General features: G+C 62.0%; 95 protein-coding genes and 6 pseudogenes (1 of these 101 running past the window's edge). 34 read left to right on the forward strand and 67 right to left on the reverse strand.

All coding sequences use genetic code 11. The features are described from left to right. Positions 1–273: 273 nt before the first annotated feature. Positions 274–2,472, reverse strand: coding sequence for an ATP-binding protein (locus AB3X95_RS27015; RefSeq protein WP_368623002.1), 2,199 nt, complete (start codon positions 2,470–2,472; stop codon positions 274–276). A 492-nt stretch (positions 2,473–2,964) separates the two neighbouring features. Continuing rightward, complete coding sequence (locus AB3X95_RS27020) at positions 2,965–3,750, reverse strand: IclR family transcriptional regulator (RefSeq protein WP_176367878.1); 786 nt, start codon at positions 3,748–3,750, stop codon at positions 2,965–2,967. Positions 3,751–3,934: 184 nt separating this feature from the next. Here AB3X95_RS27020 and AB3X95_RS27025 point away from each other — a divergent pair, with 184 nt between their 5' ends. Both AB3X95_RS27025 and AB3X95_RS27030 read left to right on the forward strand, forming a co-directional pair. Beyond that, complete coding sequence (locus tag AB3X95_RS27025) at positions 3,935–5,218, forward strand: MFS transporter (protein ID WP_368623103.1); 1,284 nt, start codon at positions 3,935–3,937, stop codon at positions 5,216–5,218. A gap of 4 nt (positions 5,219–5,222) precedes the next feature. Then, positions 5,223–5,669: a type II 3-dehydroquinate dehydratase gene (locus AB3X95_RS27030; RefSeq protein ID WP_176380146.1), complete on the forward strand. Its 447-nt coding sequence runs from the start codon at positions 5,223–5,225 to the stop codon at positions 5,667–5,669. A 371-nt stretch (positions 5,670–6,040) separates the two neighbouring features. On the opposite strand, the pseudogene AB3X95_RS27035 reads toward AB3X95_RS27030, so the two are convergent. The 6 genes and pseudogenes from AB3X95_RS27035 to AB3X95_RS27060 all read right to left on the reverse strand — a co-directional run bounded on the left by AB3X95_RS27035 (position 6,041) and on the right by AB3X95_RS27060 (position 12,293). Further along, a pseudogene (locus AB3X95_RS27035) lies at positions 6,041–6,640 on the reverse strand (cadmium resistance transporter). Positions 6,641–6,963: 323 nt separating this feature from the next. Beyond that, complete coding sequence (locus AB3X95_RS27040; protein WP_368623003.1) at positions 6,964–7,179, reverse strand: hypothetical protein; 216 nt, start codon at positions 7,177–7,179, stop codon at positions 6,964–6,966. Positions 7,180–7,543: 364 nt separating this feature from the next. Continuing rightward, on the reverse strand, positions 7,544–9,220 hold the full coding sequence (locus AB3X95_RS27045; protein ID WP_368623104.1) for an NRAMP family divalent metal transporter: 1,677 nt from the start codon (positions 9,218–9,220) through the stop codon (positions 7,544–7,546). 122 nt (positions 9,221–9,342) lie between these two features. Then, on the reverse strand, positions 9,343–9,483 hold the full coding sequence (locus tag AB3X95_RS27050; protein WP_176384156.1) for a hypothetical protein: 141 nt from the start codon (positions 9,481–9,483) through the stop codon (positions 9,343–9,345). An 831-nt stretch (positions 9,484–10,314) separates the two neighbouring features. Beyond that, positions 10,315–10,455 (reverse strand): annotated as a pseudogene (locus AB3X95_RS27055) (MgtC/SapB family protein); the annotation flags it as partial. Positions 10,456–10,859: 404 nt separating this feature from the next. Next, a complete protein-coding gene (locus AB3X95_RS27060; RefSeq protein WP_368623105.1) occupies positions 10,860–12,293 on the reverse strand; it encodes a carbohydrate porin in 1,434 nt (477 codons plus the stop codon). Between the two features lie 1,492 nt (positions 12,294–13,785). Between AB3X95_RS27060 and AB3X95_RS27065 the strand changes: the two genes are divergently transcribed. The 5 genes from AB3X95_RS27065 to AB3X95_RS27085 all read left to right on the forward strand — a co-directional run bounded on the left by AB3X95_RS27065 (position 13,786) and on the right by AB3X95_RS27085 (position 19,131). Continuing rightward, a complete protein-coding gene (locus tag AB3X95_RS27065) occupies positions 13,786–13,935 on the forward strand; it encodes a hypothetical protein (RefSeq protein WP_176384159.1) in 150 nt (49 codons plus the stop codon). Between the two features lie 87 nt (positions 13,936–14,022). Next, positions 14,023–15,684: an Nramp family divalent metal transporter gene (locus tag AB3X95_RS27070; protein ID WP_368623004.1), complete on the forward strand. Its 1,662-nt coding sequence runs from the start codon at positions 14,023–14,025 to the stop codon at positions 15,682–15,684. A 1,291-nt stretch (positions 15,685–16,975) separates the two neighbouring features. Next, positions 16,976–17,188 carry a hypothetical protein gene (locus tag AB3X95_RS27075; protein WP_368623005.1) on the forward strand — a complete coding sequence of 71 codons (213 nt, stop codon included), beginning with the start codon at positions 16,976–16,978 and terminating at the stop codon, positions 17,186–17,188. 804 nt (positions 17,189–17,992) lie between these two features. After that, positions 17,993–18,826 carry a DUF932 domain-containing protein gene (locus AB3X95_RS27080; RefSeq protein ID WP_368623006.1) on the forward strand — a complete coding sequence of 278 codons (834 nt, stop codon included), beginning with the start codon at positions 17,993–17,995 and terminating at the stop codon, positions 18,824–18,826. Positions 18,827–18,948: 122 nt separating this feature from the next. Further along, positions 18,949–19,131: a hypothetical protein gene (locus AB3X95_RS27085; protein ID WP_368623007.1), complete on the forward strand. Its 183-nt coding sequence runs from the start codon at positions 18,949–18,951 to the stop codon at positions 19,129–19,131. On the opposite strand, the gene AB3X95_RS27090 is transcribed toward AB3X95_RS27085, so the two are convergent. The 4 genes and pseudogenes from AB3X95_RS27090 to AB3X95_RS27105 form a co-directional block, all read right to left on the reverse strand. Beyond that, positions 19,115–19,888 (reverse strand): hypothetical protein, encoded by a 774-nt coding sequence (locus AB3X95_RS27090; RefSeq protein WP_368623008.1) that lies wholly within the window; start codon positions 19,886–19,888, stop codon positions 19,115–19,117. The genes AB3X95_RS27085 and AB3X95_RS27090 overlap by 17 nt on opposite strands. Further along, entirely contained in the window at positions 19,881–20,573 is a 693-nt protein-coding gene (locus AB3X95_RS27095) for a protein mobD (RefSeq protein WP_368593990.1), read from the reverse strand. The genes AB3X95_RS27090 and AB3X95_RS27095 overlap by 8 nt, the downstream gene beginning before the upstream one ends. Before the next feature lie 9 nt (positions 20,574–20,582). Further along, a complete protein-coding gene (locus AB3X95_RS27100) occupies positions 20,583–21,047 on the reverse strand; it encodes a hypothetical protein (protein WP_368623009.1) in 465 nt (154 codons plus the stop codon). Between the two features lie 912 nt (positions 21,048–21,959). Further along, positions 21,960–22,367: pseudogene (locus AB3X95_RS27105) on the reverse strand (tyrosine-type recombinase/integrase); the annotation flags it as partial. Positions 22,368–22,420: 53 nt separating this feature from the next. Here AB3X95_RS27105 and AB3X95_RS27110 point away from each other — a divergent pair. After that, positions 22,421–22,660, forward strand: coding sequence for a transposase (locus tag AB3X95_RS27110; RefSeq protein ID WP_176123036.1), 240 nt, complete (start codon positions 22,421–22,423; stop codon positions 22,658–22,660). Positions 22,661–22,841: 181 nt separating this feature from the next. On the opposite strand, the gene AB3X95_RS27115 is transcribed toward AB3X95_RS27110, so the two are convergent. The 4 genes from AB3X95_RS27115 to AB3X95_RS27130 all read right to left on the reverse strand — a co-directional run bounded on the left by AB3X95_RS27115 (position 22,842) and on the right by AB3X95_RS27130 (position 27,663). After that, positions 22,842–24,083 carry a helix-turn-helix domain-containing protein gene (locus tag AB3X95_RS27115; protein WP_176123201.1) on the reverse strand — a complete coding sequence of 414 codons (1,242 nt, stop codon included), beginning with the start codon at positions 24,081–24,083 and terminating at the stop codon, positions 22,842–22,844. Positions 24,084–24,156: 73 nt separating this feature from the next. Next, on the reverse strand, positions 24,157–25,701 hold the full coding sequence (locus AB3X95_RS27120; RefSeq protein ID WP_368623010.1) for a PAS domain-containing protein: 1,545 nt from the start codon (positions 25,699–25,701) through the stop codon (positions 24,157–24,159). Then, entirely contained in the window at positions 25,698–26,150 is a 453-nt protein-coding gene (locus AB3X95_RS27125; RefSeq protein ID WP_176123038.1) for a response regulator, read from the reverse strand. Before AB3X95_RS27125 ends, AB3X95_RS27120 begins: the two co-directional genes overlap by 4 nt. A gap of 31 nt (positions 26,151–26,181) precedes the next feature. After that, positions 26,182–27,663 carry a PAS domain S-box protein gene (locus AB3X95_RS27130; protein ID WP_176123039.1) on the reverse strand — a complete coding sequence of 494 codons (1,482 nt, stop codon included), beginning with the start codon at positions 27,661–27,663 and terminating at the stop codon, positions 26,182–26,184. Between the two features lie 426 nt (positions 27,664–28,089). Between AB3X95_RS27130 and AB3X95_RS27135 the strand changes: the two genes are divergently transcribed. Next, the gene (locus tag AB3X95_RS27135) at positions 28,090–28,479 is read left to right on the forward strand and encodes a response regulator transcription factor (protein ID WP_176123040.1); all 390 of its coding nucleotides are present in this window, start codon (positions 28,090–28,092) and stop codon (positions 28,477–28,479) included. A gap of 61 nt (positions 28,480–28,540) precedes the next feature. Here the strand turns inward: AB3X95_RS27135 and AB3X95_RS27140 are convergent, their stop codons facing one another. Further along, positions 28,541–29,158, reverse strand: coding sequence for a response regulator transcription factor (locus AB3X95_RS27140; RefSeq protein WP_368623106.1), 618 nt, complete (start codon positions 29,156–29,158; stop codon positions 28,541–28,543). 586 nt (positions 29,159–29,744) lie between these two features. Here AB3X95_RS27140 and AB3X95_RS27145 point away from each other — a divergent pair. The 4 genes and pseudogenes from AB3X95_RS27145 to AB3X95_RS27160 all read left to right on the forward strand — a co-directional run bounded on the left by AB3X95_RS27145 (position 29,745) and on the right by AB3X95_RS27160 (position 33,843). Beyond that, positions 29,745–29,873: a hypothetical protein gene (locus AB3X95_RS27145; RefSeq protein WP_303246659.1), complete on the forward strand. Its 129-nt coding sequence runs from the start codon at positions 29,745–29,747 to the stop codon at positions 29,871–29,873. A 7-nt stretch (positions 29,874–29,880) separates the two neighbouring features. After that, positions 29,881–30,291: pseudogene (locus AB3X95_RS27150) on the forward strand (hypothetical protein); the annotation flags it as partial. A 357-nt stretch (positions 30,292–30,648) separates the two neighbouring features. Next, positions 30,649–32,340, forward strand: coding sequence for an aspartate-alanine antiporter (aspT, locus tag AB3X95_RS27155; protein ID WP_368623011.1), 1,692 nt, complete (start codon positions 30,649–30,651; stop codon positions 32,338–32,340). A 123-nt stretch (positions 32,341–32,463) separates the two neighbouring features. After that, positions 32,464–33,843: a glutamate decarboxylase gene (locus tag AB3X95_RS27160; protein WP_368623012.1), complete on the forward strand. Its 1,380-nt coding sequence runs from the start codon at positions 32,464–32,466 to the stop codon at positions 33,841–33,843. 92 nt (positions 33,844–33,935) lie between these two features. On the opposite strand, the gene AB3X95_RS27165 is transcribed toward AB3X95_RS27160, so the two are convergent. The 10 genes from AB3X95_RS27165 to AB3X95_RS27210 form a co-directional block, all read right to left on the reverse strand. Further along, the gene (locus AB3X95_RS27165; protein WP_368623013.1) at positions 33,936–35,360 is read right to left on the reverse strand and encodes an MdtP family multidrug efflux transporter outer membrane subunit; all 1,425 of its coding nucleotides are present in this window, start codon (positions 35,358–35,360) and stop codon (positions 33,936–33,938) included. A gap of 59 nt (positions 35,361–35,419) precedes the next feature. Further along, the gene (locus tag AB3X95_RS27170) at positions 35,420–37,546 is read right to left on the reverse strand and encodes an FUSC family protein (protein ID WP_176123044.1); all 2,127 of its coding nucleotides are present in this window, start codon (positions 37,544–37,546) and stop codon (positions 35,420–35,422) included. A 9-nt stretch (positions 37,547–37,555) separates the two neighbouring features. Beyond that, a complete protein-coding gene (gene mdtN / locus AB3X95_RS27175) occupies positions 37,556–38,614 on the reverse strand; it encodes a multidrug transporter subunit MdtN (protein WP_368623014.1) in 1,059 nt (352 codons plus the stop codon). Positions 38,615–38,633: 19 nt separating this feature from the next. Next, positions 38,634–38,921: a YtcA family lipoprotein gene (locus tag AB3X95_RS27180; RefSeq protein ID WP_368623015.1), complete on the reverse strand. Its 288-nt coding sequence runs from the start codon at positions 38,919–38,921 to the stop codon at positions 38,634–38,636. A 3-nt stretch (positions 38,922–38,924) separates the two neighbouring features. Continuing rightward, positions 38,925–39,284 (reverse strand): hypothetical protein, encoded by a 360-nt coding sequence (locus tag AB3X95_RS27185; RefSeq protein WP_368623016.1) that lies wholly within the window; start codon positions 39,282–39,284, stop codon positions 38,925–38,927. 49 nt (positions 39,285–39,333) lie between these two features. After that, the gene (locus tag AB3X95_RS27190; RefSeq protein WP_368623017.1) at positions 39,334–39,630 is read right to left on the reverse strand and encodes a hypothetical protein; all 297 of its coding nucleotides are present in this window, start codon (positions 39,628–39,630) and stop codon (positions 39,334–39,336) included. 19 nt (positions 39,631–39,649) lie between these two features. Beyond that, complete coding sequence (locus tag AB3X95_RS27195) at positions 39,650–40,090, reverse strand: hypothetical protein (RefSeq protein WP_368623018.1); 441 nt, start codon at positions 40,088–40,090, stop codon at positions 39,650–39,652. A 245-nt stretch (positions 40,091–40,335) separates the two neighbouring features. Then, the gene (locus AB3X95_RS27200; protein ID WP_368623019.1) at positions 40,336–41,289 is read right to left on the reverse strand and encodes a 3-hydroxyacyl-CoA dehydrogenase NAD-binding domain-containing protein; all 954 of its coding nucleotides are present in this window, start codon (positions 41,287–41,289) and stop codon (positions 40,336–40,338) included. A 307-nt stretch (positions 41,290–41,596) separates the two neighbouring features. Further along, on the reverse strand, positions 41,597–44,107 hold the full coding sequence (locus AB3X95_RS27205) for an ATP-binding protein (protein WP_368623020.1): 2,511 nt from the start codon (positions 44,105–44,107) through the stop codon (positions 41,597–41,599). A 123-nt stretch (positions 44,108–44,230) separates the two neighbouring features. Continuing rightward, positions 44,231–44,893: a response regulator transcription factor gene (locus tag AB3X95_RS27210; RefSeq protein WP_176123052.1), complete on the reverse strand. Its 663-nt coding sequence runs from the start codon at positions 44,891–44,893 to the stop codon at positions 44,231–44,233. Positions 44,894–45,459: 566 nt separating this feature from the next. Here AB3X95_RS27210 and AB3X95_RS27215 point away from each other — a divergent pair. Then, on the forward strand, positions 45,460–50,991 hold the full coding sequence (locus AB3X95_RS27215; protein WP_368623021.1) for an AAA family ATPase: 5,532 nt from the start codon (positions 45,460–45,462) through the stop codon (positions 50,989–50,991). A gap of 39 nt (positions 50,992–51,030) precedes the next feature. Here AB3X95_RS27215 and AB3X95_RS27220 read toward each other — a convergent pair whose 3' ends face one another. The 9 genes from AB3X95_RS27220 to AB3X95_RS27260 form a co-directional block, all read right to left on the reverse strand. Further along, on the reverse strand, positions 51,031–52,482 hold the full coding sequence (locus tag AB3X95_RS27220) for a DUF2252 domain-containing protein (RefSeq protein ID WP_368623022.1): 1,452 nt from the start codon (positions 52,480–52,482) through the stop codon (positions 51,031–51,033). A gap of 53 nt (positions 52,483–52,535) precedes the next feature. Continuing rightward, complete coding sequence (locus tag AB3X95_RS27225) at positions 52,536–54,287, reverse strand: SulP family inorganic anion transporter (RefSeq protein WP_176123055.1); 1,752 nt, start codon at positions 54,285–54,287, stop codon at positions 52,536–52,538. Then, positions 54,284–55,084, reverse strand: coding sequence for a TrkA family potassium uptake protein (locus tag AB3X95_RS27230; RefSeq protein ID WP_176123056.1), 801 nt, complete (start codon positions 55,082–55,084; stop codon positions 54,284–54,286). Before AB3X95_RS27230 ends, AB3X95_RS27225 begins: the two co-directional genes overlap by 4 nt. Positions 55,085–55,144: 60 nt before the next feature. Next, positions 55,145–56,698: a phospholipase D family protein gene (locus tag AB3X95_RS27235; RefSeq protein WP_368623023.1), complete on the reverse strand. Its 1,554-nt coding sequence runs from the start codon at positions 56,696–56,698 to the stop codon at positions 55,145–55,147. Positions 56,699–56,759: 61 nt separating this feature from the next. Then, the gene (locus AB3X95_RS27240) at positions 56,760–57,692 is read right to left on the reverse strand and encodes a 3-hydroxyacyl-CoA dehydrogenase NAD-binding domain-containing protein (RefSeq protein ID WP_176123058.1); all 933 of its coding nucleotides are present in this window, start codon (positions 57,690–57,692) and stop codon (positions 56,760–56,762) included. Between the two features lie 18 nt (positions 57,693–57,710). Then, positions 57,711–58,913 (reverse strand): acyl-CoA dehydrogenase family protein, encoded by a 1,203-nt coding sequence (locus tag AB3X95_RS27245; protein WP_176123059.1) that lies wholly within the window; start codon positions 58,911–58,913, stop codon positions 57,711–57,713. Positions 58,914–58,934: 21 nt separating this feature from the next. Continuing rightward, positions 58,935–59,684 carry an acetoacetate decarboxylase gene (locus AB3X95_RS27250; RefSeq protein WP_176123060.1) on the reverse strand — a complete coding sequence of 250 codons (750 nt, stop codon included), beginning with the start codon at positions 59,682–59,684 and terminating at the stop codon, positions 58,935–58,937. A 45-nt stretch (positions 59,685–59,729) separates the two neighbouring features. After that, complete coding sequence (locus AB3X95_RS27255) at positions 59,730–60,959, reverse strand: CaiB/BaiF CoA transferase family protein (RefSeq protein WP_368623024.1); 1,230 nt, start codon at positions 60,957–60,959, stop codon at positions 59,730–59,732. A 91-nt stretch (positions 60,960–61,050) separates the two neighbouring features. Then, positions 61,051–61,854: an enoyl-CoA hydratase-related protein gene (locus tag AB3X95_RS27260; RefSeq protein ID WP_176123203.1), complete on the reverse strand. Its 804-nt coding sequence runs from the start codon at positions 61,852–61,854 to the stop codon at positions 61,051–61,053. Positions 61,855–62,180: 326 nt separating this feature from the next. Here AB3X95_RS27260 and AB3X95_RS27265 point away from each other — a divergent pair, with 326 nt between their 5' ends. Together AB3X95_RS27265 and AB3X95_RS27270 are read left to right on the forward strand one after the other, a co-directional pair. After that, a complete protein-coding gene (locus AB3X95_RS27265) occupies positions 62,181–62,552 on the forward strand; it encodes a response regulator transcription factor (RefSeq protein ID WP_176123062.1) in 372 nt (123 codons plus the stop codon). A gap of 129 nt (positions 62,553–62,681) precedes the next feature. Then, positions 62,682–63,701: an AraC family transcriptional regulator gene (locus AB3X95_RS27270; RefSeq protein ID WP_176123063.1), complete on the forward strand. Its 1,020-nt coding sequence runs from the start codon at positions 62,682–62,684 to the stop codon at positions 63,699–63,701. Here AB3X95_RS27270 and AB3X95_RS27275 read toward each other — a convergent pair. Then, positions 63,695–64,402 (reverse strand): response regulator transcription factor, encoded by a 708-nt coding sequence (locus AB3X95_RS27275; RefSeq protein ID WP_176123204.1) that lies wholly within the window; start codon positions 64,400–64,402, stop codon positions 63,695–63,697. The genes AB3X95_RS27270 and AB3X95_RS27275 overlap by 7 nt on opposite strands. 433 nt (positions 64,403–64,835) lie before the next feature. Here AB3X95_RS27275 and AB3X95_RS27280 point away from each other — a divergent pair, with 433 nt between their 5' ends. The 3 genes from AB3X95_RS27280 (at position 64,836) to AB3X95_RS27290 (ending at position 68,764) form a co-directional block, all read left to right on the forward strand. Beyond that, positions 64,836–65,780, forward strand: coding sequence for a LysR family transcriptional regulator (locus tag AB3X95_RS27280; RefSeq protein ID WP_368623025.1), 945 nt, complete (start codon positions 64,836–64,838; stop codon positions 65,778–65,780). A 324-nt stretch (positions 65,781–66,104) separates the two neighbouring features. After that, complete coding sequence (locus AB3X95_RS27285; RefSeq protein WP_368623026.1) at positions 66,105–68,432, forward strand: nitric-oxide reductase large subunit; 2,328 nt, start codon at positions 66,105–66,107, stop codon at positions 68,430–68,432. Beyond that, complete coding sequence (locus AB3X95_RS27290) at positions 68,429–68,764, forward strand: hypothetical protein (RefSeq protein ID WP_368623027.1); 336 nt, start codon at positions 68,429–68,431, stop codon at positions 68,762–68,764. Before AB3X95_RS27285 ends, AB3X95_RS27290 begins: the two co-directional genes overlap by 4 nt. A 47-nt stretch (positions 68,765–68,811) precedes the next feature. Here AB3X95_RS27290 and AB3X95_RS27295 read toward each other — a convergent pair whose 3' ends face one another. The 5 genes and pseudogenes from AB3X95_RS27295 to AB3X95_RS27315 all read right to left on the reverse strand — a co-directional run. Next, entirely contained in the window at positions 68,812–69,249 is a 438-nt protein-coding gene (locus AB3X95_RS27295; protein WP_368623028.1) for a hypothetical protein, read from the reverse strand. 161 nt (positions 69,250–69,410) lie between these two features. Further along, positions 69,411–70,172, reverse strand: a complete 762-nt coding sequence (locus AB3X95_RS27300; protein WP_368623029.1) for an OmpW family protein — start codon at positions 70,170–70,172, stop codon at positions 69,411–69,413. A gap of 59 nt (positions 70,173–70,231) precedes the next feature. Next, positions 70,232–72,016 carry an acyl-CoA dehydrogenase C-terminal domain-containing protein gene (locus AB3X95_RS27305; protein WP_368623030.1) on the reverse strand — a complete coding sequence of 595 codons (1,785 nt, stop codon included), beginning with the start codon at positions 72,014–72,016 and terminating at the stop codon, positions 70,232–70,234. A gap of 14 nt (positions 72,017–72,030) precedes the next feature. Then, positions 72,031–72,452, reverse strand: a pseudogene (locus tag AB3X95_RS27310) (electron transfer flavoprotein subunit alpha/FixB family protein); the annotation flags it as partial. A 38-nt stretch (positions 72,453–72,490) separates the two neighbouring features. After that, a pseudogene (locus tag AB3X95_RS27315) lies at positions 72,491–72,718 on the reverse strand (electron transfer flavoprotein subunit beta/FixA family protein); the annotation flags it as partial. Positions 72,719–73,047: 329 nt separating this feature from the next. Between AB3X95_RS27315 and AB3X95_RS27320 the strand changes: the two are divergent. Beyond that, complete coding sequence (locus tag AB3X95_RS27320; RefSeq protein WP_368623031.1) at positions 73,048–75,753, forward strand: LuxR C-terminal-related transcriptional regulator; 2,706 nt, start codon at positions 73,048–73,050, stop codon at positions 75,751–75,753. A 13-nt stretch (positions 75,754–75,766) separates the two neighbouring features. Here the strand turns inward: AB3X95_RS27320 and AB3X95_RS27325 are convergent, their stop codons facing one another. From AB3X95_RS27325 to ribA, 10 genes are all read right to left on the reverse strand, one after another. Beyond that, positions 75,767–76,945, reverse strand: coding sequence for a DUF445 domain-containing protein (locus tag AB3X95_RS27325; RefSeq protein WP_368623032.1), 1,179 nt, complete (start codon positions 76,943–76,945; stop codon positions 75,767–75,769). A 140-nt stretch (positions 76,946–77,085) separates the two neighbouring features. Continuing rightward, positions 77,086–77,937: a poly(3-hydroxyalkanoate) depolymerase gene (phaZ, locus tag AB3X95_RS27330; protein WP_176123070.1), complete on the reverse strand. Its 852-nt coding sequence runs from the start codon at positions 77,935–77,937 to the stop codon at positions 77,086–77,088. 77 nt (positions 77,938–78,014) lie between these two features. Continuing rightward, a complete protein-coding gene (phaP, locus tag AB3X95_RS27335) occupies positions 78,015–78,437 on the reverse strand; it encodes a TIGR01841 family phasin (protein WP_368623033.1) in 423 nt (140 codons plus the stop codon). A gap of 65 nt (positions 78,438–78,502) precedes the next feature. Further along, the gene (locus AB3X95_RS27340) at positions 78,503–80,209 is read right to left on the reverse strand and encodes an alpha/beta fold hydrolase (protein WP_368623034.1); all 1,707 of its coding nucleotides are present in this window, start codon (positions 80,207–80,209) and stop codon (positions 78,503–78,505) included. A 46-nt stretch (positions 80,210–80,255) separates the two neighbouring features. Continuing rightward, positions 80,256–80,720: a MaoC family dehydratase gene (locus AB3X95_RS27345; protein ID WP_176123073.1), complete on the reverse strand. Its 465-nt coding sequence runs from the start codon at positions 80,718–80,720 to the stop codon at positions 80,256–80,258. 36 nt (positions 80,721–80,756) lie between these two features. Next, the gene (locus AB3X95_RS27350; protein ID WP_368623035.1) at positions 80,757–82,400 is read right to left on the reverse strand and encodes a fatty acid--CoA ligase; all 1,644 of its coding nucleotides are present in this window, start codon (positions 82,398–82,400) and stop codon (positions 80,757–80,759) included. Between the two features lie 264 nt (positions 82,401–82,664). Then, positions 82,665–82,892 carry a hypothetical protein gene (locus AB3X95_RS27355; protein ID WP_176123075.1) on the reverse strand — a complete coding sequence of 76 codons (228 nt, stop codon included), beginning with the start codon at positions 82,890–82,892 and terminating at the stop codon, positions 82,665–82,667. 891 nt (positions 82,893–83,783) lie between these two features. Beyond that, positions 83,784–84,164 carry a helix-turn-helix transcriptional regulator gene (locus AB3X95_RS27360; protein ID WP_368623036.1) on the reverse strand — a complete coding sequence of 127 codons (381 nt, stop codon included), beginning with the start codon at positions 84,162–84,164 and terminating at the stop codon, positions 83,784–83,786. Positions 84,165–84,516: 352 nt separating this feature from the next. Beyond that, complete coding sequence (locus tag AB3X95_RS27365; RefSeq protein WP_008918469.1) at positions 84,517–85,791, reverse strand: tyrosine-type recombinase/integrase; 1,275 nt, start codon at positions 85,789–85,791, stop codon at positions 84,517–84,519. 220 nt (positions 85,792–86,011) lie between these two features. Continuing rightward, the gene (ribA, locus tag AB3X95_RS27370) at positions 86,012–86,662 is read right to left on the reverse strand and encodes a GTP cyclohydrolase II (RefSeq protein WP_368623037.1); all 651 of its coding nucleotides are present in this window, start codon (positions 86,660–86,662) and stop codon (positions 86,012–86,014) included. Positions 86,663–86,976: 314 nt separating this feature from the next. On the opposite strand from ribA, the gene AB3X95_RS27375 reads away from it, so the two are divergent. Then, on the forward strand, positions 86,977–87,429 hold the full coding sequence (locus AB3X95_RS27375; RefSeq protein WP_176123078.1) for a CBS domain-containing protein: 453 nt from the start codon (positions 86,977–86,979) through the stop codon (positions 87,427–87,429). A gap of 277 nt (positions 87,430–87,706) precedes the next feature. Here the strand turns inward: AB3X95_RS27375 and AB3X95_RS27380 are convergent, their stop codons facing one another. Both AB3X95_RS27380 and AB3X95_RS27385 read right to left on the reverse strand, forming a co-directional pair. Next, positions 87,707–88,054, reverse strand: a complete 348-nt coding sequence (locus tag AB3X95_RS27380) for a DUF4148 domain-containing protein (protein ID WP_176123079.1) — start codon at positions 88,052–88,054, stop codon at positions 87,707–87,709. A 219-nt stretch (positions 88,055–88,273) separates the two neighbouring features. Next, the gene (locus tag AB3X95_RS27385) at positions 88,274–88,903 is read right to left on the reverse strand and encodes a DNA-3-methyladenine glycosylase (RefSeq protein WP_368623038.1); all 630 of its coding nucleotides are present in this window, start codon (positions 88,901–88,903) and stop codon (positions 88,274–88,276) included. Between the two features lie 324 nt (positions 88,904–89,227). On the opposite strand from AB3X95_RS27385, the gene AB3X95_RS27390 reads away from it, so the two are divergent. Next, positions 89,228–89,587, forward strand: coding sequence for a BON domain-containing protein (locus AB3X95_RS27390; protein WP_176123081.1), 360 nt, complete (start codon positions 89,228–89,230; stop codon positions 89,585–89,587). Positions 89,588–89,884: 297 nt separating this feature from the next. Further along, positions 89,885–90,967 (forward strand): calcium:proton antiporter, encoded by a 1,083-nt coding sequence (locus tag AB3X95_RS27395; RefSeq protein WP_176123082.1) that lies wholly within the window; start codon positions 89,885–89,887, stop codon positions 90,965–90,967. A 36-nt stretch (positions 90,968–91,003) separates the two neighbouring features. On the opposite strand, the gene AB3X95_RS27400 is transcribed toward AB3X95_RS27395, so the two are convergent. Beyond that, positions 91,004–91,897: a LysR substrate-binding domain-containing protein gene (locus AB3X95_RS27400; RefSeq protein ID WP_176105771.1), complete on the reverse strand. Its 894-nt coding sequence runs from the start codon at positions 91,895–91,897 to the stop codon at positions 91,004–91,006. Between the two features lie 492 nt (positions 91,898–92,389). Between AB3X95_RS27400 and AB3X95_RS27405 the strand changes: the two genes are divergently transcribed. From AB3X95_RS27405 to AB3X95_RS27435, 7 genes are all read left to right on the forward strand, one after another. Next, positions 92,390–93,484, forward strand: coding sequence for a PotD/PotF family extracellular solute-binding protein (locus AB3X95_RS27405; RefSeq protein ID WP_368623039.1), 1,095 nt, complete (start codon positions 92,390–92,392; stop codon positions 93,482–93,484). Between the two features lie 5 nt (positions 93,485–93,489). Next, the gene (locus AB3X95_RS27410) at positions 93,490–94,473 is read left to right on the forward strand and encodes an ABC transporter permease (protein ID WP_176368859.1); all 984 of its coding nucleotides are present in this window, start codon (positions 93,490–93,492) and stop codon (positions 94,471–94,473) included. Next, positions 94,470–95,363, forward strand: coding sequence for an ABC transporter permease (locus tag AB3X95_RS27415; protein ID WP_368623040.1), 894 nt, complete (start codon positions 94,470–94,472; stop codon positions 95,361–95,363). The genes AB3X95_RS27410 and AB3X95_RS27415 overlap by 4 nt, the downstream gene beginning before the upstream one ends. 25 nt (positions 95,364–95,388) lie before the next feature. Then, positions 95,389–96,483, forward strand: a complete 1,095-nt coding sequence (locus tag AB3X95_RS27420; protein ID WP_368623041.1) for an ABC transporter ATP-binding protein — start codon at positions 95,389–95,391, stop codon at positions 96,481–96,483. A 62-nt stretch (positions 96,484–96,545) separates the two neighbouring features. Continuing rightward, a complete protein-coding gene (locus AB3X95_RS27425; protein WP_368623107.1) occupies positions 96,546–97,358 on the forward strand; it encodes a transporter substrate-binding domain-containing protein in 813 nt (270 codons plus the stop codon). Positions 97,359–97,420: 62 nt separating this feature from the next. Further along, positions 97,421–98,188: an amino acid ABC transporter permease gene (locus tag AB3X95_RS27430; RefSeq protein ID WP_368623042.1), complete on the forward strand. Its 768-nt coding sequence runs from the start codon at positions 97,421–97,423 to the stop codon at positions 98,186–98,188. 2 nt (positions 98,189–98,190) lie between these two features. Then, the gene (locus tag AB3X95_RS27435) at positions 98,191–98,847 is read left to right on the forward strand and encodes an amino acid ABC transporter permease (RefSeq protein WP_152854273.1); all 657 of its coding nucleotides are present in this window, start codon (positions 98,191–98,193) and stop codon (positions 98,845–98,847) included. 44 nt (positions 98,848–98,891) lie between these two features. On the opposite strand, the gene AB3X95_RS27440 is transcribed toward AB3X95_RS27435, so the two are convergent. Genes AB3X95_RS27440 through AB3X95_RS27460 form a run of 5 tightly spaced genes read right to left on the reverse strand, consistent with a single transcriptional unit; the run spans position 98,892 to position 103,721 of the window. Beyond that, positions 98,892–100,013 carry a hypothetical protein gene (locus tag AB3X95_RS27440; protein WP_368623043.1) on the reverse strand — a complete coding sequence of 374 codons (1,122 nt, stop codon included), beginning with the start codon at positions 100,011–100,013 and terminating at the stop codon, positions 98,892–98,894. A 40-nt stretch (positions 100,014–100,053) separates the two neighbouring features. Further along, positions 100,054–101,373: a hypothetical protein gene (locus tag AB3X95_RS27445; RefSeq protein WP_368623044.1), complete on the reverse strand. Its 1,320-nt coding sequence runs from the start codon at positions 101,371–101,373 to the stop codon at positions 100,054–100,056. 25 nt (positions 101,374–101,398) lie between these two features. Then, complete coding sequence (locus AB3X95_RS27450) at positions 101,399–102,658, reverse strand: hypothetical protein (protein ID WP_184228763.1); 1,260 nt, start codon at positions 102,656–102,658, stop codon at positions 101,399–101,401. Positions 102,659–102,702: 44 nt separating this feature from the next. After that, entirely contained in the window at positions 102,703–103,341 is a 639-nt protein-coding gene (locus tag AB3X95_RS27455; protein WP_368623045.1) for an NADPH-dependent F420 reductase, read from the reverse strand. After that, positions 103,338–103,721: an aldehyde dehydrogenase family protein gene (locus AB3X95_RS27460; RefSeq protein WP_368623046.1), complete on the reverse strand. Its 384-nt coding sequence runs from the start codon at positions 103,719–103,721 to the stop codon at positions 103,338–103,340. The genes AB3X95_RS27455 and AB3X95_RS27460 overlap by 4 nt, the downstream gene beginning before the upstream one ends. A 378-nt stretch (positions 103,722–104,099) precedes the next feature. Between AB3X95_RS27460 and AB3X95_RS27465 the strand changes: the two genes are divergently transcribed. After that, a complete protein-coding gene (locus AB3X95_RS27465) occupies positions 104,100–105,011 on the forward strand; it encodes a LysR family transcriptional regulator (RefSeq protein ID WP_184228766.1) in 912 nt (303 codons plus the stop codon). Positions 105,012–105,092: 81 nt separating this feature from the next. On the opposite strand, the gene AB3X95_RS27470 is transcribed toward AB3X95_RS27465, so the two are convergent. Further along, positions 105,093–105,455 carry a LysR substrate-binding domain-containing protein gene (locus AB3X95_RS27470; RefSeq protein ID WP_368623108.1) on the reverse strand — a complete coding sequence of 121 codons (363 nt, stop codon included), beginning with the start codon at positions 105,453–105,455 and terminating at the stop codon, positions 105,093–105,095. Then, positions 105,338–106,006, reverse strand: a complete 669-nt coding sequence (locus tag AB3X95_RS27475) for a LysR family transcriptional regulator (protein WP_368623109.1) — start codon at positions 106,004–106,006, stop codon at positions 105,338–105,340. The genes AB3X95_RS27470 and AB3X95_RS27475 overlap by 118 nt, the downstream gene beginning before the upstream one ends. A gap of 213 nt (positions 106,007–106,219) precedes the next feature. Between AB3X95_RS27475 and AB3X95_RS27480 the strand changes: the two genes are divergently transcribed. Together AB3X95_RS27480 and AB3X95_RS27485 are read left to right on the forward strand one after the other, a co-directional pair. Beyond that, positions 106,220–107,197 (forward strand): zinc-binding alcohol dehydrogenase family protein, encoded by a 978-nt coding sequence (locus AB3X95_RS27480; RefSeq protein ID WP_368623047.1) that lies wholly within the window; start codon positions 106,220–106,222, stop codon positions 107,195–107,197. 565 nt (positions 107,198–107,762) lie between these two features. Beyond that, positions 107,763–108,764 (forward strand): DnaJ C-terminal domain-containing protein, encoded by a 1,002-nt coding sequence (locus tag AB3X95_RS27485; protein WP_368623048.1) that lies wholly within the window; start codon positions 107,763–107,765, stop codon positions 108,762–108,764. Positions 108,765–108,847: 83 nt separating this feature from the next. On the opposite strand, the gene AB3X95_RS27490 is transcribed toward AB3X95_RS27485, so the two are convergent. From AB3X95_RS27490 to AB3X95_RS27500, 3 genes are read right to left on the reverse strand one after another with little or no spacing between them, the layout of a single operon-like run. Continuing rightward, entirely contained in the window at positions 108,848–110,152 is a 1,305-nt protein-coding gene (locus AB3X95_RS27490; RefSeq protein WP_368623049.1) for a cytochrome c, read from the reverse strand. Between the two features lie 17 nt (positions 110,153–110,169). Then, positions 110,170–112,422 carry a molybdopterin cofactor-binding domain-containing protein gene (locus tag AB3X95_RS27495; RefSeq protein WP_368623050.1) on the reverse strand — a complete coding sequence of 751 codons (2,253 nt, stop codon included), beginning with the start codon at positions 112,420–112,422 and terminating at the stop codon, positions 110,170–110,172. Between the two features lies 1 nt (position 112,423). Further along, a complete protein-coding gene (locus AB3X95_RS27500) occupies positions 112,424–112,879 on the reverse strand; it encodes a (2Fe-2S)-binding protein (protein WP_368598570.1) in 456 nt (151 codons plus the stop codon). A 350-nt stretch (positions 112,880–113,229) separates the two neighbouring features. On the opposite strand from AB3X95_RS27500, the gene AB3X95_RS27505 reads away from it, so the two are divergent. Next, on the forward strand, positions 113,230–113,628 hold the full coding sequence (locus tag AB3X95_RS27505; protein WP_176123102.1) for a hypothetical protein: 399 nt from the start codon (positions 113,230–113,232) through the stop codon (positions 113,626–113,628). A gap of 251 nt (positions 113,629–113,879) precedes the next feature. Here AB3X95_RS27505 and AB3X95_RS27510 read toward each other — a convergent pair whose 3' ends face one another. After that, entirely contained in the window at positions 113,880–114,809 is a 930-nt protein-coding gene (locus AB3X95_RS27510) for a peptidoglycan DD-metalloendopeptidase family protein (protein WP_368623051.1), read from the reverse strand. A 426-nt stretch (positions 114,810–115,235) separates the two neighbouring features. Next, positions 115,236–115,343: the end of a porin gene (locus AB3X95_RS27515; protein ID WP_368623052.1), read on the reverse strand. Its footprint extends 1,071 nt past the window's final position; 108 of the gene's 1,179 nt are visible here — the last part of the coding sequence; its start codon lies off the right edge, out of view; the stop codon is at positions 115,236–115,238.

Genomic DNA, 115,343 nt, shown 5'->3' on the forward strand with positions numbered 1-115,343 from the left:
TGATTCGGCTCCTGCTGGAGAACGAGGCGGATTGCCTCATTCGCCAACATAGAACCGCGCGCCCGGCCTCTCCCTGACCTCAAGCGCCGGACCGTAGCCCCTACCGCGTAAGCGGTTTAGTCCGTCGATCCAACGCAGCCACTCCAAGCCACCATCGTCAGCGTCTCATAACGGCGAACTTCAGTCGGAGGGAACTCCATTCTCGGCACCATCACGGATGAATGCTGCATGTCGTTTGAGCGTTAAAATCGCAATCTGATTTGAAGCGGTCCATTACACCGAACGCCGCTCCCCGCCAGATGGTCCGGTCAGCGCTTCGACCAGTTCGGCAAGCGTGACGGGCTTGACGAAATGCCGCTCGAATCCTGCTTCGTTCGAACGCCTGCGGTCCTCGGTCAGCCCGTAGCCGGTCAGCGCGAACATCCTCACAGGCGCCACCGTGTGCTGTGCGCGCAGCGCGCGGGCGAGCTGATATCCGTCCATTCCGGGCAAACCAATGTCGAGTACCGCAAAGGCCGGCGAGAACGCCGCTGCCACCTCGAGCGCGGTCGCCGGATCGGTCGCCGTCGCTACGTGGAACCCCATCTCGACGAGATAAGCTTCCATCGCCATGAGGCCATCCTTGTTGTCGTCGACCAGCAACACGCGCGCGCCGTTGCCGACCGGATGCTGCATGGCCGGCTGCTCCACGCAGTCGGTCGTGGGCGCCGGTGCGAGCGGGAGAGTAACGGTGAACGTCGCGCCCCTACCCGGTCCGTCGCTGCTTGCGACGACCGTGCCACCGTGCAGCTCGACAAAGTTCTTCACCAGCGCAAGACCAACCCCGAGCCCGCCGTTCGAGCGGTCGATCGTCGTCTCTCCCTGCTCGAAAAACGAAAACATGCGCGGCATCAAATCCCGGCTGATTCCGACGCCGTTGTCCGCGACCGACACGACGAGTTCAGTTGCGCTCGTCACGGCCTTCACATGAATGCGCCCGCCCGTCTGCGTAAATTTTGCCGCGTTATTCAGCAGGTTACCGAACACCTGAGTGAGACGGCATGCGTCACCGCAGACGATGCCACCATCGTCTGCGAGGTCCAGCGACAAGGTCTGCGAGCGCTGTTCGAGCACGGGGTTCGTTGCCTCGACCGCGCGCGCTAGCACCGTCGCGATCGGCACGGGCTCGCGCGCCAGTTCGATAGCGCCGCGGGTTATGCGACTCACGTCCAGCAGGTCCTCCACGAGCCTCGATAGATGCGCCACCTGACGCTCGATGATCTCGTGTTGTCTGTCGGTCTTGCCGCCGTTCTGCTTGCGCACGAGCACGAGCGCCGTCGAGATCGGCGCGAGCGGATTGCGAAGCTCGTGGCCGAGCATCGCGAGAAATCGGTCTTTTGCACCGTTCGCGTTGCGCAGATCCGCGAGCAGGGCTTCCCGCTCGGTGCGCGACTTCTCGACGGCCTCACGTGCGCGTACGTAGCCGGTCACTTCGACCGCACTGAGGATCACGCCGTCGACGTTTCCGGACGACGCGCGCAACGGTTCGAAATGAAGCGTATAGACGCGCTCGTCCGTGTCGCCGGGCCTGTTTGTCCGATACTCTTCATGGATGATCGGCACCCCATCGGCGAACACGCGCTGCAGCGCGGTGACAGTCGCGCCGCCCGCCTCTTCCGGAAATGCGTCGAGATAAGGGAGGCCGATCAGGTCCGCGCGGCCGACCATCGCGAGATAGCGGGGATTCGTCAACTGGAACGTATGCCGGTTGCCGAGCAGCAGTGCCGACGCGATCGGCGAATTCATCAGCATGGCATCCCGCTGAAGCTCGGCGCTCTGTCGGCGGCGCATCTCGTCTTCGAGCGACGTCGCCCGCTGCTGCGCGAGCGCGAGCCTCAGGTGCAGGTCGCGAGCGCCCGCGTCGCGCAACGTACGGGTAAGGAATACGTGTTGGTGTGCTTCGCAAATGTGACGAAATAGCGGCGTATGCTCGGCGCCGATGAACTCCCGGTCCGGATACGCGCAGAAAAGCGAGAACCGATGATCGCCGGCGAGTCCGTTCCACAGGTGTTCCAGACGCAGCGCTGCTTCGCCGAGGCCCTGCGCGTACAGAATCGCGACCATCTCCCCGAACGCGTGCACCGGCTGCCCCCGTCGCACGGTCCGCGCGACGAGCGCCCCGACCGTCGACATGAAGCGAGCTTCGTCCGGCCAGCCGTCGACCATGAAGCCGCCGAGCGCAGCGTGCGCGTCGACGAGAACCGCGTCCTGCGCGCGACGACTGGCGATATCAGCCGAGTCGAGCCATGACGTCAGAGAGGCAAGGTGATCGGCCGTGGCGATCGCGATGGCACTTCCCCCCGCGTCCAGCGCGCGTTGCAAAAATGCACCGACGTCCTCCATCAATTCGACGTCGGAATGGTAGAACTGGACGAAATGGCTGGAATCGCTTTCCGTGTGCGGAGCCTCAGCGGGGGCTGTGCTGAAAGTCATCGTTAAGCCGTATCAAAGCTTCCGCCGCGAGCCGCGAGACTCGCGGCTGGACTTAGGGAAAACGCTCGCGGGCATCGTTACGGGTTCGCAAGGACCATACCCGACGCCGCATTCGCGCCCGGTGAGGCGGTCGAAGCGGGACGACACGGGGCACAGCTACAACCTGAAGGTCCAGCGGCCATTGGTGGCGATGAGGACGACGCGTCCCGGTGGAAGCCTCGAGCGAGTAAGTTCAGTCTCCTGGCCGTCTGACCGGCGCGAAGCATAACGGTCACTTCAGTGGCAAACCGATATCAGGGGCTAAAGGCTGCAGCTGGTCGATCGCTTCCGAATGGGGATGTCGCTGTTCGACCCACTGCCGCGAGCCGTACGGTCGGCTATCAAGGTCGCAAACAGAGAGACGTTCGGTCACCAGAGCCAACGTATCGGAGACAGCAGTTCGGCCTAAGCGGACCAGGTCCGCCGGCCGGAGGGCGTGAGTCCGATTCCTCCTCATCCTTTGCCGAGCGGCGGCCGACTTGGGAATCCCGCCATATTGCTCAACTGGGCCAGTTCGTTCGCCGCCTCGCGCAGCAGTATCGAGTATTCGTGAATCTTCTCGGTCGTCAGTCGGACCCGCGGACCGGCCAGGCTGATGACACCGACGCAGCGCGAGCCGCTCACCACCGGGACCGCCACCGCTGACATGCGCGGGGCAAACACCTCGTCGATCATCGCATAGCCACGCACGCGCGCAGCGTGCAGGAAACCCAGCAGCGCTTTGAGCGTCGTCGGCGCATTGGGTCCGAACTCATTCGGCTGTCCAAAACCCTGCTTCAAAACAAGCGCGGCCGCGTGTTCGTCAGTCATCGTCATGAGCCATGCATGTCCGGTCGACGTGCATGAAAGTCGTGCTGCCTGGCCCATGTCGGGATCGTAGCGAAAGCCGATGCGCTGTCCGTCCGCCTTGCCCACCCAGATGATTGCTTCGCCATCCACCAGAGACAGCCGAGCCAGTTCACCTGTCTGCGCAGCGACGCGTTCGATGATGGGCTGTGCGATATCCGCGATGCCCGTCAGGCTCAGGAATTCCAGCCCGTTCGACGTCATGCGCATGGTCAGAATGTAGCGGCTGTGATCGACCAGTTGCCTGACGTACCCGCCTTCGATGAGATCGGCGAGCAGGCGGTGGCACGTGCTGCGTGGCAGCGACAAGGCGTCGGCAATGGCGAGAAGGCCCGCGCCTTCGGCTTGCGACGCCAGGAAGTCGAGAATTCTCAGGCCGTTTTTGAGCGACATTTCTCGCTAATTCCCACGATGTGAAATGCAGTTCCGGTGCGGAACGCCGCGCCTGTGCAGCGCAAACAATAGCACTTGTCCGTCGCAGAACGAACGTTTGAACATCGAGAATTCAGGAGACAACATGTCATTTTTTGCTGATTCAGACCTTGCCGCGGAAGAACACTCCGCGCCGGCTCACTTGATGGCGCGCCGGGCGGTGGCAGGCGCAACCGTCGGAACGGCGCTCGAATGGTTCGACTTCGCGTTGTATGGCGTGGTCGCGGCCACGATCTTTCCGAAGCTGTTTTTCCCTTCGCTGGACCCGACCGCCTCGCTGCTCGCGTCGCTCGCGAGCTTGTGGGCAGGGCTGGCCGCACGTCCGCTAGGCGCGGTGATCTGCGGGATGCTCGGTGACCGTTGGGGACGCCGCAAACTGATGCTGATCACCGTGTCGGTGATGGGAGCTTCCTCGTTCCTGATGGGGCTGCTGCCCACTTACCACCAGGTGGGCATCCTCGCGCCGACGATGCTGGTGACGCTGCGCATCATCCAGGGTTTCGCGCTTGGCGGCGAATCGACGGGCGCACAACTGATGGCGGTCGAGCATGCTTCTGCCAACCGACGTGGCTGGTATTCGGGCCTGCTTGGCATCTGCTCGCCACTCAGCCAGATTCTCGCCAACTTCTCGCTCTTTACGCTGGCCGCTGTGCTTTCGGCCGATGACTTCGATGCCTGGGGATGGCGAGTCCCGTTCCTCGCAAGCTTTGTGCTGGTGCTGCTGGGCATCTACATCCGCAGGAAAGTCAGCGAGACGCCCGCCTTCGAGGCACTCAAGAAGACCGGCGCTCCCACACGCGCCGCCAATCCGCTGGGCACGGTCTTCAAATATCACTGGCGCACCGCGCTTCGCCTGACGCTGTTCTTCTGCGGCCCGGCCGCACTGTTCTATCTGATCGTGGTTTTCTCGCTCAGCTATCTGACGAAACACCTCGGCGTACCCAAGCAGACCGGTTTCATGCTGTTGATGGTCGCGAACGTCTGCGCCATCGTGGGCGCGCTGGCAGGCGGTTATCTGAGCGATCGGATCGGACGCAAACGTGCGCTGATGATCGGCTCGTTCTGCACGCTGATCTGCTGCCTGATCTACTTTCCGATCCTCAACCAGAACTCGATCGCGATGACGATGGCCGCGATGGGCGCCTTCCTCGGCTTTACACAATTCCAGAGCGGTATCCAGCCGGTCTGGTTCGCCGAGTCATTTCCGACCGAGGCGCGCTACACGGGCTCGGCACTTTCGTACTCGGGAGCCAACCTGCTCACCGGCGGCCCGATGCCAATCGTCGCCGTGGCCCTGCTCAATGCCTTTAACGGCTCGCCGTGGGCCATCGTAGCGGTTTGCGGCTCGCTGAATCTGATCTCCTTCCTGATGATCGCAATATCCCGGGAGACCAAAGGTACGGCCCTGGAACGCTCTTCTACACATTGACACCATGACTCGCAAACTCTACATCCTCAATGGTTCGAACCTGAACATGCTTGGCATGCGGGAGCCTCATCTTTATGGCAACACTACGCTGAAGGACATCGAACAGAACTGCCTGACGCTGGCCGACGCCCTCAAGTTCGACTGCGTATTCCGACAAACGAACAGCGAAAGCGAGTTGATCGACTGGATCCAGGAAGCGTTCCTGCAAGACGCGGCGCTGATCATCAATCCCGCCGGCTTTTCGTTCGGTCGGATTCCGGTTCTCGACGCAGTCAAGCTGATCCGCCGGCCGGTAGTGGAGTTGCATATCACCAACATTCATCGGCGTTCGGAAGAATATCGTCACTCGACGATCTCGGTAGCGGCCACTGCGGTGATCTGTGGAGCTGGCGCGAACGGCTACTTGCTGGCGATCCGCGCGATTGAAGATCTTTGGGGCGACCAGACCTGAAGCGCGCCCCTCACTTCGTGAAGCGCGCGGGCTCCGCGAGGGAGCCCGCTTCGGCCGAGATGCGCGCGTCGCGCATCGGGCGGGTTTCCGAGCGGACCAGCCGTTCGAGTGACCGTTGCAGGGCTCCGGCGAGTGGCCGAAACTGGCCGAGAGCACCAGTTCGCTGAAGGTCCCGTAAAGCGGTCGTCGAAATCGTCGACGGCCGCTTTCGGCCGGCATCTGTGAATGAGTACAGTCGGCCAAGAACGATCCTTCCCAGTCGGTTGGCAGAACGTCTGCTGATGAGCGACGAGCCGCCATTTGGCGAAGTGACAGCCCCCGACGATGCGTCGTACGAACCGCTTCAACAAGCGCCGTCGGCATTTAGCGTTTCAGCTGAAGGCCCTCGCGGGCCATGCATATGTTCCCCCTTGGTAGATGATCCTTGCGCCGAGCACGATTAGTACCCACGGTACAACGCGATGCCCCCATCTTTGAACGATCGGCCCCCATGCACGGTGACGAACAAACCAATATGCTGTCGCAACCCACACACCTGTCATGAGAAGAAAGACCCTCACAATGACGCCAAATCCAATCGGGGATTGGATCGAGAAAAGAGGGACGTTGACCGCAATATTGTCGCTTCCATGCGCGATTGTGACGCTCGCAACTGCGATGGTGCCTCCTGCCGCCGTCGGTGCGGTTCGATCGTTTCCATTATTCCGTCAGCAAATGAGCCGATACGCGCCGATGCCGATTCGAAGAATGCCCAGAAGCCCCATTATTGGCTTTGGCAGCAATATCCCGAGCAAGCCAATGACTACGCTGGCTGCGGCTAGCGCGGTGATACCAAGAAATTGACCAATAGCGATGTGCTGTGCACGAAAGCTGCGATCTGAAAACCAGCCGATGAGCAGGGCAAGGTCATCAATATTCGTTGCTACGAACGTGGCAGCAGCCGTGGCAAGTAGCATTGGGAGTGCAGACATCTTTTCGCCGTACTAGGAGATGCCTGCAGAACTCGGAATATTTCGTACGCCGGCAGTCCGCGTTTAGCCTGCCTGGTCGACTCGTCAAGATCCGGGGAAGCGTGCTCACAAAGGTCCGGTGGAAGTAACCTGAGCGCTATTGCGGCGCGGCGGGAAATTGGACTCCTTGCCGCGTCGACAGATCTCCGATCAGGATTGCACTATGCCGCTGCGGCATGGGTGATAGCGCGCCTTTTCCAGCGTCCGATGTACGGAAATGAGGTGCCCGTCACAAAAGCGGAACGGCCCCCCCATCCCATCACCTCGCCCTCTCTGAGGCCTTCCTATCGGCCGCGCAGAGTGTCGCTGAGACAGTATTTCCCATAGAGCAGGCAATGAGACGCCGCTCCGTTCAGCGATCCGTTGCCCGGCAATTCATCAGCGCCGACACGCGTGGCGTTCGACGCAGGCACCTCACAGCTCTCGTTAAAAGTCACGAGGGTACCGACGACAAATACCAGAATTGCGATCAGGAATACTACAAGAAAGTGATTTTTCATCGTCGAATCCCTCGCGCCGGCGGTCGGGCCGTCACGGTGTCCGTCAGTCAGTGACACCGCACCAATACTGAACTGCCATCCGGCCGCGGTACAACCTTCAGTATGTCTGCCTGAGTGACCTGATCAGTCTCGCGATCGGCACGACCCACAGTACGCTCATGAGGATCCATGCCCAAGCGGCGAGCAGCGCCCACTCCATGCGGCTAAGCGGCCTGTCCCGCCATGCCCGGCGAACGCGCGCGGTGCGGCCCGCGTTGGCCCGCGCCGTGATCCGGCTTGAGCGTGCCGAAAGCATTCGTATGCGGCTCATCGCCACCATCCTTCGCAACCTGCCCCGTCTGCCCGATGGCAGGCGCGTCGGGTGCTATTTAAGCAACGTCATCTGCACGACCTTCACGATGACCAGCGCCACCGCGATCAGCAGATAGCCGCGCAGCACGCCCATCCAGACCCGCTTGGCGAGCGTGAGATTGGCGGGCGGCAACTCGTCGAGCGGTGGCATCCGCCATGTCTGACGGGCGCCTTCCGGAGACGCCTGTGCGGTCATTCCGGCGGCGCCGTCCGCCGGTTCACGGCGCAGCCTGCGAATGCCAACGGTGATCGCATAGCCAACGATGGCCAGCAGCGTGCCGCCGACCAGCACCTCGAGCATTGTTTCCCCGCTCATGTCCGGGTACATCACGGAAGCTGTCAGGATGATGGAGAGCATGACCAGCACCCAGATCACCGTGCCTGTGAACAGGTTCACTTTCGTCGAGTTGGCCCAAGGACCCAGCACGGCCCTGTCGTTGCACAACAGCAGCAGGAACACCGTGGCGCTCGGCAGCAGTACGCCCGCCAGGGTCTGCACGGCCAGAGTCAGCAGACCGAGCGGGCTGCCTGGGATCAGCACCAGTGCCGCCGAACCGGCGACGATGCCGAAGTACACCAGGTAGAAACCCTTGGCGGACGCGACGCTACGATGCAGCGAATGGCGAATGTTGAATACGTCGCCGATCGCATAGGCGGTCGACAGAGACACCGCCGCGGCGCCGATGATCGCGGCGTCAAATAGCGCGATGGCGAAGCAGGTCGCCATGGTGCGTCCAGCGTATTTTTCCAGGCCAGCGATCACGCCACCCGCATCCGTAAAATTGCCGAATCCGGGGCGGCCGGTGAACAGTTCGGCACAGAAGGCCATCATCGCCACCGCACCAATCATCACGAACACGATCCCGATCCACAGGTCCGCTTTTTCGTAGCGGATGAAACGTGGCGTGATGCGCTTGTCGACCACATAGCTCTGCTGAAAAAACAGCTGCCACGGTGCAACCGTCGTACCCACGATGCCGATGACCAGCAGCATCACATCGGAGAGCTTCGAGTGCGCGGGCCAGTTCGGAATGAAAAAGTCGCGCGCCATCTGGGCAACCGCCGGGTGAATCGACACCAGAACCGGCACCAGCAGCAGGCTTAGCACACACAGCAGCATGGCGAAGCGTTCGAAGCGGCGGAAGTTGCCGGTGCTGACCGCGGCCATCGTCAGCGCTGCCGCGATGCACACGCCCGCCAGCCTGGAGAAGCCAAAGAAGTCGAGTACGAATGTGATGCCGATAAACTCGGTGACGATCGTCAGTGCGTTCAGCAGAAACAGGTCGACGATGCTGAACGCGCCCCAGAACCTCCCAAAGCGCTCGAAGATCAGACGCGCATGTCCGACACCGCTCACGGCGCCCAGACGCAGCACCATTTCCTGGTTGACGTAAAGCACTGGAACCAGCAGCAGCAACGTCCACAACAGCGTGGTGCCGTAGTTTTGCCCGGCCTGCGTATAGGTGGCAAATGCACCGGCATCGTTGTCGCCGACCATCACGATCAGACCGGGGCCGAGGATCGCAAGCAGCGTACGCAAACGCGCCCACCAATGCGTGCGCGGTGCGATGTCGTGGTGCGCGATGGTGCCCAGCGCACCCGTGATATCGCCCAGATGGGCTTCATCGAGGACCGCGCTGCGTTCTAGCACGGCGCTGGGTGCCGCTGAGGTTTCTGCTGGAATGGACATTTTGTTTCCTTCCCCGGTGACGGGTTTGCGAAACGAAAATGCTTGGCAATCCGGGATACACGAGGACACGGTCACGGAACGACCGCATTTGCCCTCGCGTATGGCGGAGCACAGCCCGGTGCTCAGGAGAAAAGCGATTTCAGACGGTGCCAGAAGATGGCAAACCGATGCGATTCATGGCGCTGCAGCGACAGCATCGCGTCGTAGTGGAGGCGCGCTTCATCGACGTGCGGGAGGTTCGACAGGAGGAGGCCGAATTTCATGATATTGCTCCGTGCGTCTGGGTGGATGCGTAATTGCGGGAAGCCAGCAGACACGGGCACGGGGCACGTCAAAGGGATCCGGCCGCGGTCTATCTGCCTTCCTCCGTTAGTGATCGAGGTGATTGCCATAAGGGATAACTGTCGCTGTCTTGCATTTCGACTCCTTTCTGCTTCGAGTTCGCATGCGGCGAATGCTGCATACGTGTTTCACCACGCGCCGGTTTTCAGATGAACTGACCGGGCGCGAATCAGCGCGCCGCGAGTTCAGTCTGGCGGCGCGATGCCATGCGGTGCGCACGACGGCGGCTCCACATGTGCTAATCAAAGGTGCACGGGAATATTGCTACGACGCGCACCGTCTGCCTGCTGGCAGGACGGCGGCTCGGAAAGGCGGGCGCGGACGTCTTGCCGGTCAGGCAGCGAATGGGTTCGAAGGTCGACTACTGCAGGTGTCCAAGGCGCAAGCCCCCTTAGTGAAGACTTTTAAAGTTTAGGAGACGAATAAAGGACAGGTCAATGTAAATTCGTAAGCAGAACCGTATATTTTGCGTAAACGACGGTCGTTGTCAGGCGCTCCGTTTCTGGATCTTTCGATGACCGATTAGGCATCGCGGCGCTGGTTCAAGCTGGATTTGCAAAGAGCCCCTCAAATTTTTCGAGCAGCGTTTTTAACTCCCGTCTCTGCCTGTCGATCTGTGCAGGCGCGTCTCGTACCTTCACCAGCGTTGCGTATTCGTGCGGACTTAGCATGTGTTCTCCTTGATTGAACCGGGCCGGTGAAGGCATCTTCGTCAGCGGGTGACGTCTCGGCAATCTCTCCGGATTCGATGCTCATTCCGGCATGGGTTCAGCGTCCCTTGCTGACCAGCTGATGCTGGATACACCCTTTCCCATGCCGATTCGACTCGCCATCAGTTCCAGCTTCGACTGGTATTTCGGGTGCCCGCGTACGCTCGCGGTGACCGCGACACGCGTGCGACTTGCTTGGGTCAAGTCGTCAACGAGCTAACCACGATTGCAGAATGACCGGATCTTGCCGACTAATACTCGACGCGGTCAGCCGAAGTCGACCCGACTCGGCCGTTGGCCGGTTCGGCGGGAAAACGCCCGCAATACGGCGCAGATCCACCACATTGAATGCCACCGATCGCACATGCGTCGACGCATGACGATTTGATTCGCATCCGTCGATCGGCGGCGCGAGCCGAATTCACTGCGACTGTCGAATGCGACATTCCCTTGAAGCGCTTAGGCGACAGTCGTCCCAGGAAAATCGCGCGACCATTTCCGGAGCGAACGCGGCGTTTTAGTGACCGTGTATCCGGGCCTGTTCGCAAAATCGTGGGTAGGCCCGAACATCGCACAGCGTCACACCATCAGAACGTGATTACCGTCCGCACTCCAGCCACGGCCTCGTTGCCGATGCGTGCACCGCTGTTGTCGGGATCGGGGATGCCGCCACCCGGATGGAAGATGTACTGGAGTTCGCCCTGCAGCAGCCACCACGGCGCAACCTGATACTGGTACGTTGCCTCGATCACCGTTTCCGCCGAGCGCATCGGGTAGCCTGGCGTACGGAAGGTTGCAATGTCACGATCGAGCGCGCTCGCGCTCGAGCTGACGTTCGCGTAGCTGAGCGCGAGCCCGACCGAGTCGTTGTCCCGGCCCTTGAACGGCGCTTTCAGCACGACCCCCGCATTGATGTTGAAGTCGAGCAGGTTACGGTCGCCCGGCGCGCCCATCACACGCGTGAACACGCCGACCGATTGCGGGCTGTCGGCACTCGGGCGCCACACCATCTGGTCAGCGACGGCGTAGATGCTGAAGTTGCCGCGATGCGTGGCCGGCACGCCGTTCGACGCGGGGCTCGCGAGCGAGATGCCGTTGGTGTCGAGGTGCTGATCCGCGAAGTGATTGTTGTTGTACCAGAAGCCCAACTTGTAGGTGCCTGGTAGCCCGCCCGGCTGTGCCGCCCCGGATCCGCTTGCGGGCGGCTGATTGATCGCGTACTGGACCTCGCCGATCATCATGACGCCGTTGTGCAGGTTGAACTGCGTGCCACTTGCGTTGAGCTGCTGCGGGTCGCCGTTGCCCGGCGCGGGGTTGCCGTCGAAGATGCCGCCGAGAATCGTCATCGAATCACTCGGCTTGAACCGCAGGCGCACGCCAAGCGACGAGAGCGGATAGGCGGGGCCGCCCGCAGGCAGGTTGTTGGCGGCCAGCACGGGCCAGCCGAATGTCGCGTTCGCAAACGTGCTGCCGTACTGGCTGATGATGAATTCCTGATCAAGGCTTTGCTGGCCAATTCTGACGTCGAACCTGTCGCCGAACGCCTGCTGGTACCAGAGTTCCCACAAACGCGTCGACGCTTCGGCCTCGACGCCGCTCACCGCTTGCAGCGAATTCAGGCGTGCCGCCGTGATGCCGTGTCCGTGAATCTGCAACGCATCGACGAAGAAGGTACCGCCCTTCAGGCCGAACGCCTTGTCGGTATCTACGTTCAGGCCGAACTGTGTGGCGCCGTTGTATGAAGCGCCCTTCGAGATACCGCCGGAGAAGTTGCCGTAGAGCTCGCTGGTTTCCTGGGCGTTGAACGTAACGCCGTGGTCGCCCAGCAACGTGCGCAGTCCGCCCATGTCGCCGAGCAGGTTCGAGCGCTCCCAGAATCCGGAGGGCGCCGGGGCGGCGTCGGCCGGTGCCGCGTTTGCGTCGGTGTTCGTTGCTGGGGCGGAGTCGTGGTCCGCCGATATGGGAGCGGGTGACTGCGACTGTGCGTAGGCCGGATCGGATGTGCCGACGGTCAGCGCAATCAACAGCGCTGCGGTGGCGCAGAGCGGCTTAATGCGCGAGGATGGGTCGAGGAGGCCTCGCGTGCCAATGCAATTGTCGTTTTGTGTGGGCGTGGCAAAGGAGATCATTTTTGCTTTCTTCTGGTAAACGAACTGATGAATGAGCGACGCCGAAGCAGGAAGGTGTTCGGCGTCAACTCGCTGCAGGCGGCAGTTTTAGGGGTCGTATTCGCGACGGCCGGCTCAGGCGGGCCATGAAGTAGTGCCGGTGTTACGTTTTGACGTGGTCCAGAGGGCCGCGACCGACGTGCCGCGTTGCACTGCCTCGGGTGGGAGGGCGCCTGGGTGCCCCCAGAGCTGGGCTGGTCCGTCAAGTTCGCGGCGCGGTGCGATTGCCAGCGTCGTACGCAGGTAAGCGCGTGAGACGTGAAAGCGTTCGATATGCATGATTCAACTCCCGTCGAGCCCGGCCAGGCCGGGCAACGTTCGATAAGCGGCACGCCGCCAGCGCAAACAAGCGCTGTCGGTGTTCTTAAGCAAAAATGGGAGCGAGCTACAGATAGACCACACAGGCGGTCCAGAAGAAGCGCGCTGACCCGACAATCGGAGTCAGCGGCAGGAAGGGAAGTCCGGCGTCGCTAACGCGCGATTGCAGTCTGGGTGCCGGCACAGGCCGGCGTACAAGATCGACTACTAGGGCTTGCGTCCACGAAGGACTCTCCTGTTTCTAAGACAGGGCGGATTCTATGCGCGCCGTCTGCGAACGTGCAAGCAGAAATTGTCATGCAGTGCTTAGTAGCTTGAAAACGGGAGACCGAACGCAAACTCGCGAGACATAGTCTCTGCTGCGTGAATGCGCAACGAAGACTTATGCGAATGATTTGCATCCACTACCAGTAACGGATTCGAAAGAAAAATCTTCGAAATTTTCGTTGACTCGGTTTGCGCGTCGTCACTAGAATTCGCCTGTTTCCACGAAAGGGGCATATGCCTTGGACAGTTGCAGTAGTCGACCTTCGAATAGTTTTTCTGCCTGACCGGCACGACGCCCGCCTGGATTCTTCCTTAGCCGCCGTCCTGCCATCAGGCAGACGGTGCGCGCCGCAGTAGCTTACCGAGTTTCTCTCCCGCGCATCACTTCGATTGGACGCCGTCATGGACACGTGCGCGCTAATGCGCATCTGTCCAGACGTTTCGGCGCGTCGAGCCATTGGCTCGCGGCGCCGCTTGTTCACGCCGTTTTCGCGCACCTGATGTCGCGCGAATCCGGCGTGCAGTTAAACACGTCCGTCAAGCTTGAATCGGACCCAAACGCCAGAGGAGTTCACGATGCCCGACCCTGAGCCTTGTTCCTGCACGACACAGTACGCGTTCTCGCCGAACGCCGCTCGCTTCGCCTGACATCTGGCCGCACACGTTCCTCCACCACGCCCGGGCGCTTCGGCGCGCGTGACCTGAAACGAGAGCAGGCCTGGTCAAAGGCGCCACGTTTCAAGTTATTGGAGAAACCATCATGCACTTCGCACTCCTTCTTCCGCAGCTTCCGCACGTCGAAGAAGCTCGCTCGCACTACAACGGCATGCTTGCGCTCGACGCCCGTTCGCACGCATCGGCTCGTGTGGTCGCCGCCATCCGGGCGACCCTCAGGAAGCTCGCTCACTGACGGCCGGTGGCGTTACCTCCGGCACGCGGCAACGCGCCGGCCTTCCGGGTATCAAATTCAGGCGTTACCGATAAGGAATAAGTCCAAATGTCCACCACACCTGCAAACATCGCGCAGCGCCGCGCCGCTGTGCTCGACGACGCACACGTCGGCGATATCAAGGGCGCCTTCGGCACGATCGCTCACCACGACACCGCCCCGCGCAGCAACTGGATGGCGCGTCTGCGCACGCTGCTGGCCATCCTCGGCCCCGGCCTCATCGTCATGGTCGGTGATAACGATGCCGGCGCGTTCGGCACGTACACGCAAGCTGGCCAGAATTACGGCACGTCGCTGCTCTGGACGCTCGCTCTCCTGATCCCGGTTCTCTACGTCAACCAGGAAATGGTCCTGCGCCTCGGTGCCGTGACCGGCGTCGGTCACGCCCGCCTCATCTTCGAACGCTTCGGCAAGTTCTGGGGCGCCTTCAGCGTCATCGACCTCTTCCTGCTCAATGCACTCACGATCGTCACCGAGTTCATCGGCATTACGTTTGCACTCGACTTCCTCGGCGTGTCGAAGGTTCTGGGCGTTTGCATCGCCGCGGTCCTGACGATGGCCGCGGTCAGTACCGGCGATTTCCGGCGTTTCGAACGCTTTGCGATCGTGCTGTGCCTGCTGAGCCTCCTGCTGATCCCGGTGCTCGTCTCGATACACCCGCCTGTCGGCGTCATCGCGCGCGACTTCCTCGTGCCGACCTGGCCGAAGAATGCGAAGCTCTCCGATGTGATGCTGCTCGTCATCGGCATCGTCGGCACGACCGTCGCACCGTGGCAGCTGTTCTTCCAGCAGAGCTATGTGATCGACAAGCGCATCACGCCGCGCTTCATGAAGTACGAGAAGGCCGACCTCTGGATTGGTATCGCGTTCGTGATCATTGGCGCCGTGGCAATGATGGCCTTCACGGCTGCGCTCTTTGAAGGCCGGCCCGAGTTCGGCAACTTCACTGATGCGGGTGGCGTGATTGCGGGTCTCCACAAATACGTCGGCCAGACGTCCGCTACGATCTTCGCCGTCGCGCTCCTCGACGCGTCGATCATTGGCGCTGCCGCTGTTTCGCTCTCGACCGCCTACGCGATCGGCGATGTGTTCAAGGTCAAACACTCACTGCATCGTAGCGTGCTTGACGCGAAGGGTTTCTATCTCGTCTACTTCGGCATCATTGCGCTCGCTGCGGCCCTCGTGCTGATGCCGGGCAGCCCGCTTGGCCTGTTGACTGAAGCTGTGCAGACGCTTGCCGGCGTACTGCTGCCGAGCGCAACCGTGTTCCTGCTGCTGTTGTGCAATGACAAGGCGGTGCTTGGCCCGTGGGTGAATTCGAAGAAACTGAACGTGTTTACGGGTGCAGTGATTGCCGTGCTCGTCGTGCTGTCGATCATCCTGACCGCGGCCACCGTGTTTCCGGATATCAGCGGGGCGGCGATCGTCAAGATTCTCGTGGGAGGATGCGGGCTAGCCATGGCCGTGTACGCCGCGGTGGAACTCTCGCGCAAGTCGCGCGGCGCGGATGTCGGTCATGGTGCATTGCCGCTCAACAAGCCAGCCCTCAAGGAGTTGCGCAACACGTGGCGCATGCCGCCGCTCGAAGACCTGTCGGCGCCGCAGCACCTGACGTTGTCGACACGCGTATGGATGGGCGTGCTGCGCACCTACCTCGTCGTCGCAGTGGGTCTCGTCATCGTGAAAGTCGTGCAGATGGCCATTCACTAAAGCAAATCGGGCAGGCGCACGTCTGCCCCGATTTTTGGAACGCGCGGCGCACGATTTTGCGTGCAGGCATAGGCATGTGGGTCACATGCTGCGCCTTCAACCTGCCGGAAACTGTCCGTGATCGAATTCCCGCGTCGTTGAATTCTCGCACCGTTGTCTGAAAGAAATCGACGCTAAGAAGACGGCGAGTTACTCGCAAACCAGGATCGTCAGCGGACTGCTCCTGTTAAAACCCTTTTAAGCATGGTGCGAACAGGCTTGCTAAAGGGGCTTTCTCGCGGCGTCCTTGACATGTTTTCATTTGGGGACTTCGATGCTCAGCCACCATGAAATCGGGACGTTGCTAACGCTGGCGAACCGGGAAATGCGGGTACAGACACTCGACCCAAACATGCGAGCACTGCAGACTCGGCAGCTTATAGAGACCCAGGATCGTGCGCCTGGGTGAATCATCGTGCGGCTAACGGATTCCGGCCGCGCGCTGCTGCAGCGCCTGCAGGTTGAGTCGTGATAGCTGTAAAACGAAGCAATTCGCACGGAGTCCGCATGAGGCCTCACTCCGCAATCGAGACTCTCCGGTCCGGACAGGCCGAGGAGGCGGCAATAGCGGCTAAGGCATGCACCGGACATGTCGACGAGGAGGTCTTATGTGCACTAATCGCCATACGAGGTTGAAGCGTGGATTACGCGCCGCAAGGTTGCAGACGAAGAAGGGCTTTAGAGGCGCGCTTCGGAAATTTTGTGCTTCGTTACCAGATCCTTCGATCTGGCTTTGTGCCTGTTCGCTGGCAGCGCTGAGAGATCGCGGCGATGCCGCTGCGTTCGGAATGGAAATCCTGCGGCCGCGCTTGCTTGAACACCTCGGAGCTTCCAGCCCGCACCGTATTACTGAACTACCTGAGGTAAGCACGTCTGGGCGATCGGACTCACGCACAGATTACTGTAAATGCGGCCCGTCGCGTGCCAAGGTCACGGCGACCGTCGGCACAGTACCAGTCGAAGCTGGAACTGGTGGCAGTTCGAAGCAGCGCGGAAAACGGCGTACCCAGCGTCGGTTGATCGGCGAGGATGTCGGATCCGTGCCGGCATGAAATGACTGGAAGCGCTAACGGTGCGCGGAGGTACATGCGTCTGCTGCCCGTGCAAGCCGACTAGCGCAACGGCGGCCCGAAGGTCACTTTACGCGCGTGTCTGTCGAGCGTAGCGTAACAGGCCGTTCAGGCGTGTGGAATGGGCGTTGCTCGGCCGCACGTCGCCAGCACGCTTCGGGCTACTGCATCAGGAGTCGAAAATGAAAAAGCACATTCGCCCGATACGCATGGTTTTTGCCCTGACCCTCGTCGTAGCTTTCCAGTCCATTAATCATAATGGGTCGGTAACTACAACGAACCCGACGCAGGTCGTTCCGGGCGCCTTCTCTGAAAATGCTCCGCCGAATGATGGAACGCTCCACTGCCTGGTCTATGGGAAATACTGCGTCAGCAATGCGTTACGCGGCCGATAACAAGCAAGTGGGGGCCGCGCTTCTCAGGCGCGTGGGAGTAGTCGGTCGCAGTATACGTTACACGCGGTATGTCGGTTGTTGGATGGCGGATTCAACCGGTCGATGCAGTAGGTCTGTTGTGGGTCGTCAGTACGCGTTCGCGGATGTGAGCGTCGTGGCCCTGGAGCCGGCTCGGGCGAACGGCCGGTTAGCACCGTGCAGCCGCCCGATGTGGGTCGGTAGCTGAGCGTCCGCAATGGCCGAAAACCTGCCCCGCGTCGCGATGTCGGCAAGTTCCCGATCCCTTCGCTAAGAGAGGCCAGCGGCCGCGCGGCCGTGGAAGCGGAAGCCCACATGACTGCCATCACTCCGCGAACCACGGGTGTATTTAGGCCCGCACACACGCACGATCGTGAATCACCTGACGGCGCCGGTCTTCGGTCACCCACTCCAGGCACAGCAGTCAACTCCGTCGCTTTTCAGCGATGGGAGGCCTACGCGGCCGCGCCCGTAGGACCGCACCTGCATGCCCGGTGAACCCGAGGCATGGCATGCACCCGGCTCCCAGCTTCCCGCCCTTGACCCGCGACCATAGCCGATAGCGGGCGCGCATCAAGGGGCGAGGGACCGTGTTGCCCGCACCCATCCCTCGCCTTTTTCCTTGACGCCCGCCCGCTATCGGCTCCCCAAGTCGCACGGGCGGGAACCCGGGAGCCTGGCGGCAGCAACGCCAACCCCGAGTTCCACCGGGAAGTGTCCAGCCGCACTGGCAAGGCACCTCTCCTCGCCCGGTTCAGGTCCTTAACCTTGACTGTGGAGATTGCCATGCAACTCGCTTCCTCTTTCCATTACGGCTCCCCGATGCTGCGCGCTGACTCGCCCCTCTCAGACGATCAGATCCGCCGGGTTGCTCCCTCCATCTACGCGGACGGCAAGCACGAAAGCCGTTCAAAACGCTACACCTACATTCCCACCATCGACGTCCTGCGCGGCCTGCGGAACGAAGGGTTTCAGCCATTCATGATCTGCCAGACCCGCGTACGCGATCAGGGCAAGCGCGAATTCACCAAACACATGCTCCGGCTTCGTCATGCCGACCAGATTTCCGGCGAGGAAGCCAATGAAATCGTTCTGCTGAACTCGCACGACGGCACCAGCAGTTACCAGATGCTGGCGGGCACATTCCGGTTTGTCTGCCAGAACGGCATGGTCGCGGGCGAGAATATCGCCGATATCCGCGTGCCACACAAAGGCAACGTCATCCAGAACGTGATCAATGGCGCTTTCGACGTGCTCGACGGCTTCGACCTGATCCGTGAGCAGAAGGACGGCATGCGCAACGTCGAGTTGAACCGCGATGAGCAGCATGCATTCGCCAGCTCCGCCCTTGCGCTACGCTACGACCCCACCGACGCCGAGGCACCGGCCCCCGTCACTGAAAGCCAGCTACTGGTGCCCCGCCGTTTCGAGGATCGCCGCGACGACCTCTGGACCGTATTCAACCGCGTGCAGGAAAACCTCACGAAGGGCGGGCTGCATGGACGCTCGCGCAGCGGACGTGCCATGTCGACTCGCCCCATCACCGGCATCGACCAGAACGTGAAGCTCAACCGCGCGCTGTGGATGCTTGCTGACGCCATGCGCCAGATGAAAGCATAAGCGCTGCAGGGACAGCAACGTCCCCCCGCCTCATTCCATCAGGATTCCTATCCGGGTCACGTCCTGATGGAATCCGGCAGGACCCGTCCCGGGCCCTTCTTTTGAATTATCTGGAGTCAGTCATGCAATCTCAAGCCGAAACCCCTGCGGCAACCACCGACGAAACCGTTTCGCCGCTCGAAACCAACTTCGGCAACGAACAGCCGGTCGCCACCGTACCGTATTCCAGCCTGCGGCCCTCGCCGCTCGAGGCCAGCACTACGACCTTGCCCGCGCCGAAGATAAATGCTACCGGCCACCAGTGATCGCCTTTGACCAGAACGACGCGGCAGCAGACGTGCTACGCCACGCCGCCGAGTTCATGGAAGGCGATACCGATGAGGTGTAACTCATGCGGGCAGACGGCAAGCCGTCTGCCCGCCCCCAATGGACGCCTGCCCACCATCCGGCCAGTGCGCCTGCACCCGCCGCCGCCAGCATCACAATCACCCCTCCGACGACCAGCCCATAGCATGCCCGCACGAGTCGCCGCATGGCGACGTGCCCGAATGACGTGAGCACCGCGTCGATCCGTTTCTGCTGCTCACGTACGGCGACAGTCGTCGCCCCCACGAGCCGGTTACCAGCAACGCGGGCAATGTGGTTCGCTGCCCGCTGCGTGAGTGTAGCCAGCGCCTCGTCGTTCAGCGCCGCAACCGCAGCCCGGTAGCGCGCTTCGTGCTCGGCGGTCATTTGCTCCGCCAGTTCGATCGTGGCCTTGCAGCGCGCGAGCGCGTCACGATGCTGCGTCATCAACGCATCCGTCGCTGCCCGCGCCTCCGTCCGCACGAGATCCATATTGCCCGCGCCCGCCTGCCGGATACGCTCCGGCATGGCTTCGTAGAGTCGCCCGTAATGTTCGAGCATGACCAACACAGACCACAACGCATCGTTGTCGCGGAGGTTGAGCGCACTCGACACCCGCCGCATTCGCAGCACACTGGCGTTGTCAGGCAATTCACCCGTGACATCGAGAAACAGACAGGCAAGCGTATCCACCGGCCTGCCCTGCCTGTTATCCATCGACCGTTACCTTCGCGAACATGGCATCGCACAACGAACGCCAACGCAATAGCTCGACCCGTTCACCGATATGCATCGTCGCCGCCGCCTTGCGGATCGACATGCGCTGACTGCGAAGCTCGTCCGCAACCCGATCCGCAAGATCGGGAAAGTCCAGTGAGTGACCGCGCGATTCGACGGAACGGCGAAGCTGCGATCCCTGATACAGCGTGAACTTGTCCGCCGGACCGAAGTAGCCATTACGCACGACATTCGTTACCGCGTCCGGGAACGTCTCGCTGAAAGCGCTCAGCAGTTCGAGGCTGTCCCGCTGCCGGTTGATCACCCACAGGACAACAAGCCGGCGCCGAAGCTCGCCAAGCGCACCGGCCAGTGTCGCACCGAACTGCTCAACACCGGTCTGGCTCCGCGCCGCCGTGTTGACAACGATCGCCGCGTCCCGCTGCTCATCGCAGAAATTGACGAGTCCGATCCAGCCGTCTGCATCGTCCAGGTTATAGGCGATGCAACGCATCTCATCCTGGACTGCTTTCATCACGTCCGGGTTGGCGGTATCCGTTTCCACGAGCGCCGCATGAATATCCCGCCGGAGCAGATAATCGGCCAGCGCGAGCGCAACAAAGCTCTTGCCCACGCCGCCCTTGCTGCCACCGACGAGATAGATGGGGTAAGTCGTCATGTCCATACGAATCCTCTAAAGGTTCTCGGTATCCGGCCTGATCTCGAATGAGAACGCGTCACGCATCACCATGCTTCCCGGCCTGCTACCCATCTTTCCCCCATCCTGCTTCTGATTCTCTCTGGAAGCCTCCGCGCGCGATAGATCGTCCTTGCTTACCTTCTTCGCACCAGGCGATGGCGCGGCATTGCCTCGTGCCGATTCCTTTGCAGCCTGTCGAACTGGCCTGTCTTTCTTCAACGGGTATAGCGCGTACTTGACGGAGCCAACACTAAAATCGACGCCCTTCTTCCTTGCATGTTCAACGATTTCTTCCAGCGTATATCCCTTCTTCCTCACCGCACCGATCACCAGACGCATCTCTTTCATCGCATCGGTAATAGAGACGCGCTGCTCGGCCTCTGGCTTGACCGGCAGTGATTCCAGAGAGCGGACAAGCTCATCCCATTGCGCCCGGGTATAGCTCTTCGCAACCGGCATGGCTCGCTCCGTGGTGCTCTCTTCATCCCATCTTGTTCACTCAGGAAGACGCCGTCAACACCTGTTTTTTGCCGGATTTTCGGTATCGGGACGTCTTGGAATCAGCCGGATCGCGCTGGAATAAAAGAAATATTTTGGACGCGTCTGCCACAAGCAACGGACCGGGTCGATGTTCAGCAAACGTAGCGAAGGGATTCTGCGCGGACCTTACTACGGCGGAGCCGCAGAACGATTACAGGCAACGGGTTGAATCGCTCTGGCCATCAGGATGCGCACAATGGAACTGCGACCCGACAGAGACACGATAGTCTCCCAGACTATATCTCTTACTCTACGAACTCTCGAAGCCCTGGCTTGCATACCGCCGGGACAAACCAGGCGGACCATGGGAGATCAACAGCCACCCCAAGCGGAATCGACGTTGCCGACTCAGGCCATACGATTGCCGACTCTAGCCACAGCCTTCGCGAACATCTGACATTCTGGTAACGGCCGCGGACTGGATTGCTGCTCAGCAATCGGCCTGCCAGGAATGCCGCCCCGATCGAACGACATCCCGCACCATGCGATACGGTGCACGGTCGAGCAAAGGAAGACCAGCGGACTCACGGGGTGCCCCCTGCAGACGCGTCTGGCCACCTTACGGAATTTTCCGACCGAGCTTCCTGAAAGCGTTTAGCCGGCAGACTAAAAAGCGATATTAAAACGAGGTATGGCAGGATAGGCGATCGCCGGTTTTGGGCGCCATGCAGATGAACGAGGTCGGCTTGGTCGAAGAGATTCGGGTGACGGCCACTAACCAACCGAGCTACGGCTATCGCCGAAGCCGGGTCATGTTGCGCCGTGACAGGGAGGACCGAGGTATCGTATTTCGCGCGGAGTAACTCTCAGGTGGAATTGATCAGCTTTGTTTTAGGCTGCACACGTCTGCGGCACACCGGTCGTCATCGGTTCGTCACGCTCATGCGCACTGGCACAATATGCGCCCCACTTTTCCATCATCGGGCGCCGTCGCTCGAGCTGATCGTGCCGCCGATAGGCCGCTACCGTCTGCGAAGCAATGGTGTGGGCCAGGGCTTCTTCCGCCAGCGAATCCGGATATTCCGTGCTTTCCGCGACCCAGTCCCGGAATGTCGAGCGGAAACCGTGGACGGTAATTCCAAACCGTGACATGCGTTTCAAGAGTGTCAGCATCGCCATATTCGACAATGGGCACCCTTTCTTATAGCCCGGAAATAGATATCCATATTTAGCCTTCGGCAACGCACTGCGCACGATTTCCACCGCACGCGCACAAAGCGGTTCAACCCTCAGCGGCCTAGCCGAACAAACTGTCCAACTTTACGGGGGTCGGTTCATAAATAGGTGGACACGTGAACACTATTGACGAAGCAGGGGCACCTGGCCGTCGTCGCCGCCGGCGCTACAGCGTCGAGTTCAGGGCTCAGGTTGTGGCAGCTTTCCAGGGGCCCGGGGTGTCGCTCGCGGCGATCGCGTTGCACCGCAAGCTGTACGCCAATCTGCTTCGACGTTGGGTCGAGCAGGCCGAAACGAACGATTGCGTGCTTGTGGCGCGTAGCGACCTGGCAGCCTCGAGAAGAAGAGCAGCGTGAATACTTAAACAGAGTCATCCCCGAAGTGGCGTTGACCTCTTACATGCGCATTTATCGGTCCGTGAATGCCTGCAAAGGCCACAGTGGCTTCTACTGGCGCATCTGTTCGCAATCCAAATTGATCTTTCGAATCACGATCTCCCAGCCCACGACGTGACGATAGTGGCCTGCGAACGAGGACTCACGTCGGCGCCCGACGCAGCTTCAGAGCGATGTCGAGCTTCTCAATCCAGCCGACGTCGTCGAGGCTCGCTCCGAGCAGCGCTTCAATGCGTTCCATCCTGTAGTTGAGCGTATTTGGATGAATGCCAAGGGCGGCCGCTGACTGGCCGCGCCGCTGACCCTGTTCGAAATAGGTCTGCAGCGTCGCCACCAGCTCAGGCTCGTTGGCTAGCTGTTCGAGCAAGGAGACGAGGTAGCGCCGCGCGTTCGATGCGAGACGCGCGCTTTCTTCAATGAGGATACTAGAATACATTGCGACCTGCGACTGCCCCTGCCTTTGGGGTGTGAAGTCCAATGCCCGGATCGCTTCGTCGACCGTGGCCGCCCAACCCGACGCGCCTTCGTTCATCAGGCCAACGCCGATACGATGAAGCTCCGGCACCGCAGCCGCCAGCGCACCGGCCCGTTCTGCCGTGAGCCGATCGATACGGTTGATCGAATCGCCTCGCAGACAGGGTGCCCACAGAATCAGCCTGCCACGATGCCACGCTCGCACCAGATCGCCTGGCGCGGCAGCAAGATGACGCGCTGACGCCAGTGCGATGCGGTCGAGTTCCCGTTCACGTTCGTACGACGTATGGTCGGGTAGTTCGATGTCGATGGCGAGCGCCACGCGTGGCGCAGTGGAATCGAGACCCAGCGCCTCCACTGTTTCCCGAAAGCCATCGTGATCATCCGGTGTATAGAAGACAATGTTGTAAAGCTGATGACGCAACGCCTCACGCCAGCGCGCTTGTTGATACTGCTCTTCGAGATAGCTTTGCGCGATGCTCTGCGCCATGACATCAAAAAAGTCGAAAAGGTACGGCGAGATGGAGAACAGCAATTCGTCGACGAGAGTTCCGTCCTCCTCTGCCTGTGCAATGTAAGTGCGCCAGATTTCGCGCGATCCGAGCCGGAAGGCACGCAGCACGGATTGCAGCGGTACGCGCTGGTGAACGCGTCGGCGGCCGAATTCCCCGAAGCGATCCATGTCGTCCGCCGATGGTGGGCGACCCGTCAGAAGCGACTGGAACCACAAACCGGCCGTCAAGTCGATCGACGCTGCAATGTCCTGTCTGACTGATGGCATCAGGTTCTCGTAACCTTCGACGCTCATCAGCGTCTCATACATGCGCTCATTCACGGCCGTCGGGTTCGCTGCAAGCAAAGCCGTGCGTTCACGCAAGCTCGCGCTGATCGTCGGGATGCTGACTATCATGAGTAGACTCTTTCCTGTAGAAGGACCTGCAACTGGCAACAGCACGAATTTCGGCTATTGTGCGATATTCGCCTCAATTCGGCTCAATCGGCAGTGTGAACCGGAACACCGTGCCATTCGGCTCACGAGGCGTGACCCACAGTCGCCCGCCATGGGCTTCGACAATCGATCGGCTAATGGAGAGTCCCATGCCCATTCCGTTGGGTTTGGTGGTGTAGAACGAGCGGAACAATCGTTCTGTACTCCCAGGTGGAAGTCCTGAACCGGTGTCCCACACCTCGACTATCACAGCGTTCGAGTCACTCCGCTCAGAGACGATCGTCAACTCGCGCTGTTTGTCACTCACTGCGCTCATCGCCTCCGAAGCATTCATGACAAGATTGACGATCACCTGCTGCATCTTGACCCGGTCCCCGAGCACAGGCGGCAGGTTTGCGGAAAGGCAAGTCTTCAACTGCACGCTGTTTCTCTGCAACTCGGCGTTGATCAGGGCCAGCACTTCGACAATGGCCTCATTGATATCTACCGGGTCCTCGCGCGGCGGCGCCTGCTTGACGAGAGATCGCACGTGGCCAACAACCTCCACGACCCGGTTGCCTTGCTTGAGAATGTGATTCAGCGATTGCCGTGCCTCCTCCAGCTCCGGAGGTTGTGCATCCAGCCAGCGCAATCCCGCCGTAGCATGCATCACAACGGCCGACACAGGTTGCTTGACCTCGTGCGCAATCGAGGCCGCCATTTCGCCGAGCATCAAGACGCGGTTTAGGCGCGCCATATCGGCCTGGGTTTGCTGCAACGCGTCCGCCGCCCGCTCGCGTGAATCGCGCTGCGCCTCTTCGGCCAGTTTTCGCTCCGTCACGTCGATGATCCAGCCCACCATCCGATAGGGCTGACCGGATTTGTTCCAGAGTGCCTGTCCGCGAGACTGAACCCATCGGTATTCTCCCGACATGGTGCGAATACGATATTCGACGTCGTAGGCGTTCTTGTGCTCCAGATGCGCCGTGAGGCAGGCCGTCACCCGATCGATGTCTTCTGGATGAATTGCCTCCTGATGCACACTCGCTTCATTGGGCAAGTCGTTTTCATCATAGCCCATGATTGCGTTGAAATGGGGCGAAAAGTACATCGCGCCCGTCTGCGGATTCCAGTCCCACAAGCCCGCCGTCGCGCCCCTCACCGCGAGCTGAAAGCGTTCCTCGCTCGCCCTTAGCTCGACCGCGACGCGGTGGCGTTCGATTGCGTAACGGATCGCACGGCTCAGTTCCGAAGCGCGGATATCCTTCTTGAGGAGATAGTCCTGTGCACCGTGCTGGATGGACAGTAGACCGACCGAATTATCGTCCAGTCCGGTAAGAACCAGCACCGGCATGCCGGGCATCATCTGATGGAATTTCCTGAAGGTGTCGAGCCCCCCTTTTGCGTCCGGCAGCCCCAGGTCGAGGATCACCACGTCGAAATGCGTGGTCCGCGCGCACGCGACGCCCTCCGCCATGGATTCGGTGCGCACCACGTGGTACTTGAACTCCACAACGTCCTCGAGCACCCTGTCGATCAACAGTGCGTCAGTCGCGCTGTCCTCGATCAGGAGGATATGTATTTCATGATCGATGTTCACGATTTAACGGGAGGTAGCGTCACGACGCCAAGCCAGAATTCGTTGATGCTGCGCACGACGTGAACGAACTTCTCGAAGTCCACGGGCTTGGTGATGTAGCAGTTGGCGTGCAGTCCATACGACTTCGCCACATCCTCCTCGGCTTTGGACGTGGTTAGCACGACGACCGGAATGTTCATCAACTCCCGATCGGTTTTCAGCTCTTGAAGCACTTCCTGGCCGCTCTTTCGTGGCAGGTTGAGATCCAGAATGATCAGGCCGGGACGGGGTGCGTTGGCATGTTTTCCTTCACGCTTGAGGAACTCGATTGCCTCCACGCCGTCCTCCGCAATGTGCAGTGGATTGAGCACTTTGTAGTATTCCAGCGCCTCGCGCGTCATCATCACGTCCGTGGGGCTATCCTCCACCATCAGGATATGGAACATCTGCTCGCTATTTTCGGAAAACATCGTAGTTGTCTCCTCTCTTTCGTGTTCGGCTTCAGATTGTGTTCTTGACGCCCAGCGTGAAAAAGAACGTGGCGCCCTCCTCCGGAGCAGACTCGACCCAGATCTGGCCCCCGTGCTGCTCGACGATCCGCTTGCAAAGCGCCAGGCCAATCCCCGTGCCTGGATACTCGGCACGCGTGTGCAAGCGTTGAAAGACCAGGAAAATCCGTTCGAAGTATTGCGGATCGATACCGATCCCGTTGTCCTCCACCCAGAATAGCCACCCCTCGCCCTGGCGCTTCGCACCCACGTCGATCCGTACAGGGTGTGACTTGTCGCGGAACTTGACGGCGTTGCCGATGAGATTCTGGAACAGAAGCGTAAGGTGCGTCGGAATCGCCATCAGGGTAGGCAACGCTTCCTTCCTCACCTCGGCGCCGCTTTCCTCCATCATGACGCTCAGGCTCTTGAGCGCCTGATCGAGGATCTGCGCGCAGTCAGTCAACTGGCGCGCGTCATCGGAGCGGCCGACCCGCGAATAGGCGAGCAGATCGTTAATGAGCGCCTGCATCCGCGTCGCGCCATCGACCGCGTGTGTAATGAATTCATCGGCACGGCTATCCAGTTGCCCCTTGTATCGCATCTGCAGCATCTGCAAGGGACCGGCGACTGCTCGCAGGGGTTCTTGCAGGTCGTGCGAAGCCAGATAGGCAAATTGTTCGAGGTCCTTGTTCGAGCGGGCCAATTCGTCGGTTTTTCTAAGCAATTCCTCTTCCGCGTGCTTGCGCGCCGTGATATCGACCACGGCTGCGAGTACGAATTTCCCTTCGTCGGTCGACAGCGGATTCAGGCCGATCTCGACGGGAAATTCCGAGCCGTCCTTGCGCAGCCCGTAGAGGTCACGGCCGGCTCCCATGGGGCGGCTCGTCAGATTGCTGTAGAACGACGCGCGATACTCCGGGTGGTGCGCACGGAAACGCTCCGGCACGAGTGCTTCGATGCTTTGCCCGATCAGCTCGTTGCGCGGATAGCCGAAGAGCTTCTCCGTTTGTGCGTTAACGAGAACGATCCGGCCATCGTGGTCCACCATCACCATTGCGTTAGGCGCCGCTTCCACCACCTGCCGGAAACGTTCCTCCTGCCTCCTGCGCTCAGTGATGTCGACGACGGCCGCGAGGACGAACGTGCCTTCGTCGGTTGAGACCGGATTGAGTCCTATTTCAACGGGAAATTCGGAGCCGTCTTTACGCATTGCGTAGAGGTCGCGGCCCGTCCCCATCGGCCGGCTCCTCATGTCGGTGTAGTATGCGCTCCGGAAATCCGGATGACCTGCTTGGAAACGCTCGGGCACGAGCGCTTCGATTCTTCTGGTCATCAATTCTTCACGCGCATAACCGAACAGCTTCTCCGCCTGCGCATTCACGAGAACGATCTTGCCAGCACGGTCCACCATCACCATGGCGTTGGGAGCCGCCTCCACGATTTGCCGAAAGAGCTCGTTAGTCAGGCCGCTCAGTTCTTTGCGTTGCTCCATCTGACCTCCTGGCGAAAATTCTCGTTTTCAAGTTTGGAGCGTAAAGCCGGCGGTCCACGAACTGGACCGTTCCACCAGATCGTCAGTCCGATTTCGCGAGTCGAGGCGTTGCGGGTTCCATGTAGTTCTAGCTGCGCGACTGGGTATGGTTTTTATACCAGCAAACACGTCGTGCGCAGCAAGGATGCTGCCTCCCCAACGTGCCTTACGGCTCACTTCCGCTGCGCTTCACTGCCGTGTCAAGCGGCAAGGCTCGGAGCACGAACACCCTAATAAGAGAAGGATTCGGCAACTGCCTGACACTCCATCACGTGCGCTACATACATCCGTATTATTTATGTTCCGGTCTGCACGTACTATTCTTCGCAATGCACTGCCGATATCATCCGCACACCTTCCTTTTTCTCGACGATCGGGGTCCTTCTTGTGGATACGTCTGAGGTAGTTACGATCGTCGACGACGATGAGGCAGTCCGTATCGCGACTGCGAACCTTGTTCGTTCGTTGGGCTGGAACGTACGCACCTTTGCATCTGCCGAGGAATTCCTCGAATCCGGACACGTGGAAGACACCTCCTGCCTGATTTCCGACGTACGAATGCCCGGCATGTCCGGTGTCGCGCTGCACGCCCGGCTTCGTAGCCAGGGGAATGCACCACCCACCATTTTCATCACCGCGTTTCCAACTCCCGACCTGCACGCCGAAGTCATTGAAAATGGCGCACTGGTCTTGCTGGAGAAACCCGTTGCCGCCGACGACGTGGTGCGCTGGCTCCGCCTCGCGTTGCAAGAGCCGCCGCCGCAAGGCAATCTGTAAGCGCTCTGGCGCACCCGGCCCCGCACGACGGCGCCGGGACGTCCCCAACACGGCGACGCTGTCAGGAAGGTCCGTTCACTTGCGGCTTAAGGCCAAGTGCTTCCGCCTTTCTGACCAGATCCGGAACCGAGTGTGCAGCCAGTTTTCTCATTGCGTGTCCTCGATGAATTTTGACGGTGACTTCGCTAAGTTTCATCTGCGCCGCAATCTGCTTGTTCATCAGGCCCGAGATGACATAACGGACGACCTCCTGTTCGCGAGTGGTCAATGAAGCATAGGCAGCGCGCAGCGCGACAAGCGCCTGTTCGGCCTGGACACGTTCGCCGTCGCGCGCCAATGCGTCGGTAACGGCGTCGAGAATCTCCTGGTCCCGAAACGGCTTGGCGAGAAAATCGAAGGCACCGGCTTTCATGGCTCTGACCGACATCGCAACGTCGGCGTATCCGGTCATGAAAACAATGGGCATCCGGATTTCGCTTTTTGCAAACTCCTTCTGAAATGCGAGCCCGGTTTCGCCTTGCAGCCTCACATCGAGAATCAGGCAGCTCGGCACAGACCTCTTCGGGAACGCCAGAAACTCGCGGCAGGCCGAGAAAGTCTCCACATGCAATCCGGCCGAGCGTAGGAGAGCGTTGAGTGCGATTCGCACCGCTTCGTCATCGTCGATTACGTACACCATCGACGGCGGACCATCAGACGCGCCCTTCGTCGAAGTCAAGCCAGATCCTGAACTCAACGGCTTCTCCTAATTTCAGGTCTTTCGTTCGGCCCTCTCGGCCGAGTGTTGCCGCCCTATTCTGATTGCGGCCAATGGGGTATCGGAGATCCAGAAGCATTTTGAAAGCTTGCACGGGCGAGTCGAACGACGCCCGACAAATAGCGACGAGTGAAAAATACCGCAGCGGCTGCGTATCGGCAAACGTGCATGTGGTTGCCCGATTAAGGCGTTGGTCCAGGACGACTATATCTTCGTATAGCCAACCCGAGTGGCGCGTATTTACTCGCCCTCAGCGAACGACTTCGCGCTTCCTGACGACCTCCTTCGCACCGCGCCCGCCATTTCCCTTTCGGTGCCAGCATCCAGATGAGCCGAGCATACCCCTGTATGAACCGCTCACGCGAATGAAGAACCACGCCACCCGTTCGTACGATGGTTTTTCTCGCCTTGCACGCGTACCTTTGGTGTCGTCGACGGAAAGAATTTGAGCCTCCACCACCGCACAGTCGATGACCTCATGATATCCAGCAACTGTTAGGAGTCCACTATGTTAAGTACGCTACATACATGGATTTTTGTGGGCAGCAACGCGTATGTCGAGTACACGTTCGTCCCGTGGCTCAACAAGAGCGTTTATCGCAGAACCATCGATCTCAACGTGATCTGTGTTCAGTAGGTCAGCCATGCGCACCATCCACTTTTTGAGCGATCAGGAAATCTTTGACCGCTCCGTCAATCACCTCCTTTCGCAACGCCGCACGGGCATTCTCGCAAACGGAGGCGCTGCGTACCGCGGCCCATGCGGCGGGTGTCCGGTTGGCAGCTTCATACGGCCGTCGGATTACCGATCCACGATCGAGGGCGTTCCGGTACGCTACCTGCCCGGGTCCGGGACCGGCTGGCCCCTTTACATGGACGCCGGCGTTGCCGCATTGTCCAAAGCGCTGTTGAACGCCGGGATCGATATTTACGACAAACGCACTGTCGCACTTCTGGTCTGTCTGCAGAACGTTCACGATATATACGGCGTCTGGGATTGGGCGGACAGGCTGCTATCGATCGCGCGTGAATACGGCCTGAGCAGTGAATGCATCCTTTCGGTGCCGGAGGACTGTCCGACTCCTAATTACAACGCGCGCTCTCCGGCAAAGCATCCACCTCGTACGCGGACAACGCACGCTCGCGATTCCCCACGAAAGCGCTCGACCAACCCGCCCCCTCCCGCTGTGCAAATGTAGCCGCGAGGCGCCCACCATCCGGATGTGGAATCTGACGCCGGCCAGCGGCTTGTATGACGCCCCGGTGACATGTAACGCAGAAGTCGGCGGAGAACGTGATCACCGCCGCCTCAATCGAAGTGAGGCACAAATGCTCTCGATATTTTACTTAGGAATGCAACATTGCTTTCTTTTCATTGACTTCTTGAAGCACATGCTACGGAGGATCGCAAAATGAACTGGCTGGTACTGACGCTGCGCAGTCATCCTGAGATAGCGATCTTTATGTCGCTAGGGATCGGATATTGGGTGGGGGGAAAGAGTTATCGGGGTTTCAGTCTCGGCGCCGTCACCTCCACGTTGCTTGCCGCCATCGCCATAGGACAGCTAGGCATTCCCATCTCGGCTAATGTCAAGTCGATATTCTTTTTAATGTTCCTCTTTGCCGTAGGTTACGGAGTCGGACCGCAGTTCGTCAGAGGCATCGCCAAGGATGGCATCCCTCAGGCGCTTTTCTCGGTTGTCCAGTGCGTCCTTTGTCTTGCCGCCCCCATTGCCGCCGCCAAGATCGCTGGTTACGGCGTCGGGTCCGCCGCCGGCCTTCTCGCTGGCTCACAGACCATTTCGGCGTCGATGGGGCTGGCGACGGACGCCATCGGCCGACTCGGACTGCCCGCCGCGCAAACGAAGGCGTTGCTCGATGCCATGCCGACCGCCTATGCCGTCAGCTATATATTCGGCACGGTCGGCTCCGCGATCATCCTCGCCCAACTCGGCCCGAAGCTCCTGCGAATCGATCTCGTCAAGGCGTGCAAGGAATACGAAGCCAGCCTCGGCGGCACACAGCAGATCATCAGCGCGGGTAGCGCGTGGCACCAGTATGAACTGCGCGCGTTTCGCATTGCGAGCGAGAGCCCTTTTGTCGGTCTGACCGTCCGCCAGGTCGAAGCCTTGGAGGCTGAGGGCATGCGTCTGTTTATCGAACGTATCCGACGCGGTACCGAAATCGAGGAAGCAAGGCTCGACTACGTCCTGGCAACGGGTGACGTCGTGGCCGTCGCCGGGCGCCGCGACCAGCTCGTGTCCACGCTGGGTACGAACGGAGCCGAGATCGACGACGCCGAACTCCTGGCGGTTCCTGCCGAGGGAGTCGATGTCTATGTCTCCGCAAAGGATGTTGACGGCCAGACACTTCAGCAGTTGTCCACGCTTCCCGCAGCGCGCGGCGTATTCATCCGCAAGATCAAGCGCGGCCCGACCGAGACGCCAATTCCGGTGCTTCCGAGCACGCAGCTTCACCGCGGCGACACGATCACGCTCGTTGGCCGGACCCAGGACACGACTGCGGCAGCCAAGGCACTGGGCACGCTCGACCGGGCGACCAATGCGGCAGACGTTGCTTTCGTCGGGCTGGCGATCACGATCGGTGCGCTCGTTGGCGCGATTACCATCAATATCGGGGCCGTTCCGCTGACACTCTCCACGGCGGGCGGAGCGTTGATCGCCGGCATCGTGTTCGGTTGGTTGCGCGCCATCCACCCGACGTTCGGACGTGTCCCCGAGCCTACGATCTGGTTCATGAACTCGGTAGGACTGAATGTGTTCATCGCCGTGGTGGGGATTACGGCGGGACCCGGTTTCGTGCTCGGCCTGAAGCAACTCGGCGTCAGCCTCTTTCTGTGGGGCATCTTCGCGACCGCAGTCCCGCTGATTCTAGGCATGTTCATCGCGAAGTATGTGTTCAGGTTCCATCCCGCAATCGTGCTGGGTTGTTGCGCCGGCGCGCGCACGACAACAGCAGCCCTGGGAATGATTTGCGACGCCGCGAGAAGCCAGGTTCCAGGGCTCGGCTACACCGTCACATACGCGGTCGGCAACACGCTGCTGACGATCTGGGGGATGGTCGTCGTCATGATAATTAAGTAGCCCCACCGCCCCCTACGCATTAAATGAAGCGCACTCGGCGTGTCCTGTCACGCCGCCTCAGCAGTTGCATTTCCCGGCAAAGCACATCTTGCCGATGGCATGTTCAACCCCAGGAGATAGTCAATGGCTACGCCAATTGCAGCAGTGTCGTCGTATGAAGAGTTCAATATCAACGTGCCGGAAAACGAGTTTCCCCAACACGGCATCGCTGCACGGGCAGCAGAAGCACTCGTCCTCAGTCAGGAATGGACCGACACGAACCCGATGCTGAACATGTCGTCGTTCGTCACGACCTTTGCTGAGCCTGAAGCGGTCGAGATCGCGAAGCGAAACATGTTCAAGAACTATATCGACCACGACATGTATCCGCAGCTTTTCGCCATGGAAACGCGCATGGTGAGATGGCTGCACCAGCTCTGGAACGGACCGGAGGGCGTCGAACCGTACGGCACCGCAACGGTCGGCTCATCGGAAGCGTGCATGCTCGCCGGTCTCGCCCACAAATGGAACTGGCGCCAGAAGCGGGAACGGGACGGCAAGGACGCCACACGCCCCAATATGGTAACGGGCGGCAACGTCCAGATCGTCTGGAAGAAGTTCCTGCGCTATTTCGACGTGGAACCGCGGATCGTTCCGCTCAAGCCCGGTAACTATCGGCTAACGGCGGACGAACTGGAAAAGTACGTAGACGAAAATACGATCGCTGTCGTTGCCATCGCGGGGCAGACCTTCACCGGCGAGGACGACGACATCCAGGGGATTCACGACTGGCTCGACGCTTATGAAGCGAGGACAGGCATTTCGATTCCGATGCATATCGACGGCGCGTCGGGCGGCTTCGTCAATCCGTTCCTGTATCCCGACTACTGCTGGGACTTCCGGCTGCCGCGCGTCCAGTCCATTAACGCATCGGGTCACAAGTACGGGCTCACGCCGCCGGGACTGGGCTGGGTGATCTTCCGTGAACGCAGCGTGTTCAACGAGGATCTCGTGTTCTACGTGAACTACCTCGGCGGCGAAATGCCGACGGCCACGCTGAACTTCAGCCGCAACGCCTTCCAGATTGCCGTTCAGTACTATCAGTTCCTGCGCCTGGGTTTCGACGGGTATCAGCGGATCATGCGTCAGACGTTGGACAACGCCATCGCCTTGCGTCAGACCCTCGTCGACAGCGGCTATTTCACCATCATGAACGAGGAGCAGCGCATTCCGGTGGTGGCCGTCACGCTCGACGAGAGCGTCACGAAGTTCAACGAATTCGATGTGTCCAACAAGGTCCGCGAAAAGGGCTGGGTGCTTTCCGCGTATTCGATGCCGGCCAACGCCGAAGAAGTCAAGAGCCTGCGCGTGGTGGTCCGCCCGCACATCAATCACAATGTGGCGCAGATGCTGGCGCGTGACATCGTCAATGCGTGCAAGTACCTCGAGACTCACGGCGGTAGCGCGACCGCACCGAAGCTGCACCAGCACCTGCCGGAGAACAGGTCGCCAGCCAAGTGCTGAAGGGTCTCGCCGGAAATCTGCCTTCCACTGATTGCTCTTCCTTGGCGCCCCGGGCTCGGTTTCCTCGGGGCGCATCGTGCGGACATTAATCCTCAGCGAGGCTTCAGTTCGACGGGCGCATCGGCGCGATAGCCACCGCCCAGCGCCTTCGTCAACGCGACCTCCTGACTGAGCACCTGCCCGTTCAGCGCCAGCAGTGCGACCTGCTCGACAATCACCGGTTGGCGCGCCTCGAGCGCCGCGAGCTGGCTGGTCAGTCCGCGCTGCCAGGACGCTTCGACACTGTCTCTCGTGAACGTCACCGATTCGATGCGCTGTTTTTGCAATTCGGTTTCGGCGTCGAGCGCCTGCAAACGGCTACCCGTCTGCGCGACATCGCGAACCGCATTGAGTACGGCCTGGTTGTACTGCTCGATCAACAGGTTGCTCCCCTGGCGCGCGCCGCTCAAGTTCGCATTAAGCATGCCGCCATCGAAGATCGGCAGGTACAGGCCCGGAATCAGGTTGATCTGGCGGCTTGCGTGCGTGAACAGATCGGCGAGATGCAAGGCGTTGTAGCCGAAAAACGCCTTGATGTCGAAACTCGGATAGAAGGCGGCCTTGGCCGAGTCGATCCGGTCGAAGGACGACTGCACATACCAGCGCATAGCCTGCAAGTCGGGGCGCCGGGCGAGAAGCTCATAGGAGAGCGTCGCCGGCAAGGCAGCCTGCGACGCCGGCAGCGCAACGGGCCTGATCTCCGGCAAGCCGTCGGGCCCCGCGCCCGCCAGCGCCCGCAACGATTCCCGAAACTGCTTGATCTGCGCCTGCGTGGATACGATCTGCCGTTCGATGGCCAACTGCTGCGCACGTGCCTCTTCGAACTGCGTACGGGGCTCGAGGCCACGCGCCGCGCGCGCCTCGTGCGCCTGCACCGCAAACTGCGCGATCTCGTGTGATTCGTTCAATAGATCAATAAGCCGGTAATTCGTCTGGATACCAAAATAGATCTGCGCGACATCGGCCGATATTTCGAGTTCGACCGCCGATGTCTCTGCAAGCCTCGCGTTCGTCACGCCAATCGAAGCCGCAATCTGCGCGCGCTGCTTGCCCCAAATGTCGATGTTCAGGCTCGCGCCCAGTCCGACCACGCCCTCCGTGTACCACGGGCCCGTGAGACCCAACGCCGGTTCGTTCTGCGCGAACGGCCCAAGAAACCCGTTCGCCGAGACATGCTCGCGATTGAGCAAGGCAATCGCACTGACTTGCAGGCTCGATCCCGTCCTGACAAGGTCCACGTCCGACTTGGCCTGGGCCACGCGAGTGCGCGCGATCACCATCGTCGGGGCATTGGCGAGCGCCTGGTCGATTAGCGCGTCGAACTGCGCGTCGTTGTAGCGCGTCCACCAGCGGGCGGCGGGCCACCCGTCGCGCGCGAGATGAATATCGTTCGCGAGATTGATCTGCGTGGGCGGGATCTCGGTATACGGCGGGCTGTCATGGCGAATCAGCGCGCAGCCCGGCAGCATAGACGCCATCCACGCGATGCACAGGCAGCGTCGGTGCCACGACACGCCTCGCCGATGCGCCCGCGCGTTCATGATCGCAAGGCCTGTGACGATGGCGCTGCGGCGGGCTCCCGGAGGCCGGCGTCAGCAGCCCATTCCGGCAACCCCGCGACCTGGCGCGTCAGGTCGTCCGCGGCCTCGATGAGTGGTCCGCCGGTCGCGAGCGCCGGTTCGCCGGCTTGCGCGACGATCGCGATGCGTCGCGGTGCGCGGGCTACCGGTGGATTCGCCGCCAGTTCCTCCGCATATCGCGCAAGCTCGGCTGATGCCTGGTCCTGGGCCGAACGCACGGCTTCGGCGGTTCCTCGGTCGGACAATTCGGCCTGCGCCGCCAGCGTACGCAGCGCATCGCCCGCCAGCATGATCTCGCGCCCCTGTGCGAGAACGGTTTGCGCGCGCAGCGTTAGTTGCGGCTGGTCGGTTTCCCGCCAGTCGGGCTCGAGTGCGACACGGGAGAGCGTCGCCTCACAATCGGCCAGCACGGCCCACGCCTGCAATTGGCGCTGCGCATAGGGTAATTCGTCGTGCCCGGTCACACCGGTTTGCGGTGGGCGCAATTGAGCGGCGATCGCCCGCAGCATGGTGGCGAGCTTTTGCCGCAGCACGTCGCCCTCGCCTTCCCGCCAGAACGCCATCTGCACGAAGGTCGCGACGCCAACGCCCAGCAGGATGCCCACCATGCGGTCGCGGATTTCCGTGAGATTGATGACTGGGCCGAATCGCGCGAGCAATGCAAGCGAAAAGGTGAACACCAGCTGGATACCGGCGTAGCCGATTCGCTCCGAGCCGGCCGCAATCCACGCCCCGAACGCGATGACGGGCAGCGTCATCAGCAGCAGGCCCGTTATTTCGTCGAGGCGCGGTACGACGAACACGACCATGAAAAGCGCGAGCGCGCTGCCGATCGCGGCCCCGGCGAGCCGCAGCAACGCACGCTGTGCCGATGCGCCGAGGCTTGGCAGCGCGACGATCAGGCAGGTCAGCATGATCGTATGGGCGCCTTGCCAGTCTGCGGCGTTGTAGAACACGTAACAGATCAACACCGCGAGCAGCGTCTTCAGTGAGAAGCGCGCATAGGCCGGGTTGGTCCACGCGTCGGGCGCGACCATCGGTTCGCTCGGAGCGGAAGCGCCTGGCGTCGCGCCGCTCGCGAGGAAGTCGGCGTAGGCATGCAGGGCCCGCTGCAATTCCGCCGCCATGGGAATCGTGTCCGCGGCGTTGCGTTCAACGACGGTGACAGTGCTCACGTAGCGATACGGCTCGCCCAGTGCCACCGATTCGTCGAGCGCGCGGACGTTCGCTTGCAATTCGCGCAGCATCTTCAGTTGCGCCGCCGACGCGCCTCGCCACTCGTGCGGCAGCTCGCTCGCCGCGCGATAAAGACGCGATATCGTCGCGATACATGCGAGCTGCGTCGCCTGATTCTCGCGATAGTGGGCGTCGCGCATCGTCGCGAACCGCAGCAGTTTTTGCAGCGTCAGCGCGCCTTGCTGGACGTCCGCCGGCGTGAGGGGCGTAAGCGGCGCAACGCTCGCGCCGCCCTTGATCAGTTCCACGAGCCGGACATCGAGCGCCTCGAGTTGCCGATGAATCTCCGCCTTGAGTTGCAGTTGCGGTTCCGCGGGCAACAGCAGCGTATTGACCAGTAGCGTCAGCGCGATCGGATAGTTGACGGCCACCCATACCCACAATACTGCGCGGATCAGCAGGTCGGCCTGGTCGGTCCGGTCGACGAAGCTCTGCACGTAGATGACGACAATGGCGACAATGAAAAACACCACGCCGATTTTCAGCACGCGAATGAGGTACGCGCTGCAAAAGAACACCAGACTCGCAATGACGATGCGCACCAAAGGATAGTCGTACGTGAACTTCAGCAGCAGGATCGACAGGCCGATGCCGAGCGTCGATCCGAGAATGAACATGATGCCGACGAGCCGCGTGAACACCACGTTCGACTGCGTGACGTAAAAAACCACCAGCAGCGACAACGCAAGCTCAGGCACTTCGAGCGCCATCGACACGACGATCACGATCGCGCTCGTGAGCATGCAGCGCAGCGTCACGTTCATCCGCCCGGGGAACGACGCTAGCTCCTGCTTCAAGAATGCGCCGGCATCGCGCAGCGTGTCGGGCAGGTAGTCGGCAGCGGCCATCCGTGCTCCTCAATGGCCTTCGCCGTGATTGCCGCGCCCAGGCCGCAACACGGCCACAGCTGACGTGCCGACGCGAAACAGCTCCGGGTTCGGATTGCCCACGAGGATCTTCACCGGAAAGCGTTGCGACACGTGCACCCAGTTCAGCGTGCGCTCGATGCGCGGCAGACCGCCAGGCAGGGCAAGGCCGGCCTCATCCGAAGCGATGCCGTAGCCGATCGAGTCGACTACGCCGTCAAAGGGCTGCCCGGTGTCGCTCATCAGGTAGACGGTGGCGGGGGTTCCTGCGCGCACACCCTTGAGTTCGGTCTCGCGAAAGTTCGCGACTACATACCAGTGGCGCGTGTCGATCAACGTAAAGACTGGTTTGAGTGTGGAAGCGAACTGCCCCGTCGATGTCTTCAGCGAGACAACGCGTCCGTCGAATGGTGCGCGCACCGTTGCATATTCGAGGTGCAGTTCGGCAATCGCGATCTCGGCCATGATGACGGCACGCTGCGCGACCAACGCGTCCACCCCGCTCACCGCCGCTGCCGCCTGCTGGGCCTGTAGCTGCGCGGCGCTGAGTTCGGCCTCGGTTGCGCGCTGTGCCGTGCGTGCGCGGTCGACATCTTCTGCCGACACATAGCCGTGTGAGAGCAGCGGCTCCATCCTGCGCAAGGTGTCGGACGCCTGATTCGCCGCGGCACGGGAGCGTTCGACAGCCGCGCGCACCGACTGTGCGTTGTACTGCTGCGCGTTGACCGTGCGTTGAGTCAGCTCGATCTGACGATCGAGCGCGACGAGCGATGCCTTGCCTCTCGCCAGCGCATCCTCGTACGGGCGTGGATCGATGCGAAACAGCAGATCTCCCTGCTTTACCGCCTGATTGTCGCGCACCGCCAGTTCTATAATGCGGCCGTTGACCTCGGGCACAACGTCGATGGTATCCGCATAAGCATAGGCATCGTCGGTGCGAGGCGAGCGGTCCAGCAGCCGGATCACGAGAAAGAGCAGCAACAGCGTCGCCACGACCAGGAGGACCGCCGGCCATGCCTTCTTCCTGGTCTTGCTCGCAACTGTCGCCATTAGCTCACCTGAAGCGGATTCAATATTGGAACAACGCCAGCCAGAGGGCAAGTGACAGGAACGCGACCAGTGTGGGATACACTACAGCGGAGGGCGCGAGCAGGTGGTCCACCGCGAGGCGCTTCAGAAACAGATAGACGACGACCGTCAGCACGACGCCCGCGACGATGCAAAACAGCCAGTCGGGAAAGTACGCGCCGAGCACGTTGAGCGACGGCGAGTAGTTTGCGCACGCTGAAACGGAAATCGTTGCTATTGCGGCGGCGCCAATTGGACGCTTCGGATCTCCGCTCGTGGTGAGTGGCATATGTCACTCCGCGTGCCAACGGGATTTCGCCCCCGGCAGTTGCGCGCCAACGGGTGGAAAGGCGTCCCCTGCTCGCAAGGCTGCATAGGTCGCCACGAAACGGTGCGCGTCATGTCCTAGCAGCGCAGCCTCGACGGCACCAAAAGAGCGCTCCATTTCTGAACGTCCTGCAGGTGTGGAATAGCCGCTCTCGATGATGTGAGTCGCCTCTCCCTTCAATCGGCAGATGAGGCTGGCGGCGCACCGGCTGTCGAGCGTCCCGTCGAGAACGGATACTTCAATCGCGGTGACCAGTGCCGCCACCGCAACGTCGGATGACCCATCAGCACTGCTGTTATCCACCGGACCTTGCGACTCATTCATACGATTCTCCTAATGGCCAATCACGCGCAAGCGGCGATATGCAATGTCTTCATTGCGCATCTTTTGTTATGGACGATTCAGCGCCGTCCTGCAGTGGATCGCACGCATTATCGTCGTTCGAGCGCGCGAGGGGCAGCCGTGGTGACACGTCTTCGTCGCCCGCTGCTTTCGTATCCTTTGGTGTCCATGCAGTGCGATATATCTCGACGACGTAGTCGCGGGCGTCGCACTGCTCGTGGAACAATCGTTCATCAAATGCTCGGTGTCGTTCGTGCGTCGACATTTCCAGAATCCAGCACACTGCCAGGATAAGCAACGCCCATACGAATCGCTCGGTACGTCTCATTCCAAACGCCCCTGAGCTGTCACAGCGACAGGGCCCGCCTGCCATTCTCATGGGGCGGCGCACAGGCAAAAACCAGAAAAACGAGCTTTCCTCCGCAGTCGACCAGCGAGATCAGCGGAATCCACAGCGAATCGCCGAACGCAAGCGGAAGCCCCGAGCCGAGTGCCAGAATGCCGACGCCGCAGATAAACGCAAAAATTTCGCGAGCAAAGCGGACATTCATGACCACGGCGAGTCCGGCGATCCCCACCATAAGGTTGGCGGCGATGGCGGAAGCAAAGTCCCAGTTGCCATATCCCGTGACGAAGTCCAGCGCCGTCTCCACCAATGTCCACCAGCAGATCAGCAGCGTCGCGATCGTGAGGGCGTGACCCGCAGGCGGCTGGGCTCCACCGTGCACGACGTGCCCCGAAGTCGCCTGAATCAGGGATCCAAAATCATTTTCGGCTTGCCTGAACATTTCCCGCCTCTTCGCGTCGCACCTTCGTTCTCGAACCGGCGCCAGTGATTGGGGCATCGAACGCGAGCCGCGAAACTGTACCGTCCATGCTTGCACGGTAGCCCGGCAACGCGAAGAAATCCATTGTACGAACGGTCGGTGGCCCTGACTCGCTGTTTGTCCGACTCATCCTTTGGTATAAGCCAGGGGCTGGCGCAGGACACGAGCGAACGGGGGAAACAGCGCTTATCAGGCACGCGCATTTTTCATGAGGTACTTGCCTCAGAGCCCGCATTCTGCCGCAGCTTCAGCAGGTCAAGCAGCATGCGCTCGCATTGCGCCGTAAGGTCGCCAACAGACTGGCCCGCTGCCTCGCGCCGCGCACCGTCGATGATCGCCTGCTGCATGTTCGGCGTCAGTTCGGGCGACCCCAGCGCTTTCCACCATGCGGTCATCGGTCCGGTGAACTGATCGAGAAAGTTCTCGATGCCGCCTTTCCCGCCGCCGAGATGAAACAGCATGGTCGGTCCCATCAATCCCCATCGCAGTCCGGGGCCATGACACACCGCGGTATCGGCATCCGCCACACTCACGACGCCCTCTGCCACGAGATGCACCATCTCCCGCCACAATGCTGCCTGTAGCCGGTTCGCCACAAGACCAGGCACCTCCTTGCGAACGCGGATCGTGCGCTTGCCGAGCGACGTGTAGAAGGCCGTGACCTTGTTGACGGTCTCCTCTGACGTCTGTTCGCCTGCAACGATCTCGACGAGCGGAATGAGATGCGGCAGATTGAACGGATGCCCGATCACGCAGCGTTGTGGATACGACTTGCAACCCACCTGGATGTTACTGATCGTGAGGCCGGAGGAACTCGAAGCGATGGGTACGTCCGGTGGAAGGAGAACGTCAAGCCCTTCATATATCGCGCGCTTCAAGTCGATCCGTTCGGGACCATTTTCCTGGACGAAGCCAACGTCCGCCACGGCGCCCTGCAAGTCGCGCGTGAAGGTGAGACGGGAGCGCGAGGCTCGGGGCGCGAGGCCAAGCGCTTCGAGCGCCGGCCACGCCGCGTCGACATAGTGCTGCAAGCGCTGCTCGGCGTCCGGCCCCTGATCCACTGCGACGACGTCGAGTCCTTTCGCGAGAAATAATGCGGTCCAACTCGCGCCGACCACGCCCGTGCCAATCACCGCAACACGGTTGATTTGCTTCGCCACTGAGACGTTCCTTATAGTCAGATGTGCAATGCACGGCGTCACGAACGCGAGGGACCCCGCTGTCGCTCGAACGCCATGCTGGCGGCCAGCCTGGGTATTCAGGCAGAAGTTAATTCAATCTACCAATGTCAAGACCGCAAAACATTGGAGAATCCAACGAGAGTCTTTGTGCATTTCGACAATCGCATCCCGCCGAAGCTGAACGGCTGCGAATTGACATGCAGGAAAGGAAAATTGAACGGTCGTACGGCACATCGCTACGATCGGAGAGCGCCGGCACCAGCCCATTATTAATGTGAACGGACTTCTAGGGGGCGCAGTTCGGCAGCACGAACTGAAAGATTGCGCCATGCGGCGCATTCTGCCTCGCCCACAGATGGCCGCCGTGGGCTTCGACGATCGACTTGCAAATCGATAGTCCCATGCCCATACCGACGAGCTTCGTCGTAAAGAACGGCTCGAACAGCCGGTCGGACGTCGCCGGGTCGAGCCCTGCGCCGGTGTCTTGCACGGCAACGCGTATACCGCCAATTTCCGCGGCCTGTGACGTGATAGTGAGCGCTTTCGGGTCGGGAGTCGCGGCGGCCATCGCTTCGATCCCATTCATGATCAGGTTGAGCAGCACCTGCTGCAGTTGCACCGGGTCGCCAAATACGAAACCGACGTCCGGCGCCAGGTCGGTGCGAAGCGCCACGCCCTGCTCTTGCAATTCGACCCGGGTCAGCGCCAGCACGTCCGCGATGGCGTCATTGATGTCGACCTTCGTCAGTTGCGGCCCCGACTTCGATACGAGCGCGCGCAATCCGCGGATCACGTCGCCAGCGCGGTGTGCGTCGTGAACGATGCGGGCCATCGCGCCGCGCATGCTAGCGAGATCGGGATTCTCGCGGTTGAGCCAGTTCATGCATGCGGTACCGTTGGCGGAGATCGCCCCCAGAGGCTGATTGATTTCGTGGGCAATCGAAGCGACCAGCTGGCCCATGGTCGTCAGGCGGGCGATGCGCGAGAGTTCCGTTTGCGCATCTCTTAGCGCCTCCTCCGCACGCTTGCGCTCCGTGATGTCCATTACGGTGCCGATGAATTCCAGTGCCCCAGATGCCGTGATATCGGGCTGCCCCACCACCTGCAGATATCTGACGGCTCCGTCCGGGAGTTCGATGTGATGCTCGTGCCGGAACCGCCGCCTTTCGCGTACGGCGCCTTCAAGCACCCGCTCGAACGACGTTCGTTCTTCAGGACGGATGCGCCCTAGGAACGACTCATATGACGCCTGCGCCTTCGTTTCGAACCCGAAGATGCGCCGCAGCTCTTCCGAAGACGAAACATCGCCGGTTTCGGGCCGCCACCGCCAGCTGCCGGTGTGGCTTATCTTCTGTGCCTCGTTGAGCGATGCCTCGCTCGCTCTGAGCGCCTCTTCGGCATCGCGCCGATCCGCGTTTTCGTGAACCAGCTCGGCGTAGAGACGCGCGTTTTCCAGCGAGATCGCCGCCTGCGACGAAAGGAGTTCCAGCACCGCGATCCGGGCGGCCGGAAAAGCATGCGAGGCGAGACTGTTCTCGAGGTACAGCATGCCGATCAGCTCGGCCTGCTTGATCAGCGGCAGGCACAGGATGGAGCGCACGGGTTTGTGACTGAAGTACGCGTCGGCGGGTTGGGCGCCGAGTGTTCCCACGTCGTCGAGAATCGCGGGTTGCTTGCTGCGCGCGACCTGATCGAGGATGGATACCGGCGCCTGCGCCGACCTGACCGGCGCCCGCACGATATGCACCCGCACGGCCCCGCGATCGACACTCGCTTCAGCTTCGACGCGAAATTTCCCCTCCTGAGGAATAACCAGCAGCCCGTAGTCTGCTCCAGCGTGCTCGACGGCCAGCACCATCAATGTTTCGATCAGCTTGTCGCTAACGATCTCGCTGCCTATGGCTTGAGACATCCTGACGACGGTGCCAAGATCGATCTGCTCGGTCCAAGCTTCAATTGGCGGCAGCAACATGGCCGGCGCACGCTCGCGCGATTTAGGGTGCCGCGCTTCGCACTGGGCAGCGAGCGCGGAAGCGGGGCCGCGCTGATCAGAATCGAGCGTTCCGAACTGGCTGGCGGCCTCCCATGCGGCGAGGCACTTTCTAAGGTCTGCCTCCACCCCAGCGGCCGTTTGATAGCGCTCCTCGACAGTCTTTGCCAGAAGCTTCATCAACACGCTCGAAATCTGCAGGGGTACCCCGGTCGGACCGTCGCTGGGCGAAATCGCCTGGCGCGCGACATGGCAATCGATCAATTCGATCGGATCCTTCGTGACAAACGGCAGCGCACCGGTCAGGATTTCATAAAGCGTGACGCCCAACGCGTAGAGATCGCTGCGCGAATCGACACAGCGGTTCATCCGGCCCATCTGCTCAGGCGCCATATAGGCAGGCGTTCCAGCAATGATTTCTGGCCAGTCAGGAAGCCGATTCTCACGCGGATGCCGCAACGCGATGCTGAACCCGGTCAGCCATGCGTGGCCACGGACCATGTCCACGACGACGTTCGCGGGCCTGATGTCGAGGTGCATCAGCCCTCGCTCATGCATGCGGTCAAGCGCCTGCGCGAGCGCGATCCCAACACGCAGAAAGCTTGGAATGTCCAACGAATGACCGACGAGACAATCAAGCGGCTCGCCGCCCGGGTCCTCGAGCACAAGCGTCGTACTGCCTTCGAAGTGCAACAGCGCGATAGGCCGCGCCGCCCAGTCGGAGCAGAGCTCGGATTCGAGGGAATATTCATGCTCTAGCCGTTTGACCAGTTCCGCACGCTCTGATGCGGCCGGCGTGACGAGCAAAATAGGATTCAGCCCGTCGCGAGTGCCGCGGCGCAGCGTGTACTCGCCGGTCCGCAGCGTGGTCAACCGATAAGTAGAGAGATCTACCATGTAGAACGCACCCCGGGCCGAAGACATCGTCGCTCAGGCTTCTGGCTCGACCCCCAAGGCCGCCGCCATCCTGACAAGCTCCGCCACGGAGCGTGCCGCCATCTTTTTCATCACCTGCGCCCTATGGATCTTCACTGTCACTTCCCTGACGTCCATCTCGGAGGCGATCTGCTTGTTCAGCAAACCCGCTATGACGTAACCCATGACTTCTCGCTCGCGCAACGAAAGTAATTCGTAAGCGTTGCGAAGTGATGCCACCGATTGGTCCGCGACGAGCCGTTCATGGTCGCGCGCCAGTGCCTGGACAACGGCATCCAGCATGTCCTGCTCACGAAATGGCTTGGTGAAAAAGTCCAGCGCTCCGGCTTTCATTGCCCTGACCGACATCGGAACATCGCCGTACCCCGTCATGAACAGAACCGGCATGCGCAGGCCGCTCTTTGCGCCCTGCTGCTGGAAGGCAAGGCCGCTTTCGCCACGTAATCTGACGTCGAGAATCAGGCAGGAAGGTATGTCGGCCTTGGGGAACGCGAGAAATTCCCGGGGCGAGGCGAAAGTCTCGACATGCAGGCCGAAGGAATCCAGCAGGTTCGTCAGCGCGATGCGCATCGACTCATCGTCGTCGATGACATAGACCACCGATTGTGCGCCCCCGCCCGTCCCGGCGATCGAAGTCGAAACCGGTATCGCACTCATCTTCTTTCTCCATGTGGGAACGCTGCCTGGTGAGTCCGCTACAACTAACCGCACGCCATATTGCCCCACCCCAAAGCGACCAACATCGGCTGACACCGTGGTCTTACTGTGTTCGAGCTTGTGTCGTCTGGTAGAGAAATTTGCTTTAACGCCCCGGATCTTATCCAATAAATGCTCGCAACAGCAATGCTTAAGTATAGTGCCGTCCGAAAAACCGAAGGAAAGGCAGGGCCGGGCACCAGGTCCCAGCGCGGCAATGAATTCCTTAGTCGCTTAACAACGCTCACAGAGCCGCGCGCAAAGTTGGGCGCCGTCAAGGGCGAGCGCTTGAACAATAAGTTATCGATATTTAAACCTGCCTGGCGGCCGTAAAGGTCCTAAATCCGAAAGCAACGCTTTCGCCGGGAGTACGATTGCAGAATGATTGACGTCACTGACGACGGCGATCCGGTGGTATAGATCATCCGCAGCCCAATAGTCATACGATCCCAGGATGGGGCGCATCGGCTTGGGTAGCCACTTCCGAATCAAGCGAGGCCAGACCACCTGATAAGGGAGGGAGCGAGTTGAGTGTCTCATTCAGTTCGGTTGATATCGATACGAGCGATCCGCTTCAGTTCGTGTGGGAAGACGGCGAGTGCGCGTTCTACCGGGGATCGCGAGTCCGCGCCGATGGCATCCGCGAGTCCGTGCTGATAGTGCGGCCTGCGGACCCTCATCCCAGTCAGGCTGTCGTCGATCGCCTTGCGCATGAGTACGCGCTCGCGGACGAACTCGACGAATCGGCGGCGGTGCGGCCGCTCATGCTGCTGCGCGAACATGGCCACGCTGCGCTCGTGCTCGAGGATCCTGGCGGCGAACCGCTCGAGCGGTTCACCTCGCCAATGGACACGAAGGACTTTCTTCGGATCGCCACCGGCATTGTTATTGCCTTGGGCAAGCTTCACGCGCGGGGGCTCGTCCACAAGGATGTGAAGCCAGCCCACATCGTCGTGAATCGCGCGACCGGCGCGGCAAAGTTGACGGGCTTCGGCATCGCCATGCAACTGCCGCGCGAGCACCAAACGCCGAAGCCGCCCGAGTTCATCGAAGGGACCCTCGCTTTCATGGCGCCTGAACAGACCGGACGAATGAACCGGTCGGTCGATTCGCGTAGCGACCTTTACTCGTTGGGTGTGACCTACTACAGGATGTTGACGGGCGTCTTCCCGTTCAGCGCGTCCGACCCGATGGAATGGGTGCACTGCCATATCGCGCGGCAGCCGGTGCCTCCAGCGGAGCTCGACAGGACGATACCGGGGCCAGTTTCGGCGATCGTCATGAAGCTGCTCGCCAAGTCAGCTGAAGACAGGTACCAGACTGCGTTCGGCGTCGAGCACGATTTGCGCTGTTGTCTGCTCCAGTGGGAAACCGCGGAACTCATCGACGACTTCCTGCTCGGCGTGTGCGATACACCCGACCGGCTTTTGATCCCCGAGAAGCTGTACGGCCGGGCGCGCGAACTCGATACGTTGCGGCGCGCTTTCGATCGCGTGAGCGGCGGCAAAGTGGAGCTAGTGCTCCTCACCGGGCACTCAGGCATCGGCAAGTCAGCTCTCGTACACGAATTCCAGAAGGAGCTCGGCTCTTCGCGAGGCATCTTCGCCGCTGGGAAGTGCGATCGATACAAGCGTGAGATCCCCTACGCAACGTTGGCGCAGGCCTTGCAACGCCTGATTCGGCCGCTCCTCGGTAGCGGGGAAGCCGAGCTGGGCCGCTGGCGTGCCGCGCTATGCGCAGCACTCGATCCGGGCGGGGCCTTGATCCTGAACCTGGTGCCGGCGCTCGCCACCGTGATCGGCGAACAGCCACCGGTCCCCGAGCTTCCCCCCGAAGATGCACAACGCCGCTTTCAGCTCGTGTTCCGGCGCTTCATTGAGGTCTTCGCCACGCCTGAACATCCGCTCGTGCTATTTCTCGACGATCTCCAGTGGCTCGATGCGGCGACGCTCGATCTGCTCGATTTCCTGTTGACACGATCGGACTTGCAGCACTTCCTGTTGATCGGTGCCTACCGCGATAACGAAGCGGATGCCACTGATGAGCTCACAGGCAAGCTCGCTGCAATCCATGGGGTGGGCGCGGCCGTGCATGAAATCAGGCTCGAGCCGCTGATGCCCGACACGCTTGCGCAATTGATCGCCGATTCAATGCGCTGCGCACCTGAGCGCGCGGCGCCGCTTGCGCGTTTGCTACAAGAGAAGACCGGCGGCAACCCTTTCTTCACGCTCCAGTTTCTCGTGGCGCTCGTCGACGAGGACTTGCTCAGCTTCGATCATGCGCTCGGGTGCTGGTCATGGGAGCTGCGCCAGATCGCCGCCATGGGCCACACGGAAAACGTCGTCGAGCTCATGGTCGGAAAGCTCAGCCGTCTGCCTGGCAGAACCCTGAAGACCCTTCAATTACTCGCATGCCTCGGCAACATCGCCGAAGCCGCCACACTTGCAACCGTGTGCGAGAGCTCGGAGCGAACGGTCAGCGCCAATCTGTGGGAGGCGGTCCGCCAACAGCTGATCATCCGTCAGGAGGGCGCCTACCGGTTTGCTCATGACCGGATACTGGAGGCCGCCTATTCGCTGATTCCGGTAGCCAGCCGGGCAGACATGCACCTGCGAATCGGGCGGCTGCTCGCGGCCCGACTTCCACCGGAGAAAAGGGAGCAGTCTGTCTTCGATATCGTCAGCCAGTTCGATCGTGCGAATGCACTGATCGTGACACCAGAGGAGCGTCAGCTGGTCGCCGAGCTGAACCTGCTCGCCGGCAAGCACGCCATGATGTCGGCGGCCTACGCGTCAGCGCTCAATTACCTCAAGGCAGGCGCGGAGCTGCTGATGGAAGACGGCTGGGCGCGCCAGCATCGACTCGCCTTCTCCCTCGCCATTCACCGCGCCGAATGCGAAATGTTGACGGGCCATCTAAAGTCAGCCGAAAACCGTCTGGCGATGTTGTCGACACGCGCTGCCGATAACGTCGAACGGGCGATGGTCACAAGCCAGCAAGCCGATGTCTACGTCATGCTCGGCCAGAGTGATCGCACCGTCGCCGCCGCACTCGATTATCTGCGTCATGAGGGCGTCGACTGCTCAGCGCATCCAACCGAAGCGCAGGTGCAAGTCGAATACGCGCGGATCTGGACATCGCTAGGCAAGCGCACGATAGAGGAGCTCGTCGACCTGCCCGTGATGAGCGACGCTGCTAGCGTTGCCTTCTTTGACGTGCTGACCAGGCTCTTTCCAGCAGCGCTGTTTACAGACATCCACCTCTACGCCCTGTTGATCTGTCGAGCGGTCAATCTTAGCCTCGAGCGCGGCGTTTGCGATGCGTCGTGCGCCGCCTACGTACGGCTCGGTCTGATAGCCGGTTTCTATTTCGGCGACTATCCGGCCGGATTCCGATTTGCGCGGCTCGGCTATGAACTGGTCGAACGACGCGCGACGAAACACTTTCAGGCGCGGACCTATGAGACGTTCGGTCTCGTCGCGCAATGGACGAATCCTGTCCGAATGGCCCGCGAACCTCTGCATCGCGCCATGGACGTTGCCAGCCAGATCGGCGATTGCACTTATGCGGCATACAGCTGTGCCCACCTCAACACCAATCTTCTGCTAGCGGGCGATCCACTCGTCGAGGTGCAACGTGGCGCCGAACATGGCCTCGATTTCGCGCGAGCGGTTCGATTCGGATTTGGCGCGGATCTCATCACGCCGCAGCTTCAGCTTGTCAGGACGCTTCGGGGACTCACGCAGAAGTTCGGATCGTTCGATGATAACCAGTTCAATGAACACCAGTTCGAGCTGAATTTTTCCAGCAAGCCGGCTTTAGCGGCGGTGGCATGCTGGTATTGGATTCGAAAGCTCCAAGCCCGCTTCTTTGCGGGCGACTATCGGATAGCCCTCGAGGCATCATCGAAGGCTGAACCTGTTTTGACGAAGCATTTCGGATCACTCGAGATAGTGGAATATCACTTTTTCGACGCCCTTTCGCGCGCTGCGATCTGCGAGATGGAGTCACCGCTGCAGCGCAGGCAGCATCTGGACGCGATGGCTATCGATCACAGAAAACTACAGGCATGGGCCGCGAATTGCCCGGAAAATTTCGAAAGCCGAAGAGCATTGGTGGCGGCCGAAATCGCGCGCCTCGACGGCACGGAACTCGAAAAAACGATGCGCCTTTACGAGTTGGCGATCCGCTCGGCACGCGAAAGCGGGTTCGTCCATAACGAAGCGCTCGCCTGCGAAACGGCAGCACAATTCTACGCAGCACGCGGGTTCGAAGCAGTCGCGCGTCTGCACATGCGCGATGCCCGTTCGGGTTATCTGCGCTGGGGTGCCGATGCAAAAGTGCGGCAACTCGATGAACGATTCCCGCAGTTCCTCGCGGAGGAATCGGGCGTGCGGCCGGCGATCACGATCGGCGCACCTGCGGAGCACCTCGATCTGTCCGCCGTCATAAAGGTCTCGCAGGCCGTTTTCGGCGAGGTCGTTCCAGAGCGTCTGATCGATACGTTGTTGCGCCATGCGATCGAATATGCGGGTGCCGCCCGCGGCCTCCTGATCACACCGCGAGACGGTGAATTACAGGCCGAGGCAGAAGCTTTCGCTGGCAGCGACATGGTCGTCGCGCAGCCGCGATCGGGCGCTGCGCTGCCGGAATCCATCGTGCATTACGTCGCGCGAACCCGTGAAACCGTGATCCTTGCCGATGCATCGGCCCGGAACCCGTTTTCCTCCGACCCGTATATCGCCCGGTTTCGCGCACGGTCGATACTTTGCCTTCCGCTGATCAACGGCGCCAAACTGCTCGGCGTGCTGTACCTCGAAAACAATCTCGCGTCCCACGTGTTTACCGCAGCGCGGATCGCCATGCTGAAACTGCTGGCATCTCAAGCGGCCATTTCGCTCGAAAATTCCCGGCTGTATCTCGACCTGGCGGAACGCGAAGCAAAGATCCGGCGCCTCGTCGAGGCCAACATCATCGGGATCTTCATTTGGCGGTTCGATGGCCAGATCGTCGAGGCCAACGATGCGTTTCTTCAGATGGTAGGCTATGACCGGACCGATATCGTCGCGGGCCGGGTCAAACGGGAAGACCTCAGCCCGCCCGAATGGCGCGAGCGCGATTTGCGCACGCTCGTCGAGCTGAAGACGGCCGGCATCGTCCAACCGTTCGAAAAGGAATACACCCGTAAGGATGGCCTACGGGTGCCAATCCTGATCGGCTTTGCCGCTTTTTGTGAGCAGTCCGACGAGGGCGTAGCCTTCGTCATCGATCTGACTGAGCGCAAGCGTGCCGAGACCGAAACACGCCAAGCCGAACAGCGCTATCGCGAGATGCAATCTTCGCTCGCGCGTGCGAACCGCCTAGCGACGGTCGGCCAGCTCACCGCCTCGATCGCCCACGAAATCAAGCAGCCGATCGCCGCGTCGGCCATTAACGCGCAGGCGGCCATGCGGTGGCTGCGCTCCGAGCCGCCGAGGCTGAGAGAGGCACAGCAGGCGCTCGATCGAGTCGTCGCCGATGCCATACGGGCGGGGGACGTACTCGCCCGTATCCGCGAACTCGTCACGAAGGCCCCCCAGCACAAAGATACCCTGCGAATCAGCGAAGCCATCGTCGAGGTCGTCGAACTGAGCCGTGGCGATCTGACGGAGAACGACGTATCGGTGCAACTGGCATTTTCGGAAAACTTGCCGATGGTCCGTGGAGACCGCGTTCAATTGCAGCAGGTGATGCTCAATCTGATACTCAACGCTCTCGAAGCGATGACGAGCGAGACCGGCGCGCCGCGCGAACTGCTGATCGAGACCTCGCCGAACGGGTCAGGCGGCGTACGCGTCACGGTGCGGGATTCGGGGCCCGGCATCGCACCGGAGAATATCGAGCGAATCTTCGACCCGTTCTACACCACCAAGTCAGGCGGCATGGGTATGGGGCTGTCGATCTGCCGATCGATCGTCGAGGCACACGGGGGACGCATGTGGGCAGACGCGAACACGTCTAGCGGCAGCGTCTTTCAAATCGTACTTCCGACCAACGACGCGGAAGATATCGCGGACTGAGCTTCGAGACCGCGACCTCCGGGGGGCCGCCCCACTGAATCACGTCAGAACCTGAACACGACCGGCCTTGACTGCGGCCTTCAAGACCGACCAGTCCTTCTCATTCTGATCGGCATACGCGAGGGCGAACCGCTCGATGGCTTCGTCGAATTGCTCCGACTTGCCGAGATATCCGATGAGTAGCGCCGGATCGCCCGCTTTCGCCATCGAATGCGCCAGCGCGTGAGCACAGGAGGCCGCGTATTCGCTGAGGTCTTCGGCATCGAAGGTCGTGAAGTCGAAGGCGCCCTTCATGTCACGCAGTTGCCGCACGTAGAAGTCATTGCCCGTATGCTGCATCTTCGACCAGCCGAGAAAAATATCGCTGGCCGACTGCAGCAGGCGCTGCCCGTTCACGACGCGCTGGCCGTGATTAGGGAAGCGACTCGGCGGCAAATAGTCCTCCAGAACCGAAGCCCTCGCCTCCTTCAATTGCAGAAACAGCGGACACTCGCCATCGGCCATGAAAAGCGCCTCATAACAGCGCGTGCCCACCGATCCAATTCCCACGACGCGTATTGCTACATCCACCAGTTCATAGCGGTCGAACAGGGCGCGCCTGTCGTCCGGAAGCGTCAGCCGATAGTCGGCGAAGAAGTGCCGTACCAGCGCATCGTAGTGCTTCTGGTCGTGCGGGTTTTCCAGAGGAACGTGATACACGAGCGGCGGCACATCCTTGATGCGCAGCTTGCCGTTAACCAACTCGGTCGAATGATTCATCACGGAGCGCGACGACTGCAGCCGGGCCATGTCGATGACGGCCCGTTCCTTTTTTCGTTCCCGCTCCGAATCGGCCATGGCCAGCATGCTGCCGGTCCCGAACTGGCCGTACCAGACGTCGAGCGTGTCCATGCGGCTGAACCCGGCCATCCGGTGCCGGAACGTTTCGCACAACCGGCGCACGACGCTGCGCTGGTCGCGAGTGGCGAATCCGCGCTCACGCGCTGCGATCACGAACGAGGCCGCTAGCCGGCGCACATCCCAGTCGAAGGGGCCCGGCAACGTTTCGTCGAAGTCATTTGGCCCAAACAGAATGCGACGCTCCGGGCTCGCGAACAGTCCGAAATTGGCCAGATGTGCATCGCCGCCGAGCTGCACGTTCACGTTGGAGTGCGGCAGCCTCGACAGGTCGAACGCCATCAGCGGCGCCGCGCCGCGATAGAACGCGAATGGATTCTGCACCATACGCCCGTAGCGGATCGGAATCAGCTCCGTCACCCGGCCTGCGTTGGACGCTTCGAGTAGCGCGAGCGGATCACGATCTTCGATCCTGCAGTCGGCGAGCCTGTCACGCGAGACCGCCTTGCGCGCCGCCTTGCCACGCTCCATTCTCATGGTCAGCGTGCCGCGGCCCGCAAACATCGTGGAAGGATCGCCTGGTACCGCCATGGTCTTCCGATCGATGCGTTCCTTGGCGGGCCCAGGATGATTCGCAGCAACGGTATTGAGCATGTGCCACCTTCCTTTCAATTCAGCGTCAAGGCCGCCTCGTCAGATTGCCTGCCTCATGCTGGTTTGCTGCCCGAAGCAGCCGCGGATCCCGCTTCGGATGTCGATGGCGTGGGCGCCAGATCGCGCAGCGTGTCGACTGCAGCGTCGACCGTCGCAAAGATCTCGCGATGCGCGCCGCGCGCACGCAGTGCCTGATACCGTTCGATCTGGTGTCGCACGCCCGTCGCAAGCGCGACGGCGGCAATGCCGACACCGCGCTTGTCGAGTTCCGAGCCCAGTTGGACCAAGGTCTTGCCCGCCGTGTAGTCGATGTTGTAGATCTCGGTCGCGTCGACCACGATCCAGCGCAAGGGTGGGCTCGCTTCGGTCACGACTTTGAGCACTTCCTCAGTGAAGCGGCCGGCGTTCGCGTAGAACAGATCGGCCTCGAACCGGTAAACAACGATGCCGGGTGCCGCGAGCAGATTGGGTGCCACATGATGCGCGAGCCACCGGTCCGCGGGGCCGCGCGTCAGCACACGCGTGCGCAGCCGGTAGCTATGCCGCGCATGCGCGATCAGCGAAAGTACGACGGCAGCCAGAATGCCGTGCATCACATCGACGAACACCACGACGCCCGCCGTCAGCAACGCCACGACGAACTCGTCCTTCTGCATGCGGTACAGCTCGGCCATCCCCTTAACGTCGATCAGTTTCACACCGATCATGAAGACGATGGCCGACAGTACCGCGGCAGGCAGAAAACCAAGCGGCTTCGTGAGAAACAGCAACACCAGAAGGACGATTGCTGCCGTCGTAAGATGAGCGACCTGCGTGCGGCCGCCCGCTTCGTCCACCATCTCCGTCTTGGTCGGGCTCCCATTGACGACGAACGTGCCCGTGAACGCCGCCGCAGCGTTCGCAGCGGCGAGGCCGATGATGTCGGCATTGTCGTCGCCCTTCTCGTTGTAGCGGTTGGCATACGCGCGCGCGGTTGCGGCGCTCTGCGCGATGATGACGATGAAACACGATGCGGCCGTGGCGAGCACCTGATTGATCGCGTTCGTATGCATCGGCGGCAGGAACAACGAAGGCAAGCCGCCCGGCACGTCACCCGTAACCGCAATGCCGTGCGAGGAAAAACCGAACATCGCGCTCGCCACGATAGAGCCGATCACGGCGATCAGCGCGCCTGGGGCGCGCGGCGCGAAGCGTTTGCACCCGACTATCACGGCGAGCACTGCAATGGCCAACGCCGCCGTCGGTGTGTTCGTCTCAGCGATGCGCTGAAACACGGACACGACTTGCATGATCGGCCCATGCCCCGCTTTCGGGAGCCCGAGCAGTCCGGCGAACTCGCCCGCCGCGACCTGCACGCCGACGCCTGTCAGAAAGCCGATCAGCGCACTTCGGGCAAGGAAGTCGGCGAGAAATCCCAGCCGGAACACGCGCGCAATCACGAGCATTACCGCTACCATCAGCGCAACGGTGCTGGTCAGGCCGACATATTCCTTGCTGCCCACCGCGGCGACGGCGGTCAACATACCGGCAAGGATGGCCGCCGTGGCGGAGTCCGCAGCCACCACCAGTTGGCGCGATGCCCCGAAGAAGGCGAATGCGACCAGAGGCAGCAGGATCGTGTAGAGGCCGGTGACCGTCGGCGTGCCGGCAATCTTCGTGTACCCCATCACTTCGGGAATGCCGAGCGCCGCCAGCGTGATTCCGGCAACGACGTCGTGCGGCAGCTGTGCGGCGTTGATCGGTAAAAGGCCCTGCAAAAAAGGCATGCGATGCAGGAGAGGTTCCATCGAAGCAGCAGGTTTCATGTTGTCGCCTCCACTCGGTTTGTGAGTTTGTCGACCAGGGCATCCGCGATGATCACATCGCCGATGATCACGTTGGATGCGCCCGCGTTCTCGAACAGCCCTTTTCTCAATGGATTTTCACCGGGGACGGCAATCGGGAGTGCGGGATTCAGCGTATGCGCGAGCAAGGTGATTGCCAGATTGTTGTTGCTGTCGGGTGTCGTGACGACGAGCGCGCTGGCGCTATCAAGCCGTGCATCCTTGAGCACGTCGTCGAACGCGTCGGGCGAGCCGAGCACGACCATATGGTCATGATCTGCCGCACGTTCGGCCTGCCCCTCATCACCGACGAGGACGAGGACCAACTGCCCCGCATCACGCAATCGATCGGCGACCAGCATGCCGAGGGAATGGAATCCAACCACGACGACGTGATTGGCGAGCTGTTCGAGCTTGCGTTCCATGATCCTGTTCTCCCGATAGGCCATCACATCGTCGCCAGACAACATGCCGGTCAGCTTCGACACCGCGAATCCGCCGACCACCAGCGTCGCGAACATTGCCAGCAGCATGAAAACCTTTTGACGTTCGTTCAACTCGGCGAAGTCGCCGATCGTCGTGACGAGATTGACCCCATCCCAAAGCGCGGTGAACAGCCTGTTGAGAAAAGAGTCATTCGAACGGTCGAGCACGATCAGCCCGGTGGTGGTGCCGCCCAGAAGCAGCAGGAGCAGCCCGAGGGTATGTCGCGCACGGCGGCGCCATTCCCGAACGCGGATACGCCCAAGACGCGGCTCATCGACACGGTAAATCCACATGGTTACCTCGTACGGCCAAACACCGGTTGTCGCCACTCGGCGAGCAGCGCGCCATTGCGCTCATAACTGCGACTCGATCGGCAGCAGGCCCATGAACCAGACGCTCGTACGCCGCCCAACAGAGACGTCCGGCTCCGAGTCCAATTCCGTTACAGCGCCGTTTTCGGTGGTATCGATCCAGACGATCCGATTCGAGCCGTTCGCGTCGGCACGGAGCTCCACTCGCCAGGCAATCTGGTCCAGGTGCGGCTCGACGTCGTCGACCACCTGACCGGCAATTGCCGGGCTATTGCAAAGCACACCGATTTCCGTGTTGAGATGGCTCGAGCGAGGATCGAGATTCATCGAGCCGATGAAAACGCTTTGCCGGTCGAACACGTACGTTTTTGCATGCAACGAGGCCCTTGAGGAACCGAAGAACTTCCGTTGTGATTTGACACCGGCCGAGCCGACCGGCTTCAGCTCATAGAGGTGTACCCCGGCCTCGAGGAGCGCTTCGCGGTAGTGCTCATATCCGGCATTGACGGCAACGACGTCGGTTGCCGCCAGCGAATTGGTCAGCACCGTGACGCGTACCCCGTGCGCGGTCAGGTCGCTTATCCAGGCGACCCCTTCCTTGCCCGGCACGAAGTAAGGCGAGATGATGAGCATCTGCTGTGCGGGTTTCAGGTTCAGGGCCTTGAACCGCGTCATCAAGTGGCCTTGCGTGTCAGTCGGGTCGCGGGTGATCTTGGATGGATCGTCGTACAGAAGCGTGGCTTCTCCCCAGGCAAATTCGGTGTCGCCCGGTTCGAAGACCGTGGCCAGCCGTTCCCTCGCCTGCGCGACATACGCAGAGTCATGCTCCGATTTGATGTAGTCATCCAGTTTCGCGCGGTAGGCGGGCAGCGCAGACGATTCCGCCGGATGCCCTGCCAGTTGCTCGATCGAATAACTCGCTTCGGAATTCCAGAACTGGTCGAAGGCCTCCGAGACTTTCCGGACGACGGGACCGTGCACCAGCACATCCAGATCCCCGAAGGCCACCACGTTCGAGGCACCGAAGTATTCGTCGCCGATATTGCGCCCGCCAAGAATCGCGGCTTCGTTGTCCGCGACCATTGCTTTGTTATGCATGCGCCGGTCCAGCCGCGAAAATTCGAGAGCAGTAGCAAGCGACTTGAAGTTCCGGCTCGCGACCGGATTGAACAGCCTGATCTTCACATTCGGATGCGAGTTGAGCGCGAGCAGCACCTGGTCGTCCGCGTTGGTGCCCAGGTCGTCGAGGAGGACACGAACGCGGACGCCCCGGTCCGCTGCCTCAAGTAACGCCGCCGCGAGTTCTCGGCCGACCAGATCGTCGTGCCAGATGTAATACTGCAGATCGAGCGAACGGTCGGCTTTTTCGGCGAGCGCGATGCGGGCCACGATCGCATCGGTAGGATCCGGCAGCAGATGAAACGCCGTCTCGCCCGGATGCTTCTGCTCTTCGGGCGCGACTAGCGCGCCGAGCCGCGTAGTTTGCGTGCCTTGGAGCGCAAAAGTCTGCGGCCGGTTCGTCTGGGGAGGCAAACCAGCGCACGCGGCCAGCATGAAGACGAGCACGCTTGCAATGAGACGCTGCAGGTTTTTCATGTTCGCACCTCGCTCGAACATCGAAGCGGGATCACATCTGGCTTTCGGGCGCGAAAAGGCACTACTCCTTATTCCGCAGCCGAAGCAGCCCCATTAGTACCTCGTCGCGATACGTTGCGAGCTCCCGCAGCGAGCGCGACTGGACTTCCTCGCGGACACCCTTGATGATGCTCGCCCGCACATCCGGCGTGAGTTCCGGGGTTCCGAGCACGTGCCACCAGGCAGTCAGTGGACCGGTGAACTGATCGAAGAAGTGCTCGATGCCGCCCGGCCCGCCGCCGAGATGATAGAGAAGACTGGGCCCCATGATCCCCCAACGCAGACCCGGGCCCCACGAAACCGCGGCGTCCGCATCGCCGACACTGACGACCCCCTCCGCAATCAGGTGAACCACCTCGCGAAACAGGGCGGCCTGAAGCCGATTGGCGACGTGGCCCGGAACCTCCTTGCGCAAGCGGATCGTCCGCTTACCGAGGCCGCGATAGAACCCGCTGACGCGTTCGATGGTCTCTTCGGAGGTCTTCGCGCCGCCCACGATCTCGACCAGCGGTATCAGGTGCGGCGGGTTGAACGGGTGACCGATCACGCACCGTTCGGGATGATTGGGGCAGGCGGATTGAATCTCGCTCATCGTCAGGCCCGACGAACTCGATGCGATGATCGCCTCGGGCGCCAGTGCTTCGTCGAGACGACGGTAGAGGTCCTTCTTGAAGGCGATACGCTCGGGTCCGTTTTCCTGGACCAGATCGCTCCCAGCTATGGCTTCTTCGAAGTTGTCCGTGAACTGAAGCTTCGAAGGCGATGCGCCGGGCGCGAGCCCCAGTTGCTCCAGCGTCGGCCACGCAGCAGCGATGAACTCGTCGAGCTTCTGCTTTGCATCGGGGGCGATGTCGGTCGCGACCACATCCAGACCTTTGGCGAGAAATAGCGCCGCCCAGCTCGCGCCGATGACCCCAGTTCCGATGATCGTCACGCGCTCGATTGTCTTGCTCATGGTACGGACTCCGTGACGTTAGACGAACGCGCTGAACCCGCTGACCGCCTTGCCGACGATCAGTGAATTCATCTCGCGCGTCCCCTCATAGGAATAGAGCGCTTCCGAGTCGGCCATGAAGCGCGCGACGCTATAGTCGAGGACGATGCCGTTGCCGCCCAGTACCTCGCGCGCCCAGCCGACCGTCTCGCGCATGCGGACCGTGCAGAACGCCTTGGCGAGCGAGGCGTGCTCGTCCTTGAGCTTGCCCTGGTCCTGGAGTTGCGCGAGGCGTACGACCATGCACTGCGAGGCGGTGATATTGCCGAGCATCTTTGCGAGCAGATCCTGGACCAACTGAAACGACGCGATCGGTTTGCCGAACTGCTCGCGCGTCTGCGCATACTTGAGCGCGTGCTCATAGGCGCCCATGCTGCAGCCCACCGCCTCCCAGGCCACATACTGGCGCGTCAGGCGCAGCACGCGCGCCGTGTCGCGGAAGGTCGAACCGCCCTGCAAGCGGTTTTCCTCAGGCACGCGGCAGTTCTCCATCGTGATGACGCCGTTCTGCACGACCCGCAACGCGACCTTGCGCTCGATCTTCGCGACCGAAAATCCCGGCGTCGTTCTGTTTTCGACGATGAATCCCTTCACCTGATCGTCGTCGACGTCGCGGGCCCAGATGATGGACAGATCGCACCACGGCGCATTGCCGATCCAGCGTTTCTGGCCGTTGAGTACCCAGGTATCACCTTCACGCTTCGCGGTGGTGAGGAGCCCGCCACCGGCGCCCGAGCCGACGAGGGGTTCGGTCAGCCCGAAGCAGCCGACCTTTTCGAGGCGAACCATAGGCGGCAGCCACTTCTGCTTCTGCTCTTCCGAACCGCCGAGGTAGATCGAGCCCATCGCGAGGCCGCTTTGCACACCGAAGAACGTCGCGATCGAAGCGTCGACGCGCGCAAGCTCCATGGCGATGAAGCCGCCGAGCAGAACGCTGCCGCCGGGGCAACCATACCCATTGAAGCCGATGCCGACGATGTTCAGATCGCGAAGGCCCGGTATCAGATCGAACGGAAACTTGTCTTCCGCCCAGTACTGGTTGATGACGGGCGCCACGGTCCGTTCCATAAAACTGCGCACTCTTGCGAGGAGTGCCTGCTCGTCTTCGCTCAAGACCTGGTGGATCATGTAGAAGTCGCTATCGGGGGCCGGCAGCGCGCGGGGAGGCTTTGTCTCTGGCATGGTGTGTCTCGCACAGGTGAATCAGGACGGTGTATGGGCAAGGTAGTCGTAGACCACTTCTGCCCTGCCTAGCGACAGGTCGGTCAGCAGATGCACGGCTGAGAGGATTTCTAGCACCGGGAGCTTCGCGACCGGTGCGAAGCAGTGCGGATGCAGTTCCAGCGACGCCGGACCTGTCCACGCCCCTTTGACAGTCAGGTCCTCGATGTAGTACCTGACGATTTCGCACACGCGCGCCGTGCAGTCCACGTGCGGCAGGATTTTCAGCAGATAGCCCGGCGCCTCGAGGGTTTTCCTGACCGAAGCGAGATCGAGCGGCTTGTACTTATAGGCCATCGTCGCCGTGGCCACGCGCACGCCGTTGTAGTCGAGCGTGCCGACCAGAGCGTCGTTGCGCACCTCCAGCTTCGGTTGCGCCAGCACCTTCGGAAAGCCCAGCAGTTCTCGACCGGAGGCGATGCCGGCCTCGCTGTCGAGAAACATCGCATGCGTGAAGCCGCCGGCAACGCCATTGAGCGTAACGGGTATCACCTGGCCGGATTCGGTGTAGGAGCCAAGCCCGCTCGAATCGGGCATGTTGATGAACTCGTACTTGACGATCGGCTCGACAGGCCTGAGCGGAGCCGGAACCACTCGCGCAAGCGCTTCTGGATCGGTGCGATACGTGATGATCACGAACTCGCGATCGACGAACCGGTACGGCACCTTCGGATAGGCGGGGCTCGTCAGTGGCATCGCGTAGGCTGATGCGCGCACTTCGTCTTCAGTCATGGAACGCTCCATAGTTGCCGTGCGGGGTGGAAGGCGTGGCCTCGCTCACGACGCGCCCTTGAATCGTGCGACCGCGCCCGCATCGTTCAGCCGTGTGATATCGGCTTCGCCGAATCCCAGTTCCTGCAGGATCTGCGCACCGTGTTCACCGAGTTGCGGGGCCGCCGTGGGCTTCACTTTCGGCGAGCCGAACACCTGAAACGGGCTGCTGACGGTGCGGGCTTCCTTCCCGCCGGGCTGCGCGATCGGTACGACGATCCCGTTGGCCGGCAATTGCGGGTCGTCGATGATTTCTCTCGCGACCTGAACGACACCGAAGATCACGCGGCCGGCATCGAGCAAGTGCTTCCAGTACGCGAGCGGCCGGCTCGCGAACATCGGGTCGAGAATCTCGACCAGTTGTGCGGAATTGGCGATGCGGTTCTCGTCGAGGAAGCGCGGGTCCTCCAGCAGGTCGGGCTTGCCGATCGCCTTGCAGAAGCCCGGCCAGTCCTTGCGCTGCGCCGCAACGAGCAGAATCCAGCGCTTGTCGGCGGTCTGGTAAGGATTGAGCAGCGCATTGGGCGGCGACTTGCGGTCGTGCTGTGCGAAGAAGTGGCCGCCGTTCAGCCCGCCTTCGACCCACGCGCCCGCGGCCCAGATGCCGTTGGCGATCAGCGAGGTCGAGACATGGCTGCCCTTGCCGGTCGTGGCACGCACGTAGAGCGCGGTCACGATCGCCGCATAGAGCGTCGTGGCCGTTGCGTGGTCGCCAATGCCCGGGATCGGCAGCGTCGGCGGACTGCCGGCGTCATGCGTGACTTCCATCAAGCCGGAGCGCGCCCAGTATGCGGTGACATCGAATCCGGGCGTGTCGGCCTCCGGGCCTTCGGAGCCATACCCCGTGACGTCGGCGTAGATGAGCTTGTCGTTGAGCGTCGCAAAGTTCTCATAGGTGCAACCGAGCGACGCCTTGACGCGCGGCGGAAAGTTCACGACGACCACGTCGGCCCAGCGCACGAGGCGATGCAGCACTTCTTTGGCGTCGGGCTTCTTCAGATCGATCGCAATGCCGCGCTTGTTGCGGTTCGTCAGTTGCCATGCATAGTTGACGTCACTCGTCGGGTTCGGCGGCATCGCCGAAAAGTAGCGGTAGACGTCCCCGGTGCCCGGCGGCTCGACCTTGATCACGTCGGCGCCGAAGTCGGCAAGGATCGTCGTCGCAGCAGGGCCCGCAATGTAGCTCGCAAGGTCGAGCACCTTCAAACCGGAGAAGATGTGATTGCCGACGTTCATCGAGTCACCTCCATAATTTTGATCTGCCCCGCTTCCCATAGCTTGCGCGCGCGGCGCAGCCGATCGCGAAGGGAGTGGCGAGAGCCGCGTTTTATCGACCTGTGAACTTCGGAGGCCGTTTTTCCAGGAAGGCTTTCGTGCCTTCCGCCTTGTCGTCAGTGGAGGCACAAACCCCAAACAAGGCCGCTTCGAGCGCAAGCCCCTCAGAGAGCGAGCCATCGAGACCGCGATTGACGGCCGCGATCGCATGGCGCACCGAAAGCGGCGCATTCGCGTTGATCCTCGCGAGGATCTCTTGCGCGCGGTCGATCAATTTCGATGGCTCGACGATTTCGCTCACGAGCCCGATGCGCAGTGCTTCTTCTGCCGGAATCATTTCGCCAGTGAGGATGAGTTGCAGGGCAACGCTCTTGCCGACCACGCGAGGAAGGCGCTGCGTTCCGCCGAAGCCGGGAATGAGACCGAGCTTGATCTCGGGCTGTCCGAATCTCGCGGTCGGGGTTGCGAGCCGGATCGTGCACGCCAACGCCGTTTCACATCCGCCGCCGAGCGCGAGACCATTGACTGCCGCGATGACAGGCTTACCCAGGTTATCGACGAGATCGAGCAAGGCCTGCCCGGCGCGTGCTGCATGCACGGCCTCGACAGGCGTTGCGGTGGTCAGTTCGCCGATGTCCGCTCCCGCAATGAATGCACGATCGCCTGCACCGGTCACGATAACCCCGCCAATACGCGCATCGTCCCGCGCGCATTCGAATGCCGCTTTCAATTCACGAATGGCTTTCTGGTTCAGCGCATTGAGGACCTCGGGGCGATTCAGCGTGATGACAGCGGCAGCGTTGCGCTGTTCATAGACAATCGTTTCGAACGATTGTTGTGCAAGTGTCTGTTCCATGAGTCTGTGGATTCCACACGAATTGTTCAACTCGTGGACAATTTCACCACCACCGCGATTGCCGGTCACTCACTATCTACGCACTAATCCGCCCGATTTTCCCGTACCGTAATCAAGTCGACGATGGGAGAATCGAACGGAATGCAGTTCAGCGGGCGAAGTCTCGATGGCATGCACCAGCGCTGCCCATACGAAGTGCCAGGCGCGTCATACTTTGGTGTAAGCCGATCACAACAACGAACAATCTTCATTGCTTGGCTCGCAGCCTGGTACTGATGCACGATTGCGTAGCGCTCACTGAGCAAAGCTAGTTGAGGGATCGCTGCATGCGTGCGCCCCAGGTCGTTTCCATCGTCGATGACAATGAGCCTTTCCGCTCGGCGACTGCGCGCCTCGTGCAAGCATTCGGGTGGATCGTGCGGGCATTCGATTCCGCGGAGCAATTCCTGCATTCGGAGGACGTTCACAACACGGCATTCCTCATCTCGGACATCAAGATGCCGGGTATGTCCGGGTTGGCGATGTATAGCCGCCTTCTCGAACTGGGACTCGCGCCTCCCGTCGTTTTCATCACCGCGGGTCCAACTGCCTCTCTGCGCGCCGAAGTTCTCGCGACCGGCGCGTTTGCCTTGCTCGAAAAGCCGATGGACCCCGACGAGCTGGAGCGGTGGCTGAACCATGCTTTACGTCAGCCTTAGCCTTTCCTCGCGATCCTGTAGTAAGGATTTCGCTACAACGCCGCAATCCGGTACCTCGTCGAGGCTAGCGCCTATACTTCTTGTGGCGGCGTGGCAGCCCTTTTCCCACCCAACCCAGGGGATTCGCTCATGAACGGCAGTGGAATTGCAGAGGTCGCGCGGTGGTCGACCCGTGACCTGCCTGCCCCCCAACGCCTTGACGTCTGGGCGGATGTGCTGACCTCGGCAATGATCCCCCTGTATGTCCGGACAAGCAATCCACGCGAGTTCGAAGCGAACATGACTGTGGTGGCCTGTGGTCCGCTGACGGTCGTGCGGCAGTCGGGCACTCCGCACACCTGCGGCCGGGGACGCAGCGAACTGGCGCGCAGCGGCAAGCGCCAGTATCACTTGATGATGAGCCTGAATAACACCTATCACGTCTCGCATCGCAACGATCTGTGCCTCGCGCCCGGCGACCTCGTACTCGTCGATTCGGACCTCAATTGCGGCATTGATCTCGTGCGCTGGTACGAATTTCTCAACATCGGCGTTCCCGTTGAGTGGCTCAAACGTTGGATTCCCGACGTTGGCTCTCTTGTTGGTCGGCGCATTCCGGGTAATTCCAACTGGGGCGCCGCCCTTGCCGCCTACCTGGTCCAACTGTTGCCTGATGCGGTTGCGAACGCGCCTATCCCGCACAGCGTGCTCGCCGATCAGGTGGGCGCCCTGCTCGCGCTCATCGCCCATGAGATGAGCGGTCAAGAGCCCCACAGCAAGCCTGCCGAGCGATCGTTGCGGGATCGCGTGAGCGACTGCCTCGCCCAGCGCTGCCACGAGCATGGTCTGACCGCCGAAGCTGTTGCCGACTCGCTCGGCATCTCGGTGCGCACACTACATCGAGCGCTGGCGGGATGCCAGCAGACCTTCGCCGATCAGTTGCTCGACGCGAGGATGATCTGTGCGCTGCGGATGCTCGAATCGAAGATTTTCTCGCGGATGACGGTGGGTGAAATTGGACGCCGCGCTGGCTTTGCGGATGCGTCGCACTTCACCCGCGTGATGCGCAGAAGAATGGGTGTTACGCCGCAGCAATTGCGTATGCACAGAGGCACTGATTCGAGCGACACAGCGGCTCGAAATGCCGCTGAAAGCGATGAAGATCAATAGCTTTCCTGCGCGTCCCACGCCACCCATGCAGGCTTGCCTTTTGGCGTCTCTATGCCAAGCGCTGCACTCATTCTGACGAGATCCGCGACCGAGCGCGCGGCCATTTTTCTCATGACCTGAGCTCGATGAATTTTGACGGTGATTTCGCTGAGCTCCAACTGGCTGGCGATTTCCTTGTTCATCAGTCCATCCACGACGAACAGCATCACCTGCTGCTCCCGAGGCTTCAATGAATCGTAGCAAGCGCGTAGCGCGGCTAGCGCCCGTTGGGACGCGAGCCGTTCGTTATCGCAAGCCAACGCATCGGTGACCGCGTCCAGCATGTCCTGGTCGCGGAAAGGCTTAGGGAGAAAGTCCACTGCGCCGGCTTTCATCGCCTTCACCGACATCGCGACGTCGCCATACCCGGTCATGAAGATGATTGGCATCCGAATACCGCTCTTCACGAGTTCATCCTGGAATGCGAGCCCAGTCTCACCGTGCAACCTGACGTCCAGAATCAGGCAACTCGGTACGTCCTCCTTATGGAATGCCGAAAATTCGCGGCAGGACGGGAACGCCTGAGCGGGCAGCCCGATTGAATGCAACAGGTCAACGAGCGCAACGCGCATCGCTTCGTCGTCGTCGATCACGTATACCATCGAGATCAGACCTTCGGCAGGGTTCATGTTCGTAACAGCCGAAACCGGCTCAGCACGCATCTCGTTTTCCCGCACCGGCAGCAACTGTGATACGGCCCAACGCAGACCCGGCGCGCTCAAGACAGTCACTGCTCCCGCGCCCCGTATTGGCAAATGCGACGGCCCCATACTGTGAGAATATTCCTGTCCCCACGGCCTGGATGGTCTGAGCGTGCCATTCATGTCCGAAAATCCGGTCTGCACGCGCCACGGCAAAGGGCGTTTCGTCTCGCTTGCCGGGAAGCCGCTACCGAGCAGCGAAACTTCGTTCCGTAAGGTTATACGAACGTATGATTCACCTGGCCTATCACGTGATCCCCACATCCGATCCAACATTTGTCACCGGAACGCCTCTACGTTACCTTTTATCCGGCACGAATCGATATGGATGGCTCGAACCTTCGACAGGGTTTTCATCGAGGTTTGGACTGAAGTCCGGAGCGGAGAAACTATTATGGATCTGTTGAAGAGCATGCGAATTTTTGAGCGTGTGGCCGATGGCGCAAGCTATACGTTGGCGGCTCGGGAGTTGAACATGAGTACCGGTTCAGTCTCGCGGCTCATTTTCGATCTCGAACAGCATCTAGCCACACGACTCTTGCATCGCACGACGCGGCGGATTGCCTTGACGCCCGCCGGCGAGCGCTATCTGGCGCGTTGCCACTCCATTCTCGAAGCGCTGGACGAGGCAGAGGCTGAAGCCAAATCGATTCACATCAGTCCCACAGGCTGCCTTAGGGTTCACGCCTCCCAATCACTTGCGCAACACTACCTGGTACCTGCAGTGAGATCCTATCGGGAGAGGCATCCGTCCGTGCAAGTTGGGCTGACCCTATCGGACTCTCCGGTCAACCTTCTTGCCAGTGAATTCGACATGGCGGTCGTGGCGACCGGCGTGCTGCGCGATTCGTCGCTCATCGGCACGCGCCTCGGCAGGTCCTACAGTGTGATGTGCGCGTCGCCAAACTATCTCGACGTGCATCCCATGATCAACCGGCTCGCCGACCTTTCGAACCATAGTCTCGTTTGTCTCGCCCCCACGTGGTCGGACAGTGTCGAATTGACGTCGCAAGGGTCAAACGGCTGCGAAACGGTCTCTATCCAACCCGGGCTGTGCATCAGTTCCCAGTCTTCGCTTGCCAATGCCCTCGAACTTGGGATGGGAGTGGGCTTACTGCCGCTACATGCAGCCGTTGATGCGTTCCGCGATGGACGCCTCGTGCACATCCTGCCTGCCTGCCAGTTTGAACATGTTGACATCTACGCACTCTTTGCGTCGAAGATGTTTCTCGACGCAAAGGTGAGAACGTGGGTTGAACATCTGAAAGGCAGTTTTGCTGAATCCAGCAAGAACGATCAACTGGTTCTTTACCACACGAGTGATTTGCAGGTGGCGTGAGCCTGCCGCATACAGTCGGTGCGGCACGGCGATAGCGCCTACCGCGGCTTGCGCTTCATCGAGAGGCCGCGTCTGGTATGGCCGTCTCGCCCCTGCCAGAGACCCAGTTGTGATGATCGCGTCGACGGTCAGTTCGACCATTCTCGAGGTGTCGGACCGTCACCTGAATTTGTAGTCCTTATCACTTTTTGAAATTTAAACCGATCACACTGCAGATCTATCCAATCCGCCACTTGGCAGCCGCAAACGACTGATACTCGGAATCGCAAACGAGTATTTGATCGCCGAAGACTGTGCACGGGCATTTCGCGAAGGAATGGAACCATGAATGCAAAACCGCTCACCGCGGGCAATTGTTGTCCGCAAGATCGCACGAGCCGGGTCCTGATCTGGGTTTTCATCGTGGTCACCGCGCTCTGCTGGGTGGGAATGATCCTGGCAACGCGCGCCACCTATCAGCAGGCAGCGCCACTGCCACTGCAGATGGTCGCGCCCAACCGCGCACCGGTGATGAGCTACGCCGACATCGTCGCGGGCAAGTCGGGATTTCAGCAAGCGGATCTGATGGATTTCGGCAGCCTGTATGGCATGGGCTCCTACTTTGGCGAAGATTTCACCGCCAAGTACCTCGTCGAGCTGGCGAAGGAGGTGCGAAACAATCTGGCGTTATCTCGCTACGGCAAGTCGTTTGACACCGCGACGGCCGATCAGCAGGCAAGCGTCACGCGTACCATGCAGGCACAACTTCAGGGCATCGATCTGAGTCAGCAGCACGTTGTGCTTCCGGACAGCGTGGCTCAGGCGATTCAGGCGCTGCGACCACGCATCAGCGCAGCGCTGCTCAACGACAACTTTGCACAAGGCTATACAGGGGCACGTTCGCTCGACGCATCCACCGCCACGCAAACCGCGAGTTTCATCCTGTATTCGTCGCTCACGACCGTCGCACGCCGGCCCGGCAAGGACTACTCATGGACCATCAACTGGCCGCCCGAGCCCCTGGTCGGTAACTCGCCCACCGCTGCCACGTTCCAGTGGACGTGGATTTCGTTCACGATGATATTTTTCGCGATCGGCGCGATCCTGATGATCTTTCGCCTCTGGATCGAGCCCAAGGCCGGGACCGAAACCTTCGAGCCGGTGCTGCGAGGCTTCAGGGAACCCACGCCCAGCCAGCGTGCGCTCTGGAAGTATTTCCTGGTGGTGGCCGGTGTCCTGCTGGTACAGATCCTCGCGGGTTCGATCATGGCGCACTACTACACCGATCGCACCAGCTTTTACGGCATCGAAGTGGACAAGTGGCTGCCGTTTGCCGCCTTGCGCAGCGTGCACCTGCAGGCGCCGATCGTGTGGATCGGCGTGAGCTGGATCGCCGGGGGCCTCTTCCTCGCACCCTTGATCGGCAAGCGTGAACCTGCCGGGCAGCGTGCGTTGGTGAACCTCATTTTCTGGGTACTGGTAGTCATCGTGGCTGGGGCGCTGATCGGCGACTATCTCGGTGTGATGGGCGTCATCCGTGCACGCTGGTTCTGGTTCGGCAATCAGGGACTGTCGTATCTCGAACTGGGCCGCTTCTGGCAAGTTCTCTTCTTTGCTGGTCTCGCCGTCTGGTGTCTGGTATTGCTCCGTGCATTCTGGCCCACCCTCAAGGCCCTGTTCAGGCAAAGCGGCGGAACGCTCTACGGCCTGTTCCGCATCGAGCATCTTCTCTGGGCCGCCACGCTGAGCGTCACGGTGCTCTATGTATTCGGCATGATTCCGTTCGGCTCGCCCAACCCGTCTTTCTCGATCACCGACTTCTGGCGCTGGTGGGTCGTGCACCTCTGGGTCGAGCTTGCCTTCGAGTTGTTCGCAGCAGCGGTGACCGGCTACTTCCTCATGGCGCTGGAGCTGGTGTCGCGGCAGATGGTTGAGCGCGCAGTGCTGTTCGAATGGATCCTCATTATGGTCGGCGGGGTGCTCGGCACTGGCCATCATATGTACTGGGCAGGCGAACCGAGCCTGTGGGTGAGTTTCGGCAGCATGTTCTCGTTCCTCGAGGTCTTGCCGCTGTTCCTGCTGGTGCTGGAAGCCATCGAGCAGCAGCGTCACATCCAGCACGAAAAGGATTTCCCGTATCGACTTGCCTATCTCTACATTCTCGGCTCTGCATTCTGGAACTTCGTGGGCGCCGGGGTGTTCGGCGGCGGCACGCTCAATGCACCGCTGGTCAACTATTACGAGCATGGCACCTTCCTCACGCTGAACCACGCGCATACGTCGATGTTCGGCGCCTTCGGGTTGCTCGCCATTGGTCTGATCTACATGGTCCTGCGCTATTTGAACGGCCATCGCGCGTGGAGCGACCGCTGCGGCGTATGGGCATTCTGGCTCTACAACGCCGGCCTCGTAATGTGGATCGCGTTGAACTTTTACCCGGTTGGCTGGCCGCAACTGCTGGCGGTTTACACGCACGGCTATGCGTATGCGCGAAGCCTCGAGTTCTACAGCACCACCACCTTCTGGCAGTGGATGCGCATGCCGGGTGACATCGTGTTCGCCGTGGGTGCCCTGATGATGGCCTGGGACTTTATTGTCAAGATTCTCGCGCAGCGCGCAGCGGCCATTGCCGAGGCACCGTCTGCGACGGTCGCATCCGAGCAGTCGCTGTGAGCAGCCTTGACCTGTCGGGCATCGCCCGGAGCGGATCGCAAAATCCGCTCATTTGCTCGTCGCTCGCCGCCTGTGTCCTATCACTGGCGGCCTGCACGAGCACTTCGGATGTCGCCGCCACCGACAAGCCGAATGTGTTTACCGTCACCGCCAGTACGCGGGGCGCTCGACTGTCGTGGGTCAGCGCATATCGAAAGGCCGTCAGCAGCGCCAGTGACTACTGCACCAAACGCGGCATGCAGGTCGGCACCCGGTTGGATTTCATACGCAGCGGGCGCGAACTGGAACAACAAGGAACGGAGTTGACCTTCGAGTGTCACCCGCCATTCTGACCGGCCGGCGGGAATGATTCAGGGGGTTTGACGTGTTCGGGGCAGGGCTATTTGTCACAAATGACCGCGGTCATGACGAGCGGCATGACTTCCCTTACCGTCGCCGGGCCACCCGTTTCGCGAATGCGTTCGCTGACCGCCTCTTTCCCTGCCATGACGACGACACCATAGACGCGATGGGGCGTTTCACCTTCGCTGATTTTCTGGGTGAACATGTCGTCGTTCGGGGAAAAGCCGAAGACGGTCCGCACCTTGAATCCGAGTGCCGTCAAGTTCTGATTCGGCCTGAGCCGGTACGCGTTGACCGAGTTGGCCGACACTTTCATGGGTACAGGATCGATCTCCTTTTCATCGACCAATTGCTCGATGAACGTGTGGGGACCGAGATGGCAATCGAGGCTGGCGCCGATCTCCTGTGCATAAATCGCATTCGAGACGAACGCTGCGCCGAGGGCGAAGCATCGAGGCAAATGAGAGACTTTCACGAGCATCTTCTCCTTGAACAATCGGCTCGCCGGCTCGACCCGCAATAGAAGCTTAAGCGCAAAGCGGTCCGCAACTCAATTGCACAATGGTGTTAGCCGCTTATCCATGTCGATGGAAGAGGCGCGAGCGCCGGCCCGAACGAGTCGCGCATCCAGTCTGATCAAAATCGGTATCCCACCCCCACGAACGTAATCCATGGATTCGCCGTGATTCGCGTCTTGTTCGTGAGCGCAGGCTGTCCATTGGCGGCATAGGCCGTCACTTTCGCATTCGTCTTGAGCGGCAAATAGGTGACCGACGCAGTGGCGTACCAGTTCTTGCTGAAATTGTACGAGGCGCCCGCATTGAACGCTGGATTCCAGGAGGGACTCAAGGAACTCTCGACATGGCTGCCCGGCCCGGCGAACTGCTGCAATGTGCCGCTAAAAGTCGAATTGAGCTCGGTATGTGAATACCATGTGTAATTCACGCCCACGCCCGCAAACGGCCGGAATTTCGACTGCGCATCCCCAAGGTAATACTTCACGAAGAGGATCGGCGGCCATGATCGCGTGGTGGCGAGCGGCTGCAGGTTGCCCAGGTTGAGCCCCGGACCGCTCGGCCCGACTGGCGTCACCCTGCCCTGCGCATAGAGCTTGAGCTTGGGCGGTATGCCGCTCGCCAGATCGAGCGCGATGTGGTCCGTGACGAAATACGTCATCGAGAGTTCGGCGGTGAACGTATTGTGGATCTGCCCGCCCGTGCCCGGCGAAGTATATGTGCCGAACGCTGTGATACTTGTCATGGGTGTCGCCGACGATTGCCCGAAGTCGAGCCACGCCCCGCCCACGCTGGTGATGAGGCTGCCCGCACTCTGGGCCATCGCGCTACTGCATATCGCCCCGGGTATCAGGGCGATACATACGAATTTCTTCACTTTCATTTTGACATGGATTCCGAATTGAATTAAACGGAAGTTTCTGAAAATTCCGTGCAACTGCTTTACAGCTGTTCGATGACGACCGCGCCCGATGTACCGGCTTTGATCGCCTCCAGCAACGCAGACGCTTTGGGCAGGATCTTTTCCGCGTAGAACCGTGCGGTGGCGAGCTTCGCTTGATAGAACTCCGGATCTTCCTGCGCCGCCAGCTTCTGCGACGCCACTGCCGCCGCGCGCGCCATCTGCCAGCCGCCGCACACGTAGCCCACGAGCATCAGATAATCCGCCGAACTGCCGAGTGCTTCGTCGGCGTCTTTGGCGAACGCGCCCAGCATCCAGGCGGTAGCGTCTTCGAGTGCGTGCACAGCCGCAGCGAAACGCGTGCGAATCGATACGACTTGCGCATCGGCGTTGCGCTCCAGTGCGGGCAACACCTCGCGCATCTGCGCAATCAGCGCTACCATCGCCGCGCCGCGATCGGCCGCCAGCTTGCGGCCGGCCAGATCGGCCGCCTGAATGCCGGTCGTGCCTTCGTAGATCGTCGCGATGCGCGCGTCGCGCAGGAACTGGCAAGCGCCCGTTTCTTCGATGTAGCCCATGCCGCCATGCACCTGCACTCCCATCGACGCGATCTCGACACCCAGTTCGGTACACCAGCCCTTGAGCACCGGGATCAGCAGATCGATGCGAGCCTGGTGACGCGCGCGCTCGTCGCCGTCGGGATGCCGGTGCGCACGATCCATGTCGCTTGCCATCACGTAGGCAAAGGCCCGCATCGCTTCGACCTGCGCCTTCATCGTCATCAGCATGCGGCGCACGTCCGGGTGATGCACGATCGCCACCGCGTTGGGCGACTTGCCGCTCGCGAGGCGCCCCTGCACGCGTTCCTTCGCGTATTCGCGGGCCTGCTGCCAGGCGCGCTCCGCCATCGCGAGGCCCTGGATACCCACCTTCTGGCGCGCTTCGTTCATCATCGTGAACATGTGCGCCAGTCCCTTGTTCTCCTGGCCGACCAGGTAACCGATCGCGCCGCCGTTTTCGCCGAAGCTCATCACGCAAGTCGGGCTCGCATGAATGCCGAGCTTGTGCTCAAGAGAGATGCAGCGCACGTCGTTGTTGGCGCCGGGCGTGCCGTCGTCGTTCAGCAGGAACTTGGGTACGAGGAAGAGCGAGATGCCGCGCACGCCTTCGGGCGCGTCAGGAAGGCGCGCGAGCACGAGGTGGATCACGTTGCCGGTCATGTCGTGATCGCCCCACGTGATGAAGATCTTCTGGCCATGGATACGATAGTGCTTCCCCTCAGGCACGGCTTTCGTGCGCACCGCCGCGAGGTCCGAGCCGGCTTGCGGCTCCGTCAAGTTCATCGTGCCGGTCCATTCGCCGCTCACGAGGTTCGGCAAATAGCGCTCCTTCAGCGCTTGCGAGCCGTGCAGGCGGATCGCTTCCGTTGCGCCCGCCGTGAGCATCGGGCACAGCGCGAATGACATGTTCGATGAATTCCACATCTCCACCGCGGCTGCATGTATCAGTTCTGGCAAGCCCTGTCCGCCGAAATCCGGGTCTCCGGCGAGGCCGCACCAGCCGCCCGAAACGTACTGCTCATAGGCACGCGCGAATCCGTCGGCAGCAGCCACACCATGCCCGGTCAGGCGCGCACCCTGCGCGTCGCCCGGCTTGTTGAGGGGATCGAGCACTTCGGTCGCAAACTTCGCCGCCTCGTCGAGCACGGCATCGGCGAGCTCCGGCGAGACGTCATCGAAACCGGGCAATTCCGCGATCGCCTCGAGGCCAGCCAGTTCGTTCATCACAAAGCGCATGTCGCGCAGGGGGGCAATATAGGTCGTCATGGTCGGCTCCTTCGTCAGCCTTGCTGCAGTTTGTCCAGTTCGCGCGAGAGTTCGGGCAGCACCTCGAAAAGGTCGCCGACGATCCAGTAATCGCAGACCTGGAAGATCGGCGCTTCCTCATCCTTGTTGATCGCAACGATCACCTTCGAGTCCTTCATGCCGGCCAGATGCTGGATCGCACCGAAATGCCCACCGCGACGTAGAGTTGCGGCGCGATCACCTTGCCGGTCTGCCCCACCTGATAGTCGTTGGGCACGAACCCCGCGTCGACCGCCGCACGCGAAGCGCCCACCGCTGCGCCAAGCTTGCCGGCGATATCTTCGAGCAGTGCAAAGTTCTCTCCGGACGCCATCCCGCGTCCGCCTGAAACCACGCGTCGCGCAGCGGTCAGCTCCGGCCGCTCGGAGCGTGTCAGTTGCTGGCTCACGAAACGGGCACCGGGCATTTCAGGCGCCGGCTCCAGCGGTTCGACTGCAGCGCCGTGCGCAGCGTTTCCTGGCAGCCCTGCACGCCGCAGGACACCGCAATCACTTCCGTCGCGGCGCCGGCATCTTTCAGGCGAACGGCCTCCTCCACGCTGATCTCGTCGAAGGGGTTCATCGAGAACTTCACGTTTGCGACATCCGCACCGCTGCCGTCGGATTTCACGCGCACTCTTCCGTTTGCATCGACGACGCGCTTGACTGGTACAAGTACTTTCATTGCCTGCTCCGCTCCTTTAGATCGTGCCAATCGTTTGGATAACGAACTGTTCTCCGTGCTTCACACGCTGGGGCCTTGTGCGCTGCAACGTAATTCGTCGCGCTCAACCGCACCCGCTTCGTAGCAGTTGGGCTATCATTTTTCCGTCCGCTTCATTAGATGCCATGGTCTCTCAGGCTGACGCGGTGCAATATCCCCCATACAGGGGTGACCCATCGAAAAAAAGGGGACGCAGCTGGGGCGAACCCGCTGACACGGAGCAGCCCATGCACGTGACCGAAGCGTCAGGAGCGGTGACTGGAGGGGCATTCGCGGCCAGACCTCCACTTTTGCTCGCGACGAAGATTTTTCCGCCCCGGCTGCCCGCGGGCCTGATCGACCGTCCGCGTCTGGTCTGCCTCGCCGGGGAGGCCGAGAACAAACGTCTCACCGTCATCAAGGCCCCGGCGGGCTTCGGCAAGACCTCGCTTGCGCTGACCTGGCTCGAGCGCTTGCGCAGGGAGGGTGTTCTGGTGGCGTGGCTGTCGCTCGACAGCGAAGACGACGAGCCCGCGCGCTTCCTCTATCACCTCGCGCAGGCCCTGCAGCAGGCGTGCGACAACGTCGGCGCGTCGGCCATCGGGCTCACGACAGCGGCGTCGCTGGTGCCCGCGCAGGCGATCGTCTCGACGCTCATCAACGAGCTCGTCGAGGTCGCCGACGAGGTCTGCATCTTCCTTGACGACTTCCATTTGATCAGCCTGCCGGCCATCCACGACGCGGTGTCGTTTCTGGTCGAAAACGCGCCGTCGCACGTCCACGTGGTGATCTGCACCCGCACCGACCCGCCGCTGCCGCTCGGTCGCCTGCGAGCCCGCAACAGCCTGCTGGAGCTCGACGCCTCCACGTTGCGCTTCGACTTCGACGAAACGCGAAGCTTTGTCGAGCACGAATGCCCGGGCAAGCTGCATGCATCCAGCATCAAGTCGCTCTTTACCCGCACCGAGGGATGGGCCGCCGCATTGCGCATTTCCGCGTCGGTGCTGGCGCGCGCCGCTCATAAGCCGTATGCGGAGGTCGCGCCGGCCTCGGGCGCATCGCGCCCGTTTGCGGCCTATCTGGAGGACATGGTCAAGCGCCTGCCGGGCGGCATGGTCGAGTTCATGCTGCGCACCTCGATACTCGAGCGGCTGAGCGCGCCGCTGTGCGAGGCGCTCACCGGCGTCAGGACGAGCCAGGCCATGCTGGAGTCGGTCGCCGCGCGCCAGTTGCTGCTCGAACCGCTCGATCTCGACGGCAGCTGGTTCCGCTTCCATCATCTGATGGGCGAATACCTGCACCGTCGCCTACAAACGCAGCACCGCGACGAGGTCGCCGACCTGCATCGCCGCGCCTGCCAGTGGTACGCGCAGGAGGCGCAATGGACCGACGCGGTCAGGCATGCCATCGCCGCGGGAGATACGGAAGAGGCGGTCTCGCTGATCGGCCGCTGCGCCATGGCGCTGGTGACGAAAGGCGACCTGCTCACGCTGCTCGGCTGGCAGCGGCAGTTCCCGGCGCACCTGATGCGCTCGCAGATCAAGGTCACGCTCGCCATCGCCTGGGGCATGGCGCTTGCCATGCGCTTCGGCGAAGCGCTCGCCATGCTCGACACGATCGAGAAAGACGCCGATGCGTCGGGCGCTGATGCATCGACCGATTCCGAGCCAGTTCATTGGGAATGCCAGGCAATCCGCTCCGTCGTAGCCGCCCTTCAGGACGACGCGCACGCCTGCCTCGCGCTTGCGCAAACCTGCCTCGAACGGCCATCGACCGATATCTGGACCACCAACGTGGTCTCCAACGTCGTGCGCTTCGCGCACTGGAAAACGGGCAATCTGGAAGCGCTCTACGCGGTGCCATGGGTTCCGTATTCGATCGAGGAAGATTCGCGCAACGTGTTCGCGTCGGTCTACCGGCTCACGCTGCTGGGCCACGTGGAGATGCAGCAACTGCACTTCCCGCTGGCCGAGCGCTATTTTCAGGGAGCCATGCGGCTCGCGGAGCAGCATGCCGGCCCAAAGTCCATCGCCGTCGCACAGGTCGCGCCGATGATCGGGCAGCTGCGCTACGAGCAAGGCCGGCTGGACGAAGCCGAGGCGCTGGTGAGCGACCTGATGCCCGTGATCGACGCGGCCGTGCTGCTCGACAGCGCCCTGATGGCCTACCGGATGCTGATCCGCACCGCCGGGGCGCGTTCGGAAACCGTGCAGGCCTATGCGTTGATCGATCGGGCGCAGGCATTGGCCTACGCGCGCAAATGGGACCGCCTGAGCGCCGGCGCCCTCGTCGAACGCACGCGGCTCAACCTCGCCGAAGGCCGCATCGTGGAAGCCGCGGCCAGCGTGGCGCAGCTCGACCGGCTTGCGGATGCGGCCAGCGCTGCCGCAACGTCCGCGGCTCCCGAGATCGCCACCTACCGTGGGCTCGCGCGCGCGTATCTCGCGATGGAACAGGGCCGCACGCAGGACGCCGCCGACACATTGACGGCCTCTCTGCAAGCCATCGAGTGCCGGCACGGCTGCTATCTCGCGCTGCGCCTGCGCACGGTGCTCGCGCTCGTCTGGATGGCGGCAGGCGAGCGCGCGCGGGCCGTCGAGACCTTCCGCCAAGTCTTGAAGGCCGCGGCGCCCGCGGGGCTCTACCAGTCCATCGTCGATCAGGGGCCGCAGATCGTGCCGTTGCTCCAGGCCGTGCGCGACGCGCTGCGCGGCGAGGCGCAAGCGAAGGCGCTGCTGGCCTACGTCGATCGTCTGCTGGACGGCAGCCGCGCACTGTACCAGCCAGGCGACACGCGCGCGCGCAATGCGGAGCGCGAGGCGCTCAGTGCACGCGAGCGCGACATCATCGGGCTGATTGCGCACGGCCAGTCGAACAAGGAAATCGCGCGCACGCTCGGCATCGCGCCGGAGACCGTCAAATCGCACGTGAAGAGCATCTTCGTGAAGCTCTCGGTGGACAAGCGCGCGCAGGCGGTGGCGCGGGCGCAATCGTTGGGGTTGGTCGGGAGCGTCTGAATCGTGCGGCGCGTCACGTCACAATGACGAGCGCGAGCCCATGCAGGAACACGCCGACCATCCCGCCCACCAGCGTGCCGTTGATCCGCACATATTGCAGATCGCGGCCGATCTCCGCCTCGATCTTGCTGCTGACCTCCTGCGCGTTCCAGCCCTTCACGACGTCGGTGATCAGCGCCGAGAGTCGATGGCGATAGCGCACCACCAGCTCGCGCGCCAGTTCCAGCCACCACGCGTTGAGCTTGTGCTGGATCGCGCTCTCCTCGCTCACGCTCTTGCCGAGCGTTGCGAGCACGCCTGCCAGCGCGCCGCGCACGATGGAATCGTCACGTTCGACATCGGCGATCACGCGCGCGCGCACGTGATCCAGCAAGCGCTGTGCATAGGCCTCGTTTCTGAAATGGCGGAGACAGTCGCGCATCAGCGACCGGCCAAAACGCCGGTACACGGGCGAACGCTGTAACTGGACGATCAGGTCCTGCACCGCTTCGTCGAACTGGTGTCGAAGCTCGTGCTCCGGGCTCGCCGCCACTTCATGCAGCAGCGCGACGATGCCCTCGACGAACTTCCTCACGATATACGCGTCGAGCGGCGCGGGCGTGTAGCGCGACGCTTCGCTGAACTTGGCCTTGATGAGGTCCACGTTGGCTGCGAGCCATTGCTCCAGTCCTGCCAGCCCCCGGTCCAGCAGCGGCTGGTGACGATTGCCTTCGGTCAGGACCTCGAGGACCTCGCCGATGGCGCGGGAAACGTCGAGCGTGCGCAGTTGCGGCGTGGCCACGCGCTCGAAGAATTGCTCGACCTGTGTGTCGTCGATGCCGTTCAGCAGGCGCGGCAGCGAGTCAGCCACCACGTCGCCGACGGCGCGGCTGTTGCGCGGCTCGGCGAGCCACACGGCCAGCGCCTGCGCGGCGTTATGACCGCTCAGGCGGCCTATGATGAGCTCGGGCGCAAGGAAATTGGCCTCGACGAACTTGCCGAGGCTCTCCGCAATGCGCTGCTGGTTTTGTGGAATGATCGCGCTATGCGGAACCGGCAGGCCGAACGGCCGCCGGAACAGCGCGACCACCGCATACCAGTCGGCGATGGCACCCACCGTGCCGGCTTCAGCGAATGCCCTGAGCCAGGGAAGCCCGGCCAGCCACGGATATTTCGCCTGCAGGAAAACGCATGCGAGCAGCACCGCGAACACGACCGCGAGCAGACCTGTCGCGGTGCGCTGCATGCGTTTGAGACGCAGCGTCTTGCGCTCTACCAGTGCCTGGTCAGCCGCATTCAGCGGGCTTTCTTCGCCGTCGGTCATCGCGCTGACTTGTTCGCTGACTGACTCGTTCACGCCAGTTCCTCGCGCAGGAAACGGCGCACCACAGGCGCGACTTCCTTCGCACGCGCGATCAGGAACAGATGGCCGTCGTCGATCACGTAGAGCGTCGAGTTGCGGATGCGGGCCGCGAGGATTTTCGCGTTGGTCAGCGGCACGATGGGGTCGTCGTTGCCGTGCATCACGAGCGTGGGCTGACGCAGCGCACCGAGCCACGGCAGGCTGGTCCAGCCGGACGCGGCCAGCAGCTGATAGAGGTAGCCTCGGCCGCGCGGCGGATGGATATGGCGGCTATGCTCCTCCAGCAACCTGGGATCGCGCCGGTAAGCACCGCCATAAATCTCGGCGCCCACCTCCTTCATATAGCTGCGGTCGGTGTAGCGGCGCGGTCCGATCATCTTCGCGAGCACCGAGAGCCGCGCCGGCACCATGACGACGCCCGGCGACGTCGCCGCAAGAATGAGCCTGCGGCAACGCGTGGGGTAGAGACGCGCGAACTGCTGCGCGAGCGCCCCGCCCCACGAAACCCCGAGCACATCGACCGGACCGTCGTAGCCAAGCCGCGTCAGGAGCTTGTCCGCGAGCACGGAAAGCGTCGAGAAGCGGTACGGCACGAGCGGCACGGGCGATCCACCGACACCGGGCACGTCAAAGATGACGACGCCCACGTCCTCCAGCGCCTCGACGAACGGCTCCACCAGCTCGAGATTCGCGCCGATGCCGTTGAAGAGGAGCAGCGGCGGGGAAGCGTCGCTTCCGTGACGGACGCCCACGCGCAGGACCTGACCGTCAATGTCGACGGTCTGGATCTGCATGCTGGCCGGGCCACCGCTCGAATCGGGACTGCAAGCCTCTGCTCTCATCTGCTCGACCTCTTGCACGGGTGTGTCGCTGCGGGACGCGTCATTGGAAACGTCGGCGTTTGCATCGCCGTACCCTCTTACTTCTTCGGCTGCAGGAGCGCCTTCAGCTCCTCGACGTGCTCGGCCACACGCTTCGTCACGACCGCGATGCTGTCCGACTGCGCACGGTAAGCCGTATCCGCGAGTTCCTGCATGTCGACGAGCGCCTTATGCAGCGCCTGCTGCACGACTTCGCCGGCATTCGCACCCGGCGCCGCGCCTTGCGCGCCCAGCTTCGCCACGAGCGACTGCAGCTCGGTCATGGTCGTGCGCAGGATCTCGGCCTGCTTCAGACCAAGCGACTGCACGCCCGCGAGCGCCGCGTTGTTGGCCTGGGCCAGCGCCTCGATGTCCTTGCGGCGCGATTCGAGAATAGCGGCCACATCGACACCCGGCAGCTTGAACTGGCCGAGAACCTTCGTGTATTCGGCGAAAAGATGAGTCGGATTGGTAGATTCCATAACTAAAGCTCCATTAGTACTGCGTTGAAAAAACAATGCACAGCGTAAGAACGACGGGTCGTATATCAGGCCTCGGTCACGTACGTTCCCGGTGCGTCGGCGAGCGCAGCGTGACGCTCGTTGCCAAGCGATGCCGGCGCGCTGCGGCGCTCGCCCGAGCGGCTGGCCAGCCACTCGCGCCAGTTGCCCCACCACGAGTCCTTTTCGGGCGTGGCGCTTGCGAGCCACGCATCCGCATCCGCAGGCAGTTCCGGGTTCATGAAGTACTTCGCCTTCGGATTGCCCGGCGGGTTGATCAGGCTCTGGATATGACCGCTCGAGCTGAGCACGAAGCGTGTCTTGCCGCCGAACGTCCGCGCCGTGTTGTAAACACCCTTCCACGGCGTGATGTGATCCGTCATGCCCGCCACCACGTAGGTGTCGCACGTGACCTCGGAGAGATCGATCGGCGTATCGAGCACCGTAAGCGCGTGGCGCTTGCTGAACAGGTTGCCCGTGAAAATGTCGAGCAGCTGGCCGTGAAAGCGCGCGGGCAAGCGGGTCGTATCGTTGTTCCAGTAGAGGATGTCGAACGCGGGCGGCGCCTTGCCCAGCAGGTAATTGTTGACCCAGTAATTCCACACCAGATCGTTGGGCCGCATCCACGCGAACACGCGCCCCATCTCCTCGCCCGCGAGCACGCCGCGCGCAAGGCTGTTCTGCTTGGCCGCCGCAATCGCTTCGGGCGTGCAGAAAAGGCCAAGCTGCGAATCGGCGGTGCTGTCCAGCACGGCGACCATCAGCGTGGTGGCGTTGACCGTCTTTTCGCCGCGGCTCGCGAGATGGCCGAGCAGCGCCGAGATCGTCATCGCGCCGGAACATGCGCCGTGCAGGTTCACGTCTTCGCTGCCGGTGATGTCGCGCACCGCCTCGATGGCCTCCAGCAGCGCCGAGACATACGTATCCATGTCCCAGTGGCTCTGGGCCGCCGTGGGATTGCGCCAGCTCACCGCGAACACCTGGAACTCGTTCTTCACGAGGTAGTCGACCATGCTCTTGCCTTCGGAGAGGTCGAACACGTAGAACTTGTTGATCTGCGGCGGCACGATCAATTGCGGACGGCCATAGACCTGCTCCGTGGCCGGCTTGTACTGAATCAGCTCCAGCACTTCGTTGCGAAACACCACCGCGCCCGGCGAAGTGCCGAGGTTCTTGCCCACCTCGAAGGCGCTCTTGTCCACCTGAGCGGGCATGCCCTGATTCTTCAGCATGTCGAACATGGCGTTCTTCAGGCCACCAATCAGGCTCGCGCCGCCCGAATCGACGACCTTCTTGAGCGCCGCCGGGTTGCCGAGCAGCGTGTTCGTGGGCGAAAGCGCATCGGTGAAGAGCGACATCACGAATTGCGCGCGCTCCTTGCTCTTCGGGTCCAGTGCCGATCGGTCGACAAAACCGCTCAGGGCGTCGCGCCATACCAGATAGCCCTGCAGCGCCATGCGATACCACGTGTTGTCCTGCCACGCGGGGTCGGCGAAACGTTTGTCGCCTGCGGGCGGCATGCTTTTCGCATTGCCGCCCAGCACGGCCAGCAGATTACGCACGAGCGCCGCTTCCTGTTCGACCAGCAGCGCGGGCTGCCGCACGGCCTGGGCGCCGATCTGCTGCGCCGTGGCCAGGATATCGCACGGCCGCAGCCCGACAAACGGATTGGGGCCGAGCATGCCTTCCGTTGCCGACGCCGAGATATCGTCGATCTGTTCGTTATGCGAATTGTCTTTCGGGATTGCAGCCATTTTCCTGCTCCTTATCCGACGCATTGTGCGTCCTTGAACGCCCGAACTACGCCACGAGCATCGCGAGGGTCTCGGCGACCAGCGCGGGCTTGTCTTCGCCTTCGATCTGCAGTTCGTTCATCGTCTTGACGATGATGCGCCCGCCGCTCTTCTTCTCCACCGACACCAGGCTCACCCGGTTGCGCACCCGGGCGCCCGCCTTCACCGGCGTCATGAAGCGCACCTTGTCCAGCCCATAGTTCAGGCCCGCCGACGCGTCTTCCGGAATCAGGCCGATCTCCATGGCGAGCGCGGCCAGCAGCGAAAGCGTCAGATAGCCGTGCGCGATCGTGCCGCCAAACGGACTCTCGCGTCTGGCGCGCTCGACGTCCACGTGAATCCATTGCCGGTCGCCCGTGCAGTGTGCAAATGCGTCAATGCGTGCCTGATCGACGACGACCCAATCCGATGCGCCCAACTCGCGGCCCACGAATTCGTCGATCGTGGCGATGCTGTATCCCTTGATGCTCATGGTGAATATTCCTCTTTTAACCTTCTCAATGACCGATCAGGCGAACTGCTCGCGCAGCCACTTCTTGTCGATCTTCCCGACGCTCGTCTTCTTCAGTGCATCGACGAACTTGACGATCTGCGGCACGGCGTACTTCGAGATCCGGCCCGACGTGGCGAACGTCATAACGTGCTGCTTGATGTCGTTCTCGCTGGCTTTGGCGCCGGGCTTGAGCACGACGAGCGCCACGGGACGCTCGCCCCACTTCTCGTCCTTGATGCCGATGACCGCCACTTCGGCCGCGGCTGCATGCAGCGAAATCAGGCTTTCGATCTCGAGCGAGGACACCCACTCGCCGCCCGACTTGATCACGTCCTTGATGCGGTCGGTAATCTGCAGATTGCCGGTCGGATCGATATTGGCGATGTCCTGCGTATGCAGATAGCCGCCCGCCCAGAGCTGCTGCGAGGCCTCGGGATTCTTCAGGTATCCCTGCGTGAGCCAGGGGGTGCGCACGACGATCTCGCCACTGGCCTTGCCGTCGCGCGGGAGGTCGTTCATCTCCTCGTCGACGATGCGCAGATCGACGAGCGGAACGGAGAAGCCCGTCTTGCAGCGCAGGCGCACCTGCTCGTCGAGATCGACCGCCTCGCTGCCCATCGGCAGTTGTGCGAGGCTCAGCACGGGGCCCGTCTCGGACATGCCGTAGCCGGCGAAGATGTCGATGCCGCGTTCGAGCGCGCTGCGCGCAAGGCCCTGCGGCAAGGCTCCGCCGCCAATCACGATCTTCCACTTGCTTAAGTCGACCGACTCGGACTCGGCGTTGTTGAGCAGCATGTGCAAAATCGTGCTCACGCAGTGCGAGAACGTGACGCCTTCGTCGCGCACCAGGTGCAGCAGGCGGTCCGGCATGTAGCGGCCTGGATAAACCTGCTTCACGCCCATGACCGTCGCGATATAGGGCATGCCCCACGCGTGCACATGGAACATCGGCGTGAGCGGCATGTACACGTCGCCGCGATGGAAGCGCTGACCGGACACGGGACTCGCCAGCGCCGCCATCAGCGTGAGCGTATGCAGCACGAGTTGACGATGCGAAAAGTAGACGCCTTTCGGCAGGCCGGTCGTGCCCGTCGTGTAGAACGTCGTGGCGCGGGTGTTCTCGTCGAAATCGGGAAAGTCGTAGTGCGCTTCGCTCTGCGCCAGCATCGCTTCGTATTCCGCCACGAAGTCGATCGAATGTGCGGCGGCCACACTGTCCGGCTCGTCGATATAGACGAAGGTGTGCACGTTCTTGAGCTTGTCCTTGATCGATTCGACGACCGGCAGAAAGTCGGTGTGCACGAGCAGCACCTCGGCGCCGGCATGGTCGATCGTATACGCGATTTCATCGGGGGAAAGACGCACATTGACCGTCTGCAGCACGGCGCCCATCATCGGCACGGCGAAGTAGCACTCCAGATAGCGATGGCTGTCCCAGTCCATCACAGCGACCGTGGTGCCATGCTGCACCCCTAGCCCCTTCAGGCCGCTGGCGAGGCGCGCGATGCGCTCACGAAGCGTCGAATAGGTCATCCGCAGCTGCCCGCGGTAGACGATCTCCTGGTCCAGCGCCTGAACGCATGGCGTATGCAGCAGTTGCTTGATCAACAGCGGATAGGCATGGGCCGAAGTCGCCGCTTTCTGCACGTCGTCCTGCATCAATCTCTCCTTGAGTCTGGTAGTGGATGGCGGGCTGGCACAGATTTGTCGTACTACTTGGTGGACAGTGACATCCCGAATGACGTCATCTTCGGCTCAGACAAGGGGGCGGAACATCCCCTGAACGGGGGGAGCGAGGGGGTGAGGCGAGGAAAGAAAGGGGCGGACGAGGGCACCCCATGGGGGACGCGCGCGCAGACGTGCCGCTGTGCGTGGCGGCACCCGCGAGGATTTCAACGGGATTCAGGGATTCGGAAGACGTTCTCAGTCGAGTGGGCGCTTCCGCGTGCCCGACTCTGCTCGCTGGACGAGATCCGTCAGGAGCCACTTCGCGACCAGTTCCGGTCGGTCCATCCCGACCGAAGCGAATTTGACCTCGCCTTCGTAATAGACAATGACTGACCCGGTCATCACCCGATACGTGCCGCTGTGCCTTGCGCCGTCGACAATGGCTTCTACGGAATTCAGGGATTCGTAAGCTTGTGGGCTCATGCTGGGAGTTCGATGCAAAAAAACTTAACGCAGCCAACCGGCGCAATTTCGTCAATGATCGGTAAACCAATGCAGTTGTAGGAGCCGCAATGCCCCCAGGACCAAGTTGCCAAAAGGCCCGACTCACTGGTTCGTTCTTCGGAGAATCTAGGGTAGCGTCGTCCCGAGCGAATAATCGTCCCACGGGAGCCATAACGCGCTGCTAACATCCAAGTGTTTTGCGTATACCAGTGCGTATACCATCATTATCTAAATCAATTTTCTCGTTACGTTTCAGTCGCTTATTGCTTTAATTCGAGTCCTCTCCTGCACCACAAGTTGTTCCGGCGTAAGCCGGTAGTTCGAGAAACCCCGTAAGGTCTTACGGGGGTTTTTTGTTATTCACGGCTCCGTTGGGTTCCGCTGATTCCGGATGAAGATGCAACACGAACACATCGTGCCGCTACCAAGGCAAGCGGTTGCGTTGTTGAACGAACTTGAGACGCTCACGGGCCGCGGCGACTATGTCTTTCCCTCGCCCGCACCGCAGAAACGCCGCATTTGCACCGTGACGCTTTGAGCAAGGCGCTGCGAGAAATGGGCTTTCAGGGAAAGCACGCGGCGCACGGATTCCGCGATATGCTTCGCACGGTGGGAAGGAACGCTTGGGCAAGACATCGACATTCTGGAGGCGCAACTTGCGCACGCAAAACGCGGGGATGTTCAGAAGGCTTATGACAGGACAACGTTCGACGAAGATCGTTGCCGTGTTATGCAGGAGTGGGCTGATTACATTGACCGGATTTGCGATCTAACGGCCTAGTTCGTCGCTGCTTGGATTGCCGATTCCTTCTCCGCTTATCTACTGCTGGGTCGCCCCAATTGGTCATCCCCACAATGGATCTCCAGAACTCAAAGCACTCTCGCGGGCGTCCGAATGGCCGCGTCACTTGTCGCCGCAGTTCTCGCCACGGAGTCCAAACCGTCTTTATTTCGGCCGCTCACGTCTCGAGGGATTTGCCGCTTCTTAGCGCCTGAATTCTCTGGCGGCAGTAGCTTGGCGATCGGGCGTGCGTCAGCCCAGTTCTGAACCTCATGTGCGAGCCATCCCACCCTCCGGCCGGAAAGCAATCGTGGTTCGGGGAACGTTTTCTCGCGTACCAGTTGCTGTACGGTCGTCGGTGACAGAGAGAGTGCCTCTGCCACTTCTTTTAGAGAGAGACAGATCTTCATTGCGACTTTGCCTTCGTCTGTTACCGTTGGTTCCGGACTGCACTGAGGCGTCGTCAACATGAACGAACGGAGGATTGATCTGCGAGCGATTCATCGTTACGGTTGAGCACGTACATCGGAATTTAATTGGCGGCACTAATTGTGGCAAATGCCCTCAGAGAAAGAAAATTCTGTTTGCCAGCGCAGCCACCAAGCGATTCGCTTCCCGAAAGTTCCGCAGAGAGCCGCTTGCTAGACGACGCTGAGCCGGAAACTTCTCAATGCCTGCTGCTTAGCGTTGATCCTTCTCATTTGAAGTTCGATGGAGATTGGATCCGGCCGGTGTAACGGGAAGTGGAATGCTTCACGCGATGCCCCGCTGATATCTGATCTCGCCCCACTGCCGAACACCCGCGCAATGGTTACATGCGTGCTACTTCTTTGGGGGATATGCCGCCGCAATCGCTTCCAGGCGATGTGACAGTTGCCCCAGCCATTCGCGACGCTCGCTGTCGTAGGTATGGCGGTTATAGACGCCGATGATGCCAGGCTGAACATGCCCGAGGACTGCCTCGGCAATTTCGTTTGGGCATCCAAGGGTCGCAAGCAGCGTCCGGGTTGTGCGTCGAAGATCATGAGCTGACCAATGCGTGACGGGTAAACGAGGCCGATCATGGTTCGGAGCAATCTTGCAGTACGGCTGATGGTAGTAGACGCCGTGCTGGACCACGGTCTGATCCATCGCCACCCCACGCGAGGAAGGAAATAGGACCGTTCCCTTGGCCTGATCGAGGCGTCGCCGCACGATTACTTCGGCGCGGCCTATGAGCGGCACGCGCAGATCCGTTGCTTTCTCGTTATGTAGCACTTTGGTCTTTTGCTTGGGGATCGTCCACCAAAGACCGTCGCCTTCGTCTGCGATCTCCGTGCTCTCCATACTGACGATCTCGCCTCCCCGCGTGCCTGTCCAGAGGTAGAGCGTCAACGCATCAGCGACAGTCAGACTGAAATTCGGCAACCACCGAATCAATGTGCCGAGCTCGTCTACCGATAGCACCCTTTTCTGTGTCCCGGTGTATTTGCCTTCAATCTTGCGCCCTTTGCTCTTCAGTTGCCCTCGTAGAACTTCCTTCCACCAATTCGCGGTGTTTTCAGGAAGACGACCGGCATCTAGCGCGTAACGCCAGGCATTACCGAGCTCCATGCGAAGGCGTGCAGCGAGAACAGGCGTCGAACGATATGACTCCAGGAAATCGAAAGCTTGGGCGCGCGTGACAGCAATTGCCCGCGTATCCGCAACCGGCCCTAACATCGCCCTGAATATACGTGCGACCTCGGTCGCGCCCTTTGCCTTTCGATTGAGCTCTACATATCCCTGCAGATAGTCGCGGCACAACTGTCTAACGGTGTAATCACCTGGCGATGGGCGATTGGCCTCATTTTCCTGCTTTCGACGCAGCGCGGAGAGTTCCGCACCGGAGTCCCTCTCGATACGGCTCTTCTCCCACGCAGCGATAGCTGCGGCAAACGACATTGCCGGCCATTCACCAAGCTTCACTTGCCGCATGCGGCTGTCGATTGGCGACTTGTAGCGGTACGTCCACGATTTGCGGCTCGCCGAAGCTTGGAGTCTTAGTCCTGGAAACCCCTCAAAGGTCATGTGCTCGCCACTGGGCAGCTTAGCTGCGACACGTGCATCAAAGCGCATACTTCCCTCGGCGTAGGTTTTTCTGAGAGAAGCATACTCGGCGTAGGTTTGCAGCACAATGCAGCAAAAGCCTACGCCAAAGTAGCGAGTTTAGTCGCACACAGAAAAGCGTTGACGTGCCAATTGAGCTAGCTATTCCGATTTTTTTTCTTTTTTATTCAGATACTTGAAGCATCCATTGGCTCACTACGGACGAAACCGGACAGGTCTCGACTTGCTTCTATTCGTTCTCGTCGAAGTAATGCCCGAACTTCAGCTGCTTCGTGCGGATATAGCGCTCGTTTTCCTCGCGCATCGGAATCGCGAGCGCGACGCGCTCGCACACCGGAATGCCGTGCTTCGACAGCGTGTCGAACTTCTCGGGATTGTTGCTCATCAGCCGCACCGACGTGACCTTCAGCGTGCGCAGGATGCCCGCGGCCGAATCGTATTCGCGTGAATCGTCGGGCAAGCCGAGATCGAGGTTGGCTTCGACGGTATCGCGCCCCTGCTCCTGCAACGCATACGCGCGGATCTTGTTCGACAGGCCGATGCCGCGTCCTTCGTGGCCGCGCAGATACAGCAGCACGCCGCAACCCTCAGCCGCGATATAGCGCAGCGCGAGGTCTAGCTGCTCGCCGCAGTCGCAGCGATAGGAGCCGAGCACGTCGCCCGTCAGACATTCCGAATGCAGGCGCGTCAACACGGACGACTGGTTGGCGACATCGCCCATTACGAGCGCGAGATGTTCGGCGCCGCTTTCGAGCACGCGAAACACATAGGAAGTGAACGTGCCATAGCGCGTGGGTAGCGTGGCGGTGGCGTCGAGAACGACGCATTCGCCGGTGACGGCGCTGTCCGCTGCGGGCGATGAATCCTGAGACGTGAGCATGGCGTTAAGCAATGGTGCAGGCATGAACCCGGCGAGCCGGGGATAAGGTGTGGACTGCGAGTTTACCGCTAATCCGCATGCCGCACCCGGATGCCCCTTCACGAGCACGGAACGCAGCCCCCCGCGACAACGGCTGGCGCCCCACGACGGGACCGGCAAGTCCGTGCGAATCTGGCCGATCCAGCGCGCATCGTCCGGCGTGCCAGAGGTATTCCCGGTGTACCGCGGGCGAACCTCGCGCCTATACTGGAATCGCCTGTCCCTCACGACAGCGCGCCACTTCGGCGTGCTGCATTGCGAAACGGAGCCGCTCCATGTCAAGCGTTGCACAGCTTCTCAAAACGAAACCGAACCCCTCCAACGTCTACACGATTGGCGCCGACGACTCCGTCTATGAGGCGATCCGGTTGATGGCCGAGAAGGGTATCGGCGCGCTGGTGGTGACCGACGGCGACAGCATCGCCGGCATCATCACGGAGCGCGACTATGCTCGCAAGGTGGTGCTGATGGACCGGTCGTCGAAGGCGACGCCGGTACGCGACATCATGACAAAGGCGGTGCGCTTCGTTCGCCCCGACCAGACGACCGAAGAGTGCATGGCGCTGATGACCGAGCGGCGCATGCGTCACCTGCCTGTCATCGAGAACGACCGGCTGATCGGCATGGTGTCGATTGGGGACCTCGTGAAGGACATCATCGCGGAACAGCAGTTCACCATCCAGCAACTCGAGTTCTATATTCACGGCGAACGACTCCACGGCGAATGACGCTGAAGCACGAGCTTCGCCGAGCGATCGCCCGGCCGTTCATCCGCTCGGGACCGGCCATAAAAAAAAGCCCAAACCCTCGAAGAGCCTGGGCCAAGCCACCTTGCGGCAGCGGAGGTTCCTTCGGAAAGAGGAACGCAACGCGCGCACCCGTAACATGCTCGCGGCTCATGGGTGCGGCGCGCTCGATTGAAAACAGTACCTGGTTCGAAACGCTGTGCGCCCGCGAAAGCGGCGCACAGCGTGGTGCTGCGTGCGTGGTTACCGGTTAGGGAAATTAGTTGCCGAAATACACGCTCTTCGGGCCGCTCGTCGGCTGCGGCTGGGTCGGGCGACCCGCTTGCGTCGCTCCGCTCATCGGCGCGCCGTAACCGCTGGTATTAGCGGTCGGCTGGGTTTGCGCGACGGCTGGATTTTGCGCTTGCACGCGCTGTTCGGCGGCCTGGATGTCGGCCGGATATTCCGCGTCGTTCGAGGTCGACGGGTTATAGCCCGCGCGCTCCAGTTGGATCAGTTCGTTGCGAACCTGGGCGCGGGTGACCGGCTGCTGGCTCGATTGCGCGAACGATACGATCGGCGCGGCGGCAATGGCTGCAATGGCAACTGCCTTGATCAGCGATTTCATGATGACTTCCCTCCAATGTGGTTTTATCTGCATCGCCGACACCGTGGTGTGCAGCGAACAAGTTCAGTCTAGTCACCGCATGAACAAGGGAAAACCCTTAATTGTGAGATATAAAATTGTGCTTATCGCAACAATGTCGGGGAATATCGTGGAATCGATTCGCCTCGCATGATGTACCGGGCAACAATTGTCCGGAACATTCCGGGCGCGGCCGAAATGTCATGCGCCCGAATGCGGAATCGTCAGTAGTTTGCGGGGACCGCTGACGAACGCGCTGCCCGGCTCGAAAAACCGCAGCGGCCGGTGCATCTCGCGCGACAGGCCAATGCGCGTCGTCACGCCGACCGGTGCGTCGCCGGTTTCGATCACGCCGATCCATAGCCCGCGTCCCGCACACAGATCGTGGCCGTCGAACGCCTGGCCGATGCCGAATGCCACTGTCAGCCGGCCGGGTCCGCGGGCGAGATCGCGCAGCGGCACGCCGGGACGGCGCGCTTCCATCAGCGCAAGTCCTTCGAGCGGTTCAATCGCCCGCAGCAGGATGCCGGCGCCGACCTCCTCCGCTTCGGACGACATATTCAGCATGTACGACACGCCGTAGGTCAGCCGCACGTAAGCATGACCGCGCGCGAGAAACATCGAACCGTTGTACGGTCGACGTCCGATAAACGCGTGGCTCGTCGAATCGCCGAGCGGATACGCTTCGGTCTCGACGATGCGGCCGCTCAAGCGTCCTTCGGGCAGATCGTGCACGAGATATTTGCCGACCATGAAGCGTGCGAGTTCGACGGTGTCGACCGGCAGATCGTCGCGGCGTAATGGTCGGACCGGAAGAGCTTCGTTTCGCATGGGCTGGATGTCCTTAAGTCGATGCTGAAATCCCACGTCATAGACCGGTTGCAATCGGCAAATTCGTTGTACCGACGCCTCATTTTCTGTGCCGGCAAGTCAACATGGCACTAATTGCTGTATCGTGTGCTTCCGGCCGGTCACACGGCCGTTTGCATGTTTCGGCGCGCACTTCGCGGCTCGCGGAAACATCCGTGTCGGCTGAAAGTGTTCGCATGGCTGCTGTAGCTGTTTCATTCGCATTGAATCCCGCTGTACCCGCTGGTGTAAAAAAAATCGACCCCATCCGGGGGATCGACGTTCTACGACAACAGGAGATGGTTAATGAAAGCATTCTCGGCAATCAAGGTGATCGGCGGCGCGCTGGTCGTTCTCGCTTCCCTCAACGCGTACGCGCAAAGCAGCGATGCGGCCGCGACCGAAGCGCCGGCCGCAGCGGCACCGACCACCAAGGAAGCTAAACAGGCTAATCGCGCTCTGCAGAAGAAGGTCCGCGCGAAGCTCGCACGTACGAAGGGCCTGACCGTCGGCAACATCACCGTGCGCGCACGCAACGGCGCAGTCACGCTGGAAGGCTCGGTGCCGGAGCAGGCTCAGATCGAAATCGCGACGAACGCCGCTCAAGGCGTGGAAGGCGTGACGTCGGTGAAGAGCGCACTGTCGATCCGCGCAATTGGCCAGTAAGCCGGTCAACCAGCCGAAGAAGTTGCGGTAAAAGCAGCAAGCTGGCGTCGACGGCGGAACGCTCCGTCGCGACGCCAATTTCCCCTCCATACATCGCTCGACACGATTGCCCCCGGTGCAGCCCTCGCACCGCCCGACGCGACGATTTCCCCGCGCCTTCGAAACCGCGATATGTTGAACGGACGACTCCGTGCAGCGCGGGTTTATTGTGACAACTTTTCCCTTATAATTTAAAAGCTTAAGGTCGATCCTTAAGATATAACTTCAAGTTCATACACGCACCGAAAGGAAGGCCGCATGACTTCGCCGGCGACCGTCTTGCCCCGTTGGACCCTCGTCGCGCCAGTCATTAGCTGGATCGTGCTCGGTGCCGCCTATGCGATGCCGGGCAATGCGCTGCTGCTCGCGCTGGTCGGCGTGTCGCTGTGCGCGGCCGTGTTTGCCGCCGTCCATCATGCCGAAGTGGTCGCGCATCGCGTCGGCGAGCCGTTTGGCACGCTGGTGCTCGCGGTCGCCGTCACCGTGATCGAAGTGGCGCTGATCGTCTCGGTGATGCTGACGTCCGGTCCTGAGAAAGCCGGCCTCGCGCGCGATACGGTATTCGCGGCCGTGATGATCGTCTGCAACGGGCTCGTCGGGCTATGTCTGCTGGCGGGCGGCATCCGCCATCTGGAACAGGACTTCCAGAGCCGCGGCGCGGCGGCCGCGCTGGCGGTGCTCGCATCGCTGTCGGTGCTGACGCTCGTGATGCCGAACTTCACGACCACCAGCCCCGGGCCGGTCCTGTCGCCGCCGCAGCTTGCGTTTGCCGGTGTGTCGTCGCTGGTGCTGTACTGCGTGTTCGTGTTCGTGCAGACGGTGCGCCATCGCGACTACTTCCTCGCCGGCGTGCCCGACGAAGACGTCCATGCCGAGCCGCCGGGCGCGCGCCTCGCAGCCATCAGCGGCGTGCTGCTGCTGGTGAGTCTCGTCGCGGTCGTGCTGCTCGCGAAAGTGCTGTCGCCCGTGGTCGAATCCGCGGTGCTCGGCGCGGGCGCGCCGCCGGCGGTGGTCGGCATCGTGATTGCGTCGCTGGTGCTATTGCCGGAAGGACTCGCGGCGCTGCGCGCAGCGCGCGCCGATCGTCTGCAGACCAGCCTGAATCTCGCGCTCGGCTCGGCGCTGGCGAGTATCGGCCTGACCATTCCCACCGTCGCCGGTGTGTTCCTGTATATCGGTCAGCCCATCGTTCTCGGCATCAACGGCAAGGACATGGTGCTGCTCGCGCTGACCCTGGTGGTCGCCACGCTGACGCTCAGCACCGGCCGCACGACGATTCTGCAAGGCGCCGTGCATCTATCGCTGTTCGCGGCTTATCTGTTTTTGTCGTTCGCGCCTTGATCCGATGTCCTATCCGACGCTGGGGCGGACGGTGACTCACTCTTCCCAGTGCTCGACCATCCAGTCGCGGAACAGATTCAGCTTCTGCTGTTGCGCGACCGATTCCGGATACACGAAGTAATAGCGCCAGCCGGTCTTCAGCACGGTGTCGAACGGCCGGATCAGGCGCCGCGCCGCGACGTCCTCGTCGATCAGCGCGAGGTCGCTGATCGCGACGCCGAAGCCCTGCGCGGCGGCATTGGTCGCCATGTCGAGCGTATCGAAGCTCGGGCCGAGCTCCGCGTCGATCGTGGCAGCGCCCGTCGCATCGGTCTCCGCGACTTTCGCGAGCCACATCTTCCAGTCGCGGTGATCGCGCGTCGGATGCAGCAGCGTGTGCCGCGCGAGATCGGCCACCTGCGCGAGCGGCTTGTCCTTCAGCAACTCGGGCGTGCAGACCGGCGTCAGACGCTCCTCGAACAGCGACACCGCCTGCACGTCCGCACCGGGCGACGAACCGTAGATGATCGCCGCGTCGAACGGCTCGCTCTGGAAATCGACGTCGTGCTGCCAAGTGGTCGTGATCTGCACGTGCAGATCGGGATATTCGGACTGGAAGCGCATGATCTTCGGCAGCATCCAGCGCATCACGCAGGTCGGCACCTTCAGCGCGAGATCGGTGCGCTGTCGCGTCAGGCGCAGCGACATTTCCTCGATCCGCGCGAAGCTCTCCTTGACCGTCGGCAGCAGCATTTCGCCCTCGGCGGTCAGCGTCAGCCCCTTGGCGTGACGCTTGAACAGCGGAAACTTGTAGTACTCCTCGAGCGCGATGATCTGCCGGCTGACCGCGCCTTGCGTCAGGCACAGATGGTCGGCGGCACGCGTGAAGCTGCGATGCCGCGCGACAGTTTCGAAAATCTGCAGCGCGTTGAGCGGCGGTAGGCGTCGCATCGGATGTCGTCCTGGATCAGAAAAAATCATTGCGCGGCTGCGGCAGCGCCCGTCGCCGCCCTGCCCGTTATGCCCAAAGCATACGCGATCGGCGGCGCGCGCACGAGCCGGCGCCCGAGCGAACCCGCATGCGTTCAGCTCATGGCGCGCGAAAAATGCGCGTTCCGCCCGATGTCGCACCGCCGTGGTGCGAAAGACCTGCCGCACCCGCACCAGAACCGAGCTTTCCTCATACCTCGATGCACCTCGTATTCAGCGGTCAGAGATGGACGTTAACCCGCATGCACCGTCGCCCGTAGTCTCCTGTCGCGTCGCTGAACCGCGCGCCGCCGCGCTCGCGCACCGCGAGCCATGAGCGCAGGTCATGCCGCCCATGCGCATATTTCGATTGTTGCGTGATTTTGGCAAACCTACAGTGCCTCCACGCACGGTTCATCCGGCAGCGGTCATAGCGATTCATGGGCAACGGGCGTTCATCACAGGAGAACCGTCATGCAGCAGATCAAACGCGGTAGAAGGCAGGTCATCAAGACGATCGGTACGGCGCTCGCGGCATCCGCTCTGCCGATGCCGTTCCTCAATCTGCGCGCACAGGAGCACAACTTCAGCGGCAAGACGCTGCGCATCCTGACATGGTCCGACGATACCGGCACGGCCGCGCTGCGCAACATCGCCGCGACCTTCACCGCGAAGACCGGCGCGAAGGTGATCGCCGATCGCGCCGACGGCACCTCCGGCATGGTCGCGAAAGTCAAGGCGGCGGGCGAGCGCCCGACCTACGACGTGATCACGCTCGCCGGCGTCGGCGCGGCCGGCCTCGCCGACGCGAACCTGCTGATGAAGCCCGAGCTCGACCGCCTGCCGAACCTGAAAGACGTCGCGCCGCAGTACCGCACCGGCGCGAACGGCTTCGGCGTCGGCTATCTGCTGTGGTCCGACGGCCTCATCTACAACACCGCGACGGTCAAGACGCCGCCTTCGTCTTACGAGGCACTGTGGGACCCGAAATACGGCGGTCGCGTATTCCTGCCGCCGCCCGAGTGGGCCGAAGCGGTCGACCTCGCGATCATCGCCGCGAAGATGAACGGCGGCTCGCAGCAGAACATCGAGCCCGGCTTCAGGAAGCTCGCGCAACTGAAAGACCATGTGATGACGCTTGGCGAGAACCCGAACCAGGTGGCCGACCTGTTCCGCACCGGCTCGCTCGACATCGGCGGGATCTACTCGCCGGCGTTTTTTCCGGACCAGATCCGCAAGCCCGAGTACAAGATGGGCGTCACCTACGGCATGAAGGAAGGCTTCGCGACGCAGCTGATGTTCACGGTGATCCCGAAAGCGCATCCGGGCGACAGCGACCTGATCCACGCGTTCATCAATCATTCGCTCGACGCCGGCGTGCAAGGCCGCATGGCCGCCGACGTGCTGAACGGCCCGGTCAATATGAAAGCGATGATTCCGGCCGAGAGCCGCGCGTTCGTGCCGAGCCCGCAGCAGATCGCCGAGAAAGCCGTGCTGCATGACGACAAGGCGCTCGCCGTCGTGCAGCCGGCGTGGATCAAGCGCTACACCGAAATCTTCTCGGCGTAACCACGATGCTCGCGCGCTTCCCGCGGCGTGCCGCGATGATGCCGGACGAAGCGGCGCCGGGTCCGACGCCCAGCGGCGCTGCCTGCGCGTCCGTAGTCGTCGAGACTGCCTTGACCGCCCCCGCTGGCGGCGCGACGACGCTCGCGAAAGCCCGGCCGTGGCTGCTGCTCGCGCCGATCCTGGTGTTTCTGGCGATCCTCGGCGCGGCCGCGCTGGTCGTGCTGCGCATGAGCTTCGGCACGTCAGGCAACGAATGGCGCAGCTTCACGCTGCAGAACTACGCGGACCTGCTCGACGGCTACTTCCTGAAGTCGTTGTGGCTGACGCTGCGGCTCGCGTTCCAGAGCATGCTGTGCGCGGTCGTGCTCGCGATTCCGGTTGCGCTCGCGACGGCGCGCACGACCTCGCGGCTCGCGCGCCGGCTGCTGCTCGCGGGTGTGCTGCTGCCGCTGCTGGTCAATCTGCTGCTGCAAGGCTATGGCTGGCTGGTGATCCTCGGCCCGGCGGGCCTGCTCAATCACGCGTTGCTCGCGAGCGGGCTCGTCGAGCGTCCGGTCATGTGGCTGTATCGCGAGCATGGCGTACTGCTGGGGCTGATCCAGACCGCGTTTCCGCTCGCCGTTCTGCCGCTGTCCAGCGCGATGCGTGCGGTGTCGATCTCGTACGAGGAAGCCGCCGCGACGCTCGGCGCAACGCGTTGGCAAACGCTGCGCCACGTGCTGTTGCCGCTCGCGATGCCGGGCCTCGTGTCGGGTGCGCTGCTGGTTTTCGCGTATAACGCGAGCGCGTTCGCGGTGCCGCTGCTGCTCGGCGGCCGGCGCGTGCCGATGCTCGCCGTGCTCGTGCACGATCAGGTCGCGCCGCTGTTGAACTGGCCGGCGGCCTCCGCTTCGGGCGTCGTGCTGATGGTCGCGACGCTCGCCGTGATGGCGCTCTCGCAACGGCTCGTGCGCCGCACCCAACGTCTGACCGGGGAGCCTCACGCATGAGCACGCCGCTGCCAGCTTCGCGCCTGCCGCGCACCGAACCTCGTTCGCCGCGCTTCCCGCGCCTGCCCGATACGATGCCCGGGCAGCTCCGCCGCGCAACCGCGCTCGTGGCCGGCATCGTGCTGTTTCTCGCCGCGCTGCCGATCCTCACGATGATCGCGATGTCGTTCAGCGCGGCCGACACGCTCGAATTCCCGCCGCACGCGTACAGCCTGCACTGGTATCGCGCGGCGTGGCACAGCTTCGTGTCGCCGGACGCGACCGATACGCTGTCGATGGGCGCCGCGCTGACCACGAGCCTCATCGTCGCGCTATCGACGATGCTGATCGCGACGCTCGTCTCCGTGCCCGCCGCGTATGCACTGTCGCGCTACCGTTTTCGCGGCAAGCCGGCGGTCGAGCAGCTGGTCGCGCTGCCGCTCGTCTATCCGCTCGTGATGCTCGGCCTGTCGCTGCTGCTGGTGTTCAACGTGCTGCCGGTCGAGCTGGGCGTCGGCCGGCTGATCATCGCGCATGTGATCCTGGCGCTGCCGTTCACGGTGAAGAACTGCGCGGCGTCGGTCGCATCGATCGGCCCCGAGTTCGAGGAAGCCGCGCTCGTGATGGGCGCGAACCCCAGCCGCGCGCTCGTCGACGTGGTGCTGCCGCTGATGCGCCCCGGCATTCTCGCCGGCATGCTGTTCGCGTTCATCGTGTCGTTCAACGAGTTCACGGTTACGTTCTTCCTGTATAGCATCGACACGATGACGCTACCCGTGTGGCTCTATAGCCGCACGGTGTCGTCGCTCGATCCGACCGTGTTCTGTTTCGCGGTGGTCATCGTCGCGATCGACTTCGCGCTGATCTGGCTGCTGGAAAAGCTGATCGGCGACGAAGGCGTCGCGCTGTGAACCCGCCACCCTGCTGGAGCCTGCGATGACCCATCTGACCTTGCAAGCCGTCACGCGGCGCTTCGGCGCCGTGCATGCCGTCGACGACGTCGACCTGAGCGTGCCCGACGGCAAGCTCGTCTGCTTCCTCGGCCCGTCCGGCTGCGGCAAGACCACGCTGCTGCGGATGATCGCCGGGCTCGAAACGCCGAGCTCGGGCAGCATCCATTTCGCCGGCCGCGACATCACGTGGCTGCCGGCCAACCGGCGCGACTTCGGCATGGTGTTCCAGTCGCTCGCGCTGTTTCCGCACATGACGGTCGCGCAGAACGTCGCGTATCCGCTGAAGCTGCGCAAGGTCGCAAGAGAGAAGCAAACGCGCCGCGTCGCCGAACTGCTCGAACTGATCCAGCTGCCGCACATGGCGAACCGGCCGGTCACGCAGTTGTCGGGCGGACAGCGTCAGCGCGTCGCGATCGCGCGCGCGATTGCTTCGGAGCCTCAACTGCTGCTGCTCGACGAACCGCTGTCCGCGCTCGACGCCAAGCTGCGCGAAGCGATGCAGGTCGAAATCCGCTTGCTGCAGCAACGCCTCGGCATCACGACGATCATGGTCACGCACGACCAGCGCGAAGCGATGACGATGGCCGACGAGATCGTCGTGATGGAGAAAGGCCGCATCGCGCAGATCGGCAAGCCGCTCGACATCTACCGCGATCCCGTCAACGAGTTCGTCGCCGACTTCATCGGGCTCGGCAATATCCTGCCGGTGCAGTACGACGGCGCGGGCGTCGTGAGCCTGCCGGGCGGACGGCGCATCGCGGTGACGCCGAGCCCGAGCGCGCCGCTCGCCGATGCGCGGCAGCCGGTTGCGAGCGGCGACGCGATCCGCCTGTTGATCCGCCCCGAGGACATCTGCGTGAAGGCGGCCACGGAGACACCGGACGCGAACCGGCTGCCCGGCACCGTCACATTCATTCGCGACGTCGGCGCCTCGCTCGAAGCGACGATCGATTGCGTGGGCTTCACGCTGACCGCCGCGACCACGCCGCGCGAAACGCCCGGGCTCGCGCTCGGCATGCCGGTGCTCGCCGAGCTGCCGCCGCACGCCTGTAAGCTGATCGCAGCGCGCACCGCCTGATACCCGAACCCATCCCACACGCTTCGCTTTGATAAAACCGCATGACGACAGAGGACCAGATGATGAACCAGCGCCCCGCTCTCCAATCGACCCGCCGCGTGTTCGCGACCCTCGCCGCGACGCTCGCAATCAGCGCGCTCAGCGCGCTGCCATCGGCCGCGCATGCCGACGCGCTCGACGACATCGCGAAGTCCGGCACCGTGCGCATCGGCGTGTTTGAAGACTATCCGCCGTTCGGCTCGATCGGTGCGGACATGAAGCCGGTCGGCTACGACATCGACGTCGCCAATCTGATCGGCAAGGCGCTCAACGCGAAGGTCGAACTGGTACCGGTGACCGGCGACAACCGCATGGCCTTCCTCGCCGATCGCAAGGCCGACATGCTGCTATCGGTCGGCCAGACGCCGGAGCGCGAAAAAGTAATCGATTTCTCGCAACCGTACGCGCCGTACTACCTCGCGGTGTTCGGCCCGAAGTCGCTGCCGGTGAAGAACGCCGCCGATCTCGGCGGCAAGTCGATCTCGGTCGCGCGCGGCACGCTCGAAGACCTGAGCGTCACGAAGATCGCGCCGCCGTCGGCGAACATCAAACGTTTCGACGATCCGAACGGCGCAATTTCGGCGTTTCTTTCTGGTCAGGTACAGTTGATGGTGGTCGGCAACGACGTCGGCGCGACGATTCTCGCGCGGCATCCGGCAAACGATCCGGAGCAGAAGTTCGCGCTGTTCAGCTCGCCCGATCACGTCGGTCTGAACAAGAACGAGCCGCGCCTGAAGGCGAAGGTCGACGAAACGATTGCCAAGGCCCGCAAGGACGGCACGATGAACGCGATCTCGCAGAAGTGGCTGCGCGCGCCGCTGCCAGCCGATCTCTGAAACCCGTGGCGCGGTGCTGTGAAGTCCGCGCCGCAAACTGATCCTACGATGGGCACGAGGCCATGACTTACGCATTCGATTTCAGCGGCTTCGGCCTCTATGCAGGGATGCTCGCGCGCGGCGCCGCCGTGACGCTCGGTCTCACGGCCGTTTCGACCCTGGCGGGCGGGCTCGTCGGGATTGCCGGCGCGAGCATCGCGGCGGCCGGGCCGAAGTGGGCGCGCTGGCTGGTCGCGAGCTACGTCGAGCTGATCCGCAACACGCCGTTTCTCGTGCAGCTGTTCTTCGTGTTCTTCGGCCTGCCGAGCCTTGGCATTCATATCGACGAGATCCAGGCCGCGATTCTGGCGATGAGCGTCAATCTCGGCGCGTATGCAACCGAGATCGTGCGCGCCGGCATCGATTCGATTTCGCGCGGCCAGGTGCAGGCCGCCGAGGCGCTCGGCCTGCATGGACGCCAGGTGTTCCGCTACGTCGTGCTGCCGCAGGCGCTCGCCAACGTGTTTCCCGCGCTGCTCGGCCAGGTGCTGATCGTGATGCTCGGCTCGGCCGTCGTGTCGCAGATCTCGGTGCCCGACCTGACCTATGCGGCGAACTTCATCCAGTCGCGCAACTTCCGTTCGTTCGAGAGCTACGTGATCATCTCGGCGAACTATCTGCTGATGTCGATCGTGTTGCGGCAGTTGTTGAACCGCTTCGGCCGCGGGCTGTTCGCGGGCCGCGCCGCGCGTGGCGCCAACCACAGCAGCAGCGGCAACGACGGCTTGCCGCGCAACTGGCGCGGCCGCCTGATGTGGCGCGGCACGCGTACCCTGCCGACGGAGCGCTGATCATGGTCGAATTCACGCTGTGGGATATCGCCCGCAATCTGCTGCTCGCCGCGCGCTGGACGGTGCTGCTGTCGCTGATCGCGTTCGTCGGCGGCGGGGTCGTCGGGCTCGTGCTGCTCGCGATGCGCGTGTCACCGATCGCATGGCTGCGCCGCATCGTCGTGCTGTACGTCGAGGTGTTTCAAGGCACGCCGCTCTTGATGCAGCTCTTTCTCGCGTTCTTCGGCTTGCCGCTCATCGGCATCGACGTGTCGCCGTGGGCCGCCGCGGCCGTCACGTTGACGCTCTATACGAGCGCTTATCTGGTCGACATCTGGCGCGGCTGCGTCGAAGCGGTGCCGCGCGGTCAGTGGGCGGCGGGCGCGAGCCTCGGCATGACGTTCGGCCAGCAGTTGCGCTATATCGTATGGCCGCAGGCACTGAAGATCGCGGTCGCGCCCACCGTCGGTTTTCTCGTGCAGGTGGTGAAGAGCACCGCGCTCGCGTCGATCATCGGCTTCATCGAACTGACGAAGACCGGCACGATGATCACGAATGCCGCGTTCCGGCCGTTTCCGATTTACGGCATGGTCGCGATGATCTACTTCGCGATGTGTTTTCCGCTGACCTGGTATGCGCGCGTGCTGGAGAAGCGGCAGAAGGTCGGGCAGCATCGGTGAGGTGACGACTAGCCGCCGAAGGCCAAGGGTTGCCGCCACGCTCGTTACGCTGAATTCGCTGCTCGTGTGAGTTCAAAGCGAATCCTGTGGTTGGTGCGTTCCACGGTCAATTCGCGGTGCGCTCGGAGCGGCCCGTCAAACGCCTCGAACAGATTGTTGCCGCAGACGTCCTCAAGGTACGGCGCGACGCGAATGGCTGGCCGCGTCGCCGTCCAGGGCGAATCCGGCGTAAAGGTCCAGCGTCTTTCGCCCTTTTCGATCGCCACGCGCCCTGCTACCGGAAGTCCGTCGTCGCCCACGACCATAATCGCGCGCCGCAGCAACGCCCAATCCAGCGGCCTCGGAAACACCATCTCCAGAGGTTGATAACTCTGCGCCGCAGGAGGTAGAAGCGTCCAATCCGCGAGCGCAACGGGCTCCCGGACCGCCTGAGCGACAACGAAAGGCTTGCAGAAATTCTGCCGTAGCGGACGACCGGATGAGTCGACCATTGCCGAGCCGATGGCCAATGCGTAGCGTTGCCCCAACCTCAGCGGCGGACCCAGTTCCCGATTGGGACCTACCCAGCGTTTCAGCCTGCCCGGATCCAGCAGAACCGTCAGGCATCGCATGTTCCTGTCCCATAGCTCCAGCGCAGGCCGATAGAGCACGTCGTGCGCAGGCCGTCCATCGGGGCCGACGAGACGGATCTGCGCCTCGGCACCGCCACGCCGCATCGGGCTGGAAAAGCAAACGTAGAAGCGAAGCAGGTTTTCCGGCAGCACATCGGCGGATGGAAAGACACCCGTTACCGAAGCCGGGTCGACCCCGATCGGGTTCGGTAGCGAGAATTCGAGTGTCAGCACGTCCGCATACCCGACCCGGCCGAGCGGCCGCGGATCGAAGCTTGCCCGATAGCGAACGCCCGGTTCGAACGGAAACCGCGGAACGAATCGCACTCCGGCCTTTAGAAGCTGATAGCGGCCGGCCACATCGGGAAGTTCGTCGCCGCCGCGCATGGCAGCATCGATGACGTTCACACGCAGCACGGATTGCAGCTGGCGGGCCGTTCCCTGGCGTTCGACGAGAAACTCAACGAGATCCGCATCGAGGTTGTACACGCCGACGCAAGCCGCCCCGCCCCGCTGTGTCTCGTGCTCGACCCGCAGTGTTGGCTGAAGTGTCATTGGCATCCTTACCCAGTCTCGTTGCGTGATCTGCCCACCGCTACGCGTGGTCGATCTCGTTGCGATGTTCGCGGTAGTGGAACGGATCGGGGCCATTCGGCCAGTTCATTTCCGCCATTCCCAATCTGCGGTCGAAGAAGTACGGAACCATCAGCGTACCGATGTCCAGCCGCCAGGACGTCTTCGGATGCCGCCAGATGACGACTGCCCATCGTGGATCGAGAATCGCGATATGTTCCGCCCGGATCGGCAGATCGCGCTGGGTACGCCCGAGGCCACCCGGCCCGAAATCGATTGGGCCACCGGTCGGCTCGGGTTTCGCGGTCGTCAACTCGGCAGCTTCGATGCGCGACGCGCTGCGTACGTCGATGGTTACCAGCAAGTAATCCTTATGGTCTGTCGGATCCGTATAGGTCAGCATATCCAGCGGATTCGACCCATAGCCAAGCTCGCCGATCGTGTCCCCACGCACATGCGCGCCATCCTTCAAATCTTCCAGTTGGAAGCGAACGAGCGGCGTGCAACCGTACACGGCAAACAAGTACGGTTTTCCATCCATCTCCCGGATCAGTTGCCGCACGATCGGGGCGCGCGTTTCGAACTCCCCGTGCGTCGGGTGCCAGATTTCGACGGTGCTCGTCGACAGGCGGGAACTGAACGGGTACGGGATGCGATAGAGCGTCGATGCAAAGCGCTGATTCGAGATCCCTGTGACGAAAACTTCGCCGTTGTAGTACTTGACATCCGTAATCGCATAGACCTGCTGGGGCTCGAACTCCAGCATCGCCCTCTGGTCCGGCTCGTTTGGAATTGCCATTTTCGAGTGCGCAATACCGTCCAGTTCGACCAACTCGAGCTTGCCGTGATTGACCTTCACAATCGCAGCCATGGCACCTGGTCCGCTGCCGCGCTCGACCGACATGAAGATCTGTCGCGACGGCTGATGGATCGCCATATCGTTGATGACAATATTTCCGACCGTCGTGCCGAAGAGCGCAGCGAGCTTCTGATCCACGCCCAAAACCAGATCGCGGCCTTCGAAGTTGTGAAAATTTCCCATCTCCACGTCGAGCTGTGAGGTTACGTCCGAATCCTTCAGTGCGAACGCATGCACGGCCGCACCCGTGATATCGCCGACGAAGAGGACATTGTCGGGCCCGAACTCGAGGGCTCCCGCAGACCGAAGCGGTCCGCCCGGCCGCGGCAAGCCGCCCCTCTCCACCTCGGCCCTGGCCTTTTCGCCCCCGGCCAGCGCCGGGCGGGACAAGGCAAGCATGAGTGCCGAGGTCGAGCCCGCACGCAGAAATTCGCGCCGCGCACGAGCCTCTTCCGCCATACCGGATTTTGTCGTGTGGTCCATTGCGTTCCCTGGTTGTCGTTCGATGCTAGATGGTGGCGAATCCGCCACCGGCAGCCGTCAATCCACCGCTGACCTCGAGCGCATCGATCGCGCCATGCAGTTCCAGCGGATTGACGCCTTCGCCATGCGTGATCAGGCCGCCGGCGATTGCGATCTTGCGCGCCGATCCTCCGGGCTTGATGCTGAGCGCCGTCGCTGCAAGCCGGACAACGACGCCTTTGACCAGTGAGTCGCCCGTACCGCCCCACGTCTCGATGCCCCGGCGGACGACGATTTCGCCGACAGGCTGGCTGATCTGAATGCCCACTGCGCCATCAGCATGCGTGACGACGCGCTCGAATTGCGCCGACCGCACGGTGCCCGTGTAGACATTGAAGCCGCGCGATCCCTGCCCGAACGTCTCGATCAACGCGTTGACTTCGAGCCGCTCGAGGGAGCCGAAATTGACGAAGCCGATGCCGCTCGGCCCGTGGGACGTGACCTTCCCGTCGACGATCCAGCGATCGACGGTTCCCCAGTTGTCGAGCACCATGTCATTCGAACCGTAGGTCGTCACCGGGCCGTGATTGTGCACACTGGCAACGAATGCGCCCGACACGACGAACACGCCGCCGGTGATGCGATCCGGCGTCCCGGGCGCGATGCCGCCATCGCTGTGGACGGCGCCTGTCTCCAGGCGATTCGCCACGACACGCCCGCCCATCTCTCCGGCGCCACCAACGAAGATGCCGCTGCCGCGGACCGGCGCACCGGCACGGCCCGCCGAAAGCCCGGTGAGGTCCGCCGTGATGACCACGCCGCGGTCTTCGCTCTGATTCCAGAGCGTGAAAACGCCAGGAACGACTTCGACGCCGTATCCCTTCGGGCGCTCTTCATAGCCACGGGCGTCCGCGGCCCAAATGTCGATATCGTGTGCTTCGACATGGCCGCCAGCCACGCTGTCGCGGGCCAGCAGTTGCACGACGCCCACAACACTCAAATGGCGCAGCACGAGCCGACCGAATCCGTCGACACGCGTGTCGTTGAAAATGGCGCGCCGATCGGGGTCCGTGGCAACCCGCAAGCCTTCGACCCGATTGTCTGCCGAAAGCTGGAGCCCGTCGCTGCCGGGCGCGAAGCGCAGGGCGGCATGTGCGTCGATGCCGGTCAGAGCCAGACCGGGCCGCAGGCGAAGGGCTGCCACCCCATCGATCTGCGCTGAAACGACGATATACAGAACCTGGTCGTCGTCGACTGCCGTCTGCAATTCGGCGAGCGTTGAGACGGTGCGCGTTTCGGTGTTCATGGTGAGTCGTTCCTCCATGATCTGATGCACGGTGCGCAGGCCGCTTAGACGAGCGACATGGCCTCTTTGGCGCTGACCAGCTTGCCAAGCTTTCCATACTCGTGCAGATCGCCGCCAACCTCGATCCGGATCGACTGGTCGATGCCGCCCACGCGCACGGGAGAAAAACCGCTGACGGTAATGAGTCTTGCCACGACCTCGCCGGCTTGTGCATCGTCCGCTGCATAGAACAGCACGGCACGCTCCGGCGACCGGTTTGCGCCGGCTTCCAGCGATTCGGCGCCCAGCGTGCCGAACGCCTTGACGAGACGCGCCCGATCCGGGAGCAGCCCGGAAATCAACACGCCAGAAGATTGCTCGTCAGGAATGATCTTCCTGTATCCGCCCTTACCGTCCGGGGCGATCGGGTTTGACGGGTCCACGATGATCTTCCCCGCCAGCGCCTCACGATGGGTGACGAGAAAGTGCCTGATTGCGTCGAACTGGATCGCCAGCACAATGACGTCCGCCTTGGCAATTGCATCCTCGACTCTCGACGCTTCGGCATGGCGGCCGAGGTCCCGGGCCACCTCCTCGGCCTCATCCGGCGTCCTTGCCGCGACGATGATCGTCTCGCCGCCAGTTACCAGATTCTTCGCCAGCCGGGAACCTATGTTTCCAAGGCCGATGATTGCCGTGCTCATGACAGTTGCGCTCCTTTCTGTTTCCCGCCTGCGTAACCGCAACGGTGCATCGCGGCGGATGATGTAATCAGTGACGCTTTGCATTCGTCTTCGCTGTCGAAAGCGTGCGCGACGAGGATCGGCCCGAACACTTCCGTCTGTGCGATCGCCGGGGAATGGTCGTTGATCTCCAGAAGTGCCGGACCATAGAAGGCGCCCCGCGCGAGCGGCCCATCGTTGACGACGCCCGCAGGCAGACTAGCGACTTCGCAGAACACCTCGCACATTCGCGTGTTCGTCTGCGCGGTGAAGCCAGGCCGACCTCGCAAATTAAAAGCCATATCACACTCCCGTCCGGTTTCCCGTTTCGTTAAGAGCTGCTGCTCAAACACTCGTGACACGCAATGTGTTCTGGATGGTAGCCAACCGTTCGGCTGACCGCTAACGGACATCGCGGAAATCGGATTTCCATTTCTGGAAAGCTCACGCGAGAGGCCGCGTTTGTATGCTCGAACGTGTACCCGTGATGGGGAGGAAGAAGCCCATGCTCGCGCCAACCGAAGTGCTGTCCTCGATACTCGAGAAGCCAACCGATATCGAGCGGGACTTTTCCAGGCAATCCGAACGGCGAGCGAGTCGTGCTGTAGGCGACTGGATCCTTTACGTCGCCACGGGCGGACGGCTGCCTTGCTGCCGCCCGGTTGCGGCGGTAATCTGCTTCAGACGATTGAGGGCCGCAGATCGCCAGCAAGGTGCGGGGCGGACGGAGCGTAACGGTAATGAAAGATCTGAATACGCTGCTGATTTTTGCGAAGGTTGTCGAGGCGAGCAGTTTCTCGGAGGGCGCGAGGCGGCTGAAGATGCCCATCTCCTCAGTGAGCCGCCGTATTGCCGAACTCGAAAATCAGCTGGGTGTTCGTTTGCTCGATCGATCCACGCATCACCTGAGGCTCACAGACTTCGGCACCGAAGTATTCGAGCTCGCGAGACAGGCCACCGAGGTCAGCGAAGCGGTCGACAATGTCATTTCGAACCGCCTGCCCGCGGTGTCCGGCGCCGTACGGCTCTGTGCGCCGCCAAACCTCTCCGATTCGCTGATCGTACCTGTCGTCGGAGCCTTTCATCAGTCTTACCCGGACGTGGAGGTGAAGGCATTCATTACCGAACGCATCGTCGACCAGATAGCCGAGGACGTCGATATCGCGTTCAAGGTCGGAACCTTCACCGACGCGACGCTCGCAGCGCGCACGCTTCTGACCTACCGGCATCAGCTCGTTGCAAGTCCAAAGTACCTCGCCAGATGCCCGCCTCCGGAATCGCCGCGGGACCTTCCCGCGCACAGGCTTTTCGCGTTCTCTTTCTGGAAGCCGGACTATTGCTGGAGCTTCGTTCATGTCAACGGCCGGGATACCGAAACGGTTTCCTTCCAGCCGACAATTGCCATGAACGATTACTCCGGGCTCATTGTGGCGCTGCTCGAGGGCTGCGGCATTGGGGAACTGCCGCCCATCGTCCAGCCAGACCTCGTGCGCAGCGGGCAGCTCGTCGAGGTCTTGCCGGACTGGCATCTGCCGGTGTTCGACCTGACCATCGCCAACCTGCGCGACCGCTATCTGCCCCGGCAGGTCCGCATCTTCAGGGACTTCGCGTCGAAGATGGTGCCTGGGCTCTTTGGCACCCTACCATCCTGAAAAGGCGAAAACAGGCGATACCACCGAACCCCCTTTCAACCATTCGAAGTCCGCCCGTCAGGAGCTCGAATGTTCCGCGCTTTACTCCGGAAAATCCGGAAACAACAGGGGTGCCATTTCAATCGCGAATTCCTTGAAGAGCCTGCACGGTTTCGAAATGTGCCGGTTGCCCAAGTACACGAGTGAGAGGTCGTATGTCGGGAGTCGCCACTGCGGCATCACCTCCACCAGCTTGCCCTCGCGGACAAGATCGGGCCGGACCACAGGGGGCAGTTCACCGATGCCGGCACCCGCCAGCAACATGGAAGCGAGGCCGGCAAAATCGTTCATCGCGAATAACGGCTGGAACGTGAGCGTCTGCTTTTTCCTTCCATTCTCGTGCACGAAGCACCAGCTGCAATCCGCCTTCCAGTGCGAAAACGCAAGGAGGCGATGCTCGAGCAGATCCCGCGGCTTTCGGATCGCCCCGCAGCGCTTAAGGCAGGCGGGCGTTGCCACGATATGCGATGCCGATAGGCCAGAAGGCGCCGCGCGACCAGCGACGAATCGCGCAATGCACCAACCCGGAACACAAGGTCGACGCCGTCCGCGATATGTTCGACGTAGCGCTCGGTAACGAGAATCTGAAAACGCACGTTCGGATAGCGCTTCTGGAATTCCAAGACGAGCGGCGTCAGCAAGGTGTCCGAAACGCTCGGCGGCGCCGAAAGGCGCAAGAGCCCTGACACGTCCGAGAGATGGCTGGAAGCGACTCTGTCGATGGCCTCACCCAGCTCGGCGCCTCGCACGGCTTGCTCATACACCTCCTTGCCGAGGTCGGTGAGGGTGAGATTACGCGTGGAGCGCTCCAGGAGCCGAACGCCCAGTGCCTTCTCGAACTCTGCAATGTGCCGGCTGACCGTAGAGACCGGCATGCCAAGCCGGCGTGCCGCCCCGGAAAGGCTGCCCGATTCGACCACCTTTGCGAATATCACCAGCGAGCTGAGGTTCGCCATCGCTTTTCCATCATTGGAAAACCATTGTGCGCCAATCGTCAGCGGCGTCGCAAGAACGGGCGCCAACCCGGGAGTACGAGCGCGCACGTGACACGTCATGGCACGCCGACCTTCCCGGAACTGGAAAACGTTTTTCTGCTTTTCCGTCTACCGGAAAATCGCGGCTCGTCTATGGTTTCGAATAGACACTCGCGAGCCGCAAAGGAGGCGTCGATGACGACCATGAAAGCAGCAGTGATCCACGAGCCGGGTGGTCCTGAGGTGCTCAGGATCGAACAACGTCCCATACCGACGCCGCAGCAGGGCGAGGTGCTGATCCGCGTGAAGGCGTTCGGACTCAACCGGTCCGAAATGTTTACGCGCCAGGGTTTTTCCCAGAGCGTGAAGTTTCCGCGCGTGCTGGGAATCGAGGCGGTCGGCATCGTGGAAGACGCACCGGGAATGGAGTTCGCCAAGGGCGATACGGTTGCCACCGCGATGGGAGGCTTGGGGCGTGAGTTCGACGGCAGCTATGCGGAGTACACCTGCGTACCTGCCCGGCAGGTGCAAAAACTGGTCACTGGCTTGGCTTGGGAAACGCTCGGCGCAATGCCGGAAATGCTTCAGACCGCGTGGGGCTCGCTGTTCAAGGCCCTCGCGCTGCAAGAGCGGGACCGGCTGCTGATTCGGGGCGGAACGACATCGGTTGGACTTGCCGCCGCGGCAATCGCCAATGCGCACGGTGCGTTTGTGATTTCGACGACCCGCAATCCGCAGAAAGGCGACGCGCTGCGTGCGAACGGCGCCGACCGTGTCGTAATAGACTCGGGCGCAATCGCGCAGGAGATCGGCGAAGTGTCGCCCGGCGGCGTCGATAAAGTGCTGGAACTCATCGGAACCACGACGCTGAAGGACTCGTTGCGCTGTGCAAAACAAGGCGGCGTGGTGTGCATGACTGGCATTGTTGGCAACCAGTGGTCGTTCGATACCTTCAGTCCGATGGAAGTGATACCGAGCACGGTGAAACTCACCATTTACGACGGCGGAGTCAATGAATTCATGGCGACGCCGTATGACGAATTACTGGCGCAGGTGAAGGCCGGAACACTTCGCGTCCCCGTTGGGAAGGTTTTCCGGCTCGACGAAATCGTGGAAGCACACCGGTGCATGGAAGAGAACAAGGCTGGAGGGAAGATCGTCGTGCTGCCATGAAGGCGGCCTCCAGGCGATTGCACCGACCGATGGAAGCCGCCATCTCACGTTTCGCGATGCACACCGACAATAGCTGGCCAGAAGGAAACCGCGCCCGCGGTGGCCTCCGAAGCACCTTCACTAATGGCGACGCGGCCGAGCTAGCCCGGCGTGCAACGCGCCGCACAATTCCCTAATTTCCTTGTGCGGTGTGTCGACACGAAACGCCGTTATTTTTTGGCGGCTAGATGAACGTCAAGCTGGCCGCAACCCGGCTAGCCGGAGTCGTCACGACGACCGCAAAGCGGAATGTCCGAAATGAACCCGAAGGGCCGTTGCACCCGGAAGCTGCCGTTGATTTTGTGCATGCTTGAAGGGCAGTTCCGGGTCGTCCTGAGCCACATATACATGCCCTCGCCCACTGCTTTCCGACGCCCTGCCGTCTCCCCTGCGCAACGAAACTCATCCGGTATCGGCAACCCACTGCCACGCCGACGATCTCCATTGGAAGTTTCGAGGTCAACTGACAGCCGTTTCGCTTTGTCTTGATAGAGTTACGCCTTCTAAAAGAACGACGGAGCAGTGTGTGAGCGTCGATGAATACTACAGACGGCTAAACCTGCCGTGCAATGCGTCACCGTCAGACATCAAGCGCGCATACCGGCGGCTAAGAGCTCAGTACCATCCGGACCGCAACAAGGGGCGGGAATCGATGGTCGAGCCGGTGTTCAAGCGCATTCAGGAAGCATTTGAAATCCTGACCGGTGAGCGCAGCTCGCCCGTGCGAAGCTCGATGGGGACGTCGGCTCAGGATCACGACAAGGAAGCTCGCTCTCGCGCGCGCCATAACGCGCCGCCGATGCGTGGCGCGAACTGCCTGATCGAACTCTTCGTGCCGCTCGAAGCCGCTATCTATGGCGGCGAGATCGAAGCGAGCTACCCTGTGAAGGGTCCGTGTCAGCAATGTCAGGAAATGGGCTCTCCGTGCATGAGCTGCCACGGCAGCGGCCTGTCGGCCGCCAGCTCGCGCTGCCTCGACTGCGACGGCACCGGGCGCCCGCCAACCAGTGAGACGTGTTCGACATGTCTCGGCATGGGTAGGAAGACCTACCGGAAATCCGAGGTGGTGAAGGTTCCGCAGGGCGCCTGGGATGGCCAGCGTCTTGTCGTCGAAGGCAGTGGCCATCCTGGGACGAATGGTGGTCCGCCGGGCGACGCCATCTTCTCGGTCGTGATCGTGTGCGATACGGCCTTCCGTCGCAACGGGCTGAATCTCGCGTGCGATATCCATGTTGATTTCGTGACGGCCACGCTCGGCGGCAACTTCGCCGCACAGATCCTCGGCCACGCCCTCCAGCTGAAGATTCCACCGAATGCGAACGCGGGCACCACGATCCGCTTGCCTGGGCATGGACTCACGCACCATAACGGCTCGCGCGGGGACCTGACGTTACATCTGGTTCTCGCGATGCCGTCCGCTGCGTCACATCTGAGCGACAACGAGCGACAAACGCTACGTGAGATGTTTGAGGATGCGGAGCGTCGAGCAATGCATGCTGTTCCAGCACTCTCGCAACACAAATCATAAAGCCGTGCTCTTGAGCAAACTGGCAACCCTGCGCTGCATGGGCTGCCACTTTTGCGCTCCGTTCCGCCGCACTCACCTCTCGATCACCGTCCCGCCTGAGTCGACTGCCGCAACTTCGCCACCTCCGCCGCCCCAACCGCCGGCGCGCCGTTGTTCCAGCCCGCGCGCACGAAGCTCAGCACGTCGGCGATCTGCTTATCGTCGAGCACCGCAGCGAAGCCGGGCATCGGGAACGGCGACGGCACGCCGTTGATCACGAGATCGCCGGTGCCGTTCAGCGTCACGTTGATCAGCGACGATGCGTCCTTCGCGAGCACGTTCGGATTGCCGGCAAGCGGCGCGAGCATCGGCGCGAAGCCGCGTCCGTCGACACCGTGGCAATGCATGCAAAACGCGGTATAGACGCGCGCGCCGGCATCGTTCGCGGGGCGATCGAGCGACACCTTCGTCGCCTGCGGATCGTACGTATAGGCCGCCGCGCCGTTGCCGCCGACCGGCGGCAGCGACTTCAGATACGCCGACATCGCCGCGATGTCCTGATCGCTCAGCGCTTGCGTGCTGTTGTTGATCACGCTCGTCATCGCGCCGAACGCCGACGCATGGCGATTCGCGCCGGTCTTCAGGAACGTGCGCAGATCCTCGTCGCTCCAGCGGCCGAGCCCGGCGTTGTGCTCGCCGGTCAGGTTCGACGCGAACCAGCCGTCGAGCAGCGCGCCGCTCAGGAACGCGCTGCCGCTTTCGTCGAGCTCGCTTTCCTGGAACGCAACGCCGCGCGGCGTGTGACACGACCCGCAATGTCCGAGCCCCTGCACCAGATACGCGCCCCGATTCCAGGCGACGTCCTTGCCCGGCTTGTCGCGATACGCGCCCTTCTGCAGAAACGCCATGTTCCAGAACATCAGCGGCCAGCGCATGTTCAACGGCCACTTGATGTCGGACTCGCGATTCGCCTGCTGCACCGGAGCGACGCCGTGCATGAAGAACGCGTACAGCGCCTTCACGTCGTCGTCGTTGACCTTCGCGTAGGACGGGTACGGCATCGCCGGATACAGGTTGTGCCCGTCTTTCGCGACCCCCTCGCGCAGCGCCCGCGCGAAGTCCGCTTCCGTGTAGCCGCCGATGCCGGTCTGCGCATCGGGCGTGATGTTGGTCACGTAGATGCGGCCCATTGGCGTGTTCATCGGCAGGCCGCCGGCGAACGGCTTGCCTTTCGGCGCGGTGTGGCAAGCCGCGCAGTCGCCGAGTTGAGCGAGATAGGCGCCGCGTTGCACGAGCGCTTGATCGGCTGCGCCGGCACCCGCCGGAGTCGCGGCATCAGCAGGCGCTTGGGCGAGAAACGGCAAGGCGACGCACAGCGCCGCGCCAAGACCCTTCAGCATGTTTTTCATGTCGGGCTCCTTGCGCGTTACGCGCTGTGCAGTTGACGGCCAACCGGCAACTGCCGCAGCCGCGTGCCGGTCGCCGCATAGATCGCATTGGTCAGCGCGGGCGCGAGCGCCGCGGTGCCGGGTTCGCCGATGCCGCCGGGCGCCTCGCCGCTCTTCACGAGATGCACGTCGATCGGCGGCGTCTCGTTGATGCGCAAAATCCGGTAGTCGGTGAAGTTGTTCTGCTCGACGCGGCCATCCTTGATCGTGATCTCGCTGTACAGCGCCGCCGTGATGCCGAAGATGATGCCGCCCTGCACCTGCGCCTCGATCGTGTTCGGATTCACGTACATCCCGCAATCGACCGCGCAATTCACGCGCTTGACCGTCACCTCGCCCTGCTCGACCGCGACCTCGACGACGATCGCGAAGAAGCTGCCGAACGCGTGCATCACCGAGATGCCGCGCCCTTGCCCCTTCGGCAGCGCGCTGCCCCAGTTGCCGGCCTGCGCGGCCACGTTCAGCACGTTCAGCGCGCGCGGCGATTTGCCGAGCAGATTACGCCGGTACTGCACCGGATCGATCTTCGCGTGCGCGGCGAGCTCGTCGATGAAGCTCTCGACGACGAACGTGCCGCGCGTCGGCCCGACGCCGCGCCAGAACGCGGTGGGCACCGCGTGCGGTTCCACGCGCACGTAGTCGACCAGCTGGTTCGGCAGGTCGTACGGCAGATCGGCGGCGACTTCCACCGCGTCGGGATCGAGCCCGTTCTTGAACGCGGGCGGCGCGAAGCGCGCCATGATCGACGAACCGGCGATGCGATGCTGCCACGCGATCGGTTTGCCATTCGCGTCGAGCCCGGCCGAGATCGTGTCGTAGTAGTACGGCCGGTACATGTCGTGCTGGATGTCTTCCTCTCGCGTCCACAGCACCTTGACCGGCGCCGACACCTGCTTGCCGACCTTCACGGCCTGCGTGACCATGTCGGTTTCGAGCCGCCGCCCGAAGCCGCCTCCGAGCAGATGGTTGTGCACGATGATCTTGTCGGCAGGCAAGCCCGTGACCGCGGCCGCCGCATCGACGACGCGCGTCGGCACCTGCGAGCCGAGCCAGATTTCGCACGCGTCGCCGCGCACGTGGACCGTGGCGTTGACCGGCTCCATCGTCGCGTGCGCGAGGAACGGCTGCTGGTAGACCGCGTCGACGCGCGACTTCGCATCGCCGAACGCGCGGCCGACGTCGCCGTCCTTGCGCGCCACCGCGCCGCCGTGTTGCGAGGCCGCCGCGAGATCGTCGACGATGCGCTTCATCGATACCTGCGCGCCCGCGCCTTCGTTCCACTTGATATCGAGCGCCTGCAAACCGCGCTTCGCGGCCCAGGTATGGTCACCGATCACCGCGACCGCGTTGTCGAGCTCGATGACTTCGCGCACGCCGGGAATCTGCTTCGCATGCGCAGCGTCGACGCTCGCGAGCGTGCCGCCGAAAACCGGGCAGTTCGCGATCGCCGCGTAGACCATGCCGGGCAAGCGCACGTCGAGGCCGAACTGCGCGGTGCCGTCGACTTTCTCCGGCGAATCGAGACGCTTCGCCGGCGTGCCGATCAGCTTGAAATCCTTCGGGTCTTTCAACGGCACGTTCTGCGGCGCGGGAAGCGCCGAGGCCGCCTGCGCGAGCTGACCATAGCTCGCGCTGCGATTGCTGGCCGCGTGGACCACCTGCCCGCCTTGCGCATGGCAACTGGCCGGATCGACCTGCCACTGCTGCGCGGCCGCGTTGATCAGCATCACGCGCGCAGTCGCGCCGGCGCGGCGCATCGGCTCCCACGCGAAGCGGATCGACGTCGAGCCGCCGGTCAACTGCCCGCCGAGCAGCGGGTCCATGAAGAGCTTTTCGTTGGGCGGCGCGTGATCGAGGGTGACCGAGTCGAGTGGGACTTCGAGTTCTTCGGCGATCAGCATCGGAATCGACGTATAGACGCCCTGACCCATCTCGACCTTCGGTATCACGAGCGTGACCTTGCCGGCGGTGTCGATCTGGATGAACGCGTTCGGCGCGAACACGCCGCTTTGCGGCGCCTCGTTCGCATCGCCGCCGATCACGCTCTTGGCCGACTTCTGATCCTGGCTCGCGGCCGGCATGCTGAAGCCGAGCAGCAGACCGCCGCCAGCCGCGGCGCCGACCGTCGCGCCGAATTTGAGGAACGTGCGCCGCGAGATGCCGTGCGCATGCCGCGCGTTGGTGTCGGTCGGCTGCGCGCCGTTCTGCGCATCGAGCAATCCCTGGGACATGTCAGGCCCCCTTCGCAGCTTGCTTGATCGCCGCGCGCACGCGGTGATAGGTGCCGCAGCGGCAGATGTTGCCCGCCATCGCGGCGTCGATGTCCGCGTCGCTCGGATTGGGATTGCGCGCGAGCAGCGACGCAGCCGACATCACCTGCCCGGACTGACAGTAGCCGCACTGCACGACGTCGAGTTCACGCCAGGCCTGCTGCACTTTCTGGCCCGTGGGCGTGGCGCCGACCGCTTCGATCGTGACGATCTTGCGGTCGCCGACCGCCGCCGCCGGGAACACGCACGAACGCACCGCGACGCCATCGAGATGCACGGTGCATGCGCCGCATTGCGCGATGCCGCAGCCGAACTTGGTGCCGGTCAGCCCGACGAGATCGCGCAGCACCCACAGCAGGGGCATGTCGGGCGGGGCATCGACGGTATGGGTTTCGCCGTTGATATTGAGCGTTGTCATGAGCGGCTCCGGTGGGGATGTTGTCGTGGTCACGCGGTTTAGATCGCGACACCGCACCAGAGCGCGAACATGCGCCGTTTTGTTCGGCATGTCGCGCTAATCCGCGATCAAAAGCGGCCTGCGATCGAGCGGGTGTCGACAGAAAACCGGCCGATTGTAGTCGTGTCGAAACAACTACGCTTTGGCGGTGCCAGGCGGCACCTCGCGTGCTATGCGGGGTGGATCGCATGTGCCGGCTGGGGCGATGCGTTACCATCGATGGATCGATCCGTCGCGCGACCCGCTGCATCGCACCGAGTGGTGTTGCGACGCGCGATTCCGTCGTGTCACCTCAGCCGCTGGAGCCGCCGATGAACGACCCGCAATGCATTCAATTTCTCACGGATGTTCGCCGACCATTGCTTGCGCTGCACAAGGCGATTCTCGATCACGAACGCGCCGTTTATGAAAAGGAGTTCGGCCCGGTGACGCCGGCGGCATTCCTGCAGGTGCTGATCAACGGTTCGGGGTTTCGCTGGCTGACGCCGCTATCGACGGTGATCGCGAGCGTCGATGAGACTCTCGACGACGCGGAGGCCGAGGCCGGCGACCGTCTCGCGACGGCCGAGGCCGTGATCGGACTGTTCTCGCCCGAGCAACCGAACAACCACTTCCTGCCGCGTTATCTGCCGCTGTTGCAGGCCGATCCGGCGATCCTGCATTACCACGGCGAGGTATCGCGTTTGCTGCGCGCCGTGCAAACGACCTAACGGCGATTCGCGCGGAGCACGGCGGCGGCGCGTGCGCTGCGTGCCGGCTCCTGCATTTCCTCACCGTTGACAAGTGGCCGCGCGTCGGTGCGGCATCGTCGATGGCCGGTACTTTTGCGAAAATTGAGCGAAATGCTCTGACGTGAAGGTACTTTTGCAACGATTTATCGACCGCCTGGAAGGCGCGGCCGACCAGATTACCTGGGTTAGCTGAATAAATCCAAGGTGAGCTTTTGCGGGAACGCCGAAGCTCAACTGCGCCCCTGCGGCAGGTAACGCAGCGGATCGACCGGCTTGCCGTCGTGCCGCACTTCGAACCCGACCGACACACGCGAGTTGTTCTCGTCGCCCATCTCCGCGATCTGCTGCCCCTTGCGGACGATGTCGCCCATCTTGACCAGCAGCTTGCGGTTGTGCGAATACGCGGTCAGAAAATCCTTGTTGTGTTCGACGATGATCAGGCTGCCGTAGCTGTTCAGTCCGGTGCCCGCGTACATCACCTTGCCGTCGGCGGCGGCTCGCACCGGATCGCCCGCTTTGCCGCCGATCTCGATGCCGCGTGTTTCGCCCGGCTGAAACGCTTCGACGACGCTGCCCGCGGCAGGCCACGCGAGCGTCACGCTGCTCGCATGCCGGCGGGTTTCCTGCGTGACCTGGCGGACTTCCGCGGCATCCGGAGCGGGTGCGGCGGACTGCGTCGAAGCTTGTGCCGACGTTGGCGCTGTCGCTTGTGAATCACTCGGCGCCGCGTATCGCGCCGCCGCATTGGCCGCCTTCACCGCGCGCACCGTCTCCGGCGACGCGACGTGCAGCACCTGCCCCGGCTTCAGCCGCGCCGACGCCTTCAGCCCGTTCCATGCCTGCAATTGCTTGACGCTAATGTGGTGACGCTGCGCGACCCGCGCGAGCGTGTCGCCGCGCCTGACCCGATACACGAGCGGCGGCGATTTTTTCAGCGGCGCATTATCGCTGGCATCGATCGACAGCGGCGCGGCTGCCGCCGCATCGCCGGACGCTGTTCCCGTCGCATTCGCCGCCGGCACGCCGGACGCTGCGTTGGTGCTGTTTGCCACTTCGTTCTGCGCATTCGGCTGCCCGACGTTCGCGCAACCGCTGAGGGCCAGCGCGACCCATGCGCCGGCGAGACCGGCCAGGATCGTTCTGTCGAAACGCTTTCTCATTCTGTCCGACTCCTGCTGTATAGAGGCGCAAGCCGGATACGCCGCTGCCGCTGACAAGGCGCGCGATCTTCGGCCGCGCGGCCTTCCCGACGACACGGCGAAGCTGCCTCGAAGGGCGCTCACTCCGTGCCTGCTTTGCCGATCAAATTTCTGGCGGAATTCTAAAGTGCCGTTTAATAAAAACGCCCCGCGCCACACACTCTGATACAGACGTTACGAGCCGTATTTCCGCGTTACGACGGCACGTGTTTGGGCACATCAACGACGCACACATCGCCGCTTCGCCGCAGCGCGTTCAGACTCGTTGACATTCGACTTATCGGCAGGCGCGAGGGGAACTTGAATAGTCATCGGTCGAGGCGGAGAGCACAAAAAACAGCCTTCGAAATTCGAAGGCTGGCCGATCCGCGTTCGACGAGCAGCGAACTAGAACTTATGCCGGATCGCCGCGCGCACGACGACCTGCTTCGACGTCGACGACGGCGACTGCGTGCCGGGGATGAACGCGAAGTCGAGGATCGACAGCGTGGAATC

This window comes from Paraburkholderia sp. BR13444 (assembly GCF_040948755.1).
Taxonomy (GTDB): Bacteria; Pseudomonadota; Gammaproteobacteria; order Burkholderiales; family Burkholderiaceae; genus Paraburkholderia; species Paraburkholderia youngii.

Bases quoted from the DNA above. Each gene is read 5' to 3' on its own strand.
- AB3X95_RS27015 (WP_368623002.1), bottom strand. From the start codon at position 2,472: ATGACTTTCAGCACAGCCCCCGCTGAGGCTCCGCACACGGAAAGCGAT.
- AB3X95_RS27020 (WP_176367878.1), bottom strand. From the start codon at position 3,750: ATGTCGCTCAAAAACGGCCTGAGAATTCTCGACTTCCTGGCGTCGCAA.
- AB3X95_RS27025 (WP_368623103.1), top strand. From the start codon at position 3,935: ATGGCGCGCCGGGCGGTGGCAGGCGCAACCGTCGGAACGGCGCTCGAA.
- AB3X95_RS27030 (WP_176380146.1), top strand. From the start codon at position 5,223: ATGACTCGCAAACTCTACATCCTCAATGGTTCGAACCTGAACATGCTT.
- AB3X95_RS27040 (WP_368623003.1), bottom strand. From the start codon at position 7,179: ATGAAAAATCACTTTCTTGTAGTATTCCTGATCGCAATTCTGGTATTT.
- AB3X95_RS27045 (WP_368623104.1), bottom strand. From the start codon at position 9,220: ATGTCCATTCCAGCAGAAACCTCAGCGGCACCCAGCGCCGTGCTAGAA.
- AB3X95_RS27050 (WP_176384156.1), bottom strand. From the start codon at position 9,483: ATGAAATTCGGCCTCCTCCTGTCGAACCTCCCGCACGTCGATGAAGCG.
- AB3X95_RS27065 (WP_176384159.1), top strand. From the start codon at position 13,786: ATGCACTTCGCACTCCTTCTTCCGCAGCTTCCGCACGTCGAAGAAGCT.
- AB3X95_RS27070 (WP_368623004.1), top strand. From the start codon at position 14,023: ATGTCCACCACACCTGCAAACATCGCGCAGCGCCGCGCCGCTGTGCTC.
- AB3X95_RS27075 (WP_368623005.1), top strand. From the start codon at position 16,976: ATGAAAAAGCACATTCGCCCGATACGCATGGTTTTTGCCCTGACCCTC.
- AB3X95_RS27080 (WP_368623006.1), top strand. From the start codon at position 17,993: ATGCAACTCGCTTCCTCTTTCCATTACGGCTCCCCGATGCTGCGCGCT.
- AB3X95_RS27085 (WP_368623007.1), top strand. From the start codon at position 18,949: ATGCAATCTCAAGCCGAAACCCCTGCGGCAACCACCGACGAAACCGTT.
- AB3X95_RS27090 (WP_368623008.1), bottom strand. From the start codon at position 19,888: ATGGATAACAGGCAGGGCAGGCCGGTGGATACGCTTGCCTGTCTGTTT.
- AB3X95_RS27095 (WP_368593990.1), bottom strand. From the start codon at position 20,573: ATGGACATGACGACTTACCCCATCTATCTCGTCGGTGGCAGCAAGGGC.
- AB3X95_RS27100 (WP_368623009.1), bottom strand. From the start codon at position 21,047: ATGCCGGTTGCGAAGAGCTATACCCGGGCGCAATGGGATGAGCTTGTC.
- AB3X95_RS27115 (WP_176123201.1), bottom strand. From the start codon at position 24,083: ATGATAGTCAGCATCCCGACGATCAGCGCGAGCTTGCGTGAACGCACG.
- AB3X95_RS27125 (WP_176123038.1), bottom strand. From the start codon at position 26,150: ATGTTTTCCGAAAATAGCGAGCAGATGTTCCATATCCTGATGGTGGAG.
- AB3X95_RS27130 (WP_176123039.1), bottom strand. From the start codon at position 27,663: ATGGAGCAACGCAAAGAACTGAGCGGCCTGACTAACGAGCTCTTTCGG.
- AB3X95_RS27140 (WP_368623106.1), bottom strand. From the start codon at position 29,158: ATGGTGTACGTAATCGACGATGACGAAGCGGTGCGAATCGCACTCAAC.
- AB3X95_RS27145 (WP_303246659.1), top strand. From the start codon at position 29,745: ATGTTAAGTACGCTACATACATGGATTTTTGTGGGCAGCAACGCGTAT.
- aspT (WP_368623011.1), top strand. From the start codon at position 30,649: ATGAACTGGCTGGTACTGACGCTGCGCAGTCATCCTGAGATAGCGATC.
- AB3X95_RS27160 (WP_368623012.1), top strand. From the start codon at position 32,464: ATGGCTACGCCAATTGCAGCAGTGTCGTCGTATGAAGAGTTCAATATC.
- AB3X95_RS27165 (WP_368623013.1), bottom strand. From the start codon at position 35,360: ATGGCGTCTATGCTGCCGGGCTGCGCGCTGATTCGCCATGACAGCCCG.
- AB3X95_RS27170 (WP_176123044.1), bottom strand. From the start codon at position 37,546: ATGGCCGCTGCCGACTACCTGCCCGACACGCTGCGCGATGCCGGCGCA.
- mdtN (WP_368623014.1), bottom strand. From the start codon at position 38,614: ATGGCGACAGTTGCGAGCAAGACCAGGAAGAAGGCATGGCCGGCGGTC.
- AB3X95_RS27180 (WP_368623015.1), bottom strand. From the start codon at position 38,921: ATGCCACTCACCACGAGCGGAGATCCGAAGCGTCCAATTGGCGCCGCC.
- AB3X95_RS27185 (WP_368623016.1), bottom strand. From the start codon at position 39,284: ATGAATGAGTCGCAAGGTCCGGTGGATAACAGCAGTGCTGATGGGTCA.
- AB3X95_RS27190 (WP_368623017.1), bottom strand. From the start codon at position 39,630: ATGAGACGTACCGAGCGATTCGTATGGGCGTTGCTTATCCTGGCAGTG.
- AB3X95_RS27195 (WP_368623018.1), bottom strand. From the start codon at position 40,090: ATGTTCAGGCAAGCCGAAAATGATTTTGGATCCCTGATTCAGGCGACT.
- AB3X95_RS27210 (WP_176123052.1), bottom strand. From the start codon at position 44,893: ATGAGTGCGATACCGGTTTCGACTTCGATCGCCGGGACGGGCGGGGGC.
- AB3X95_RS27220 (WP_368623022.1), bottom strand. From the start codon at position 52,482: ATGCTCAATACCGTTGCTGCGAATCATCCTGGGCCCGCCAAGGAACGC.
- AB3X95_RS27225 (WP_176123055.1), bottom strand. From the start codon at position 54,287: ATGAAACCTGCTGCTTCGATGGAACCTCTCCTGCATCGCATGCCTTTT.
- AB3X95_RS27230 (WP_176123056.1), bottom strand. From the start codon at position 55,084: ATGTGGATTTACCGTGTCGATGAGCCGCGTCTTGGGCGTATCCGCGTT.
- AB3X95_RS27235 (WP_368623023.1), bottom strand. From the start codon at position 56,698: ATGAAAAACCTGCAGCGTCTCATTGCAAGCGTGCTCGTCTTCATGCTG.
- AB3X95_RS27240 (WP_176123058.1), bottom strand. From the start codon at position 57,692: ATGAGCAAGACAATCGAGCGCGTGACGATCATCGGAACTGGGGTCATC.
- AB3X95_RS27245 (WP_176123059.1), bottom strand. From the start codon at position 58,913: ATGCCAGAGACAAAGCCTCCCCGCGCGCTGCCGGCCCCCGATAGCGAC.
- AB3X95_RS27250 (WP_176123060.1), bottom strand. From the start codon at position 59,684: ATGACTGAAGACGAAGTGCGCGCATCAGCCTACGCGATGCCACTGACG.
- AB3X95_RS27255 (WP_368623024.1), bottom strand. From the start codon at position 60,959: ATGAACGTCGGCAATCACATCTTCTCCGGTTTGAAGGTGCTCGACCTT.
- AB3X95_RS27260 (WP_176123203.1), bottom strand. From the start codon at position 61,854: ATGGAACAGACACTTGCACAACAATCGTTCGAAACGATTGTCTATGAA.
- AB3X95_RS27265 (WP_176123062.1), top strand. From the start codon at position 62,181: ATGCGTGCGCCCCAGGTCGTTTCCATCGTCGATGACAATGAGCCTTTC.
- AB3X95_RS27270 (WP_176123063.1), top strand. From the start codon at position 62,682: ATGAACGGCAGTGGAATTGCAGAGGTCGCGCGGTGGTCGACCCGTGAC.
- AB3X95_RS27275 (WP_176123204.1), bottom strand. From the start codon at position 64,402: ATGCGTGCTGAGCCGGTTTCGGCTGTTACGAACATGAACCCTGCCGAA.
- AB3X95_RS27280 (WP_368623025.1), top strand. From the start codon at position 64,836: ATGGATCTGTTGAAGAGCATGCGAATTTTTGAGCGTGTGGCCGATGGC.
- AB3X95_RS27285 (WP_368623026.1), top strand. From the start codon at position 66,105: ATGAATGCAAAACCGCTCACCGCGGGCAATTGTTGTCCGCAAGATCGC.
- AB3X95_RS27300 (WP_368623029.1), bottom strand. From the start codon at position 70,172: ATGAAAGTGAAGAAATTCGTATGTATCGCCCTGATACCCGGGGCGATA.
- AB3X95_RS27305 (WP_368623030.1), bottom strand. From the start codon at position 72,016: ATGACGACCTATATTGCCCCCCTGCGCGACATGCGCTTTGTGATGAAC.
- phaZ (WP_176123070.1), bottom strand. From the start codon at position 77,937: ATGAGAGCAGAGGCTTGCAGTCCCGATTCGAGCGGTGGCCCGGCCAGC.
- phaP (WP_368623033.1), bottom strand. From the start codon at position 78,437: ATGGAATCTACCAATCCGACTCATCTTTTCGCCGAATACACGAAGGTT.
- AB3X95_RS27340 (WP_368623034.1), bottom strand. From the start codon at position 80,209: ATGGCTGCAATCCCGAAAGACAATTCGCATAACGAACAGATCGACGAT.
- AB3X95_RS27345 (WP_176123073.1), bottom strand. From the start codon at position 80,720: ATGAGCATCAAGGGATACAGCATCGCCACGATCGACGAATTCGTGGGC.
- AB3X95_RS27350 (WP_368623035.1), bottom strand. From the start codon at position 82,400: ATGCAGGACGACGTGCAGAAAGCGGCGACTTCGGCCCATGCCTATCCG.
- AB3X95_RS27355 (WP_176123075.1), bottom strand. From the start codon at position 82,892: ATGAGCCCACAAGCTTACGAATCCCTGAATTCCGTAGAAGCCATTGTC.
- AB3X95_RS27360 (WP_368623036.1), bottom strand. From the start codon at position 84,164: ATGTTGACGACGCCTCAGTGCAGTCCGGAACCAACGGTAACAGACGAA.
- AB3X95_RS27365 (WP_008918469.1), bottom strand. From the start codon at position 85,791: ATGCGCTTTGATGCACGTGTCGCAGCTAAGCTGCCCAGTGGCGAGCAC.
- ribA (WP_368623037.1), bottom strand. From the start codon at position 86,662: ATGCTCACGTCTCAGGATTCATCGCCCGCAGCGGACAGCGCCGTCACC.
- AB3X95_RS27375 (WP_176123078.1), top strand. From the start codon at position 86,977: ATGTCAAGCGTTGCACAGCTTCTCAAAACGAAACCGAACCCCTCCAAC.
- AB3X95_RS27380 (WP_176123079.1), bottom strand. From the start codon at position 88,054: ATGAAATCGCTGATCAAGGCAGTTGCCATTGCAGCCATTGCCGCCGCG.
- AB3X95_RS27385 (WP_368623038.1), bottom strand. From the start codon at position 88,903: ATGCGAAACGAAGCTCTTCCGGTCCGACCATTACGCCGCGACGATCTG.
- AB3X95_RS27390 (WP_176123081.1), top strand. From the start codon at position 89,228: ATGAAAGCATTCTCGGCAATCAAGGTGATCGGCGGCGCGCTGGTCGTT.
- AB3X95_RS27395 (WP_176123082.1), top strand. From the start codon at position 89,885: ATGACTTCGCCGGCGACCGTCTTGCCCCGTTGGACCCTCGTCGCGCCA.
- AB3X95_RS27400 (WP_176105771.1), bottom strand. From the start codon at position 91,897: ATGCGACGCCTACCGCCGCTCAACGCGCTGCAGATTTTCGAAACTGTC.
- AB3X95_RS27405 (WP_368623039.1), top strand. From the start codon at position 92,390: ATGCAGCAGATCAAACGCGGTAGAAGGCAGGTCATCAAGACGATCGGT.
- AB3X95_RS27410 (WP_176368859.1), top strand. From the start codon at position 93,490: ATGCTCGCGCGCTTCCCGCGGCGTGCCGCGATGATGCCGGACGAAGCG.
- AB3X95_RS27415 (WP_368623040.1), top strand. From the start codon at position 94,470: ATGAGCACGCCGCTGCCAGCTTCGCGCCTGCCGCGCACCGAACCTCGT.
- AB3X95_RS27420 (WP_368623041.1), top strand. From the start codon at position 95,389: ATGACCCATCTGACCTTGCAAGCCGTCACGCGGCGCTTCGGCGCCGTG.
- AB3X95_RS27425 (WP_368623107.1), top strand. From the start codon at position 96,546: ATGAACCAGCGCCCCGCTCTCCAATCGACCCGCCGCGTGTTCGCGACC.
- AB3X95_RS27430 (WP_368623042.1), top strand. From the start codon at position 97,421: ATGACTTACGCATTCGATTTCAGCGGCTTCGGCCTCTATGCAGGGATG.
- AB3X95_RS27435 (WP_152854273.1), top strand. From the start codon at position 98,191: ATGGTCGAATTCACGCTGTGGGATATCGCCCGCAATCTGCTGCTCGCC.
- AB3X95_RS27440 (WP_368623043.1), bottom strand. From the start codon at position 100,013: ATGACACTTCAGCCAACACTGCGGGTCGAGCACGAGACACAGCGGGGC.
- AB3X95_RS27445 (WP_368623044.1), bottom strand. From the start codon at position 101,373: ATGGACCACACGACAAAATCCGGTATGGCGGAAGAGGCTCGTGCGCGG.
- AB3X95_RS27450 (WP_184228763.1), bottom strand. From the start codon at position 102,658: ATGAACACCGAAACGCGCACCGTCTCAACGCTCGCCGAATTGCAGACG.
- AB3X95_RS27455 (WP_368623045.1), bottom strand. From the start codon at position 103,341: ATGAGCACGGCAATCATCGGCCTTGGAAACATAGGTTCCCGGCTGGCG.
- AB3X95_RS27465 (WP_184228766.1), top strand. From the start codon at position 104,100: ATGAAAGATCTGAATACGCTGCTGATTTTTGCGAAGGTTGTCGAGGCG.
- AB3X95_RS27475 (WP_368623109.1), bottom strand. From the start codon at position 106,006: ATGGCGAACCTCAGCTCGCTGGTGATATTCGCAAAGGTGGTCGAATCG.
- AB3X95_RS27480 (WP_368623047.1), top strand. From the start codon at position 106,220: ATGACGACCATGAAAGCAGCAGTGATCCACGAGCCGGGTGGTCCTGAG.
- AB3X95_RS27490 (WP_368623049.1), bottom strand. From the start codon at position 110,152: ATGAAAAACATGCTGAAGGGTCTTGGCGCGGCGCTGTGCGTCGCCTTG.
- AB3X95_RS27495 (WP_368623050.1), bottom strand. From the start codon at position 112,422: ATGTCCCAGGGATTGCTCGATGCGCAGAACGGCGCGCAGCCGACCGAC.
- AB3X95_RS27500 (WP_368598570.1), bottom strand. From the start codon at position 112,879: ATGACAACGCTCAATATCAACGGCGAAACCCATACCGTCGATGCCCCG.
- AB3X95_RS27505 (WP_176123102.1), top strand. From the start codon at position 113,230: ATGAACGACCCGCAATGCATTCAATTTCTCACGGATGTTCGCCGACCA.
- AB3X95_RS27510 (WP_368623051.1), bottom strand. From the start codon at position 114,809: ATGAGAAAGCGTTTCGACAGAACGATCCTGGCCGGTCTCGCCGGCGCA.